Genomic DNA, 115,343 nt, shown 5'->3' with positions numbered 1-115,343 from the left:
GAAAAAAGAAACATAGTTCCAGATCCCGTTTATGGAGATGTTTTACTTTCTAAATTTATAAATAGATTGATGTATGATGGGAAAAAATCTTTAGCTCGAGAAATAGTGTATTCTTCTTTGCAAAAATTGGCTGAAGCTACAAAAGAAGATCCCATAGAGGCTTTTCATAAAGCTATAGATAATGTTAAACCTTTAGTAGAAGTCAGATCAAGAAGGGTCGGAGGTTCAACATATCAAGTACCTTTTGAGGTACCTGAAAATAGAGCTACTTCTTTAGCTATAAGATGGATAGTTACTTCGGCACAATCAAAAAAAGGAAGAGATATGATTAGTAAATTATCTCAAGAACTGATAGACGCGTATAACAATACGGGACCTGCCGTAAAAAAGAAAGAAGACGTTCACAGGATGGCTGAAGCGAATAGAGCTTTTGCACATTTCAGATGGTAGTATAGCAGTTTAGTAGGAGGGATTGTTTTGAAAGAAAGATTATACCCCATAGAAAAAATAAGAAATATAGGAATAGTTGCCCATATAGATGCAGGAAAAACAACTACTACCGAAAGAATTTTGTTTTATACGGGGACAAAACACAAATTAGGAAATGTTGATGAAGGTACAACTGAAACGGATTGGATGGATCAAGAAAAAGAAAGAGGGATTACCATAACCTCTGCGGCAACTTCTGCCTTTTGGAAGGATCATAGGATAAATATAATTGATACACCAGGCCACGTTGATTTTACAGTTGAGGTTGAAAGATCATTACGTGTTTTAGATGGTGCTATTGCCATTTTTGACGCTCAAGTTGGGGTTGAACCACAATCTGAAACAGTCTGGAGGCAAGCTGATAGATACCAAGTGCCAAGAATTGCCTTTATGAATAAAATGGATAAAATTGGGGCAAATTTTTTTAACGCTATCCAAACAATGAAGGCTAAATTGGGGGCTAATCCTGTAGCGTTGCAAGTTCCAATAGGTTCTGAGGCAGATTTTGAAGGTGTAGTTGATTTACTAACTATGGAAGCACTTTATTGGACAGATGAAAATGGTCAAATAATTGAGAAAAAGAGTATTCCGCCCGATTTAATAGATTTTTGTGAATCGAAGAGAGAGGATTTAATTTCCACAATTGCAGAAGTTGATGAAGACATAATGGAACTTTATATAGAAGAAGAAGAAATTCCATTGGATAAATTAAAAGAAGCGATAAGGAAATCAACCATTCAAAACAAAATAGTGCCCGTTCTTTGTGGGAGCTCCTTTAAAAACAAAGGTGTTCAACCATTATTGGATGCAGTTATTGATTATCTTCCTTCGCCCCTAGACATGCCCCCTGTTAAGGCATTCGATGGAATGACGGGGGAGTTTGTAAAAGACATTCTTCCATCTGAAAACGAAGATTTTTTTGCGTTAGCTTTCAAGATTATGGCTGACCCATTTATTGGTAAGTTAACTTTTGCAAGAGTCTATTCAGGAACTTTAAAGAAGGGCAGTTATGTAGTCAATACGACTAAAAATAAAACAGAAAGGGTAGCTAGACTTGTTTTTCTTCATGCTGACAAGAGGGAAGAAGTTGATTACATAAGGGCTGGAGACATTGTTGGATTAATTGGTTTAAAGGATACTTCTACCGGGGATACACTTTCAGATAAAGAAAATAACATGGTTTTAGAAAAACTGGAGTTTCCAGAACCCGTTATTTCGGTTTCCATAGAGCCTGAAACCAAAAATGATGAAGCCAAATTGGGGAAAGCTCTTAATGCTTTAACAGAGGAAGACCCAAGTTTAAGAAGTTTTGTTGATCATGAAACCGGAGAAACCATATTATCCGGAATGGGAGAATTGCACTTAGATATTATCATTGAGAGAATTAAAAGAGAATACAAGGTAAACGTTAAAGTAGGCCAACCGCGTGTGGCATACAAAGAAACGATCAAACTCCCAGCCGAAGCTGAAGGAAAATATATTAGGCAAACGGGAGGACGAGGACAGTATGGGCATGTTAAACTTAGAGTTGAACCGTTGCCTCTGAATAGTGAAAAAGAATTCGAATTTATAGATAAAATAGTAGGAGGAGTCATACCAAAAGAGTATATACCAGCCATAGAGAATGGTATAAAAGAAAGTATGCTAGATGGTGTCTTATTAGGGTATCCAATGGTTGCTGTTAAAGTGGAAGTTTTTGACGGTTCCTACCATGAAGTTGACTCTTCAGAAATGGCCTTTAAAATAGCCGCATCCATGGCTTTTAAAGATGCTGTAAAAAAAGCCAAACCCGTTTTGTTAGAGCCAGTCATGAAAGTTGATGTTACAACTCCTGAAGAATATATGGGGGATATAATTGCAGATTTAAGCTCAAGAAGAGGAAGAATAGAAAGTTTCGAAAACGTTGGAGGAACGAACACCAGAGTAGTACATGCCTATGTTCCATTATCAGAATTATTTGGATATGCCACTATAATGAGATCTCTTTCTCAAGGAAGAGCAACAAGTTCTATTCAATTTTCTCATTACGAGGAAGTTCCGGAGCAAGTAACACAAAAACTCTTAAGCAGAGAATAAGTTGGATAATATAATTTACAAGGAGGAGATAGAACAATGGCTAAAGAGAAGTTTGTTAGGGCAAAGACTCACATGAACGTAGGGACTATCGGTCATATTGATCACGGGAAAACAACTTTAACCGCTGCTATAACCAAGGCTTTATCTTACAAAGGTGGAGCAGATTTCACACCTTTTGAAATGATAGATAAAGCTCCCGAAGAAAAAGCAAGAGGAATCACCATCAACGTTTCACACGTTGAATATCAAACAGAAAAAAGGCATTATGCACATATAGATTGTCCAGGTCACGCGGACTATATAAAAAACATGATAACTGGGGCTGCGCAAATGGATGGAGCTATTTTGGTTGTCGCTGCAACTGATGGTGTTATGCCACAAACAAGGGAACATGTTTTGTTAGCAAGACAGGTTAACGTTCCAGCTATAACTGTTTTTATAAACAAAGTTGACATGGTAGATGACGAAGAATTAGTAGACTTAGTAGAAATGGAAGTTAGAGATCTCCTAAGTAGCTATGAATTTCCCGGAGATGAAGTTCCAGTTATTAGAGGCTCAGCCTTAAAGGCATTGGAAGAAAATAACCCAGATGGTCCTTGGACACAAAAGATATATGAACTTATGGATGCGGTTGATTCTTACTTTCCAGATCCAGTAAGAGAAATTGACAAGCCTTTCTTAATGCCCATAGAAGATATTTTCAGCATTACTGGAAGGGGAACGGTTGTTACTGGAAGAATCGAAAGAGGTGTTGTCCACACCGGAGATCAAATTGAAATAATTGGTTTGAGTTATGAAACAAAAAAGACTGTTGTAACTGGTGTTGAGATGTTTAGAAAGATACTGGATGAAGGTGAAGCTGGAGACAACGTAGGATGTCTCTTAAGAGGTATAGAAAAAGATGAAGTAAAAAGAGGTCAGGTTCTTGCTGCTCCTGGTTCAATCACCCCACATAAAAAATTCAAGGCTGAGGTTTACGTATTGAAAAAGGAAGAGGGAGGAAGACATACACCCTTTACCAAAGGTTACAGACCTCAATTTTATATTAGGACAGCCGACGTTACTGGAACTCTGGTAGAATTTTCCAGTGGAGCAGAGATGGTAATGCCAGGCGACAATATCAATATGACAGTAGAATTAATCTACCCTGTAGCTCTCGAAGCAGGAATGAGATTTGCTATAAGAGAAGGTGGAAGGACCGTAGGAGCAGGTGTTGTTACAGAAATAATCGAATAATAAATTTGGAAGTCTTATTGTACGGGGAGCTTCAGCTCCCCTTACTAATGAGTTCAAAGGAGGTTTTTAAAAAAATTATGGCCGGTAATAACTACATAAAAATAAGGCTAAAAGGATACGATCATAGGTTACTAGACGAATCGTCCAAAAAAATCATAGATGCCGTAAAAGATACAGAAGCTAAAGTTTCTGGCCCTATTCCATTACCAAATAAGAGAACTGTGTATTCGGTTATAAGATCCCCACACAAATATTCTTATTCAATGGAACAATTTGAAAAAATTGTTCATAAAAGAGTGATATATATCTACAATGCTTCACCCGAGACGGTTACTAAACTGTTGAAAGTCAACATTCCAGCGGGAGTATCCGTAGACATAAAGGCATGATGCCATTATAATTTTTAAAAAATTAATACAGATATCATTCGGGCTCTGGAGGTGAAAAAATGAAAGGTATTTTAGGAAAAAAAGTTGGAATGACTCGAATTTTTAAAGATGAAAAAGCCATCCCGGTGACAGTCATCAAAGCTGGACCATGTGTGGTAGTTCAAAAGAAAACCGTAGCAACAGATGGATACAACGCTATTCAGATAGGTTTTGAAGAGATACCGGAAAGAAAAGCAAACAAACCGTTGATGGGTCATTTCAAAAAGGCACAAGTGCAACCTTTAAGGTATTTAAGAGAATTTAGAGTAGATAATGTAGATGATTACGAAATTGGACAAAAAATCGATGTGTCCATTTTTTCTGAAGGAGAAAAGATTGATTTAATAGGGAAATCAAAAGGTCGAGGATACTCAGGTGTCATGAAAAGATGGAATTTTAGAGGTGGAGAAAATTCACACGGCTCAAAATTTCATAGAGGTCTGGGATCAACAGGAATGGCCACTTATCCTTCAAAGGTATTCAAAGGGAAAAAGATGCCCGGTCAATATGGAAATGAAAGGGTAACCATTCAAAACTCAGAAGTAGTTTACATTGATGTACAAAACAATATAATAGCGGTCAAAGGCGGAGTTCCAGGAGCGAGGGGCGGATTGGTAACAATAAGAGAAGCCGTTAAGGCAATGCGCCCAAAAACGAAGTAAGGAGGTCTATTAGGAAATGTCACAGATAGATGTATACAATATTCAAAATGAAAAAGTTGGAACGTTAGATCTAAAAGATGAAATCTTTAACATTGAACCAAATATGGATGTACTATATAGGTACGTTGATATGCAATTAACCAACAAAAGGGCAGGGACAGCTTCTACTAAGACTAGAAGTGAAGTTAGAGGAGGAGGCCGAAAACCGTGGCCTCAAAAGCATTTGGGTAGAGCAAGAGCCGGATCTATTAGATCCCCTCTTTTCCGACACGGTGGAGTAGCTTTTGGGCCAAAACCCAGGGAATTTCACAAAGACCTCAACAAAAAAATGAAAAGACTAGCTTTAAAGTCTGCCTTAAGTATCAGGTATAAAGAAAATAATTTAATTGTCTTAGATGATGTTAAATTTGAAAAGCCGAGAACGAAAGATGTAAAAAATATTTTGGGCAAATTTGGTATGGAAAGTAAAAAGGTCTTATTTTTATTACCTTATAACCAGGAACCATACGAAAACTTCAAATTGTCTGCAAGGAATTTGCCAAAGGTGAAAGTGATTATAGCGGATAACCCTGGTCAAAATAAAAAGAATGTCGACGGTTTAAATGTATTTGATTTAATAAACAATGAAAAAATTGTACTTACCAAAGAAATGGTGAATAAAATCGAGGAGGTGATCGGCTAATGGAGCTTCAAAAAGCTTACGATATTATTACCGGGCCGATCTTAACAGAAAAAACCTATTCTCTTATGCAAGAACGAAAATACACATTTGAAGTTGCAAAAAATGCTACTAAACCAGAAATAAAGGAAGCCATCGAAACAATATTCAAAGTTAAAGTAAAAAAAGTGTATGTAATGAATATGAAACCCAAACCAAAAAGAATGGGAAGAAGTGAAGGGTATACCAGAGGATGGAAAAAAGCAATAGTTAAATTAGGAGAAGGTTACGTTATAAGAGAATTGCAAGGCAGTTTGTAGGAGAGGTGAATAAATAATGGCGTTAAAACAATACAAACCCGTAACACCTTCACGAAGATATATGTCGACTTCTGATTTTTCTGAATTATCAAAAGTCAAACCTGAAAAAAGTTTACTGGAACCATTGAAAAAAACAGGTGGAAGGAACCATTATGGTCGAGTTACAATGAGGCATCGTGGTGGTGGGCATAAAAGAAAATACAGAGTAATCGACTTTAAAAGAAATAAAGTAAATATCCCTGCAAAAGTTGCCTCAATAGAATACGATCCTAACAGAAGCGCGAGGATAGCTCTATTAGTATACGCCGATGGAGAAAAAAGGTATATATTAGCTCCTAAGGGATTAAAAGTTGGAGAAACTGTAATGAGTGGTGCAAATGCTGAAATCAAAGTTGGTAATTGCCTACCTTTGGAGAATATTCCTTTAGGAACGCTTGTACACAACATAGAATTTGAACCAGGCAGAGGTGGAAAAATAGCAAAATCTGCAGGGACTTATGCTCAGTTAATGGCTAAAGAAGGTAAATATGCACTTTTAAAAATGCCTTCTACTGAGTTGAGAAGGGTTCGCTTAAGTTGCATGGCTACCATTGGTGTAGTAAGCAACGAAGACCATTCCAACGAAGTTTACGGTAAAGCCGGAAAAACCAGATGGTTGGGACGAAGGCCCAAGGTAAGAGGTATGGTGCAAAATCCAGTAGACCACCCAATGGGTGGTGGAGAAGGTAGAAGTAAAGGTCACATTCCTAAATCTCCATGGGGCACCCCTGCTAAAGGGTATAAAACAAGAAGAGGGAAAAAACAATCCGATAAATTTATCGTAAGAAGAAGAGTAAAGTAAGTATTTTTAGCCTTGTGGGCGGGCTGCAGGGCGAAGGGGCACTGAAAGAAGCTTTAGAATTTCTAAAGGCACTAAACAGAAAAAGCAAGGAGGTGCAGTAGGTGGGAAGATCTTTAAAGAAAGGTCCATATGTTCATCCAAGTCTTATCAAAAAGATCAGAGAGATGAACGAAAAAGGTGAAAAAAAGGTTATTAAAACTTGGTCAAGGGCCTCGATGATCCTACCAGAAATGGTTGGGCACACAATAGCGGTTCATAACGGAATGAAACACATACCGGTTTATATAACTGAACAAATGATCGGTCATAGATTGGGCGAATTTTCTCCAACTAGAAGGTTTGGAGGACATCCAGACAAAAAGGCAGTTAAAGGAAAGATAGTAAAGCAAGGTTGAGGAGGGTAGTTTATGGCTACTAATACTAATGTTTCCAGAGTTCAACAAGACGGTAGAAAAGTAAAAAGATCTGTATATCACAGATTAAGAAAAGAGAAAGAAGCCTCTGAACCAATTGTTGAAGCTAGAGCAGTTACAAAATACGTAAGAATATCACCTAAAAAAGTTAGATCCATGGCAAACTCAATAAGGAATAAAGACATAAGTGAAGCACTTCAAATACTCACTTTTAGTCCAAAAAAATCCGCACGTATACTATACAAAACTTTGATGTCGGCTATTGCCAATGCTGAGAATAATTTTGGATTAAACGCTGAAAATCTCTATGTTTCTGAAATAATGGTGAATGAAGGTCCTAGACTAAAAAGATTATGGCCAAGGTCTCATGGAAGAGCAGATATTCTTCAAAAAAGAATGAGCCATATTTATATAACCGTGAGAGACAAAAGTGCCGATAAATAAAGTGAGGTGAAATATGTGGGATCAAAAGTACACCCAACCGGTTTTAGGCTAGGGAACAACAAAAATTGGAAATCTGTATGGTTTAACGAAAAGAATTATTCTGATTATTTACATGAAGATGAAAAGATAAGAAATTATCTAAAATCAAATTACGGAGCTGCTGGGATTTCAGAGATATTAATTGAAAGACCTAGTGATTCGTTAATAAGAATAGATATCTATAGTGCAAGACTAGGAATTTTGATTGGACGAAAAGGCGCAGAAATAAAAAAAATTAGAGATGATTTGAAAAACATAGTAGGGGATAAAAATGTTAAGATCTACGCTCAAGAAGTAAAAAATCCTTACGTCGACGCTCAACTCATAGCTGAAGATGTATCGGGTCAACTCCAAAGAAGGGTTTCACACAAAGTTGCTATGAAAAAAGCTATAACCAACGCTATGAGACGAGGCGCTAAAGGCGTGAAAATTATGGTTTCTGGAAGGCTTGGTGGTGCAGAAATAGCAAGAACCGAATGGTATATGGAAGGAAGATTACCTCTTCAAACCTTGAGATCAAACATTGATTATGCGGTCGTTCATTCTCAAACTAAATACGGTACCATAGGGATAAAGGTTTGGGTCTATGATGGTGATACACCACTTAAATAATCTTTCCTACAGTCCTCCTACTCCTTTGGGCGGGCTACCAGGCTAAAGAGTGCTAAAGCAAGTTAAAGACTGTAGAAATGGTAAAAAAGGAGGAAATCCTAAATGTTAATGCCTAAAAGAGTAAAATATAGAAAACAACAACGTGGAACAGTCAGAGGAATGACAAAAGGTGGAAGTTTGGTACATTCTGGTGACTGGGGATTAAAAGCGATGGAAAGCTCATGGATAACTGCACAACAGATAGAAGCATGTAGGTTATCTATGGTTAGGACCTTAAAAAGAACGGGAAACATATGGATTAACATTTTTCCCGATAAACCCGTAACTTCCAAGGGTATTGGAACAAGGCAAGGAAAAGGTAAAGGTGATGTGGAAGGTTGGGTAGCGGTTGTAAAGAAGGGAAGAGTAATGTTTGAAATAGGTGGAGTTGATGAAGCAACTGCAAAAAGGGCATTAGAGTATGCCGCCTCCAAACTACCGATAAGGACTAAGATAGTTCAAAGATATGAAATAGGAGGGGAGCTCTGATGAGAATAACTGAGATGAGAGAATTAACAGACGAAGAGCTCAATGGAGAATTAAATAATTTGAAGGAAAAATTATTTCAATTGAGGTTTCAACTTGAACTTGGACAACTAAAAAATTCTTCAAGTATTAAACAAGTAAAGAAAGATATAGCTCGAATAAAGACCATCCTCAAAGAAAGGGAACTCGGAATAAGGAGGTAAATTTCATGTCTAAAAAGATAATAACTGGAAAAGTTATCAGCAATGCGATGGACAAAACGATAACGGTAGAAACAGACAGACTAACCAAACATCCCAAATACCACAAATTTGTTAGAAAAACTAGAAGATACCATGCACATGACGAAAACAACGAATGTGAGATTGGTGATATTGTTGAAATAGAAGAATCTAGAAAGCTTTCCAAAACAAAGGCTTTTGTTTTAAAAAGAATTGTAAGAAAAAATATTTTATCGGAAGAAGTTGAAACACCCGACTCAGTTGAAGAAGAAGTACAAGAAGCCTTTGGAGGTGAGGTTGATGGTACAACTAGAGAGTAAAATTAGGGTCGCTGATAACTCTGGAGCAAAAGTCCTAAGAGTTATTAAAGTACTCGGAGGATTTCATAAATCAAAAGGGACCATAGGAGATACTGTTGTATGCTCCGTTAGAGAAGCCATACCTCACACGAATTTAAAAAAGGGTCAAGTGGTTCAAGCTGTAATCGTCAGGACAAAAAAAGAGATAAAAAGAAAAGATGGAACTTATATCAGATTCGATGACAATGCTGCCGTACTGGTTGATAAAAACAAGTTACCTTTAGGTACAAGGGTTTTTGGTCCAGTAGCCAGAGAAGTACGGGACAAAGGATACGCCAAGATAGCGTCGTTAGCAAAAGAAGTTTGGTGAGGTGAAAATATGAATAAAATAAAAAGAGACGACACAGTAATGGTAATTGCTGGAAAAGATAAAGGAAAAAGAAGCAAAGTTTTAAGGGTTATTCCAAAGGAAAACAAAGTTATTGTAGATAACGTAAGCGTTGTCAAGAAACATCAAAGGCCCACTCAAAAGATGAGGGAAGGTGGAATTATCGAGCAACCCAGTCCTATTGATATTTCAAACGTTATGTTAGTTTGTCCAAATTGTGATCAAAAAACTAGAGTGGGATTTAAATTTCTTGAAGATGGAAGCAAAGTAAGATATTGCAAAAAATGTGGTGAAATAGTAGAAAAATCTTAATTCATTTAAACTCTTGAAACATTGTAAAAATTTTGTGGATATGTAAGGGAAGAAGCAAAAAGGAGGACAATCAATGGAAAAAGTTCAGTATGTACCTCTAAAAGCCAGATACAAAGAAGTAGTAATACCTTCTATGATGAAAGAATTTAATTACAAAAACGAACTACAAGTACCAAAACTTGTAAAGATAGTTGTTAATATGGGAGTTGGAGAAGGTTCCAGAAACAGAGCCGTTGTTGAAAAACATGCTCAAGAGCTAACAAAGATAGTAGGGCAAAAAGCTTTAATAACAAAGGCAAAAAAAAGTGTTGCTAATTTTAAGGTTAGGGAAGGAATGCCAATAGGTGTAAAAGTAACCTTGAGAGGATGGAAAATGTATAATTTCTTGTATAAATTAAATCATGTTGTATTACCAAAATTAAGAGATTTCAGAGGGCTACCATCTGATTCTTTCGATGGAAGAGGTAATTATACCTTTGGAATTCCAGAACAACTAATTTTTCCGGAAATTAGGCCTGATGATATAAATAGAATTCAGGGTATGGATATAACAATTGTTACCACAGCTAAAACTGATGAAGAAGCAAGGAAACTGTTAGAATATTTTGGTTTCCCATTACAAAAATCATGAATGGAGGTTGTAATTAATGGCGAAAAAGTCTCTTATAGAAAAATCCCAAAGAACGCCAAAGTATAAAACACGAGTTTACTCAAGATGTAAAGTTTGCGGTAGACCAAGAGCTGTTTACAGAGAATTCGGTTTATGCAGGATATGTTTCAGAGAAAAAGCTCTAGAAGGTAAACTTCCTGGAGTTAAGAAGGCTAGCTGGTAAGGAGGGAAAAAAGAATGTGGAGCGATCCGGTTGCTGATATGCTAACCAGAATAAGGAACGCCAACTCGGTGTTCAAAGAGAGTGTAGAAATACCTGCATCGAACTTAAAAAGAGACATTTTAGAAATAATGAAAAAAGAAGGATTTATCAATGATTATAAATTCATAGACGATGGTAAACAAGGAATACTCAAAGTCTATTTAAAGTACAAAGGAACTAGAAGAGAAAAAAAACCTATAATGGAAGGAATCATAAAGGTTTCAAAAAGTGGAAGAAGAGTATATGTTAACACACGTAACATACCAAAGGTCAAAGGTGGATTAGGTATAGCTATACTCTCAACGTCCTTAGGACTAATGACCGATAAAGAAGCAAGAGAGAAAAAAGTTGGTGGAGAAGTAATCTGTTATGTATGGTGAGGAGGTGCCTAGATGCCACAATCGAGAATAGCTGATAAACCAACAATTATTCCTGATGGTGTAGAATTATCTGTGGATGGACAAACAATAAAAATCAAAGGTAAAAAAGGTGAATTAAGTCTAAATTTACCCGAATATTTAGAAATTAATAGAGATAACAACGAATTAATGATTAAGTCAAAAGAAGGCGTGGTTAAAAGAAGTTCAGACGAAAAGCGATTAAAAGCGCTCAGAGGTACGTTCACATCTCATGTGAGAAACATGATTAAAGGTGTAACTGAAGGATACCAAAAAGAATTGGAGATTTCTGGTATTGGATACAGAGCGCAACTTCAAGGAAACAATTTAGTTTTGAATATTGGTTATTCAAACCCAGTAGAATTTCCCATACCTGAAGGAATAACAATAGAGGTTCCACAACCCACAAGAGTGGTGGTTAAAGGTATAGATAAATACAAAGTTGGAGAAGCCGCTGCAAGAATAAGAAGTTTGAGAAAAGTTAACGTATACAGTGGTAAAGGTATAAAATACATTGGAGAAAGTGTTTTAAGAAAAGAAGGAAAGAAAGTTTAAAATATTTTCTCAAAGGAGGACCCTTTTAAAATGATAAAACAATTAGACAAAAAAGCCCTTAGACGAAAAAGGCATTTAAGAGTAAGAAAAAAAGTAAAAGGAACACCAGAAAAACCAAGATTAACAGTCTTTAAAAGTCAAAAGCACATATACGCTCAAATTATAGACGATACTAAAGGTGTCACATTGGTATCCGTTTCAACAACCCAAAAACAACTTAAAGAAAAATTAGAAAAAACTTGGGATGAAAACGCTGCTCAAGAAGTAGGAAAACTCATAGCTGAAAAAGCAAAAGAAAAAGATATAACAGAAATAGTTTTTGATAGAAGTGGTTACAAATACCACGGAAAAGTAAAAGCTCTTGCTGAAGCAGCAAGAGAAATGGGCTTAAAGTTTTAGGAGGTGTTGGTAATTTATGCCGAACGATCAGAAAGTAAAAGCTACTGATGCTGCAAATGAATTAGAAGAAAGAGTAATCGAAATTCGAAGGGTCAGCAAAGTGACTAAAGGTGGAAAAACCATTTCGTTTCGTGCAGTTTCGGTAGTAGGCAATCGAAATGGAAAAGTAGGAATAGGAATTGGAAATGCCCGAGAAGTCCCACAAGCTATCAGAAAATCAATTGAGAATGCAAAGAACAATATGATAGAAGTTCCTGTTAAAAATGGAACCATTCCTCACGAAACAATCGGTGAACAAGATGCTTCCACTGTATTACTGTTCCCTGCAGGGCCGGGTACTGGAGTTATAGCCAGTTCAGCTGTAAGAGCTGTTGTTGAATTAGCAGGAATAGATAATATTCTAAGTAAAGCCATTAGTTCGACAAACGTATTAAATTTAGCTAAAGCCACTTACAACGGATTAAAAAAGTTGAGATCTCCTCAAGAAATTGCAAAGTTGAGAGATTTATCGGTAAAACAAGTATTTTTTGGTGCACACGAGGGGGTATGAGCAATGTCAAGTCTAAAGATAAAGTTAGTAAGAGGAAGAGCAGGGAAGAACAAAAGACAATTAGCAACTCTCGATGCTTTAGATTTAACTAGGAAAGATAAAGTGGTGATAAAACCTGACAATCCGCAAATTAGGGGAATGATAAGAACCGTACATCACTTAGTCGAGTGGGAAGAAATCGATTCTTAAAAAAACAAACCGTAAATAAGGAGGCTATATACATGCCACTTAAAATAGAAGATCTAAAACCTACACCAGGATCAAGAAAACCTAAAAAAAGGTTAGGAAGAGGAATCGGCTCAGGATTAGGAAAAACATCTGGAAAAGGGCACAAAGGTCAAAAGGCAAGAGGAAGAGGTAAAATAAGCAAAATCTTTGAAGGTGGACAAACAAACATTATTAGAAGAACTCCAAAATTTGGATTCTCTAATGCACCATTTAAAAAAGTATATTCTGTTGTAAACGTAGAAACATTAGAAAAGTATTTCTCAGAAAATGAAGAAGTCACTCCAGATATACTTTTAAAAAAGAAAGTAATAAAAAAATTGAACGATGGAGTAAAAATATTAGGAAAAGGAGAAATATCAAAACCTCTTGTTGTCAAAGCTAACCTTTTCTCTCAAACTGCTAGAGAGAAAATTGAAGCTGTTGGCGGGAAAATAGAGGTGATTGAATAACATGTTCAAAGCCTTTAGAAACGTTTTTAGAATTCCTGAATTAAGGGATAGAGTTATATTCACCTTTTTCGCGTTGATAGGGTTTAGGATAGGAATTTACATCCCCATTCCTGGAATAAATGTTGAGGCGTGGCAATCCGCTTTAAGTGGAGCATCCCAAGGAGTGGCTGGAGGATTCATCGGTTTTTTTGACGTCTTTGCTGGGGGGGCATTAAGCAATTTATCTATATTTGTTCTCTCAGTGACCCCATATATTACAGCTTCGATCATTTTTCAACTTCTCTCTTCCGTAATACCTAGTTTAAAGGAGATGTTGAGAGAAGGTGAAAGTGGGAGAAAAAAATTTGCTCACTACACCCGGATGTTAACGTTAGTATTAGCATTCGGACAAGGATTACTAATGTCCATAGCTGCCAACAATTACAGATCTCCCAACCTATCGCCAGTTCTCTTTGTAACTTTAGCAACCGTTTCTATAGCAGCAGGAACGATGTTTTTACTATGGATAGGTGAATTAATCACCGAAAAAGGAATAGGAAACGGAGTATCCGTTTTAATATTCGCTGGTATAGTATCGAGGTACCCTACATACGCAGCTGAAGCTCTCATAGGTTTAACCCCTTTAGAATGGATACTGTTAGCGGCGGTTGCCATATTTATAGTAATAGCAGTAGTAGCGGTTCAAACCTCTGAAAGAAGAATTAATATCCAATATGCAAAAAGAGTAGTCGGTACAAAAATTTATGGAGGTTCCTCGACATACTTACCTATTAAGGTAAATGGTGGAGGGGTAATTCCAATAATCTTTGCCTCCGCTATTATGACTCTACCCAGTATGATTGCTGGGGTAACAGCAACTACTGTAGACGATAGAATATTTGCCATAGGTGCTCCACTTTACCTTGTACTGTATGGTTTGTTAGTTTTCTTTTTTACATACTTTTACAGTTCTGTTGTTATGGATCCAAACGACGTGGCGGATAATATACGAAATTATGGTGGGTTCATACCAGGTTTAAGACCAGGGAAACCGACTGTTAATTACATCACTTCGGTAATGACAAGGGTAACCTTCATAGGAGCGCTCTTTTTAGTAGTAATCGCTTTAGTACCCTACTTTATCAGAGGTGCCTCAGGGATGCGGCAAATCTGGATAGGTGGTACCAGCACACTAATAGCGGTTGGAGTTGCTTTAGACATAGTTCAGCAAATTGAACAACACATGATAGTTAGACAGTATGAAGGCTTCATGAAAAAAGGAAGGCTACGTGGAAGGAGATGAATTTTCAATGAGACTTTTATTTTTCGGACCGCCGGGTGCAGGTAAAGGAACTCAAGCGAAATTGGTAGCCAAGGAGTTTGATATTGCACACATATCCACTGGAGATATTTTAAGAGATGCTGTTAGCAAAGGTACAGAATTAGGTAAAAAGGCTAAAGCAATTATGGATCGTGGAGAATTAGTTTCAGATGAGATAATGAATAATCTGGTAAAAGAAAAAATGCAAGAGTTAGATTCTTTTATTCTGGACGGTTATCCTAGAACTTTAGACCAAGCAAAATTTTTGGACCGTGCAACAAAAGACTTAAAAAAAGAAATAGATGCGGTGGTACTGATAGATGTTGCCGAAGAAGAAATAGTCAAAAGGATAAGTAATAGAAGGGTCTGCCCAAACTGTGGCAAAGTATATAATTTAATCACACTTAAACCAAAAGAAGACGAAAAATGTGATGTATGTGGCACAAAATTAATTCAAAGAGACGACGATAAAGAAGAAGTAGTCAGAGAAAGGTACAAAGTATATAAGAATACCACCGAGTCTGTAATAGAATATTATAGAAAAAATAACAAAATCATTACAATAGACGGCGCCCAAAATGTTGAAGACGTTACAAAAGAATTGTTTAATATACTAAGGAGTTTTAACAAATAATGATAATAATTAAGACTGATGAAGAAATAGATATGATGAGACGGGCTGGAAAAAAGCTTGCCCTACTTTTTGATGCTTTACTTCCAGAGATAGTGAAAGAAGGCGTTAATGGAGAAAGCATTGAAAAATATGTTTTGGAATACATGGAAAAGGAAGATGCTATACCCACCTTCAAAGGTTATAATGGTTACAAATATGCGATCAACTTTTCTTTGAATGAAGAGGTTGTTCACGGGTTTCCATTAAAAAGTAAAGTTTTAAAAAATGGTGATGTTGTATCTATAGATTGTGGTTTAACTTACAAAGGGTACATAGCAGATTCTGCCAGAACCTACATAATAGGGCAAGTGCCTGAAAAAGAAAAAGAACTGGTTGAAGCGACCAAAGAATCTTTGTACATGGGTATAAAAAAAGCTGTTGCCGGTAATTCAATAGGTGACATTGGTCACGAAATTCAAACTTATATTGAAAATAAAGGTTTTTCCGTAATAAGGGAATACGTAGGTCACGGGGTAGGGAGAAAATTGCATGAAGATCCTCAAATTCCAAATTATGGAAAGCAAGGCAGAGGTCCGAAAATCAGGAAAAAGATGACCCTCGCAATAGAACCAATGGTATCTATGGGAAGTTACGAAGTAGATATTTTAGAAGATGGTTGGACAGCTGTAACCAGAGATAGATCAAAAGCCGCCCATTTTGAGCATACAATTGCCGTGACAGAAAATGGCCCAGAAATACTAACGCAACTATAATTCAGGGGTTTATTTAGGGGTCATGGGGGACCCCTCCTCCATTTCTTTTTCCTTATGAGGGGACTCCAGTGCTGAAGGGGAAAAATCTTTTATCTTTATGAGTAAGTTGCAGGGTAACAGGGTGTAGACCTTTTTCCTCATGGGTGGGGAGCGGGGGTCGGGCGCTAAATCGTACTTTACAGATTCTAATGACAGTAAAAATCCCTGAAAAAGGAGGGATTGTATTGGCTAAAAAAGATGTCGTTGTTATGCAAGGATATATTCTTGAATCTTTACCTAATGCAAATTTTAAAGTTAAATTAGATAATGGGCATGAAATATTGGCCCACATTTCTGGGCGAATGAGAAAGAATTTCATCAAAATACTTCCAGGAGACCGGGTTACTGTGGAAGTTTCCGTTTATGATTTAAACAAAGGAAGAATTGTGAAAAGGGAAAAAGTAAACAAAGATTGAAAAAACAGATTAATATAGATGTTGAGAATTATGAAGGAGGAAATAAATCATGAAGGTCAGGGCTTCTGTAAAAAAGCGATGTGAGCACTGTAAAATAGTCAAAAGAGGCGGAAAAGTTTGGGTTGTATGTTCAAAAAATCCAAAGCACAAACAAAGACAAGGATAATAAAAATTTCTTTACAAGGAGGCTAAATGGATGGCTCGTATTTTAGGTGTTGAAGTACCAGATAATAAAGCTTTATTTGTAGGATTAACATATATATATGGAATAGGTAGAAAAACAGCCTTTGATATATTAAATACCTTAGAAATAGACCCGAATAAAAGAGCAAAAGAACTAACCGACGATGAAATTTCAAAGCTAACTCACCACATAAATGAAAATTATAAAGTTGAAGGAGAACTAAGACAAGAGATTAACAAAAATATAAGGCGATTGATAGACATCGGTAGCTACAGGGGGAAAAGGCATAAAGCGGGGTTACCCGTAAGAGGTCAGAAAACCCACTCCAACGCCAGAACTAGAAAGGGACCAAGATTAACCAAGATCAAAAAAAGATAACATTAACGAATGGTTGGGGAGCTATGCAAATGGATAAAAATTCTCTCATCCTTATGAGTAAGTTAAGGGGTTTAAGGGACCGCAGGTCCCTCTTCCACATGGGTGGGCAACGGGGCGAAGTGGCACTAACACATCAAATCAAATTTTTAAGGAGGTTTTTAAATAAATGGCAAAAGGTGGAGCAAAGCAAAGAACCAAAAAAAAGAAAGCTGCTCCTGAAAAAGCAGCGGTACACATTCATTCAACCTTCAACAACACAATAGTTACATTAACAGATACTGAGGGTAGGCCAATAATATGGTCTAGTGGAGGAAATGTTGGATTTAAAGGAGCTAAAAAAGGGACTCCATTCTCAGCTCAAATGGCCTCAGATAAAGTGGCAAAAGAAGCTCTAAATCTGGGAGTAAAAAGAGTGGATGTATATGTTAAAGGACCCGGTTCAGGCAGAGAATCCGCAATTAGGGCTTTACAAGCTGCAGGTTTAAATGTAGAAAGCATAAAAGACGTTACCCCTATACCTCACAACGGTTGTAGGCCAAAAAAGAAAAGATTCTAATTAAGGAGGGAAAGAATTAATGGCGAGATACATAGGACCATTAGAAAAATTATCTCGACGCGAAGGAATAAACCTTTATTTAAAAGGAAAAAGAAGCTACACAGAAAAATCGGCCCTTAGAAAAAGAAATTACGTTCCTGGGCAACACGGAAGGCAAAAACAAAAGTTGACCCAATACGGTATACAATTAAGATCTAAACAAGCTTTAAAAAGAATGTATGGTTTAATGGAAAGACAATTCAGGAACACATTTGAAGAAGCTGAAAGATCTAGAAGTGGAGAAACTGGAGAAGTTTTGATGCAACTCTTAGAAAGAAGGCTAGATTCTGTAGTTTATCAAATGGGTTTCGCACCAAACAGAAGAACGGCGAGACAAATAGTAACTCACGGACATATATTAGTTAATGGCAAGAAAGTGAATATTCCTTCTTACAGAGTCAAAGTAGGAGATGTAATAGAAGTCAAAGAAAAAAGTCGTAACATACAACAAGTACGAGAAGGATTAGAATTAGTCCAAGAAGGATATAGAAATATTCCCAATTGGGTAAACGTGGAAATTGAAAATTTTAGAGGAACTTTCGAAAGGTTACCAAAGATTGATGAAATAGATGTTCCTGTACCTTTGACAAACATCATAGAGCTTTACTCTAAATAAAAAGTGTTATTTATTTGAAACACAAAATATCACCTCGCTCAAAAGGGCAGGAAAGGAGGTGTGCTCTGATTCCCTAATAAGGATCAGAGATAGTATGGAGATATTAATAAAACCGGAAAAATTTAGGATAGTCCAAAAGGAAGAGCAAGACGAATATAACTACTCAAAATATGAACTATTTCCGCTGGAAAAAGGATATGCTATAACTTTAGGCAATGCTTTAAGAAGGGTGTTGTTATCTTCCATTCCATCTTTAGCGATAACCGGCCTACGTATTCCAGGGAAATTACACGAGTACGATACGATTGAGGGTATAAAAGAAGACATCATTGAAATAACTTTAAATTTAAAAAAGGTTCAATTAAAAGTAGACGACATTGAAAGTCTCAATGGGATAGATTACCCAATTCTATTAAGCTTAAGGAAGAAATACAAAGCTGGCCAAGTCATAAAAAGTGGAGACATAAAAACTCCGTCGGAAGTAGAAATAGCCAACCCAGATTTTGTCATAGCTCATGTCAACAAAGATATGGAAGTTGACTTTGAATTGTATGCTCAAGCAGGGAAAGGTTTCATTCCCGCCCAAGAATTGACATTTCAAAGTGACATTGAATACATATTCATAGATGGAGTGTTCAGTCCCGTTCTTAAAGTTAACTATTTAACAGAAAACATTCGTGTAGGAAGAAGAACCGACTACGATAAGCTAATTCTCGAAATTTGGACGAAAAAAAATACAACCCCCACCGAAGCATTGAAAGAGGCAACAAAAATTTTGATGGAACATTTTGACTTCATTTCCAAACTTTGGGAAAAAGAAGGAGAAGCTGGAACTATAGAACAAATGGAAGTTTCAGTTGAAAAAGAGGAAGAAGTGCAAGAAGAAGAGGAAGAAAATATTTTTGGATTGCCAAAGGATTTAATGGAAACTCAGATTGATTCTTTGGATTTAACAAAAAGGGCTAAAAACTGTTTAAAAAGAGAAAAAATAGACACCATTGGAGAACTATTAAAAAGAAAATCCGCCGACCTTCTCAAAATCAAAAACTTTGGGAAAAAATCTTTAGATGAGATAAAAAATGAGCTAAAAGAGAAATTTGATATAGATTATGAAAAATTACACCAAGAAGAAAGGGGGAACACTTTAGATGAGGCATAGAGTTAAAACTAAAAAATTAAATAGATATGCTTCCCATAGAAACGCCCTGTTGAAAAATTTAGCTAGAAGCGTCTTTGAATCTGAAAGTATAATTACTACTACTGCCAAAGCAAAAGCTGTAAGACCGCTTGTAGAAAGAATAATCACCAAAGCCAAGGAAGCTAATTCAACGGATCTCCCAGAAAGAAGAGTAGCTTTAAACAGGGATATAAACAAACACTTCAACGACAGAAAACTAGTATACAAAATAGTACATGAAATTGCACCCCGATACGAAAATAGAAACGGTGGTTACACAAGAATATTAAAAATCGGTTATAGAAAAGGTGACGCTTCAGAATTATCTATACTCCAATTACTCCCAAAAGAAGAATAACTTAAAAAATGACGCCCGTTCTGGGCGTCATTGTTAAATATATCAGTAGGACTATAAGCCGGATTCTGTCAAGTTGACCATTTATCTAAGCGGTCTACCCAGAAGGCGGACACTCAAGTCTCTCGGCGGGCAACCTATGGCCTTCTTGCTTGACCTTGCTCAAGATAGAGGCTACCAAGCTGTCAGATCGCTCTGACACTGGTGAGCTCTTACCTCACCGTTCCACCCTTGCCTTTCGGCGGTTTTCTTTTCTATGGCCCTATTCAGGGATCACTCCCTCTGGTTGTTAACCAGTATCTTGCCCTTAGAGTCCGGACTTTCCTCAAAATAGGCCAAGTATGCCTACTCGCGATCAACCGTCCTACTTCAATTATTCAAATACTTAAAATATTTTCCTTGATAGGAACCCCTCTCTCTCATCGTATTTTCAATTAAGTTTAAAATCTTTATTTTAGAAATCCCCCAATTGCCATGTAACGTTCCAGTTTTTGGAGGATCAGCAACGAGTCTATGAATCACGATCTTTGGATCTAAATATTCCAAGAAAGTAATTGCCCTATCAACAAAGTCATCCAACGTCAAAGGTGGAAACTCCCCACTTTTATACAAATCAGCAAGTTTTGTATTTTCAACGATATACAAAGAATGCAATTTTACACCGTCAACATTCATCGCCGAACTAACCTTAGCCATCTCTTTCACATCATCTAATGTATCACAAGGAAAATCTATTATATAATGTAGAATAACCTCTAATCCAGCTTTTTTTAACCTGTTAACTGAATCTATAACTTCTGCTAAAGAATGCCCTCTGTTCATATACTTTAACGTGTTGGCATTAGTGCTCTCAACACCCAGTTCAACGAAAACATCAACTCTATCTTTGAAAGTATTTAAAAGCTCTATCACATCATCTGGAACACAATCCGGCCTAGTAGATACATCCAAACCTACTATTCTATCGTCTATCAAAGCACTTTCATATTTTTCTTTCAATTCATCAACAGGGGCGTATGTATTGGTGTTTGCCTGAAAATAGGCAAGGAATTTATTAGCTTTTGTCTCGTATCTATTAATCATTTCCTTAACCTGTTCTTCGATACTTACCTTAGGCTTAAAAGAGGCAAAACCACTTCCCGTTAAATCGCAATAAATGCAACCACCCTTACCTTTTACGCCAGTTTTATTTGGGCAAGTGAATCCAGCGTTGATTGGTAACCTTTGCACTCTTTCGCCGTATCTATTCTTAAAATACTCACTCAACCTATTATACAAATCCAACAAAATCACCATCTATTCAACTGAAGTTTCAAGTCATTTATCACGCTTCTTTTTGGCCCGTAAACAGCAAAAAATAAGTTGTTCACTCCTCTATACCAAGCACTAAGATACATATCCATATGCTCACCATTGTACTCACCGTATATAAGAGGAATAGCAGAAAAACTAGCGGTTAAACCATCAGAATAATCACACACAAAACTATACCAAAAATTCAACAAAGCGAACGGATTCTTGAAATGAACGACGTGAACTTCGTACAAACCACCATCCTTTTTAAAGTTCAACTCCAAATGTTCGCCATTGTCTGAGACCGTGGAGTTTATTATCGTCCCATTTCTGGTTACTATCCTACTTATATCTTCATAGCCTTTAGGAGAAAACTCTATGTAATCATCGATAGGTTTAGATATCCCTATCGTTGTCATGGCTATCAGAATAATCGCTATTATTATACTTATCTTCGATCCTTTTGTAAAAGCTATGGAATTTCTCATATATTTGCTCCTTTTCTTCTTTTAAAGTTAAAAATTCTCCATCGTAGTACAAAAACTTCCCTGCTACCATCGTTGCAAAAACGTTCTTAGGATTTACAGAATAAACTATATGAGACTTTAACCTTGATAAGTCATTAGGGAAAAATTCAAAAGAATCCATATCTAAAACAACCAAATCCGCCTTGAACTCAGGCTCCAACCTTCCGATGTTTGTTTCTAAGGCAAAACCTCCGTTTTCCCAGATCATCCTCAAAATCTGCTCGACCGAAAATCTATCAGGCCCATACTTGTATTTCTGCAATATACCTCCAAACTTCATTTCGTTGAAAAAGTTCAAAGAGTTGTTGCTTGCGGAACCATCTGTACCAAAAGTCACATTTATACTCTTATCAAGCATATCCACTATGGGGGCTATCCCATTGCCCAGCTTCATATTACTAATCGGGTTATAAGCTACATTCACTTCTTTCCTTGAAAGAATTTCGATATCTTTTTCATCAGCATGCACACAGTGAGCAGCTATCGTAGGAAGATCGAACAAACCGGTATTTTCAACCTCTAAAAGATTGTACTGCTTCCTTTCATTTGCTGATTCCAAAAGATGAATCTGAATATGAGTATCATACTTTTTTGTAATTTTGGCTACTTCTTTTAATTTATCCATGGGAACGGTGTAAGGGGCATGAGGCCCAAAACCTATGTAAATTCGGTTATCTAATCCATTGTATTTTTCATACGTTTTGATGTTTTCTTTTATTCTCCTATTCCAGCCCTCATCAGTATCATAAGAAAGCCCTCTTGATATATATGCACGAATCCCTAAATCGTATGCAGCCTTGGCTATCTCATCCGTAAACATATACATGTCAACAAAAGTAGTTATTCCGTTAGAAATCATCTCTAAAATAGAAACTAAAGCACCATAGTAAGCCATTTCACTTTCTAAAAAGTCCTCTCTTGGTAGCATTTCTTTGAACAACCAATCGTTAAGTGATAGATCATCAGCAATACCTCTAAAATAAGACATAACTGAATGGGTATGGGTGTTAATAAATCCAGGGACGATCAATTTTCCAGTTAGATCGTACTCGTCTACATCTCCCAAATTCACCTCTGTTGAATCACCTGGGGCAAGTAAGTCTTCGATCTCATCTTCGTCTATTAATATATCAAATTTTTCTACATCATCATCAGCACTTATCAAAACATACGCATTCTTCAAAAGCTTTTTAGACATATTCACAACTCCTTTGGTTGTTTTCATTGATATTATACTATAAAATATCGCTTGTTAGAAGATTTTTAAAGGGAAAAAGGATACGAACAAGTAAAATAAGTAATTCTAACTTCATTAAAAATTACAATAAAAAAATAATAAAAATGTAAAACTTTCGTGTTGGATTGTAGGTGATATAATGATATTATTAAAGAAAAAAGCGTAGTTTTCTCTAAAATTATCTGACTTGGATTTTGGTAAGTTTGAAGAAAAGAAATATTAAGAGTTTGAGGTTAGTTTTAAAAGATAATATAGATAATGTCGAAATTGGGGAGAAGCATTATTATGAAAAAATTTTATTATGTAGAATTAATATTTATTTTGTTGTTTTTGCTGACTGGGTGTTTACCTAAAGCAAGTGAGCGTGTACTTTTTAAACCAATAAATCCCTCGCGTTTAGGGGTGAGTTCAATTATTTCTTACACTCTAAAAGAAGAAATTACTACGACTCAATCAGAAACATTTACCCAAAGGTTGAAGGATAATTTTATGAACAACAACATTTTGGTTAAATATCTTGAATTAAAAGATTTAGTAGGTGGATTAGACTCGGTCTCAGAAAACTCAAATTTGTGGATTAAAGTAAATTGGTATGATTACTATGATGCTCTGCAAAAAGGACTTATCTATTATGATAAGTTTATAAAACCAGATGTTTATAGAATTTATAGACATTTTGGGGATGGCAATTATACACAGATTGCTACAGTAACAAATAGTCCTTATTTGGATGAATCAGATGAATTGGAAGCCGGTAGAAGAACTTGGTACGCAGTAAGTTCTTATACAGAAAACGGAGAAAGTACACTCGTTGAATTAGGTTCTGTTGTTCCACTTGAGACCTTTAATGTTGAGTTAATATCTCCAACTGACAAAGCAACAGACGTTTCAAGGCAGCCAACTTTTATTTGGGAACCGACAAAAGAACTAATTTCGCCTGAATCTAAGGTGGAATACCACTATACGATGTGGATATACGATTTAGTACAAAGTAAAAATTACATATTTCCAGGTATTTTAGAAGAATCGACACTTTACTTGTATGATTTTATGACTTTGGGAGCTGAAGAAGTTTCTGTCACATTCCTTGGAAGCAAAGGAAGTTCTGAATATGATGACTTGAGTTGGTTCTTATACTTGCAAGATGGAATATATTATTATGAAGACGATAAGTTAGAACCCGCCAAAACATACGATTGGGGAGTAGAATACGCCTATGCTGTTGCGTATGACATGGATAGCGTATCAGTTTCAGTAGCTGTCGATAATGGGTATAATGTTAATCCTAAAGGTGATATTATGCCAGATAAGCAAAATGAATTCACTACTGTAGGAAACTGAAAAAAGGAAGGAAAACGTTATGAAAATGCGTAATTTTGTGTTCTTTTTTTACTAATAATCTCAATCTTTATCTTCAACAGCTGTGTCAATTTGAGCTATTTAGAGGATGAAAGCAATGCCTTTATGGATCATTCAGACATTTCACCTGTAAATTCATATATTCCTGATTTGATAAAGCTAGCTGAACGTGAATACGACGAAGATGTGCTCGTTGTTGGTTATGAAAATTTATCGGATTTAGAAAATTTTACAGATAAACTTGATCAAGGGATGGAAGTAAAAAGTTTGATCCCTGAAATCAGGGTTGCGCTTCTAAGCTTAGAAGGCCAAAATGTTGAAAATGTATTAAAGGATTTAGAAAGTAAGGAAAAAATAGAAGGTATAAGATATATTGAGCCAAACTATACGGATAGGGAAATACAGGTTATTAAAAATGACCCAAATGTTGTCATAGAAAAAACAGGAAGTAGCGCGTTGAATCAAGTAGAGGAAGGTTATCCAGATTACAGAGAATTTCAGTACGCCTTGGATAAGATCAATGCTGAAACCGCATGGGCAACAGCTACTGGTGCTGGTGTAGTTGTAGGGTTATTAGACACAGGGACAGATGGAACACATCCTGATTTAGTGGATCAATTGTTTTTAGGTTATGATCCTTACTGGAATAAAAAGATTGATCCGAATGAGGATTCTGACACAGACGGCCATGGCACCCACACAGCGGGTATAATAGCTGCAAAAGATGATGGTCAGGGCGTAGTAGGATTAGCTCCAGATGCAAAGATAATGCCTATAAGAATCTTTAACCCTAATTACGTTGGTGATTATGCAGTTGCTGCCGGAATAGTTTGGGCTGTAGAAAATGGAGCAGATGTTTTGTCGAACAGTTGGGGAGGAGGATATTCAAACATCCTAAAGGATGCCTTTGATTATGCTCTTACAAATGACGTAGTTGTTGTTGCCTCTTCTGGTAATTTCACCACAGACCAACATTGGTTCTATCCTTCAGGCTTTCCAGGTGTAATAGCTGTGGCTGCTAGCGATGACAAGGATAACATTGCTTATTTTTCATCCAGGGGTGATTATGTCTCTGTTTCAGCCCCCGGAGTGGATATTATTTCAACAATCCCTGTGGAATTGGGTGAATATGAAGGGATTGATGGTAATCCTTATATTCGCTGGTCTGGTACTTCAATGCCAGCTCCTTATGTTTCTGCCTTAGCTGCTTTAATTAAAGAAAAATATCCTGAAGCAAATGTGTACCAGATAAGAAAGATGATCGAAGATGGAGCATTGGATATTGATGAGGATGGTTACGATACCTCTGCCGGCTATGGAAGAATCAGCTCTGCAAGTCTGAATCTTAATCCAACTGATTACGAAGCAGGGAATTTGGTTGTTAAGGCGATATCTAAAAGAAGTAGTAACCCTTTGCCCGGTGTTTTTATAACTTTAGAAAGTAAAGAAACGAGCAAAAGATATTACGGGAAAACTTCTAACGATGGAACTGAATTATTTGCCGGAATTGAACCAGGAGATTATGAAATAATTATTGGAGGACCTGAGTATCTGTATTACTATGCACCAAATTATAGAATGGAAGAAGAGCTGAGTTATTCAGGTAATGTCGAAGTTGGTCATGAAACAATCTATACACAAGAATTTGAAACAACTCAATTCAAAGCAGTTTTAACAACTGATCTTCCTTTTAATGGAACACTGACAATATCTTTGCTGGATGGTGGCGGAAATACAATAGAGACATTTGAACTTCCTAGTAACGAAGAAATTAGTATTGACCTATTACAACATATCATTGAAAGCGGCCATTATTATTTATCTTATGAGTACGTTGGAACGATTCCTGAAGGAGAATTCGGTATAAGAGGAGAAATACAAATAAACAATGAATCTATTCCAGTTGAAATATCAATTAACCAAGAAGGTATGGGATTTATTGATGAATATGGAGGAGATAGAATACCTTGGACTATCTTCTAAGTTTATGTTGTTAAAAGAAACATCTGATTTTCAATTGAGGAGATTTTTAAAAATGACTAAAACTCAGATAATTTTAGTAATTTCCTTGACAGCTTTGGCGATTGGATCCGCTTTTTTCTTATTATCTCCATCATTACAAAATGAAACAGGGGTTAAACAAGAAGTTATTCAAGAACCTGCTCAAGGAGTAGGAATAGATAAAAAGCCTTTAGACGCTTACACCTTTGACAAAGGAGAAGATATGGAGAATTATAAGGTTGTAGATTGTTATTACAAGAGTCAAACACCTGATGTGATAATCAAAAAAGATGATGTTGTAGTTAGCAATGTAAGGGGCATTCCTTTCGTTGTTTGTATTAGTGCAGGTGAAAGAAAAACGGGAGGATACGAACTTTCTTTGAATAATATCAGTATAAACAAAGATAACTTTCAAATCTTTATAGATTTGTTTTTAAAGGTGCCAGCTAAAGGGGAGATGGTCACACAAGCGTTTACTTATCCTTCAATAGGGGTAGAAATTAACGAAGTTTTGGATGAAGGGGAGTGGGAAGTGATAGTAACCATTGAACAGAAGAATGGTGAACCATTGTTGTTGAGAAAGGGTTTTACATTTTCTAATTAATATTTTTAAGGAAATATCTAGGTTTTATATTTTAAAAAATTGGGAGACGAACTAGTTGGTCGTCTCCCATCAAATAATTTTTTATTGTCTTTATAAACTCTCAAAGACGTTATAGCGCCCCTTTGCCCCGCTCCCCACCCATAAGGAAAAAGGAGTTGGTTTTGCCCCGCTCCCCACCTCTAATATTTTAAAATAATTGAAATTTTGGTGAATAGATAGTATAATTATTTATGGTTGTTTTTTTGGAGGCTTTATTGTGAAAAAGTACGACCTACGTTCACTTAGTCATTTGAACATGATCATTTATTTTGCTGTAATAGTTTTGTCAAATATATTTGTTGGTCTTTTGATAGGATATTTAATATACAGTTTTACAGACCAGCAGATATGGATGGTTTTGCTGATGTTTTTAGGAATAATTTCCGGATTATATTCTGGAATAAGGGAGCTTTTGAAAGAGGTAGAGAAGTATGAAAGAGCTGAAAAAAAAGCTGAAAGAGATAGAGATGAAAACAATAGCGATAATTCTGGTTGAGACCTTAGTTCTTTCTTTGTTCTTTTCTTTCGAAGCTCTTTGGGTGTTGTGGGGAGGAATTGGAGCGGTTATAGGTTTTTATTCACTTGCCGAAGAGATTAAAAAAATGACGGTTGGTTCAAAGCCAAGGAAGATCTTACCCGGTTTTTTTATGAGGTATCTTTTGTATGGTGTGATATTGGGAATCGCTGCTATTAATTCAGCATATGCCCTTTTGTTGGCTTTTGTAGGTTTGATTAATCTGAAGATTGTTCCATTTTTATCATATAAATAAGTTTGGTAAGTAGTTGGAGGAGGTGTTCTTTTGACGAACGATAGATTGAAGAAATTTACCATCTTTCTTTTTGCGGCTTATATAGTTTTGGGATTAATTAACTTTTTTGTTTTTGACATGAGTTTAGAAGGTGTTGGGGATAGATGGATAGTTTATTTTGGTGATGGGGGGTTCTTTGGTCAATTGAACCCGATGACCCTGATAATGTCTTTTGCTGTTATGTTTCTGCTGATTTTAGTGGCAAGAAGCATACATTTTGAGAGGATTCCTGGAAGGTTACAGGCTGCTGTAGAAACCTTTTTTGATTATTTTTGGGAAATGGTGGAAGATTCCGTACCCAATCCGAAGTATAGAAAACAAACTTTTGTAATAGCTATGAGTTTTTTTCTGTATATAAGTGTTTCAAACGTTCTTGGTGGAATGCCTGGAGTAAACGTTGTGCCTGTTGAAAATGGGTTGAATGTTCAGTTGTTCACGGATACCTGGTACACACCTACCTCCGATTTAAATGTGAATCTAACGTATGCCTTGATGGTTTTAGTTGTCAGCCACTTTTTTGCGGCAAGGGCTAAAGGTGTACTTAAATGGCTTAAATCTTTTTTTGAACCAAATCCATTGTTGTTTCCCCTAAACATAATTAGTGAAATAGCTAAACCAATTTCTCACTCTTTGAGGTTGTTTGGTAACGTTATGGGTGGTGGGATATTGGTGTTGATTATTAGTTATATGTTGAAATATTTTGTTTTACCCGTGTTCTTATGGGGCTTTTTTGGTTGGTTTGTCGGACTCATTCAAGCCTTTGTTTTTTCTTTGTTGACTATTGCGTATATTGGGTCTTTGCTGGAATAAGAAAACTTATCAAATCAGAAAAAACTAGTTTAAGGAGGAAAAAAAGATGGATTTAGCTACTATGCTTCAAAATTTAGCTACCGAAGGTGGTTCCATTGGATGGGGTTTATATTATTTAGGAAAATTGTTAGGGGCAGGAGTTGCAATGGGGATAGGAGCTATAGGTCCTGGTGTTGGAGAAGGTAACATTGGAGCACACGCAATGGATGCTATGGCTAGACAGCCGGAGATGAGCGGGAATTTAACAACGAGAATGTTATTGGCAATGGCGGTTACAGAATCAACTGGTCTTTATTCTTTGGTTGTTGCCTTGATTTTGTTGTTTGTTCTTCCATGAGTGTTTATTTTGTTGAGCGTTATTAGTTTTTGCTCGAAGAGGTGAGTGTATGATATCTTTTAACTTAACTTCCATAGTTAATTTAGTAGGTTTTTTGGTTTTCATGTTTCTTATGTACAGGTTGTTGTACAAGCCATATTTTGATATTACAGATAAAAGAAAAAAAGAAGTAGAGAAAAATTTGAATGAGGCTGAAAAATTAAGATTAGAAGCCCAATTAAAGAAAGAAGAATTGGATAAACAACTATCTGAAGCAGATGAAAAAAGGCGTGAAATTTTATCTGAAGCCGATGAACAAGCTAAATCTATAATCAAGGCTGCTCAAGGAGAGGCTCAAGAGCAAAGGAAACTTATTTTAGACAAAGCAGAAAAAGAGGCTGAAGAGATTAAAGAAAGTGCAGCAAGAGAATTACAATCGAGAATCGTTTCTCTAGCTGTTGCTATTTCTTCTATGATATTAAAGGAGCAGATTGATAAGAAGAAGAATGAAGAGTTGATAAGAAGGGCTATAAACAGTTTGAAAGACAAAGGAGAATTGTGATGAAAGCTTCTTATTTTTTGGCTTCAAAGTATGCCCAAGCCCTTTTGAATACTTTGGAAGAGAAGGGTGAAATTTCAAGATTAGATGAATACGTAGAAGCGTTTCAAAGGTTAAAAAAAGCTCTCGAAAGTAGCGAATCTCTTAGAGACATGGTATATAGCCCGTTGATTCCGCCAAAACATATAGTTTCACGAATGAAAGATGTATCAGAATTTGATGATACTATTTTTGTTCAGTTTTTGGAAGTTCTGGCTGATAAAAGGCGTCAAAATTTGATTCCTTTTATGTCTCATATTTTGTATCAAGAGAGTTTAGAGAGAGAAAAAGTTGTAGAAGTGAAGCTTGTGCTTCCTAATGAAGTAAGTAATACGATTATAAATCAGGTTAAACAGGCTATTCAAAATAAAACAGGAAGAAAAATAAAGTTAATAACACAATTCAATGAAGATCTTATAGGTGGATTACAGTTATACATCGGAGATAAGTTCTTTGATTACTCCGTAAAAGGATTTTTAGAGAACATTCAATCTGCCTATGCCCCAGTTAGTGGAGGTGAAATATTTGAGAGTTAATCCAGATGAGTTGACAAAAGTAATAGAAGAGCGTATTAAAAGTTATGAAAGTGGAGAGATAAAAGAAATAGGATGGGTAATGCAGGTAAGCGATGGTATCGTTAGGGCTTACGGTTTGAAGGATGTTATGACCAACGAATTGGTTGAAATAGAGACATCTGAAGGTGAAAAGATCTACGGTATAGCTATGAATCTAGAAGAAGATAACGTTGGTATTATCACCTTGGGAGATTACAAAGGAATAAAGGAAGGAGACAAATTAGTAAGAACCAACAGAATAATAGAAGTACCCGTTGGCGAAAAGTTGCTAGGTAGAGTTGTTAATCCTTTAGGTATGCCATTGGATGGAAAGGGTGAAATAAACACCGATGATTTTTATCCTATTGAAAGAAAGGCAATGGGTGTTGTAACTAGAAAACCTGTTGATACACCTCTTCAAACTGGGTTGAAAGTGTTGGATGCCTTAATCCCTATAGGAAGAGGTCAAAGAGAGCTTATAATCGGAGATAGGCAAACTGGTAAAACAGCTATAGCTACTGATACAATTATAAACCAGAAAGGGAAAAATGTTTTTTGTATTTATGTTTCGATCGGGCAAAAGTCCTCGTCTTTGGCAAGAACTATCGATAATTTAGAAAAGTACGGTGCAATGGACTACACCGTAGTAGTGGCAGCAGATGCTTCAGATCCTGCCTCTTTACAGTATATAGCTCCTTACGCTGGTGCAGCAATTGGAGAATATTTTATGTTTAATGGTAAGGATGCGTTGGTAATTTATGATGATCTAACCAAACACGCCGCTGCTTACAGAGAAATATCACTATTGCTTAGAAGGCCGCCTGGAAGGGAAGCTTATCCCGGAGATATTTTTTATTTGCATTCAAGATTGTTGGAAAGAGCGTCTAGGTTGAACGAAAACTATGGAAATGGATCTTTGACAGCTTTACCAATAATCGAGACACAGGCGAACGATATTTCTGCATATATTCCTACCAACGTTATTTCAATAACGGATGGACAGATCTATCTAGAAACAGGTTTGTTTAACGCAGGGGTAAGACCTGCTGTTAACATAGGTTTATCTGTTTCAAGGGTCGGTGGAGCTGCGCAAACTAAGGCGATGAAAAAGGTAGCAGGATCTTTAAAATTAGATTTAGCTCAGTACAGAGAGTTGGAGTCTTTCACTCAATTCTCTGCGGATCTTGATGAATCAACTAAGAAACAGTTAATAAAAGGTGAGAAACTTACTGAATTGATGAAGCAACCACAATATTCACCGATGGAGATAGAAGAACAAGTTGCCGTTATTTACGCTGCCAATGAAGGTTATTTGGATCAGATCCCTACCGATAGAATAGGTGATTTTGAAAGACAATTTTTAGCTTATCTTAAAGAAAATTATAGGGATACCTTAAATAAGATAAGAGAGAGCAAAGATATAGCAGATGAGATAAAGAAAGAGCTGAATGAAGCAATCTCAAAATTTTTGAATGTGTTTAGATGATTGGGGTGATTTTAAATGAGTCGTGGTAATTTAAGAGCCATTAAAAGAAGGATCGCCTCTACAGAATCTACGATGCAAATAACAAGAGCTATGCAGATGGTTGCTGCAGCAAGGCTCAACAAAATACAAAGGCAATGGAAAGGTATAAAAGATTATTCTAACTACGCGGAAAGAATTCTAAAAAAAGTTCCCTTTGTTGAGGAAAGCTTTTACACTCAAAATAGTGAAGGTTCTTTAATCTTTGTGATCACCCCAGACATGGGATTAGCTGGCTCTTTTCCATCTGATCTAGTTAAAGAAGCTTTAAGGGTGAAATCTAAGCTGGAAGATTTTAAAGGATACTTTGCATTGGGTGCAAAAGGGTATTCAGGCTTAAAGAGTGAAACAGTCTTGGAAAAAGAGATAAATTTATTCGACATTCCAAAGGTTGATAATGCGGAGTATTTGCTTGACATTATTTTCCAAATTATGGAAAATAAAGGGATTAGCAAGGTGAAGGTTGTGTATGGAGAGTTAAAAAATGCCTTGATACAGTTACCGAAAACTTATGATCTACTTCCAATAACAAAAGATAAATTTGAAATAGATGCCAGATACGAATACGAACCCGAGGAAGAGAAAGTGTTTGAGGATGCTGCGTATCAGTATCTTCTCTCTAAAATGTATCTATTTTTATTTGAAACCAAGTTGAGTGAACTTCATGCTCGCCAGAACGCAATGAAAAACGCCACTGATAACGCACATGATTTAATAGAAGAGTTGAACCTTGAATACAACAAGCAAAGACAAGCCTCTATTACCCAAGAATTGATAGAGATTGTTAATGGGGCGAATATGCAATAGGAGGTAATTCGATGCAAGATCAAAAGGGTAAAATAATATCTGTCATTGGACCTGTCGTCGATGTGAAATTTCCCGAAGGCCAACTACCTAACGTTTACGATGCTTTAAAGGTAAAAAATGAGTACTCAGGTGAAGAATTAATACTTGAAGTTGAGCAATTAATCGGAGACGATACAGCTAGATGTGTTGCAATGGATTCTACGGATGGTATAAGAAGAGGTCAAGAGGTTATCAACACGCAAGAGCCAATAAAAGTTCCCGTTGGAGATACCACATTGGGAAGGATGGTCAACCTTTTGGGGAAACCTATCGATGAAAAAGGAGACATTGAAGGGGAAGAATACTGGCCAATCCACAGGGACCCTCCATCGTTAAATGAACAAGATACATCGATTGAGATTTTAGAGACGGGTATAAAATGTATAGATCTTTTGGCTCCATTCCCCAGAGGCGGGAAAATAGGATTCTTCGGTGGAGCTGGAGTAGGTAAGACGGTTCTTGTTATGGAACTTATAAGGAACATAGCTAAAGAGCACCATGGGATCTCTGTATTTGCAGGTGTAGGTGAAAGAACCAGGGAAGGTAACGACCTTTGGCTGGAAATGCAAGAGACAGGGGTTATTGATAGTACGGCTTTGGTTTTCGGTCAGATGAATGAACCACCTGGAGCGAGGTTCAGAGTTCCTCTAACCGCGTTGACAATTTCAGAATATTTTAGGGATAAACAAAAAAAAGACGTCTTACTTTTCATAGATAATATATTCAGGTTTGTACAAGCAGGATCAGAGGTGTCAGCTTTACTCGGAAGAATGCCGTCTGCTGTAGGATACCAGCCAACATTGGCATCGGATATGGGACAGTTGCAAGAGAGAATAACATCCACAAAAGATGGATCTATTACCTCTGTTCAGGCTATTTATGTTCCTGCGGACGATTTCACGGATCCCGCACCTGCCACTACTTTTGCCCATTTGGACGCAAATATAAACCTTTCAAGAAGGCAGTCAGAATTGGGACTTTATCCGGCAGTTGATCCATTAGATTCCACATCAAAGATGTTGGATCCCAATGTAGTTGGCCAAGATCATTACTTGGTTGCAAGAGAAGTCAAAGAAGTTTTGCAAAGGTATGAAGATTTACAAGATATAATAGCGATTTTGGGTATTGAAGAATTATCAGAAGAAGATAGGCAGGTAGTGAATAGAGCGAGAAGGATTCAAAGGTTCTTAACTCAGCCTTTCTTTGTTGCAGAAAGGTTTACAAATTATTCGGGTAAGTATGTTAATGTAGAAGATACTATCAAAGGTTTTAAAGAAATACTTGAAGGGAAGCATGATGATTTACCTGAAAGCGCCTTTTACATGGTGGGAACTATAGAAGAGGCTTTAGAAAAAGCTAAAAAAATGAATGAATGAAGTGTTTGTAAGGCAGGTGGTATAAATATTTAAATTCAAAGTTGTTACCCCAGAAGGGGTAAAGTACGAAGAAGACGTTCAGTATGTAGAATTTAAAACAAAAGAGGGGTCTATGGGAACCTTAACTCAAAGGTTGCCAATAGTGACTTCTTTGAGAATCGCCCCTGTATCAATAAAAAAAGCAGATAACTCAGTTGAGAGTTTCGCTATCCATGGTGGTATTTTGGAGATGACGGGGGAGGAAATGACCATCGTTACCACCGCTGCTGAAAGATCGGAAGATATAGATGTTGAAGCCGCAAGGAAAGCTATGGAAAGTGCCCAAGAACAGATTAAAGCAACGGAAGATCAATTTAAAAAAATAAAATTACAAACTAGAATTGAAAAGAATCTTCTGAGGGTCAATATTTCTAAGAGAAAGTAAATGGCTTTTTAATTATCTTTGAATTAGGTCTATTTTTGTTTTTATCCTTTGCAAATCGTTGTAATTTTTTTCTAAATAATTGTCTTTAATACTTTTTAAATATCGTAAGTTCAACCATATTTTTCCCCTTTCTTTTAAGAAAGTTTTATCTTTCTCTAGAATAGAAGGGGAAAATATTTTTTGATCGTTTACAACGTATGCGATCAAATTATTAGCTAAGTCCTGATTATTGTCGTTCATGGAGCTTTTACTGAATACTAGGTCAACTTCTTGAATCTTCAAAGTTGTTATAACAGCGGGATTTGTCATTTCTTCAGGAAGGATAAAAGAGATTTTATAAGAGTTTATTGAGAATAATCTATGAGTTAAACTTCTTTCCTGGTTTATGAAGATAACTTGATTGTTGAAAAGTTTGAGAATATCGTTTTTTAGAAATAGAATCAAATGAATTCCGTAAATATTGACAATTTCAGAAATCAAGTGTAATTTGCGGTAGTGGATGTTTTTGTTAGAGGAGAAAGAAAAGATATAAAAACCTTGGTTAATACCTTCAGCAAACTGTTTTATTATGCTTTTTGGAGTCAATTTTTTTATTATGTATATACCTAAACTGTTTTTGTTATAGTTTTTGGGTTCTTCAATCATTTTTAAAGACTCAAATAATTCTTTTTTAAGAAAATTATAATGTAACTTTAAGAACAGATCTTGTGATCTCATTTTTTACCTCAACACCTTGACATCATAGGTGTGAATTGTTTCTTTTAAATCCGATAAATACTTTCCAAAAGAGTATATATAATTTTTACTCTTTTTAAAATCAAGTGTGAAATAAATAGCGTTTTTGATCACGAATTCGTTTTTGTAATTGGGAACGATGTAGGATACCGTAGTTTCTTTTTTCGTTGTGTTGATGATTATAGATGGGATTTTTACCCTTCTCAAGTTTGACTGTATGTGTAAAAGGGCTTTTCTTTCTAAATTTTCAGAGAAGTTCAAAGATAGAACGATTAAATCCACTTGATACAAAAGGTTCAAGAAATAAAATTCAAAATTTAGAGCATCTTTGGTAAAGCCAAAAGATAATAAAACATCTTTTTCTGTGATGAACCTATTATCCTTGTTTAAGTATGTTTTATTCCTGTTTATATAACATTCTACATACTCTTTGTTATTGATAGCAATAACCTCAGATTGGTCGTTTAAAGACCAACCTGAGGTTGATAATATTAAATCAAAATCAAAAAATTCCATCGCATTTGCTGAGTTTCCTACAAAAATTCTCATTTTCCAAATTTTTCATAAAAAGTTTTATACGCTAAATAAGTTTCGTATATATCCGCTTTTGATGCCACTTCATACGGAGAATGCATCCCCAAAAGCGGAACGCCAGCATCCAAAACGTCTAAACCTTTTTCAGAAAAGAAAAGGGCTATGGTTCCCCCTCCACCTCTGTCTACCTTTCCCAGTTCTCCTATTTGCCAAGATATGCCTTCTTTGTTGAAAAGGTTTCTAACTTTTCCTACTAATTCAGCATTTGCATCGTTTGTTCTTCCTTTGCCCCCTGAACCTGTGTATTTCATAAGAGTTATACCGTAACCAAGTTTTGGCGCGTTGGATAGATCGTGAGCTTCTTTGTAGTTTGGGTCTACAGCAGCTGATACATCGGCTGAAAGCAGAGTGGAATTTGTAAGTATTTCTTCTATATTTTGAAGTATTTCTTCTTCTTTTACTAAAGCGGCAATTTTCTTCAACACGTAGATCCAGAAATGATTTTTTGCTCCTGTATTTCCATCGCTACCTATTTCTTCTTTGTCGACTAGTAAAACTGCCGGGTTTTTTACAGAGGTCTGAGCATCGATTAAAGCGGTCAATCCTGTGTAGGCACAGACCCTATCGTCGTGTCCGTAGGAAGCTAAAAGGCTTTTATCAAAGCCCACCTCTCTGGCAGGAAGGGCAGGAACGATTTCCAATTCTGCACTGACCAAGTCTTCTTCTACTATTCCATATTTATCGTTCAAGATTTTCAAGATATTTAACTTAACTGGATTTTTAACCTTATCGGTTTCATCGTAGGAAATAGCAGTAGTACCAAGGAGCAAATTCATCTTTTCAGCTTCAAAGGCTTCCGAAACCTTTTTACCAGCTAAATCTCTATCTAAATGGGGCAACAAATCAGATATTACAAATACGGGGTCATTTTCGTCTTGCCCTATGGAAACTTCTATTTTACTGCCGTCACTTTTTATTATTACGCCATGTAATTCAAGTGGTATGTTGAACCACTGATACTTCTTCACTCCACCATAATAATGAGTCTTGGCCATCGCAATATTTTCATCTTCAACTATAGGTTCTGGCTTGAAATCAAACCTCGGCGAATCTATATGAGCACCTACTATGTTGATGCCATCCTTCAAAGGATTGTTGTACTTGAAAGCAAATACTGCTTTGTCTCTGTTTACAAAGTAAACTTTATCACCTTTCTCTATCTTTCCTGAGTCCACGTAATAAGAAAGAGGTTTGAAACCGTTTTTTTCAAGGAGCTCCACTGAGTATGAAGCTGCTTTTCTTTCGGTTTTAGAAAAGTTTATAAAATCTTTGTACTGCGAAGTATACCTATCGATATCTTCTCTGTTCCTTTTGCTCCATACACTTTTCTTTTGAAAAGTTAAGCTTTTTTCTAACTCTGTTAGGTCCATTAAATCACCTCCATTAAAATTTTACCATACTTTTTTGAAAATAAGCACAGTTAAATAATTTTTCATGCAGTTCTGGTTTATGTATACTCAAATAATCCGTTTATACTTGATTAGGAAGAAATATTTCCAAATAGAGATGATTACGATGTTTAAACTTTTTATTTCTCGAAATTTATTATTTGTTTAAAAAGTATAAAAATATTATAATAGAAAAGCTAAAGAAAGATAAAGTTTCAGGGCAAAAGAGTGAAGACTTCTTAACCTTAAGGGTGGGGAGGGTTTGCTGCATTGTGCAAACGATGTTTTTTTGCAGCTTTGTGCAAAATGCTTTTATAATGCTTTAGAAACAATTTCCAAATTCTCATTTGCGAAGCAAATGCGTTCGGGGATCTTAAGGAATTTACCCCTTAACGCCGTGCGCTATTACATGTTTTAAAGTTCCTAAAGTCATTTAAAAAATTCTGTGAGGAGGGGTTTTTATGGAAAAGAAGATTTATCCAGAGTTGACTATGGATTTTGTAAGGGTTACAGAAGCATCAGCCTTGATGAGTAGCTTATTTTTGGGTTGTGGTAATTTGGAAATGATTAATCATAGTTCCATCGATGCTATGAGAGGTATGTTTGATTACATAGACTTTAAAGGAAATATAGTGATGAGTAAATACGCTAAAGAAAATTCAAATATGTTGTACGTTGGTGAAAAAGTGGGTAGTTGGCAAGACAGCACTTCTGAAATGGATTTGGCCGTTGATGCTATAGATGGAGTGAAATTGGCTGCTTTCGGTTTGCCCAATGCCATAAGTGCGGTTGCTGCCACGGTGTCTGGAGGCATTAAAGTACTACCAACTTTTTATTCATTTAAACTTGCTGTAGGTCGTGAACTAAAAGGTAAATTGGATTTGAGAAAACCTTTGAAAGAGAATATAAAAATCGCATGTGAGGTTTTGGGAATTGCACCTACGGAACTAACTTTTGTTATTTTGAATAGGCAAAGGCATGAAGAAATTATAGAAGAGATTAAAGAAGCTGGTTCGAGAATAAAATTATTAAGTGATGGGGATATCACAGCTGCCATAGCCACCGCCGTTCCCGATAGTGGGGTGGATATCTATGTTGGTATTGGAGGGACTCTTGAAGGGATACTCTCGGCTGCTGCTTTAAAAACGTTAGATGGAGAAATTCAAATGAAATTATGGACAAGGGATAGAATTGAAGAACAATCGATCAAGGAAGAAGGTTGGGACCTTGAAAAAATTTTTTATACCGATGAAATAGTTGGAGGGGAAGATGTAATATTTTCTGCAACGGGTATAACCGATGGGGATCTTTTAAAAGGGGTGAAATTTGTAAAAGGTTTTGCTTATACTCATACACTTACGATGAGAAGTAAGAGTGCTACTATAAGAAAAATCGAGTCTATGCATAATTTGAAAAATAAAACTATAAGGCTAAAATCTTTGGGAGAGGATAAAAGATTAATCGATTTGAGAAACGAGTATATTAATTAATTACGTTTCAACCCCTTTTTCTTTTGCCTTTGTCATAAGTAAGATTACCCCTTCAAAGGCTATTTGTAAATAATAAGTTGCAAATCTCCACAACAGTATTGTTGTAGAAACGAATCTTCCAGGCATAAAACTGGCAAGAACGATACCATACAATGCTTCTACTCCACCTGTGGAACCAGGGGTAGGTATATAATAGATAACAAAATTCATTATTATAAAAAGAATGAATATTTCAAGAATGTTGTAACTTCTTGATGTAATTGATGTCAATGCAATATATAAACCAAGGGAATGAAAAAAAACAATGAAACCTCCGAATATAAAGTCAAGCGTAACTATATGTGCCTTTTCTATCCAAAGTGTTTTAATACTTAATTTTAGCTCTTCTAACCAATTTTCTAACTTTTGTAATCTTTGTTCGAATTTCGATTTATTTTTTAATGGGAATATCTTTAGTAAGAAATGAAATAATTTATATAGCAGTTTTGGGTTTAAGAATATTAAAATTAACAAAGCAGAGAACCCTAAAGTGGCTATTATACCAATGATAAGTATATATTTCCCAGTTCCTATTCTTCCTAAAATACTCATTACTCTTCTTATGAAAATTAGTATGATAGCCGACGAGAATAATAAATTTTCTACAAGCCTTGACAATACTATATTTGTAGCCAAAGTTGATTCTATTCCTAATTTTGTAAGATGGTATATTTGATAAGGTTGACCACCACTAGCCATTGGTGTGATATTTGACATAAAATAGTATGAAATGGTATTATAAATGGCATCCTTAAACTTTATTTTTTTGTGGAAACTTAAAGTTACTATGTACAATCTTATTAAATCTATCAAATAAGCGATAGAAAAAACTATAAATATCTTCACAATAAAAAATAGATTGACTGTTTTAAGGGTTGCGAAGGTTTCTTGAAAATCTGCAAAAAAAGATATCAAAATGTTGATGACTAAACCAATAATTAGAACAACGATTAGATTAATGATTATTTTTTTTCTACTAAGTGTGCTTTCATTTTCTTTGCCTTTATCTTCGGACATTTTTTCCTCCTGAATGGATTTTTTGCTTTATACCCTCTTCATAGATATTTTTTAATTTTATAAAGGCTTTTTCATCGCTATAATTTTCAAATAATTGGTAAGATTTTTTCTCGTATTCGTCATATAACTCTTTGTTAATATTAAGCTTTTTGATTATCTCCACAAAATCTTCTACTGAATTACCGGATAAATAGTTAGGAGAAAATATTTGTTTGTAAACGGGTAAATCTCTCAGCACTAAGGGTAAACCACTTCCAGCTGCTTCAATTACAACTAAGCCAAAGGTTTCATGAAAGGAAGGTAAGAAGAAAATATCGGATAAAGAATAATAATCAATCATTTTTTCTCTGTATATACTCCCAGTAAAATTAACATTATTAGGAGCCTTTTTTATCAACCTGTTCATTTCTTCGTAACCCTCGGTGAACTGTTTAAAAGGCATTCCACCAGCCCAAATGAACTTCATGTTCTTTAATCTTTTAGCGGTTTCCACGAAATCTGTTATACCTTTTCTAGGTTGTATCTGTCCGGCACCTAAAATTATAAAATCATCGTCATTATACCCGTATTTTTTTCTTAAATAAGATTTTTGTATGTGTTTTTCCTCAGGTTTTGTGAGAAACAATTCTTTTATAACAAAATTTCTGAAGACCAAAATTTTATTAGGATTTATCCTGAGATCCTTAATCAATTCATTTTTGGTTTCATCGCTGACGGCTAAAATGCAATCAGAAGAGTTATAGAAATATTTTAAATATCTATTGAAAAAAGGTAACCATAGTTTATTAAATTTTATACTTCCTTTCAATGAATTAGGAACTATGTGAGCAGAAATCACACAAAAAGATTTTTTCTTATTTTTTAACAATGATAAGAAGCTTTTTATGTTGAGAGTATGGATATGTAACACATCGTAATCACCTAAAATTTTGTTCTCATATATAGTGTAATCACTATATTTTTTTAAGATGTATTTGTGATCTAAAGTAGCAGAATAAACCCCTTGACCAGGGTATTTCTCAGCTATTGATAAAATATTGATTTTCATTTTTTCCCTTCTCAAAATTGGAATTTAAAAGTATTTTGTAAACCTTTTCAAGTTTTTGTTATAAAGTTTTGAATAGATCATAGCAGAGTTATCGACGATGAAATCTCTGTAGACATATCCATCAAGGTATACCTTTTGCCTATAAAGATATTTATCTATCAACGTATTAGATAACCCTTTTTGGGACATCAAACTCAAAGGAAATCCTATACTTTCTATTTCGTATTGCGCATAGTCTTGTAAGGTTGTTTCAACCTTTTTAGTTGATTTTTGTTCTCTCTCTCCAAACAATGTACTTTTTATATCTTCTAATTGCTGAACTTTTCCTTTCACCCGTTGAGTGGTCTCTCTTAGTAGATTTTTTCGGTTGTTGTTAAAATAATCTAATGCTCCCGATTTGATTATTAATTCCACAATATTTCTATTGATATTTTTGTTGATTATGAAATTAAAAAAATCTTCTAAACTTGAGAATTTTGCTTCTTCAAATATCTGAGAGACATTTTTACCTACTCCTTTGATTATATACAAAGGTAGTATTAGATCCTCATTACTAGCCAAACCAAATGGATATCTAATGTCTGGTAACTTTGTTTTTACACCTAAAAATGATGCTTCATTTATTATATCAACATCAACGCCTTTTATTTTAACATATTCTAAGAAGAAATGTGAAGGATCTTTGAATTTTTTTTCTGATAACCAGTATGTGATGTGAGCGTATGCTACAGCATGAGATTTATTAAAGGCATACTGAGCAAAGTTTTCTATCTGAGAAAACAATAAAGTTGCTTCTTTTTCGTCTATCTTTTTTGAGGCGTTGGTAACAAATTTGGTTTTGAAGGTGGTGATTTTGTCTTTTTCTTTTTTAGATACCGCCTTTCTCAGTAAATCTGATTCTTGTGGAGAAAATCCTCCTAGGATTTGGGCAATTTTCATTATTTGTTCTTGGTAAACTAAGACTCCCTTTGTCTCGGGGAGAAGCTTTTTCAAATATTCTGGGGAGTCATCATTAACGTATTGATCTATCATCCCAGATTCAAGAGGTCCGGGCCTATTGATGGCTAATAGTAAGATGAGTTCTTCAAAATTTTTAGGTTTTATTCTTTGTGCTAATTTTTGCCCTAATTTTGAGTCCAATTGGAAAATACCTTTTGTCAAACCTTTGGATAGGTAATGGAAAGTTTTTGAATCGTTAAGTTCCGGGTACTTTTCTTCTATCTCCAATTTTTTTAAGAAGGTCAACGTGTCCAAAGCTAAAATGTCGAACTTTTCCACTCCTAAATATTTTAAATCGGACATTTCCCATTCTATTATAGGTATCTCCTTTTTTTCAAGAGGAGAAAAAGTTCTAAGGTCATTTTGGGAAATTATTAAACCCGCTGCATGAACAGATTCTGCCACTTCTATTCCTTCAAGATAGTAAGCCACATAAAAAAAGGTTTTATCTTTTTTTGGTAAAGATTTAAATTTATCAATGTTCTCTTTACTTCTTATTGGAGTGTTTATCTTAGCTTCTAAAGTGTATCCAAGTAATTCTTCTGCCTTTTTTACAGCGGATTTGACTTTCATAGTTGAGTAGGTCCTGATTTGAGAGATCTTGTTTTCTCCCAATTCTTTTTGCAAGGCCTTTATTAGATCAACTCTTCTTTCTGCGTCGATATCAAGATCTATATCGGGTAGTTCATGTCTGTATTCATTTAGAAATCTTTCGAAGAGGAGATCGTATTCAATAGGATTAATCTTAGTGATTCCTAATTTATAAACTAAAAAAGAACCTACTGCAGAGCCTCTTCCCGGTCCAACAGAAATGCCATTTTTTTTAGCGGTGTCAACTATTTTTTTTACAGTTAAAATATAATTTTCTACTTTTAGCTTTTTTATGATGTCCAACTCGTAGGATAGTCGTCTTTTTTCTTGGAAGGTTAGGTCTTTTTCTGAAATAATATCTGTTAAATTATAATCAGTGACTTTGTATTCATCAAATCTATAGTTTCTCATATTGTAATAAGTTTCTATATTTGAGAAAATAGATAGTTCATTTTGATATTTTAAACCGTCTTTGATGCAAAGAGATTCTTCATCTTTAAATATATCTTTTAAAACGCTAGTTGGATACTTCACATAGGGAAGATCTAAGTCGATTTTTTTTAATTTTAAGCCGTTTCCTAATCCGTTGTAGTGCATTATAGATGATCTAATATCATTGTTTGTTTGCAATAAGTACTTGCCATCTACCGTTTCATAAAGAAGTATTGGTTTAATTTTGTACTTTTGGGCATAAACGATAAAACTCACCCACGATCGTGGGTGTGGTTCTGATAGAACTATGCAATTGTACCCATATCTTTTTGCTATGGGAAAAAGGTCCCTTAGCTGAAGATAGGAATTACCAATACTTTTTGAAGTTACCACAGGTCCTAAGATCTTCACTAGCAGGCCCTCCGTCAAGAATTTTGTCCTTTTAGGTTTGTTAAAGTGATCAAAAGAGTTTTAAAATCAACGGGTAAAGGGGCCGAAAATTCCATCCATTCTTTAGTTTTTGGATGATAAAACCCTAATTTCAAAGCGTGAAGCATCTGTCTGCTTACTGGTATTTGAAGATTTTTTTCGATTTTATTTTTTCCATACAAAGAATCTCCAATTAATGGGTTACCGATGTATTTGAAATGTACCCTTATTTGATGGGTTCTTCCCGTTTTCAGCCTTATCCAAACCAACGTGGCAAGATCTCCAAATTCTTTTAAAACTTTGTATTCGGTTATCGCTTCTCTTCCGTTGTACACAACAGCCCTTTTGTGCCTTAAAATAGGGTGCCTCCCCAAAGGCAAATTTATTTCTCTTTCTTTTTCTTTCAGCGTTCCTTCTATTAGGGCCACATAGTATTTCATGGTCTTTCTTTCCTTGAATTCTTTTGAAAGCAAGTGATGTGAGTAAGCATTTTTTGCTACGACCATCACCCCAGAGGTTTCTTTGTCCAATCTATGAACAATTCCTAATCTATTTGGATCCATCATCGTTTTGTCAAGATTCTTTACATGGTACATTAGGGCGTTAACCAAAGTACCGGTTTTAATACTCGGTGTTGGATGTACTATCAAACCAGCAGGTTTGTTGATAACGATTAATTCGTCATCTTCATACAGTATATTTAGTGGTATATTTTCTGGTAAGATTTCCTCTTCTTTGGTTTCTTCTAACAATTCATCAAAATCTATTTGAATTTCGTCGCCTTGTTTAACCTTGTAATGAGGTTTCTTTTGAGTTCCATTGACGGTAATTTGTCCTTTGGTTATTGCGTTTTGAACGAGATTTCTAGAAATTTCAATGGGGATTTTTTCGACAATGTATACGTCGAGTCTTTTTTGATCATCATCCTTTTCAACCTTGTATATTCTTTTCTCCATATTTGCTCCTTTTGAAAAAATGGTATAATAAAATCACACCACCAAACGTCACGAATATATCAGCTACGTTGAATATAGAAAAGTTTGGCCAATATATCATATCTACAACGTATCCTAACCTGATTCTATCAAAGATATTACCTAAAGCTCCTCCTATAATAAAAGATATACCCAAGTCAAAAGAAGTAGTAAAAAACTTATATTTTTCTTTGTATTTTTCTTTTAATATAAAAAGAAAAATGACTATTAACGTAGAAAAGGTTCCATGAAACAAGGCCATATCTTTAAAAAATCCAAAGGCGATACCTGTATTTTCAATGTAAGTCAATTGAAAAAATCCGATTTTAATGTTGTTTTCTAGAAGAAAAGTTTGTGAAAGTTTTTTAGTTAATTGGTCAAAAAAGATAATAATAGGTATAACCCAATTCATTTGGTCAGCCCTTTCTTTTTACTTTATTATAGCTGCTATTGATTATAACACTTTAGGGGGGGAAATTTGCCACATTCCTGTTAAAAATCTTATTAATCGTATTACTAGGCGAAGGTGCTGAAACTCTTTCATCTTTATGGGCGCTAACACAAGTTTTTAGAGTTTCTCAAATCACTATAATTTTAAACAAATGAGGAGGAAAAATATGGAAGAAAGAAATCACAATTTCGATACTTTAATGGTTCATGCAGGTTATGAAAAAGATCCAACTACAGGGGCTAACGTAGTACCAATTTACCAGACTTCATCTTATACCTTTGAAGATTCAGCTCATGCTCTCAGGCTTTTCAACATGGAAGAAACTGGGAACATATATACGCGTATAATGAACCCAACGACCGATGTGTTGGAAAAAAGAGTTGCTGCTTTGGAAGGTGGTGTCGGTGCTTTAGCTACGTCCTCAGGTCAAGCTGCAGAAGCGATAGCGGTATTAAACATTATGAATGAAGGGGATGAAATACTTACATCAAGCTCTTTGTATGGTGGAACATTCACACTATTTAAGAATTCTTTGAGCAAATTTGGAATAAAGCCTGTTTTCTTTGATTTCGACGATGTGAATAGCCTAAAAGATAAGATAAATAATCGAACAAAGGCGGTTTATGTGGAAACCATCGGTAATCCCGAACTTTCTGTGCCTGATTTTGAATACATTTCTAACATAGCTCATGAGAATGGCATCCCATTGATCGTAGATAATACATTCGCTACACCGTACTTGTGCAAACCTTTTGAATTTGGTGCCGATGTCGTTGTTCACTCCTTAACCAAATATTTAAACGGGCACGGTAATTCAATTGGTGGAATTATTGTTGATAGTGGAAATTTCGACTGGAACAACGGCAAATTCAGTATGTTAACTGAAGAAGACCCAGCTTTTCATGGGATAAGCTTTTATAAAAGATTTGGCAATGCTGCGTATATCTCGAAAGCTCGTTCCCAATGGTTAAGAGATTTGGGAGCTTCAATAAGTCCTTTCAATTCTTTTTTGATATTGCAAGGTATTGAAACATTGAGTTTGAGAATGGAAAGACATTGTTCTAACGCCATGAAAATTGCAGAATTTCTATCCGAGGATTCGAGGGTAAGTTGGGTGAATTATCCAGGGTTAAAAAATCATAAAACTCATAAAAATGCTGTTAAATATTTAAGAAATGGTTTTGGAGGGATGCTTTCCTTTGGAGTAAAAGGTGGAGTAGAAGCGGGGAAAAGGTTTATTGAAGGGTTAAGAATAATTTCTCATGTTGCTAATGTTGGTGATGTTCGATCACTCGCCGTTCATCCGGCTAGTACCACGCATGGGCAGTTGAGTGAAGAAGAACAGTTAGCTTCTGGGGTAAGTCCTGATATGATTAGACTATCCGTTGGGATAGAAGACATAGATGATTTGATCGAGGATATTGATTCAGCATTAACTAAAGCAGCTAAAAATTAATAATCATTTTTTAAGTTCATCCGGGACAGAACTGAACGAAAGGAGAGTTAAAAGTGCCAATAAAAATTCCTGAAAACTTACCAGCTGCAGAGGTATTGAAAAAAGAAAACATATTTATAATGACTGAAGAGAGGGCGATACATCAAGATATAAGACCTTTAGAGATTGTTATTTTGAATCTAATGCCGAACAAAGTAGTCACCGAAATTCAATTATTACGCTTGTTGGGAAACACCCCTTTGCAAATAAATGTGGTGCTTTTAAGGATGATATCACATAATCATAAAAATGTATCGCAAGAGTACTTAGACACCTTTTATAAATCTTTTGATCAGATAAATCACAGAAAGTTTGACGGATTAATCATTACAGGAGCCCCTGTTGAAATTCTTGATTTTGAACAAGTGGATTATTGGGAAGAGCTGAAAGAAGTGATGGAATGGTCAAAGAAAAATGTGTTTTCTACTCTTCATATTTGTTGGGGTGCTCAAGCGGGGTTATACTATCATTATGGTATAAACAAATATCATGTTTCAAAGAAGATATTCGGTGTATTTGAGCATTCGGTAAGTTGTGAAGACTCACCATTGGTTAGAGGGTTTGATGATACTTTTTGGGTTCCTCATTCGAGACATACCCAAATCAAAAGGGAAGATATTGAACCTATAAAAGAACTAATAATCCTAGCTGAATCTAAAAAAGCTGGTGTTTATTTAGTTGAAAGAAAAGGTGGTAGGCAAGTGTTTGTTACAGGACATCCGGAATACGATCCAGAGGTTTTAAAAAAAGAATACTATCGTGATTTAGAAAAAGGTATGGACATTGATATCCCTGTGAACTACTTCCCACATGATGATCCAGAAAAACGTCCCCTAGTAAGATGGCGAAGTCATGCTTATATTTTATTCAACAATTGGTTAAATTACTATGTTTATCAACAAACCCCATACAACCTTGATAATATTGACGAAGCAATTTTTTAATAATCAGTTCCAAAAAAACTGTAGAGCTAACCTATTAGTTGCTCTACAGTTTATTAACTTTATACAATATTTTAGAATTTAATTTTTGGTTGAAACCAATTCTTTTGTTTCTCTTGCTATCATAAGCTCTTCGTTTGTAGGAACAGCCAACACTTCAACCTTAGAATCAGGAGTACTTATGACCCTTTCTAAGCCTTTAAAATTGTTTTTCTCTTTATCTATCTTTACACCAAGATAAGTTAAATACTTTTCACATATTTCTTCCCTTGTTACTGGAGAATTCTCTCCTACACCAGCGGTAAACACGATAACATCTACACCGTTCATCGCTGCCGCATAAGCTCCAATATACTTGGCTATCCTATACTCATAAATATCAAGTGCAAGCCGACAAACTTTGTCTCCTTCTAATGCTTTATCTTCAATATCCCTCATATCACTTGAGAAACCTTTCGTTATTCCATAGACTCCACTTTTCTTGTTCAATATTTCTACTACTTCTTTTACTGTTAATCCCTCTTCTTGAGCCAGAAATGAAACAATAGCAGGATCTATATCCCCACTTCTTGTTCCCATAACCAAACCCTCTAAAGGAGTGAATCCCATTGAAGTGTCAAAAGATTCACCATTTTTTACAGCAGCAATGGAAGCTCCATTTCCAATGTGTGAGGTTATGATTTTAAGTGTTTTTATATCTTTTCCCAATATCTCAGCTGCCCTTCTTGAAACATATTTATGGCTTGTGCCGTGGAACCCATAACGCCGTATCTTGTATTTTTCGTAGTACTCATACGGGATTGCATACAAGAAAGAAGTTTTTGGCATAGTTTGGTGGAAAGAAGTATCAAATACCGCAATTTGTGGAACATTGGGTAAAAGCTCTATCGCCGCCTTTATTCCCATGACATTTGCTGGATTGTGCAAAGGTGCCAAAAATGACATCATTTCAATTGCATCCAAAGACTCCTTATCAATAATAACAGAAGAAGAAAATCGTTCGCCCCCGTGCACCACTCTGTGTCCAACCGCATCTATTTCGTTTAGAGACGAAATGACCTTGTAATCTTCGGAAGTTAAGAGATCTAAAACTTCTTTTAATCCTTCTTCATGATTCTTTATAATCTTCTCTATAACATATTTTTCCTCGTTTTTTCTGTGGATGATTCTTGATCCTTCTATACCTATTCTTTCAACTAATCCTTTGGCTAAAACTTTTTCTGTATCCATTTCAAGAAGTTGATATTTAATTGAAGAACTACCTGAGTTGATCACTAAAACCTTCATGTTTTTCCTCCTAACCTAGACGATTTTTTAACCGTTAAATTATACATCAATATAGGAAAAATTTCAAATAAAATGTATTCAAAGATAATAAATTTCTATAATTTATTTTGATAGCAGATAATTATGAGCTAACATGTAAAAAACATTTTCTTTCTGGACAGTGTGTAACACCTGTGCTATAAGCCCTAGTTGAAGATTATAATCACAACATATTGACAAATTTTGATTTTACTCATATAATAATAACACATCAAATATTTTTGATATGTTATTATATGTGAGGTTTTCCTAGAATGCAAATATTAAAAGAGATTTGGGAATTTGCTCAATATCAGCTTCTTGGCATGAAATGGCTTAATACCTTGATTGAAAATATCCTTTCAGGTCTAGGAGTGGATACATCTACCCCTATAGGTGGTAGCATCGAGTTTTTCCTATATGATGTCATTAAGATAATCATACTGCTGTGTTTACTGATCTTCTTTATCAGTTACATTCAGAGCTTTTTTCCACCAGAACGGAGTAAGAAAATATTAGGTCGATTCCAAGGTGTTGGCGCTAACTCTGCCGCCGCTTTACTAGGCACGGTAACGCCTTTTTGTTCTTGTTCATCCATTCCTTTGTTTATCGGATTTACATCTGCAGGGCTTCCTGTGGGGGTAACTTTCTCGTTTCTTATCTCTTCCCCAATGGTCGACCTAGGTTCACTACTTCTGCTTATGAGCATTTTTGGAACCAAAGTTGCAATCGTTTATTTAATACTCGGATTGATTATCGCAGTAATAGGTGGTACGGTTATAGAAAAGTTACGAATGGAAAAGTACGTTGAAAGCTTTATTATGACTGCTGGAAATGTAGATATAGAAGCACCCGACCTGACGAGAAAGAATAGACTGGTTTACTCTAAGGACCAAATGCTGTCCACCTTTAAAAAGGTATTTCCATATATCCTGATTGGTGTAGGCATTGGCGCCATTATTCACAACTGGATTCCCGGGGAATGGATTAACGCGGTGCTCGGTAGTAAAAATCCGTTTGGAGTCGTTTTAGCAACAATTGTCGGTATACCAATGTATGCTGACATTTTTGGTGTCATCCCAATTGCAGAAGCCCTATTATCTAAAGGTGCTGATCTTGGTAGCGTTCTTTCGTTTATGATGGCGGTCACAACGCTGTCTATACCATCTATGATTATGTTGCGCAGAGCTGTCAAACCGGAGCTCTTGGCATTATTTTTCGCAATCTGCACCATGGGTATTATTATTGTAGGTTATTTTTTTAACGCTATTCAAGGATTGATTGTATAGTAGGAAAAAATATAAATAAAAAACTTGGTGCCCAGCTATTGATTAAGCTATCTGTATAGACTGTGGCATTTACATCACAAGGTGTTGTACCCACACAAGGCTTAATTGTGTCTATAATCCAATTATAAGTTGGAAAAGATTCCAAATAGTTATTATCAATTAAACAACAAAAAATGAATAAAAAGGGGTGTAATAAAAATGTCACTATTTGAAAAGAAAAAGAAAGAAACAACATCCTGCAATGGAGAAAACCATTATAAAGGAGGGATGCCAAAGCCAGAACATGCTAAAACTGGGAGTGCTAGCGTTAAAATACTTGGGAGCGGATGTCCGAAATGCAATCAACTTGAAGCGGCAACAAAAGAGGCTCTCCAGCAGCTTGGTATGGGTATGGCGATTGATCATGTAACAGATTTTTCAGAAATAGCGGCTTATGGTGTTATGGCAACCCCTGCTCTCGTTGTGGACGGGAAAGTGGTTTCTTATGGTAAAGTTTTAAAAACTAAAGAGGTAGTGGAGATTCTTCAAAAAGTTAGGTCATGAAAGAGATGAATGAAATTAGCAAGTCGTGTCACAGATTTCGTTAGCATGGTTGTTGCACAAAGGACCCGTCGTAGCACATGTTATTTCCAGTTTTTGAATATTGAAAAAATTTTTAAGCTTTTGAGAGACTAGTCCAAGATTCAGTTCGGTTTCCCACCCAAAGATAGAAAAGGTCTGATATGAGCAGACTTATCTATGAGCATCTATGCTGGGCGCACATAAAAAACATCCGCTTTACGCGGATGTTTTGATGATACGATTTATTATTATAATGCAGTGTATCCTCCATCAATAACCAATTCAGAACCTGTCATGAATGAGGATTCATCAGAAGCTAAGAACAAAGCTCCATTGGCAACTTCTTCAGGTTCAGCAGGCCTACCTAGTACGGTAGTTCCAAGAAGTCCTTTAGCCGCTTGTTCGTCTTTTAGTATTTCATCAGTCATCGGTGTTCTTATTACACCAGGATGTATTGAATTCACCCTAATGTTGTATTTAGCAAGTTCAGCTGCAACGGTCTTTGTTAACAATCTTGATGCGCCTTTTGAAGCATGATACGCTACAGCAGCTCCACTACCTATGAGCCCATAAATAGATGAAATGTTGATTATAGAACCTTTTGTTGCTTTCTTCATAGCTGGTAAAACATACTTTATACCCAAAAATTGACTCTTTGCGTTTATGTTCATTACACGATCCCATTCTTCTTCTGTTGTTCCCTCTACTCCGTTCATACTCAAAATACCTGCGTTGTTTACTAAGACATCAACCTTACCCCATTTTTCAGTTACCTGATCTACAACTTTTTTCCAGTCATCAGCTTTTGCAACGTCAAGTTTCACCCCAATTGCTTCGTATCCATCTTTGTTGATTTTATCTGCTACATTTTTAGCTTCGTTGTCTAAAATATCAGCAACAACAACCTTTGCCCCTTCTTTTGCAAAGAGTTCGGCTTCAGCTCTTCCCATTCCTCTTGCGGCTCCTGTAATAATAGCAACTTTCCCTTCCAATCTTCCTGCCATACTATAGATCCCTCCTTTTTGAATCAAACATTTTTAATGATAACAGGTGAAAAAACAGACTAAATTTGCCGTATTTAAATTATACCATATTTTTTTTTAAAGAAAAAACATTTATGTTAAAATATATTAAAAAGAAATCTTTTTATGGAGGTGTATTATGTCAAAAAATATAACCTACGGAATGGTTGGTGGATCCATAGATTCTATGATAGGCGAAGCACACAGAAATGCAATATTATCAGATGGAAGAGCCATAATAGTTAGTGGGTGTTTTTCAAGGGATTATGAAAAAACATTAAAAACAGGCAAAAAATGGGGCATAAAGAAAGATAGATTGTATGAAAATTACTTGGAAATGGCCGAAGAGGAGAGTAAAAAGAAAAATAAAATTGATTTTGTAGTTATTGCGACTCCGAATGCTTCCCATTATGAAATAGCTAAAACCTTCTTAGAAAAAGGTATAAACGTTGTCTGTGATAAACCCCTCACAACAACAATAAAAGAAGCAGAAGAGTTAAAACAGTTAGCAGATGATAACGATCTTTTGTTGTGTGTGACATATTCATATGTGGGGTATCCGGTGATTCCGTTAGCTAGGAACAAAATAGAAAAAGGTGAGTTGGGTGAAATAAGGTTTGTTAACGTACAATATATTCAGGGATGGCTCGCTAAAAAGATCGAAGATGAAAACAAACAAGCCCAATGGAGATTGGATCCAAACCAAAGTGGTTTGGCCAATACTACCGTCGACATAGGCAGTCATGTGGAAAACATGGTTTCTTATCTTATTGGAAAAGAAATCGATAGTTTATGTGCTCGACTCGATACTTTTGTTGAATCTAGAAAATTAGAAGACAACTCCACTGTGATGATAAATTTTAAAGATAAAAGTAAAGGATTACTTTTCATGTCTCAAATTGCCATTGGAGAGAACAACAATTTCAACATTTCTGTGTATGGTTCAGAAGCTACACTGAAATGGAGTTTTAAGCAGGCAAACAAATTAACAATTTTGCATGAAGACCACGAAGAAGAGATAATTCAAAATGTTGATGAAATTCCTGGAACAAACATAGGTTTCAAAAATACTTATTCCACATTTATTACCGATTTAGTAAGTAAAAAGAACGGTGAAATTATAACCAACGACAATGCCCATTTCCAAAGTGTAAACGCGGGATTAAGAGGGATGAGGTTTATTGAAAAATGTGTAGAAAGTTCAAAAAATGGAGGCATTTGGGTAGAATTTTAAAATCAAACTCAATACCCATCCGGGCGGTCTGCTGAGTAAAGCCCTGCTCCTTTATCCTTATGGGTGGGGAGCGGGGGAAGGGCGCTAAAGAAGGGTTAGAGATGCTAAAGAAAATAAAAACTCAAATAAGAGGAGGGGTAAAATATGTCCAAAAGATTGACTTACGGAATGGTAGGTGGAAGTAAAGACTCTCAAATAGGTATAGTTCACAGAAAAGCTATAAATCTTCATGGGAAGGCAGAATTAGTCTGTGGAAGTTTTTCAAGAAACTTCAAAAACACTTTGACAACAGGAAAAGAGTTAAAAATAGAAGAAAAAAGATTGTACAGAAATTATGAAGAAATGGCTGAGGAAGAGTCTAAAAGGCCCGATAAAATAGATTTTGTATCCATAGTTACACCCAACAGTTCACATTATGAAGTGGCAAAAAAATTTTTAGAATCTGGAATAAATGTGATGTGTGAAAAACCATTAACCGTAACTCTAAAAGAAGCTGAAGAACTAAAACAGTTAGCAAGAAAAAACAACCTACTTTTTGCTGTTGCTTACTCCTATACAGGTTATTCTATGTTAAGATATGCACGGGAGTTGATTAAAAGAGGGGAAATAGGCGAGGTTAGATTTATCAATGGTCGATACATAAGTGAGTGGATGGCAAAGGTTCCCTTTGCCGGAAAAAATTCTCGCCATGAATGGAGATCAGATCCAAAAGTTTCAGGTTTATCCAACTGCGTTGCAGATATCGGAGTACATGTTGATAACGTGGTTTCTTTCCTAACAGGGTTAAAGATAAAGACCTTAATTGCCAGAATGGACAAGTTTGTAGAGCCAGGTAGGTTAGATGATAATGCAACTATACTTATAAATTACGATAATGGGGCAGAAGGAATATACTGGACGTCTCAAATTGTTGTGGGACATGAAAATACTTTGGATATCGGTATATATGGGACAAAGGGATCTATAGAATGGTCACAAGAACATGCAAATTACTTGAAGATCTCAAAAGTGAATCATCCTTTTATAACCTTATCAAGAGGTAGCGAAAAGGTTGATGATTTTATTAAAAATGATTATGTGACTCCCGGTGGACATCAGGAAGGTTATGTTGAAGCCTTTGCAAGGGTATACGATAAGTTTATAAACGCTATTACAAAAAAGAAAAAAGGAGAACTTTTAGAACAAAGAGACTTAGATTTCCCCACTGTAGAAGACGGAGTAAAAGGTATGCGATTTATAGAAAAATGTATAGAAAGTACAGAAAGAGGTGTTAGTTGGGTAGAATTTTAAAAATAAATTATATGAACTTTTCTTGTAAATAGTTTTTACGAAAGAAACCTTGAGTTTTGCCAAATCCAATAATAATGCCATTTTAATAGTTTTCAAAGATTTTGTTCCCCTAAAAAGGAATAATTAATCTGATTATTGTAGTAGGCGAGGCAGTAGCCATTATAATCATAAGAGAACAGCTAAAATAATAGGGAGTTTTTTTGCACTAGGGAGTTACTTCTTTGGTAATTCATATTAATTTGAGTGTAAAAAAATAAGTTACAATTTTTATATCCTCCCCGCGTGGGATGGATGATAAGGATGCTATTTTATGATACATGAAAGCCCTTTAGCAAAAGTCAAAACAGCTGTTTGAAATTGATAAGGTCAATGGTTCATAAAAAAGGGAAAAATATTATAACTAGGTTTAGCTTAATTTGGTACCAAAGTAGCAAATCCGAGGAGGTAATAGATATGAATAGTAATAATAACCACCGAGGCCATGACGATTCCAGACACGACTCCAACGGCCATGATCACGGTGGAATGATTGCTGATTTTCAGAAGCGCTTCTGGGTTTCTCTCGTTCTGACGATCCCGATCCTTGCCCTGTCGCGTGCCACTTACAGAAAAATGGTCCAAAATCTCCTCTGGGCTACAGGATACAATGCCATCGCCCTAACACTTGCAGCTGGAGTCGGATACGTTTGGGGCATTCTGCTCTCACCCGCAATCGGCGCTGCTTTCATGTCACTCAGTACCATCATCGTTGCGATCAACGCAAAGCTACTCGAGCGTGCCCGGAAGCTGGTACCGGGGGCGACGAAGGACGTTGTAAAATAGGTTATTGTCAGTGGTCTTATGGATAGAGCATATATACTTTGAACAAATCAGAAGAAACAATCGTTCACTTGAATATTTCTACGATGCAAAGTACATAGTTACAAAATTTAATTCTAATAAAACAGTACAAGAACAATTTAACGGAAGAAAAGAATAGGTGGGAGATTTCTTGTACTAATTTAAATAAATTTTTTATATTTTATTAAATTACCAAAAAGATAAAAATGGTATAATTAATCAGAAACCTAATTAGTGAAATTTTTAACTTTTATTCTTCTGTGTTTGGATAGAGTTTTCTCTTTCCTTATGCGTAGGCCACTGGATTTAAGGTACCGAAGGTCCTTTCCTAATGGAGGAGCGAGGCAAAGGGTAAAGCTTCTTCATCCTTATGGGGGGGGAGTGGGGCAAAGGGGAGCTATATGTATTATGTATGATAAAATCTATTATACGAGGAGGAAAATGAATGGAAGAACTTCTTCAGAGCAAATTAAAAGATGTTGAAACTTATCTTAATTCACTCGATTTGACGGACAAAACCGAAGTAGAAAAAAGAAGTTTTCTGATTGAAGTTTTGCATAAAGTTCAAGAAAATCTAGGATATATCCCAGATGAAGTGCAAAAATTAGTGGCAAAAAAACTGAAGATCCCTTCTTCTCAAGTTTATGGTGTTGTAACCTTTTATAATTTTTTCTCCACAAAACCTAAAGGTAAGTATCCTATAAGCGTATGTTTGGGAACAGCTTGTTACGTGGGAAGAGCAAATGAAATCTTAGATGAATTCAAAAAGATTTTAAATGTTGAAGAAGAAGAGGTAACCGATGATGGATTATTTTCCATTCATCCGGTTAGGTGTTTAGGTGCTTGTGGTTTGGCACCGGTGGTAAAAATAGGGGAAAAAGTATATGGGAGACTTAAAAGAAACGATGTAAGAAAAATAATTAGAGAGTATAGAGCCAAAGAGAAAAATAGTTAATAGGAGGTTTTTCCATGCCTAAATTAAATAGTTTAGAGCAATTAGAATCGTTGATAAATGAACTCAAAGAAAAAGAAAATAAGAATAAAATTGTATTAAAAGTTGCTTTGGGGACTTGTGGTATCTCAGCAGGAGCTGATGAAACTTATGAAGAGCTTCTAAAAGAGATACAAGAAGAAAAATTAGAAAATATTGAAGTTATTAAGACAGGATGTTTAGGATACTGTTATGCTGAGCCAACAGTAGAAGTTAACGAACCTGGCAAAAAACCAGTTTTGTATGGTAACGTTACGAAATCGAATGTAAAAAATCTAGTAAAAACCCATTTAGTGGAAGGAAAAATCGCAGAAGAATTAATGATAGAGGAAACCCACAAAAAAGCAATTTGAGGGAGGTAAAACGATGCCTGAACAAGTAAGAATCGTTTTAAGAAACGCTGGAAATATTGATCCTGAAAACATTGAAGATTATTTAAAAAATAACGGTTATTTAGCCCTAGCAAAAGCGCTTAACTCAAAAAGAGAAGAGGTAGTTCAAACAGTATTAGACTCAAATTTGAGAGGTAGAGGTGGAGGTGGGTTTCCAACCGGTTTGAAATGGAAATTCGCTATGCAAGCTAAAGGAGACCAAAAATACGTAATATGTAATGCTGATGAAGGCGATCCAGGTGCATTCATGGATAGATCAGTATTAGAGGGTGATCCCCACTCTGTGTTAGAAGGTATGGCTATAGCTGGGTACGCAATTGGTGCTCAAAAAGGGATTATTTACATAAGAGCAGAGTATCCTTTGGCTGTTGCTAGGTTAAAAGTTGCTATTTCACAAGCTAAAAAGTATGGATTGCTGGGAGAAAATATTTTAGGGAGTAATTTTTCATTTGATATAGAGATCAGACTGGGAGCTGGGGCTTTTGTTTGTGGTGAAGAGACCGCTTTGATTCATTCGATAGAAGGTCTTCGTGGTGAGCCAACCAACAAACCACCTTTTCCTGCAAATAGTGGTTTGTGGAAAAAACCGACCGTGATAAACAACGTTGAAACACTTGCAAATATAGCTCCTATAATACTCAATGGAGCTGATTGGTTCAAACAATACGGAACAGAAAATTCTCCAGGTACGAAAGTGTTTGCACTTGCAGGAGACGTTAAAAAAGTGGGTCTCGTTGAAGTTCCAATGGGGACAACTTTGAGAGAGATAATCTTTGATATAGGTGGAGGGATCAAAGGGGATAAAAAGTTCAAAGCGGTTCAAACGGGAGGCCCTTCTGGAGGATGTATTCCCGAAGAATATTTGGATACCCCCATAGACTACGATAGCCTTCAAGCACTAGGTTCGATGATGGGTTCTGGTGGAATGATTGTTATGGATGAAGATACTTGTATGGTTGATGTTGCAAAATTCTATCTTCAATTTACAGTTGATGAATCATGCGGTAAATGCACTACATGCCGTGTAGGAAACGTAAGACTTTTAGAGATATTGGAAAAAATAACATCTGGGAACGCTAAACTGGAAGATCTCGATCATATGTTAACTTTGGCTAATGTCGTAAAAAATGGTTCTTTATGTGGTTTAGGACAAACTGCTCCAAATCCGATACTATCTACTTATAGGTATTTTGAGGATGAATATAAAGAACATATATTGGACAGAAACTGTCGAGCTGGTGTATGTAAGAATTTAATAAGGTACGAAATAATTCCAGAAAATTGTACAGGTTGTACCGCCTGTGCAAGGGTATGTCCTACTGAAGCGATACAAGGTGAATTGAGAAAACCTCATATAATTGAACAAGAAAAGTGTATAAAATGCGGGTCTTGTTACTCAACATGCAGGTTTAATGCAATAAGAATAGTATAAATAAAATATAAAACCCCTTCATCTGAATTAGTGTGGAGTGGGTTGAAGGAGCGTTAAATCAAGTTTTTAAAGACGATTAAAATTTTTGGTTAGGAGGGAAAAATAATAAATGCCTAAAGTATATATAAATGATCATGAATTTGAAGCTTCCGAAAAAGATACCGTTTTAACGGCTGTTCAAAAATTTGGGGGTTATATACCAACACTTTGTTATATGAACTTAAAGGATATTAATATCGAAAATAAGCCTTCTTCTTGTAGAGTATGTATGGTTGAAATAGAAGGTAGAAGAACTTTAGCCCCAGCTTGTACAACGCCCGTATTTGAAGGAATGAAAATAAAAACACATTCGAGGATGGCAGTAGAAGCTCGAAGAACCGCTGTTCAGTTGTTGTTATCCGATCATCCACAAGATTGTCTAAAATGTCCAAAAAATGGTGATTGCGAACTACAAAAAATTGCTGCTGAACTGCACGTTGTGAACAATCCTTACTTTGGGAAGACATCTAATTATGTTCAAGATATGTCTGCAGCAATAATTAGGGATCCTAACAAATGTATTATGTGCAGAAGATGTGAAACTATGTGTAACGATTTTCAAACGGTTGGTGTTCTCTCAGCAATAGACAGAGGTTTTGACGCCGTTGTCAAACCTTCTTTTGACTTGCCATTAGAAGAAACAACTTGTACATTCTGTGGACAATGCGTGGCTGTCTGTCCTACAGGGGCTCTAGTTGAAAGATCTTACATAGACGAAGTATGGAAAGAATTGGAAAATGAGGAGAAGCACGTTGTAGTTCAAACCGCTCCTGCGGTAAGAGTGGCATTAGCAGAAGAATTCGGCTACGAGCCTGGAACTATCTCTACCGGCAAGATGGTTGGTGCTTTAAAACTAATGGGTTTTGATAAAGTATTTGATACCAATTTTGGAGCAGATTTAACCATAATGGAGGAAGCTACAGAGTTCAAAGAAAGGTTAGAAAATGGTGGTTTTTTACCCATGTTGACTTCTTGTTGTCCAGGGTGGGTTAAATTTATCGAACATCAATTCCCTGACTTGCTCGAGATGCCTTCTTCTGCGAAGTCTCCTCAACAGATGTTTGGGGCGATTGCAAAGAGTTACTATGCACAAAAAAATAATATTGATCCAAAAAATATAACCGTTGTATCTATAATGCCTTGTTTAGCCAAAAAGTACGAAGCAGCTAGAGAAGAAATAAACGCATCACCCGAATACAGGGATGTTGATTATGTATTGACCACCAGAGAACTGGCAAAAATGATCAAAGAAGCAGGAATTAATTTCAAGGCTGTCCCAGAAAGGGAGTACGACAGTCCTTTAGGAGAATCCACAGGCGCTGCGGCTATCTTTGGTAGAACGGGAGGAGTTGCAGAGGCAGCTTTAAGAACCGCTTATGAATGGATAACCGGGAATGAACTAAAAGAAGTAGAATTTGAGCAGCTTCATGGGTATGAGTCTTTAAGAGTTGCAGAAGTTGAAATTGATGGGAAAAAATTAAGAGTTGGAGTTACTTATGGCTTAGGTAACGCACGAAAGCTTTTGGAAGACGTTCAATCGGGAAAGATAGAATTACATTTAATAGAAATTATGGCTTGTCCAGGAGGTTGTGTTGGAGGCGGTGGCCAACCATATCATCATGGTGATTTCAACGTGATTAAAAAGAGAATAGATGCTTTGAATGTTGTTGACAAATCAAAGATAATTCGAAAGTCCCATGAAAATCCATCAATTGTTAGACTATACAACGAATATTTAGGAAGGCCGGGAAGCGAAAAATCACATCAATTGTTGCATACTCATTATATGGAAAGAGAATGGCTTTAATAAACTAAAGGCGGAGAAAATCCGCCTTTAACTTAAATTAAAGCCACACTTTAAAGGTTTTTATTTCGTATGGTGTTATATTGAATAGAATTTTATTATCTTTAAATGCCATTTCTTTTTCCTCTTCTTCAATTAAATTACATTCAACCGCTTTTTTTATACTTTTGAAAAATTCTATTTCAACTTCCTTTTTTCTGCTGCCTTTATCTTCGAACAGTCTAACAAGTACAGAGTAGTCATCTTCTGCTTTTTTTATGGTTTCAATTACCACATCAGGATCATTAACCTTGATAAAGAAGAAATTATCAGGGAAACTTCCTTCTTCGTTTTTTTCTATCTTTTTAACTATAATAGGATAATTCAATTTGTAGGCTTCTTGTATTACTTGTGAATCTCTCCATGTTCCAGTGTGTGGTAAAAGAGAGTAAACGAATATATGTTCCGTTCTATCAGCGGTTTCATCGGGTTCGATTGGGGATCTTAGAAGAGTAAGTCTCATAACGTTTTCTTTAATATCGTACCCATGTTTACAATCGTTTAGTAGGGAAACTCCATAGTTGGCTTCTGAAAGATCTGCCCACTTCTGTGCAGGGACTTCAAATTTTGCTATATCCCAACTTGTATTGTTGGTTGTACTTCTTTCTATGTTTCCAAATTGTATGTTGTAGGTAGCTTTTGTGCTCCTTATATTAACAGGAAAAGCTGTTTTTAGTAAAACTTGTCTCTCTTTCCAATCAACTTGCGTATCAAAATCGATCCTTCTTGTGTGGTTGTATACGATGATCTTTTGTTCAATAATGGAGTCATAAAACCTCCAAGAAAATTTTAAAACACCTTTTAAAGGGCTTTCTTCTTCTACTTTCACTTCGATTAAATCCGTAACTTCTTTCATCTTTTCGTTGAAATATGGAGAAATGTCCCATGCGTCAAAAAAGTAAGGTTTATCTTCGAATGTTTGAAGTACATTTCCTAATTTGCCTTCTTCCAATACTTCCCTTTTATTTTCTTTATCGTATAACCTTCTAATCTGTCCCTTTTTGTTGAATTCAATTATATAGTATCTGTTTTCAATGTAATCTTCTTTCACAATCATTTTTTCATCAATTTGTCTTTGCTCCAAATTGGATACCTTAATACTTTTATAACCAAAAGAGGGTATTTCCCTAACCAACGTTTTTTTACCGTTTTCTAACTCTACAATTTCGTCCCTTTCAAAGGAAGTGGTGTTGAATAATACCAAACTGTCTTCTTGGCTTTTTATTTCCTGTGAAATCATAGAAATAGCTCTTTCAATCTCTTTGTTAGCTATCCCATTTATCTTTTCAAAATCTTTTCTTGCATCTTGATAAACCTCTCTTATTGAGGTACCTGGTAAGATATCGTGGAATTGGTTTAATAATAACAGTTCCCAACCTTCGGTCAAGGAATTTTTAGGATATTCAAAATCTTTTAATAACTTCAAAACCATAGAATTTAAAAATTCTGCGTTATGGTACAATACTTCTAATTTTCTGTTTTCCCTTTTCACAAAGGCTTGTGAAGTATACGTACCTCGATGTAGTTCAAAGTACAACTCATCATCCCAAACTGGGACATTTTTATCTCTTATTCTTTCTTCCAATCTCTCAAAGTAGTCTTCTACTCTTCCCATCTCCACTTGGGGTAATCCTGGGATTTCTTTTATTGCTCGATAATTTTCTAACATTTCATATGTTGGGCCTCCTCCCCCATCTCCCCAACCGAAGACAAGAAGTAATTCATCATTTATATCTTTTTGTTTGTAGTTATCCCATATCCCTTTTATCGTGAAAGGCTCCACCATACCGTTGTATGTATAAAAGTAATTGTTTTTATCTGGAGTCGTAATAAAGTGAGATAAAAGTTTAGTACCGTCGATACCTTTCCACCAAAATGTATCGTAAGGGAATTTGTTGATTTCATTCCAGCTAATTTTGGTTGTAGCGAAATATTTCATTCCACTTTTCTTTATTATCTGAGGAAGGGCATAAGTGTAACCAAATGCATCGGGCAACCATACAACGTTAGAATCAATTCCGAACTCTTCTTTTAAGAACCTTTTCCCAAATAGTATCTGTCTTATCAAAAACTCACCTGGAGATATGTTAGAATCCGACTCTATCCACATACCACCGGTTGCTTCCCATCTGCCTTCTTTTATTCTTTCCTTTACTTTTTCATACAACTCAGGGTAATCATTTTTTAACAACTTGTACAATGCCGGAGAAGAGTGCATAAATATATATTCTGGATACTCTTGCATTAGGTTGAGGACCGTCGAAAAGGTTCTTTGTGCTTTTTCTCTTGTGTGTAAAACTGTCCAAAGCCATGCCATATCTATATGAGAATGGCCTGTCAAAACAACTTTTGGAGAATCCATTTTAAAATTTCTCAGTTTTTTCAATTCTTCTTGCAAAAAATTATAGCTGTCTTTTATTGATTCATAGTATTCTTTGGATCGAGGCTTTGTAAAATTAATTCTTTTGTAAGACTCATTTAGAATGTTGAACAATTTTACTTTTACAATATCATTTTCACCGAGTTGATCAATAGTCTCAAGAATATTCTTTGCCAGGAAATAGTACTTTTGTGAATATTTTTCTATTTTGTAAAGTTCCAAACCGGAAAACGTATAATTTAATTCTCCTCGCAAACCAGTCCATGACCTTAAGTATACGTTCAAAACATTTCCTTGAAAAACCTTTGGCGATATTATAGCCTCTTTATGGTATTTATCTATACCTTGAACGAATTGACCATTTACAAAGAGTAAAGACTCAGGATAATCAGGGATAACGTCCAGATCACCGTCTTTTTCCAAAAAAACCTTTAAAAAAAGCGGTTCTTCAATATTCTCAGGTAACTTGATATTTTTTCTAAACCAAAATACCTTATCGTACCCTCCCCACCTTTCCTCTTTTACTATCTTTTTCCAGTCTATTGAATCGTTGAATTCAGGCTTAAATCTTCTTTCTTTGTCTTCAAAGTATTCCATTTGTGGAATTTGGATAACGCTTAGATTTTGTAAGTTTTTAACTTCTCTTAATCCATTTTCTAACTTTTTCTTGGTTATGTTTTCTAACATGTTTTATTTTGACCTCCTAGATAGCGATCCAATTGATGATAAAACAGCTAGTATAATTCAATAATTTTTGTGAAAAATTTTAATACTTCTTTAATTTCTTCTTTCCAAAATTTCCAATTATGATTACCTTCTTTAATATGAAGTTCCGAAGGAAGTTTTTTCATTTGTAACTGATGATGTAGGTCACATGCTCCCGAGTAAAGTCCTAAGAAATCATCATATCCGCAAGAAAGATATGTAGGTATATTCACTCCGCTTTGCTTAAGAGAGTCAATGTAATTAAAAATGTTTTCTTTTTCCCAATTTTCTGAAGTAAAAGGCCAATTATCATTTCGAAAAGTGTCAATTCTTTCCTTAGGTGGAATTTGTCGCGTAATCACACCACTTAAGCTCCCAACAGCATAAAATTTCGTGGGGTATTTATAAGCAATTTTTAATGCACCATAACCCCCCATTGATAAACCACAAATGAACCTATTTTCCCTTTCGGAGCTAACTTCATATCTATCTTCTATATAATTTGCTAAATCATTAACTATGGCGCTTTCATACTTGTTATATTCGGAAGAATCTATATACCAGCTATTTCCTGCATCTGGCATCACTACGACGAATGGAGGAATCTCCTGTTTATAAATCATATAATTTAGAGTTTGATCGATTCGACCTTTTTGAATCCAATTCAGTTCATTACCATTATAACCATGCAGCAAATACACAAGTGGAAATTTTCTAAAATCAGATTCATAATTAGAAGGAAGATAAATAGAATATTTCATGTACCTTCTCAATGATTCACTATAGAATACAAGCGATTCATGAACAAATCCTTTTTCCATTTTTATCACCTTTATATAATAAATTTAATAAATTTTAAAATTTAACTTTTCATAACTACATTTCAAGATTTTACATTTTAAATTAAATAGTATTTTTTAAGTATAATATTTGAAGAAGATTAAGTTTGAGTATAACTCTTATTCTATTATTTTAAGTAGGTAGAAAAAACAAGTTTTGCTGCACCATATAGGGAACTTAACTCAATAAAATTTGCAACTTCCACTCTAACTTCGAAAGGTAGGGCTCTTAATTCCTGAATTAAAGCTACTTCGAACAGGGGAAAGGATTTTGATATTTGACCTCCCAAGACTATACAATCAGGCTTGAATTTTGTTGCAATAGGCTTCAAAACCTTCCCCAGAGTTTTTCCCAATTCCTCAAAAACCTGCTTAGCCGTTTTATCTCCATTTGAAGCAAGAGCTGCTATTTCTTCAACGGTGCAAATCGAACTATCCTTTTTCAATTGCTTAAATCGAGAAGTGATTCCCCTTGCTGAAATAAAGTCTTCTACGATCCCATTTTTGAATTTCATTCCCCCTATCCAACCTTTTGGCGGAGTAATCTTACTGTCTACTATAATTTTTCCATTCATCATAAACGCAGATCCTAACCCTGTACCTAACGTAATCCCTATCACTCTGTTAAAATTCTTTGCTGCTCCTATCCATTTTTCCCCCCTCAAAAATAAAGAAGCATCAGAATCGAATATGATATTTTCAACTCCTATTTTTTTGCCGATTTCTTCTTTTAATTTTACTCCATATAGGGAATGATATTTATTTAGTTTTGGAGGAATATATAGTATTCCCTTTTCATAATCCGCTGGTCCAGGTATTCCAATCCCAAGGCCGACTATATCTAAAGATAAATCTAATGCTTTTCTTATTTCCAAGTTCAATAAATTTACTATATTATTTATTATTGTCTCTTTTGAACATTTGGACTTCGAAGGTTTTTTATTAAAACTTCCTTCTAAAATCTCTCCTTTATCGTTAACAATTGCTGATTTTAAGTAAGTCCCTCCCATATCAAAAGTTACAGCGTACACTTTATCATCCTCCAACTAAGATTAATTATTTTGTTAAAGTTACTTTTATAACTGTGCAGCTTTCATCACTTTCTAAAACATAATTTCCCAGTGTAGCAGGGATAATTATGGTTCTTAAATTCTGGAGAGTTGTCATACCCAAAACCTTATTTTTTGGTTTGATGAATAGTTTCTCCCCCTTTATTAATGTTAATACTTGGAAATTTCCGTTGGTATTATCCTCCCATCTTTCTTTAAAATCAACCCTACGAACTTCAAAAATCATATCATTTCTCTTGCCTAATAAGTATTCAGCTGAATCATCGCACTTGTCAATCATTATAGGTTGAGGCTTTAAGTTACTTGGCTCTTTGTTTATTTGTAATTTTGAATATAACATTCTAAATGCATGTTCAAGATGAATTTCCCTAAGATTCCCGTTTAGATCAGGTCTTAGATAGTCGTAGACATGAAATGTATAACCATAACTTGTCCCTATTTCTAGACAAACTTGATCTTTTCCCAACGCGTGTATCGTTCCAGAAGGGATTAAAAAGAGATCCCCAGCTTTGCTTGAAAAAGCATTAACATATTTTTCATATTCTAAAACAACTTTCATATCTTTGGATTTTAGAGCTTCCTCATAAAACTTTTTTAAGTCTGTATCTTTCTTTAGTCCTAAAAAAACTTTTGAAGAATTTTTGGTTTCAACAATATAATAGGCTTCTTGTTGTCCAACATTTTCTGAAAAAAACTTTTTTACGTAAGAATCATCTGGATGAACTTGAATTGCCATATTTCCTCCATTGTAACTATCATCGTAATGAACTCTGATTGGGAAAAAATATTTATATTTTTTAAAAGCTTTTTCACCCATAATGGTCTTTGGGTTCGATGCCAAAAAAGAATCAAAGGGAATTTCAAATGTATCTCCTTCAAAATTGACTAATAAACTCATATCAGAAGTAACGGCTTCAAAAGTCCAAGCTAAATTATTAAAATTAATAGGCAGACCTCTCTTCCCCCTCATCCAATCTCCACCCCATGGGCTTTGTATGTATAAAGGCTTGAGTTTGAAAGGTCGTTGAGCTAATTCTAACATTAGATGTTTAAAGCATAACTTTGGTAAAATTTTCAGGTTATTATTATTTTCTATATAAAAATCCATTTTCTTTAACAGTGTTCTTCTATGTTCATTAAAAATAGGAATAAGTATATATCTTGTTAACTTAAATGTTTGAATTGACATTCCAACATCAGCTACTCCATTTTCAGTAGAAACATTTTCGGGGATGAACCAAAGTTTTTCTTCTTTGAGATAATTTAAAAGGTTTTCATGGGTTACATCGGAATAAAATATTAGATCATACTCATTATTCATATAATTGTTAACTGAACCACAACCATAAACTATGATAACCTCTTTATTTGTTTTATTAATAGTCTTTTTAATAATTTCTATTTTTTCTTCATTTAGTAAATCTTCTAATTTCCCTTTAAACATTTTGCCAAAATGAGGATCAAAACTTATAAATGGTTGTATAATATCCCATATATTGTTAGGATCCTTATAAAAGTAACGGCTATCTATCAACTTAACTTGAATGTCTTGATTTTCTAAAAGCTCTTTGATTTTAAAAATCATCTCCCAATTTGCCCCAATATATCCATCAAAAGCCAATATTGGATATTTCATTTTTGTCATAAATCTTTGGATTATTAGTTCGACTATTTCCTCTGTTTTTTTCAGTGTTGGGTCTAAAACTAAATTTGTTTTGGGAATCGTATTAATATCATGTCTTGAATAATTCAATTTCCTCACCTCTTATTTGAATTCTATCTGAGCTAATTCTGGCCAGTATCTCTGATGGCTTACAAATGTGAAGTAGATTATTTTACCATCATTTTCACTAAATTCGGGATGTTCCTTTCCAGCATAGCAAATGTCCAAAGGGCACGATTTCTTAGGCTTATAAATTGTAATAGGATCGCTCCATGGGCCTTCTGGGTTGTCTGAGACTCTCAGATGAATTTCTTCCACGGCTCCTTCAGAAACAAAACCTTTTGAATCCGTTTTTCCTGCATATGAATAAATTGTAATGTATTTTTCTAAATAAGAATTGAAAGATACTGAAAGTTCGTTAGCGTTCCCATCAAAAAGTATTTTCAAATTTTCAGGGGCTTTACTCCAGCCATCATTTGAATAGTACTCATACTTGCTTATGTCTTCAATACCATCGATTTGTACACGGGATAGATAAACACCATGAATCAATTCATGATTTTTCTTTTCCACTTTACTTCCATAAATATAGACATATCCGTTGATGGGATTATTTAATACTGCAGTGCCAAAGGCAGGTATTGAATCATTTTTCCCGTCGCTTTCACAATTCCACCAAATATAAGGATATTCACAATAATTAGATAAATCTTTAGGTGGACAAGGATAAACAGATGGTTTTATTCTTTTAAAAGTTACGTAAGGGTAATTAGATTTTGCTAATCCTACTCCGTATAAATTAATATCTAATTGTTGCTCTTTTTTAGAAATGTCAAAAAAGCCGCAGTCTACAAAAATGTAAAATATATAGAGTTTTTTATTGATCATAATACCATCCATTGGCCAAATTGGTCTGTATCTTTTTCCTCTGTTGGGAGCTAAAGCCGTTGATATTATTTTGTCTGCTTTACCCTTTTTTTCTATATATATAGGATTTGTAGTTAAAAGTTCCTCTCCATTTCTTGTATTAGTAAAACAACCAGTATTGGCAATCATTTCTATGTTGTTGCTTGCCCAGTTGCTTGCCAACCATACATCTATCAATTCTTTTTTCGGATCGTATTCCTTCAGCTCAGGGCCTAGTAAAGTATCTCCAAAAGTCCAAAAAGATCTTCCATCTTCTAAAGGTATTGAATAAGCACCGTCATGACCTAAAACTTTTGATTTATTACTTTTAAAAATTTTCCCCAAATATGTTACGTTCTTTATTCTTACTTGGTTAGTTGGATTATTCACTTAAAACAACTCCTTTTTGTCTTATTGTTTTAAAAATTATTTTAAAATAATTGGTGGTTTATAAAAATTTTCAACTCCAAAGTCGTCTATTTTATCCCCTGTATAAAAGAAAAAAGAGTATTTTAGAATATTAGTACTTCCTGGTTCAACTTCTCCAAGGGGGGTAATCCCTAAATCTTTCGTGGCTGCTTCATCATAATGTCTTAATAGAAGGCAATCGATGTAACCACTTTTTTCATTATAACCAAATAAGAAAGTTTGCCTGGTTCCAAGGGTCACAGTATAATCCTTCGTTTCTACGGCAACTAAATCTTGAATAGAAACTTGTTCTGGTCTTAACGCTGGAAATTGGTAAAGATCTTTCACCATAGAAGCTGGACCATTATACACAAAAGTACCTGCCTGAGTTAAAGGGATTTTTAAGTAAAAATTTATCGAGTGCTTATCGTAACGAACATAAGGAATCTTATTTATATCAAAATAATAATTAAAGAGAAAATTTTTTTCATTTTTAGGTAAAATAATTTCAAGTTTTGTTATAGGTGAATCTGTGAATTCTGCTATCATAACGTTCTTTTGGGGGTATTCTATGGTCTTAACGGAATCGATTACTAATTCTTCTCTTTCATGGTTTTGAGTAGAATTTGTGAAACTATATTCAATTATTCCCCCATTATTAACTACACAAGTGTTTAATTCTTTATCGAATACGTTAAAACTTCCATCTGAGTTCAATTTTATTGTGTAAAAATTGTTTTCTATAATTGAGCCTTCTGTTTTCTTCGTTTCATAAGTAGTAGGAATTCGGCTTATAATATTGATTTCTGAAATACCTTTGGGTAATTTTACGTATACTTCGTAACCCTGAGCAACTTGTTCCCATGGATTGATAGAGTCTAATGAATAAGGATAAGCAACATATTCTTCACCTTTTAGCCCGATTACAACTCTACTATTTGGGTCCCATTCACCTAGTTCAAATCTTAACAATGTTTCTTTTTCAGAATTTCCAGGATTAAATACATAGATTTTGTTAGATTCTGGTTCTTTTGGTGTTAGTTCATTAATTATATTTAGAACGGTATTATAGGCTGTGAAAGCATAATCAACCACCGTTTTATTAAAAATGTAATTTTGTTCTAAAGTATAATTTCCTGGCCAACCCGCTCCTGGAGCGGCAGTATGTTCAGAATATAATAAAATATTTTTTATTGCAATATCATACAAAGGATTATTTTGGTTTATAAGGTCTAAAGAAACTATTTCCTGTAGAATTTCTTGGCTCCATCTAATGAGGGATGATGAAAAGGGGCCACCGCTTTTTACACTTTCCCAAAAACCTGACCAATCACCTTTATAAGTTGGAATAACACTTTGGTATCTTTCTTCCATGTATTCAAAAAAAGAGGTAGGTGTTGAAAATACAATTTCAAGCTCAGAAAATTTAGAAGCTCCATGAAGATTTAGATAACTAACCAAACCTGGTTCTATTCCTCCATTATCTTTTGCTAGTAAAATAGCCACTGCATCGTAGGGATAACCTTCCTTTTCTAATCTTTTTGCATAACTTTCTATTGAGGAAATACTTTTGAAGTTGACTCCCTCCATATAACTTGCCTTAGTTACCCAAGTAAGGATTTTCTTACCGTTTGGGCCTTGCCAATAAAAAATATTTACGGGTGTAGGAAGTTGGAGAACTTGAGCATATTTATCGTTTATTCCAGTCATAAAGTAAGAGATGTTATTTTCGAAAAGAATATCTGGTAAATCTTGTGTATATCCTGGAACATCGTTCATAATTGCAGTGGCTACTGTGAAATGATTTTTTTCTGCGAATTTTTTGGAATTCTTAAATGTCTCTGATAGTGAGAGATAGTTCATAAAACCTGTATGCATGGAAGCGTAAGCACCTCCTATTTCCATACGACCTTCTTTAATATATTGAACTAATTTTTGTACTTTCGAGGATTGTGGAGAAGTTTCTAACCATTGTTGTAATTGCCAAAAAGTTTCGATGGTAAAGGAAAAATCCGGAAAAATATCCATTATTTCTATTAGGTTATCCACCATCTCTACATATTCCTTAGAGACTTCTTCTTGAGTACCAGTGAAGCCGATATCCAAATGACTAAAAGGGATTATAAATACTTTATCAATTCTCCCAAAAGTATAGGTTATAGAAAGAATAATGATTGTTATAATTAGAATCTTTTTTTTCATTATTTACCACTCCCGCTTAAAGCGAAACCGCTTGTTATCCTTTTTTGAAATACAAAATATAAAATTATTAAAGGAAGAGCCGAAAGAGTTGAAGCTGCCATCAATAAGTTCCAAGTGGTCGTATATTGCTGTTGGAAACTCCTTAGTCCTACCGCAAGAGTCCATTTTGCTGGATCTTGTAAATAAAGTAAAGGCCCAAAGAAGTCATTCCACGTAAAAAGTAAAGTAAAGATTGAAACAGTCAACAACACTGGCGTTGATAGAGGGAGCACAATTTGAGAATAAATCCTAAATTCTGATGCTCCATCAATTCTAGCTGCCTCTAATAATTCATCAGGTATTGAAATGAAGAATTGTCTCAATAAGAAAATATTGAAAGCACCTCCTCCGCAAAATGCCGGGACTATCAAGGGAAGATATGTATTTACCCAGCCCAATTCTGAAAATAAAAGATAAGTAGGTATGATTAAAATTTGTGCAGGTATAAACATCGTTGCTATAGTTATATAAAATAATTGATCTCTACCCTTCCAATGTAGTTTTGAAAAACTGTATGCAACAAGTGAAGCGCTAAATAAGGTTCCTGCAACGTTTAAAATAGATAATAGTAAAGTATTTGAAAAGTATCTAAAGAAGGGGAAGGCCTTCACAGCTTCCAGATAGTTTTTCCATTGAATCGGTTTTGGAAACCACTGAATAGGAACAGACATCACCTGCGATTCGGGTTTCAATGATGTTGAAATCATCCAAAAAAGAGGAATCAAGAATATTACACTAAAAAATATTAGTATAGCATAAAGCAGAATTTTTCTTATCAGTCTCATTCTTTTCTGACTTTTCATATTAACAACCCCTTAAAGTTGAGTTTGCCTTTGATATATCTTGAACAATAATATAGTCAATGGGACTAAAATCAAAAACATTATAACTGAAATTGCAGATGCGTATCCCATTCTGACATCTTTAAAAGCAAGTTGATATATCAATAAATTTACAAATGTTGTTGATTTTAATGGCCCTCCTCCTGTCATCACATAGGCTTCGGTAAAAACTTGGGATGCACCGATAAGGCCAGTAACAAAATTGAAAAAAATAATGGGTCTTAACATTGGTACCGTAATTTTCCAAAACAATTGTATCTTGTTTGCCCCATCCAACTCCGCAGCTTCATACAGCTCTGTAGGGATACCTTGAAGACCGGCTAGAAAAATCACAATGATACCACCTATTCCCCATAGACTCATTAATACAAGAGCGGGCTTAGACCAAATCGGGGAATTTAACCAAAGTGGCCCATCTATTCCAAAAATGCTTAAAACTTGGTTTATTAAACCACTTCTAGGATTAAATAACATCATCCAAAGGAACATTACTGGGACTGCAGGTAAAACTACAGGAAGGAAAAATATTGTTCTGAAGATACCCATAAATTTAGCAGCATTATTCAATAAAACTGCAAAGATTAAACCAAGCAAAACTTTTAAAAAAACCGATCCAAACATATAATAGAAAGTATTTCCCAAGGCTTTCCAAAATGTGGGATCTAAAGTAAAAAGTATTTTATAATTTGTAAAACCTATCCAATTAGGAGGATTGACCATATCATAAGTGGTGAAACTTAAGAAAAATGAAGCGATTATCGGTCCTATTATGAAAACGCTAAGTCCAATAATCCATGGGGTGGCGAATAAATAACCTATAGAACTTTTTTTCTTCCAAAAAGATCTTTTTGTTTTTTTAAGCATTTTTTTCAGTACCTCCAGAACGTTATAATAAAAACAATTTTTATTAATACTCGAATCAGGTGCCAACAGCACCTAATTCGAGTATTTTGAATAAAAGTCTAAAGATCTTTTCTCAATAGGTTCTAATGTGTGAATTTATATCTTTCTATTTCAGCTTCTACCCGTTTTTGAAGATCGTCAAGTGCTTTTTGAGGGGAGGATTTACCGTATAACACCATATCAATGGCAGTTTGTAAATCCTCATACCAAAGTGGATATTCTAATATAAAGGGTCTAAATTTACTGATTTCTAAAGTTTCAACAGATATTTTCCATAGTTCCTTTTCCATTAAATCTGGAGATGTTGCCGCTCTTTGGTTCCCTACAAGGGACGAAACGTTCTTTGCAAAAAGATATTGAGGATATTCACTGAGTAAATAAAGAGCAAATTCAGCTGCGGCATCTTTATTGGGACTTCTAGAAGATACTTCAATAGAAAATCCATTGGACCAACTTGTAGGTTTAACGGGATAAGGTAATTGAAAGATTCCATAGTTGAGATCAGGGGCATAAGTTTCTATTTGACTGAAAAAGGTGTTATTCTGGATGACCATTCCAAGTTTACCATTTATGAATGCATCATTTAAACCAAGAGGATATGTTGCATTGAATTCCTGAATTTTTTCAAAACCTAAACTATCAATCATTTCTTTCCATTCCTCAAGTGATTTTACAACAATAGTACTATTCAGCTTAAGATTTCCCTCTTCGTCTAAAAAAGATCCATCGTTTCCCCATACATACATCCAGAAATAGGATTGTGCATATAGTGGATTAAAACCGAGAACCTCATAATCACCTTGGGGGGTAGTTTTTGTGATCTTATCTGCCATTTCCCACACTTCTTCCCATGATTGGGGAGGGCGGTCGGGGTCAAGCCCAGCTTCGGCGAACAAATCTTTGTTATAATACATAAATCTAACATCTGTTTCAAACGGTAGAGCGTACAAGCCATCTTCCCATTTACACATATTTAAAGGTGTTTCAAAGAAAGTATCTTCAAGATCTATTCCCGCTTTTTCAATATAAGGGCTTAAATCCAACAACACTCCGGTAGAAGCTCTCATTGGAACATTTCCAAGGTCATTTAAAAAAACTTCAGGTTCTTGCTTCGCTGCTATGCTTATACGAAGTTTATCCCAATAATCCCAAAAGGATATGCCCAACGATTCTACTTTTATTACTCCTTCATGGCTTTCATTGAATTCTGCAACTATTTGATTAATCGTTTCCTGGGATACACCTGCATCGTATACATGCCAGAATCTTATAACAACTGGTTCCCCAAAGAATGAAATGCTCAACGCCAACAAAAAGAAAATTACCAAACAGTTCCTACCTAATTTCATAAATATCTCCTCCTTTTAGAAAATGAAGTAAAAAATCAATTATGTATCAAATATTAAGGTCAGAATACTGTTCTTCTCAATACTAAAGGTGATCTCATCGACTTTATTTTCAACAGGTTTTAACTCACCATTCCCCATATTCGCAACATATGCTTTTTTTATTTTGATATTTGGTATACGCAAAGTGCCAATTGAATTTTTCCCACTAATTTCTTGAAGTCGAATTTGAAACCTGTTTTCTCTAACTTTTCTTGCAGCTAAAATCCAAACGTTTTCTGGTTCAACAGATAAGAATGAAACATTCTTTTTAATCATTTCATATGGGAAGGTTACCCCTGATAAGGGATTTTGTATTTGTGTGCCAAACCTATAAGCTTTTATTGGGTCAAAAGATCCTTGATGACTAGTTATACTATAATGAAATTCGATTTCTCCTCCTTGTTTGTTTGGGAAATTAGTATCCCAGATATTATTCAAAGCGTATGAATACACTGTAGTGGGTTCATCAGATTTGAGAGTGGGCTCAAATGGATTATATGGGATATAAATATTTTTTAGTTGTATCAAAGGAGCTTCCTTTGTTCCCAAAATTATAGTGTATTTTGAATTACTTACAGAGAGCCAATTCTGTATGGCTTTCATATAATGACATGAGCCTGGAACAAACTCATCATCTAAAGATATATCTTCCCCAGTTATTTCGTATCTTATTTTTCCATTTTCTACGTTGAAAGGAAAAGCAAAATATACTGCTTCTTTAGTTTCTGTTTCAATTTTTTTTATCCTATTAGCAAAATCTATTCTTTTTATTTCGTTGTATAAAACTATTTCTTGTTCTATCCATTCACAACCTGGAACATGTAGAGTCACAATAGATTTTTGATATATCTGATTGTCTTTTAAAATTTTTATTTTCGATAAGATTTCTGGATGTCTATCGCCAAATTCGAAGTTTAATATGTCTTTTCGTAGAGTTATAGTTTTGTTTGATGAATATCTATGGCCAAGAAGAGTTTCTGCTTTTCCTTCTATTCTGCTAGATAAATGATTAAAACGAGGTGCTGTTGTAAATTGGTCGTAAATATACTCATTGAAATGAAAGAAAGCATTTTGATTAACAAGTTCTACTCCTAATTCTTTATCTATAATACTTTTTATTGTCCCACTTTCCTGATCAAAAGATATTTTGTAAAAGGAGTTCTCTAAAATATACTTTTCTTCTTTGCTAGAGACTTCTTTTAGAGATTCATTTTCTTCTTTTTTTAATATAGAATAAGATTTTGTTCCAATAGCAGGGACATCTTTTGCAACGAAAGTTACTTCCGCTCCAAGGGGTCTCGGTATTTCCCCTATTTGTAACCTTAAGTTAAATTTTATCTCCTCACCATTCTCATCAACTATTTTAAAGGGTTTCCTAACGTCACATTTTCCTAAAGGTATGAATGCTTTAACTATATCGGTTCGTACAAAAGAAGCCGGATTGTAAACCAATATCGTGTTGTTTTCACTAACAACTTTACTATTTAACAAGATTGGTAATAAATGTAAGGCTTTACGATATTCGAATAGGCTTTTATTATATGCATTTTGTGCGAAGCTTTTCTTTATAGACCATTGTATTTCACCAGAAGTGTTGTGAGTTAATGAATTTTCCCAAGGATTCCACGCCCCCCAGGTGTGCTCATCGAATAAGACCATATTTTCACGAGCGCTATCTAATATTTCTTTTGGATAGGTTTGATCTTGGTAATTCATTTCTATAATCGAAAGAAGAGTTTCAGCCGCTCTCAAAACATTATGAGTTGTTCTATTTAACCCCATTGTGCAGGCATTTGAGGCAATCCCATCTGACCACCAGTCTGTCCAATCACCTTTAAAAACCGGAATATCTTGGGTATCTTGACCTTCTATATATTCAAAAAATTGTTTGTTGGTTGAGATGATTAATTTAGGATATTCCCATTTTTCGTTCCATTTTTTGGCGATTTCAGAAGGTGTGATGCTTGGACCAGCGTTGTCCCAACCTCTTCCTTGTACACGAAGGTGAACAGCATTGAATCTATAATTTTCACTTTTTAATTGTCCTAGCAATTCAGGCAACTTTTCATAAACTTCTTCATAGCTTTTGTCTATTCCAATATTATTTCCTTCCATATAAACACCATGAGGAGTATCTGTGTACCACACCAAAACCTTCTTCCCATTTTCCAATTCCCAATAAAACGGACGCTGTAATTTTTTCCCTGGAAGTAGATAAGGAATAGATCGTCCAGCATAATTATGAGCAACAGAAAGGTATTTGATTCCCATGTCTGTCAGACATTTTAAAAAACCTTTGGTATGCCCTGGCACATCGCTTTGCATAGCGACATCAATTTTGATACCAAATTCATCCCTAAGTCTTTGAGTTAGTTCAAATGTTCCAGCGAGTTCATCAATATCATACGCTTCTGTATGCATATTTATATAAGCCCCGCAAACTTCGATCCTTCCTTCCTTTATTCTTTGGATCATCCTTTCAATTTGTAAGTTTGGTCTACTTTTCAGCCAATATTTAAGAGGCCATGTAACTTCTATTACCCATTTAAAATCATCTTCTGAATTACTATTTTGAAGATCGCATAGTTCCAAAGCTTGATCCAAATATTTTAAATGATGATCTATTACCTCTGGTTGGGGATCAGTGTAACCTATGTCTAAGTGACTATGATGAATTATGAAGATTTTCCAATGTCTTTCGGGATTTACTATTACATTACTTTTCAACTCTTCTGTTTCATACCTAAGAAGAACATCATATTCAGTGGGTTCGTTTACTTCAGGCACATACATTTCTAACCGAGTTTTCCCAGATTCAATCTTTGGAAATTTCTTAGAAATTTTATTCTTCTCGTTGGTTAATATGATTTCCATTTCAAATATTTCTTTTTCTAACTCTAAATCAACAAATAGGACTTTTTTTAGTTTATTTGATTCTTTCACATAAAATATAGAATCCTTTATTGTGAATTCTTTTATCTTTTTCTCCATTTTTCCCCTCCATCTCATCATATTAAAGATTATATTTTTTCTTGTATCAGCTCTTTTAAAAATTCTATTAACCCATACTTTGCAGCCCCTAAAGATATTACAGGTTCATCAACATCAGAATAAACGATGCTTGTTTCTTGCTTGTGAAATAAGTACCTTTTGACAGTTTCATTTATTTTTTCTAAAAAACTCTTACCCAAATATTTTCCCTTTCCTCCTATAAAGATAGAAGAAATTCCAAAATAATGAATAAGTGAAAGAATAATAATTGAAAATTGTTTAGTTACTTTATTAATTACTTCATCCATTTCTTTCTGATATTCTGATAAATGACTCACATATTCGATGTCTTTAACCGGTTTTAAAATTTTATCTTCTATTTTTTTGACTATTAAATCAATTCCATACTCATCTTCAAAATATTTCATCTTATTGTTTTTTACGATAATAGTTTGTCCGATTTCACCAGCATATCCATTGACTCCGCGATAAAGATGATTATCAATTATTATTCCCGCCCCTATTCCTTTATCGTAAAGGATATATATGAAAGAATCTAAATTTTTTCCTTTTCCATAATACTTTTCTCCAATTGCACCCATATCAGCATCATTCCCTAAGCAAGCAAATACATTATATTTTTCTTTTATCTTTTTTATTAAAGGGAAATTAGCGAATTCTGGTAATTTTGGTGGTTCTTTGATTATTCCTTTTTCTGTATCTAAAGGACCTGGAACCCCAAAAGATATTACTTCGACTTTTCTATTTGTAAGTTCAGCTTTCCTCATCAATTCATCTATCGCTTTGTAAACTATGTTTATTTGTGGATTTCCTTCTATATATGGATAATCAACATTGTAAAGGACTTCTCCACTTGAGTCAATTAAACAACCATTCACTCTGTCTCTTAATATTCCAACCCCAATAACGTGTACAAAATCCTTAACTATTTTTAAATTTATAGACGGCCTTCCTACTCCATTGGGAGAAACTTTTACCTCTTCAATGAAGCCTATATTTAAAAAATTCTTCACTATATCTCCAATAGTAGTTTTTGTTAATCCGGTTTCTTCAGCAATATCCACTCTAGACATTTCCTTATTGATTAGTAGATCCAAAACTTTTATAGAATTGTTAATGCGTACCATTTCATTAGGTGATTTCAAAAAGGTCTCAACTCCTAAAATTTGAGTTAATAAGTATAGAAACTTTATTAATTATATTTTATATCTACTTTCATCAAAAGTCAAGTTCGATAAACCCAAATTATACTAAATTAGAGGCGATTAAAAATGAATAATAGCGATTAGGCGCACAAATGTTATTTTTTCAAGTAATTTTATTTGAAAAATTATCAATTGATATGTGGTAGAATTTAGAAAAAATTATGGAATTTAATAATTTTATACGAAGGTGAATTTGTCTGTAAAAAAGTCAATACTATATTTCTTTTTATTGTTTTTATATCTGCTACACTGTTTCCTTGGAGTGGGCATGAGGCGATGACTTATTATATAATTCAAGATTTACCGAGGTATTGTTTTGATAGTGCTGCGAAAGAAATTATTTTGGGGGCAGAACCTATCTTTTTTGATAGTTACGAAGACTACGTTCAAGAGATAATGGACTATACTCTTAGTAAATTTTCTTTGATTCATTCAGAAATCAAAGCCCAGTTTGGGGAAAGTTTAAACGATTATGTAACTAGTGAACAAATTAGAAAGATGGATGAAGAAGGAAAATTCTCAAAACTTAAAGGAGAAACGCTGAGTATATTGTCTTATTCTTCTTCCATAATAAAAGGATTCTTAATCGATTTTCTTGAATCAGTTGGTCAAATACAGTTAGTTGGAAACTGAAAGTTTTAAACAGATTTGAAAGAATAAAATAATAATTTTTATACAAAAATCAAAAAATATGTGGAAATTTTAGAAAAACTTTCTTAATATCTATGGCTAACTGAATACTGGTTCTTTCCACTGATTGTTGAACCCTATCCACTATTCTCAAGTAAAAGAACTTTCTGTCTCAGCGTCTCAAATTTGTTTCTTCCATACATTATCCTTTTAATAACTTTTAGTTTAATCAGAGAACCTTCTGCTAGTCCATCATTGTATTCATATATAATAGCATTTCTAACCGCTTGAATATCCCTTTTTAAACCGTTCACAAATTTATCTATCTTTCTGATTTTTAGATTACTTGCTTTTTCTATCCATTCTTCAAGTTTTTCAACGTTTTTTGATTCTAACAGATGTTTGAATTCATTTACGAGGTTTATTATACTTTCAATAACAGGGTATATTTGAATGATCTTTTCGTACAACTCTTTTGAAAGAGCTTCTAATTGTTCAACTGGTTTGTACAGTAGTTTGATTAAATCTTTTCTTTTTATCCTTATTTCTTTTGAATCTTCAACTTTTAAGTTTCTTTTTGCTAAATATATTCCAATGTTTGAATAACTACCTGTATAACCTTCACCCCTTATTATTTCAAATATCTCTTTTCCAACCTTTTCGTCCTTTTGAATTTTGGTTCCACAAAGTCAAGAGGTTCAGCAAACGTCTTTTTCTTACGCTCTTTGTTTTTACAGAACATCTTTCTTCTTATTACAACTATCGTTGTTTTTTTACCTTGTATCGGTAAATCTTGAAAGCTTCTTTCATACCTTGAATGTACTTTTTTGGATGGCTTCCCACAATACGGACAGATTACTTCTTTTTTAGCTGATTTCACCCAAATTGTTATTCTATCTCCCGATACCTCATGTTTAACGTATTCTAAGTTCTCATCCAACAACTTAACTATTTCTTCCATTCCCCTCATCCTCTTTTAAGTGATTTTCATCAATTATATTACCTGAGGCTAATCTGGTCAACTGTTAGTAGAAAGAACCAACTTTTCGTTTAGTAAGTGCATCAACCGTGTTTATTTAAATTTAAACAACTGTAATAAAAAATAATCAAGTTTGACATAATTAAAAATATGTGTTATAATCAAATAGTAATGTTTTTTTTACATTTCAGAATTTAGACCCTTTAGAAATAAAAATATTTTTCAAAAAGCATGCTCTGGAGAAAAAAGAGGTGAAAGGCGAGTTTTAGAGTTTCTAAATACGATACAAAATTTGAAAAAGGAGGTATTTATTCATGAGGAAAAGGTTAACTATTTTGGTGGTATTTGTAGTACTTGCTTTTACAATTTTTGGTCAGAACGGTAAGGTAACTGTCATGGCAGTATGGGGCGGGCAAGAATTAGATGCATTCATGAAAGTTGCAGAGGTTTTTGAGGCAGCTACAGGTATTGTTGTGCAGTACGAAAGTACAAGGGATCTTCCAACTCTGATAACCACTCGTCTAGAAGCTGGAAATCCACCTGATATAGTGGCGTTGACAGGATTGGGCCTAATGAAGGATTTGGCTCAAGAAGGTGCTTTAGTTGATTTAACAAAAGTTTTAGATATGTCTACATTAGAAAAAGATTACAGTGAGACGTGGATTGACCTCGCTAGTTACGATGGTGGTCTGTATGGATTGTATATCTCTGCTGATGTTAAGAGTTTAGTTTGGTACAATGCCAAAGCTTTTGCAGCAAAGGGATACACTATTCCTAAAACTTGGGATGAGATGGAATCTTTAATGGATAAAATGGTGGAAAACGATGATGTGCCATGGTCAATAGGCCTTGAATCTGCAGCTGCCAGTGGTTGGCCTGGGACGGACTGGATAGAGGATATTATGTTGAGAACAGCTGGACCAGAAGTGTATGATCAATGGGTTAATCACGACATTCCATGGACTGATGCTAGAGTTAAAAGAGCATTTGAAATTTTTGGAAATATAGTTCGTGATCCAAAATTAACATGGGGTGGCCCTACTGCTGCATTAGCCACCAATTTTGGAGATGCCGCTAATCCTTTATTCACCGATCCACCTCAAGCTTATCTCCACCGTCAGGCTAGTTTTATAGTAAGTTTTATCAAAAAGAACTATCCTGACTTGGTGGCAGGTGAAGATTTCAACTTCTTTATCTTCCCTCAAATCGATGAAGAATATGGTACACCAATGCTTGGAGCTGCTGATATGATCAGCATGATGAACGATACCCCAGAAGCTAGAGCTTTCATGAGGTTCTTGGCAACACCTGGGGCTCAATCGATCTGGGTTTCTGAGTTAGGTAAACTGGGTATCAATAGTAGAATTAATCCCAATGTTTATCCAGATGATTTAACTCGAGATATGGCAAATGCATTACAAGAAGCTTCAACATTCAGGTTTGATGCTTCAGATATGATGCCATCAGCTGTTGGATCTGGTGCCTTTTGGACAGGTATTCTGGATTATGTTAACGGCGAAGACTTAGATAATGTTTTGGAGTACATTGAATCAGTAGCTGATGAGACATATACTACAGGGAAAGCCACCGATTAAATGGTAGGTGATGAAGGTAATGAAGAGTAAAAAATATAGATTATGGCCGGTCCTTTTTCTAGGGCCAGCCCTTTTTTTACTAGGTGTTTATTTGTTGTATCCTTCTATACACACAATAATAATAAGTTTTATGGATAAAAGATCTGTGAATTTTGTTGGTTTACAAAATTATATTTATGTTTTCACATCAAAAACCATGTTAACCGCATTTAAAAATAATTTTTTATGGGTTATCTTTTTTACGCTATGTACCGTTGGTTTAGGTTTGATAATGGCGGTATTAGCCGATAGAATTAAATATGAAAAATTTGCTAAAACAATCATTTTTATGCCTATGGCTATTTCTTTTGTTGGAGCAGGTGTTATATGGAAGTTTGTGTACGATTACAAGCCTTTAGGTGTAAATCAAATAGGATTACTGAATCAAATAATTGTTTCTCTTGGAGGAGAACCGAAAGCTTGGCTCATTCAAGGTCCCTGGTTAAATAATTTCGTATTGATATTTGTGGGAATATGGATTTGGACTGGGTTTTGTATGGTAATTCTTTCAGCAGCCTATAAAGGTATACCACAAGAGTTATTGGATGCAGGAAGAGTCGATGGTGCTAATGAATTCCAAGTATTTTTTCATATAATTTTACCCTATATGAAATCTACAATAGCTGTTGTTACCACCACAATGGTCGTGAATGTATTAAAGATCTTCGATATTGTGTATGTTATGACGAATGGTAATTATGGAACTGAGGTTATAGCGAATCGCATGTATAAAGAGATGTTTCAATACAGAAATTACGGAAGAGCAAGTGCAATTGCAGTAGTATTATTTTTGTTGATAATACCCGTGATAATAATGAATTTGAGAAGAATGAAAGGAGAAAAGAGTTGATGGAAACGAGGAGAAGGATAAAGCCAGGAATGGTAATTTTAAACATTTTCATTATTTTTATGATGCTAATATGGATTTTGCCCACTCTCGGATTATTAATTACTTCTTTTCGACCAGCAGAAGATGTGGCAAAAACGGGGTGGTGGACAGTTTTCAATAGTCCTTTAAAATTCACACAATTTACGTTGGATAATTACCGCGAAGTTTTGACAAAAAGAGGCCTAGGAACAGCCTTTAAAAATAGTTTTATTATAACAATATTTGGTACTCTACTACCTATTATTATTGGGGCTTTTGCTGCCTTTGGATTAGCTAAAATAGAATTTAAAGGCAGAGGATTTATTTATGCCCTTATCGTAGGATTGTTAGTGGTTCCTCTACAATTAACTTTTATTCCTATTTTAAGGTTGTATAATAATTTAAACTTGTCTGGTACATTTGTGGGTTTGTGGTTTGCACATACAGCATATGGTTTGCCTTTTGCCATTTTTATGTTACATAATTTTTTTATCTCTCTACCTAATGATCTTTTTGAATCTGCCCGTATAGATGGGGCATCTACTTGGACTTCTTTCTATAGGTTAGCTTTACCTCTATCTGTTCCTGCGATAGCATCGTTGGTTATATTTCAATTTTTGTGGGTTTGGAACGATCTTTTAGTTGCTTTGATCTATTTGGGAGGTACAAAGGATGTAGCTCCTCTTACGGTAGTTTTAGCAAATATGGTTGGTTCTTATGGACAAAATTGGCATCTATTAACTGCTGCAGCTTTTATATCAATGATTATTCCAATTGTCATTTTCATTTCGTTACAAAAATATTTTGTAAGAGGGATACTTGCTGGGGCTATAAAAGGTTAATTTCAAAACTGGGAAAAAATAACTTAATTAAAGATTTGTTCTTGAAAAGTAGTTAAGTATTAGGATGTTAGGATGAAAGAGGAGATTTACTATTGTGGGCCAAGATAAAATATTATTCATAGTCAATCCTGCGGCGGGTGGTGGTAAAGCCCTAAAAGTATGGACAAAGAACATCTATCCTATTTTGGAAAAGGAAAAGATAACCTTCGATTATCTATTCACCAAAAAACCTTACGATGGTTTTAACTTGGCAATGGAAGGGATCAAAAAAGGGTATAAAAAATTAATTTCTGTTGGTGGAGATGGAACTGTCAACGAAATAGTTAATGCAATGATGTGGCAGGATATTATCGATCCAGTTGAAATATCAGTTGGTTCTATTGGTTCTGGTTCGGGCAACGATTGGGGGAAAAGCGTAGGTATACCTACTAATTATGAAGAGGCGGTAAGCAATTTACAGAAAGACAATTTTATATTGCAAGATGTTGGTAAGGTTGGTTATATTCAAAAAGGCGTTGAAAAAACAAGATATTTTGTGAATGTTGCAGGAATGGGGTTTGATGCAGAAGTCACCTATAAGGCAAATAAAAGTAAAAAAAGATTGTTTGGCAAGCTTTCCTACTCTTTAATTCTGTTGAGCACCTTACTTTCGTTCAAGGATCCCTATATTGAAATCAAAATTGATGGAGAAAAGGTTTATGAAAATCAAGCTTTAACCTTGAATGTTGGAATTTGTAGATACAGTGGAGGAGGGATGATGTTTACACCTAAAGCAAAATACGACGATGGACTTTTCGACATAACTGTAGTTGATAAGATATCTGTTGCTACAATTTTATCAAATTTAAGGAAAATATACGATGGTTCTTTTATAAATCATGAAGCTGTGGAAACCTTTAGAGGAAAATCGGTAGAAATTACATCCAAAGAAAAGCTGTATTTAGAGGTAGATGGTGAATCTTTAGGCCACTCTCCTTTGTATTTTGAAATTTTCCCGCAAAGACTAAAAGTTTTAAGTGGATTATCAATAGAGCATTGATTGGACTGCTGAAAAAAATATGAAAGTAAAAAATTTAATCAATTAATAATATTAGCAGGAGCCACATAAGCTCCTGCTTTTTGAAAAATTATTCCTGGCTTACCAATTTTGGGGGATAACCTATTTCATCCAGTAAGTTTTCTATTTTTTCGGGTTCTTGGAGTGTTTCAACTTCAACTTTTTTGTTTTCTAAATCAATACTGAAATCTTGTACAATACCCGAAGACTTTAACTGCTTTTCTATGTTCATTTTGCAATGTTCGCAAGACATATCTGGTACATCAAAGATATATTTCATTGTTCCACCTCCTATAGTTTTTTTGTAATTCGACTAGAATTGTAAATAACGTTTATGGAACTAAATAACATAGCAATCTCTGCTATAGCTGGGTGAAGGATTCCAACCATTGCCAAAGGTATTGCAATAATGTTGTAGAAGAATGCCCAGAATAAGTTTTGCTTGATTTTTTTAAAGGTTATTTCAGATATCTTTATTGCATCTATTACTTTTGAAATTTCTCCTTGGCTTATTATTACATCCGCAGATTCTATTGCTAAATCCGTTCCGTTACCTATTGCAATACCCATCTCAGATGATTTTAAAGCTGCGGCATCGTTTATTCCATCGCCTATCATAGCTACTTTTTTCCCTTCTATCTGATATTTTCTGACTATTTCTACTTTATTTTGAGGAGATATATTTGCAAAGACTTTATCAATTCCAACCTTTTTAGCAACGGCTCTGGCGGTGTTTTCGTTGTCGCCTGTTACCATTATGGGTTCCATTCCCATTTCTTTTAATTTTTTTATAGCTTCTACTGCATCACTTTTAATCTCATCAGCGATTCTTATGTACCCAACAATTTTTTCATTTTTACTTACCTCTATTACCGTCTCTGCGTTTTCCATAAATTCTTGGTAGGGTTTTGCATCACGTGGTTTACCTATATAGTATTCATTGTTTTTGTATGTTCCAACGATTCCTTTGCCTGTTATTTCCTCTATTTCTTCGATTTCAATGTTCTGATTCTTAATATGCTCATGTGCGTATTCGACTATGGCTTTAGCCAATGGGTGAGTAGAATTTTTCTCTATTTCTGAAATAATAAAAAATGTTTCATCATCTAAATTGTGTTCGATAACTGAAGGTTGGCCTTTAGTTAAGGTTCCAGTTTTGTCCATGAGAATTGTATCTATATCTTTAGCCGTTTGGATGGCTTCTCCATTTTTTATGATCAATCCTTTTTTGGCAGATACAGAACTTGCAGCCACAAGGGCCATAGGTGTTGCTAAGCCAAGTGCACATGGGCACGCTATAACAAGAGTGGCAACAAAAGAAAAAATTGCTGTAGATAGAGGGCCGGCATCTGTAAGAACCCAAGGAATGACATTTGAAGCGTTAATCAAAAAAGGTTGAAATGTTTCATATTGGAAAAACCAAAGCATAAAGCTTAAGACAGCTAAAGAAAAAACCGTTGGTATGAAATACAAGGTTATTCTGTCAGCCAGAGCTTGAATAGGTACTTTAGAGGATGAAGCTTCTTCTACAAGTTTGATCATTTGATTTAGGAATGTGTCTTCTCCCACTTTTTCTACTTTTATTTTTAAGAGTCCAGATTCGAGTATTGTTCCACTCACTACGGAATCCTGCTCGCCTTTTGATACAGGTAATGGCTCCCCACTTATCATAGATTCATTTATCGAAGCTTGTCCTTCTAAGATAGTACCATCTAAAGGAATTTTTTCACCTTGTCTCACCAGTATTAAATCACCTACTTTGACTGTCTCTATGGGTAATTCAACTACACCTTCATTAGTAATTACATTGGCTTTGTCAACTTTCATGGAAAGAAGGAGCTTTATTTCTCTTGAAGTGCTATGTTTCATCCTTGCTTCGATGTATCTCCCTATCAAATTCAAGGTAATCAACATCGATGCAATAGTACCAAAAGAAAGAATATTTAAGCCTACAATTGCTAAAATCGTTGTTGCCCAAGCGGAAATAGCCCCAAGAGAAATTAATGTATCCATATTTGTATGAAGATGAGATAAAGCGATCCAGGAGCTTTTTAAAGTTTTTTTGCCCGGTATTAAGATAGTGGCGCCTGCACCGATTAACTCAATCAATAGCAGAAAAGGAATATTCAATCCACTCATATTTAAGATCATAAGAACCATAAGAGGAATCGTGAAAGCTAATGAAATATACATATCTTTGCGTGATTCTTTGAATCTTTTTTCTATCAAATCCTCTGTAGGCATTTCTTCAGAAACCTTGTATCCAACGTCTGATACAGCCTTTTTGATTTTGTTCATCGGAATAGCTTCTTGTGATATTAATACAGCTTTTTCTGTCGCTAAATTGACGGAGACATATTTTACCCCTTCTAATTTTTTAAGCGCCCTTTCTACATTTTTTACGCATGTAGCGCATGTCATCCCCTGAACGCTGAATGATACTTTATTATTTTCGTCGAATTTTTCTTGAGAATTTGTTGGTTCTAACGATTTTTCTTTGACTTCACTCATTTACTACACCACCTTTTCTAAGTTTTTTTGAGATAATCGAAAACCTCTTCAAGTTCTTCCAATTTTACATTGATTTCTTCGGCATCGTTAGAAGATGTGGCATCTTTCACGCACGTTTCTATGTGTTTTTTCAATATTTCAGAGTGAGCATTTTTTAAAAGGGAAATTGTGGCTAACAGTTGCTTAGATATATCAATACAGTATCTTTCTTCTTCAATCATTTTTATAGCTGCATCAATCTGTCCACGCGCTGTTTTAAGTTTTCTAAGAGCCTTTTCATGTTTCATAAAATCACCTCCTTTTTATCCATCCCACCAGGGGAGGGTAAAAAAATTATAAACTATTTTTATTACAATCAAATTAATTATTCATTTTTAAAGGGTGCAAAATCTTTAAAACTTATTAAATTAAAATAGTTCACTTACTCATGAGTTACTAACTTGTGAGTAAGTAACTCTAAAGTTAGTGATATTATCACACAAAATCGATTTTTTGGTGAAAAGCCTAAGTTTTGTTTTACAAAATATACTATTTAAATTTCCACTCTTTTTACTTTAAGACTTCGTAACCTATTTAAAGCGGCCCCTACCTCGTACGGTCTTGGTTTTACGTAATCACCATCAGGGTAGTTAAAAGGAGAAATAATTTTAAGTCCTTTTTTTTCTAAAATACTGAAGATTTTATTCAATATGTCACTCAGCGAGCTCTGACCGTCTATAATTCCTTCCTGTAGAGCAAAGACAAGGATATGACCAATTGTTTTGGTTTGTTCTCTATTTAAAAGCTGCTCAAGGTTACTCAATTCAATATTGTTTCTACCAAAATGAATAACGTCTTTGCTTGCGGCTTCAACTTTTAATTTATTTCCCCGCTTAGGGTTAATACTACCAGGATCGGGAAACCTGCGACAAATTCGACCGAATTTAACTGAGCTTTCCTTTTTTCGCTGGGAAGGAAGCTCTCTGGCAATCTTGTGTGCCAGATCTGTTACATTCTTAGGTCTGTATTCATCCATCATGATCACATGATTTGCAACATCAAAGTAATCTCCAGCTCCTCCAACTACGGTCACAGTAGAAACTTTATAATCATTATATAAGCTTTTGACTTTATCAATAAAAGGGGTAATAGGTTCTTTATCTTTAGCAACCAACCTTTGCATTCGGGAATCTCTAATCATAAAGTTAGTGGCGCAAGTATCTTCATCAATTAATAATAGTTTAGTACCAATCTCTAGGGCTTCAATAATATTGGCAGCCTGGGAAGTACTTCCACTAGCATTCTCAGTACAAAAATCTGTAGTTGTTTCACCCTGAGGTAAGTTGTTAATAAAGGGACTAATATCAACCTTTTCAATTCTTCTTCCATCTTCGGCTCTTATCTTAACAGCATCTTTTCTAGTAACTACATATTCTCGTCCATCGCCAAGGATGTGGTTATAAACTCCTTTTTCTATAGCGTTGAGTAAAGTTGATTTTCCATGGTATCCACCCCCCACAATAAGGGTTATTCCTTCTTTAACACCCATCCCTTTAATTTTTCCTAGATGGGGAAGATCAAAGATTACTTCATATTCCGGTGGTGACATAAAATGTACAACTTTATTGCCAGTTAAAGGACGATCATCAATCCCACTTTGTCTAGGTAAAATTGAACCATTTGCGATAAAAGCCACCAATCTTTGTTCCTCTAGTTTTCCTCGTAAAGTCTCTTGATCCTCAACGACTTGTACATGTTTTTCCAATGATGAAGAGTTGATATTGTCATAATAAAGAGTAGAATTAATAATTTTAGGTAGTTCTTCAAAAAACATTTTGAAAGCTTCGTTGCCCAGTACTCTACGACCAGCTGCGGGTAAACCTAAACTAAGCCGGGCTTCTATCATATCTTTATTAAACTCAACAGAGGTTCTTTCCAATACTTCCTGACCTGTCTTAGCAATGGCAATCAGTCCGCTTTTTCCAGATCCCCTTTGACCTTTGCTATATTTTTTTATGGCTTGCTCAATTAATCTGGTTAAAAAATCAGCTACTGCAGTTTGTCTTATCTTGTTTTCCCAGAACCAGTCTGGAAAATTTGTTACTTGTTGGTCTATTCTAATTAGAATGCTGGAAGGACTGGCAAAAGGATCTCCTTGTACGTAGGGTATCCCTAACTTGTAATAGCCAAAATCATACCAGTTTGATTGTATCTGTTTATAAGCCTTATATCCTCTTCCATTAATACTTTTGAGTGTCTTCTTTAATTCTTCCTTATTTTGCATCTTCAAACCCCCAAAAAAGGCGCCTTATGCAGACGCCTTGTATATTTTTTAATATTTTATCTAAAATTAACTAAATCATTTGTTCATATAATATTCCATGAGTATTTCTGCAACCTCGGCTCTTGTGAACTCTTTTGGTGGTTTTTCTCCTTTTGAAAGCATTTCCCTTACCTTGGTCCCACTGAGGAACACATGATCTTCTTTTCCGTGTGGACATGTCTTTGCCGTTGCCATGTTTTCACATTTTTTGCAATAAAACGCATGCTCAAATTTTAGTGGTACTATCCCTATCTCTTCGGGTTTAAACTGGTCAAATATCTCTTGAGCTTCGTAAGTTCCGTAGTAATCTCCAACACCTGCATGGTCTCTTCCTACAATAAAATGTGTACATCCATAATTCTTTCTACATATCGCATGAAAGATTGCTTCTTTTGGTCCAGCGTATCTCATGTTAACAGGGAATACCCCTAAAAACACCCTTTCTTTTGGGTAATACTTGTCCAATATAACTTCGTAGGATTTCATTCTCACATCAGAAGGAATGTCTTCATCTTTTGTTTTTCCCACCAACGGGTTTAAGAACAAACCATCGACGATTTCAAGTGCTGTTTTCTGCAAATACTCGTGTGCCCTGTGTATGGGATTTCTTGTTTGAAAGGCTACTATCGTCTTCCATCCCTTTTCAGAAAATAACTTTCTTGTATCTTTTGGATCGAACCTGGACTCTTGAAAGTTTTCGTGATCTATCCTGTTGAGTAAGGTAATCTCTCCACCTAAAGCTATCTCTCCTTGCTCGTATAAAAACTTCACCCCAGGATGGGCTTTGTCTTGTGTTTTGTAAATTTTCAGTGCCTCTTCTTCTTTCCTTCTTTCGAACTTTTCTTGAAGATGTAGTATGGCGTACTCTTTTGAATCTTCTTGGTTCTTTATCAATACGTCTTCTCCCACTTTTAATTCGTCTGCAATCTCTTTTTTTACCGATAGAATTATTGGAATAGACCATACCGTTCCGTTAGATAATCTCATATTGTTTAAAACAGAATCGTAATCTTCTTTTGTCATAAACCCTTCTAAAGGGCTGAATAGACCAGTTGCAATGTTTTCTAACTCAGATAGATCAAAATAAGTTACATTTATACTTTTCAACTCTTTCGACTTATTTAACCATTCTTTCTTTTCTTCTTCAGTAGCTATTTTGTTGACCAATTTTCCACCGTGTGGCTCAATCATTTTTTAGACCTCCATAATTAGACGTTAAGGGGTAAATCCCTTAAGAACCCCAAATTCAAAATCAAAGTTTATTTAAAAAAGCATTTTGCACAAATCAGCAATAAGCTTTTTGCACAAAGCTGCAAAAAAACAAAGTTTGCATCCTGCAGCAAACGCTCCCCCCTCAAAGAAAGGGACCTGCGGTCCCTAGCTAGGCAGATAGGAGGGCTCCGCCCTGTGACCCTTTTAAAATCAAAGTCTTATTCATAAAACTGTTTCAGCGACCTTTCCCCGCTCCTCACCAGATTTGTTCAAATGATAACATTGTTTTTCAAATATTCAATAACCTTTTCAACCGATTCATCTATGCTTTCTACATCAGTGTTCAAAATTAATTCGGGATTCTCAGGTTCTTCGTAGGGAGCTGAAATACCTGTGAAATTTTTTATTTCTCCTTTTATCGCCTTTTCGTACATACCCTTTGGGTCTCTGCTTTTTAATTCGTCAAGTGGACATTTTACGTATATCTCTACGAATTCCCCCTCTTTTACTAACTCTCTTACCCTCTGCCTATCTTTTTTGTATGGGGAAATGAAAGCTGTCATTGTAATTATCCCAAGATCTGCAAACAATTTTGCAACCTCACCTATCCTTCTAATATTTTCCTCTCTATCCTGAGGAGAGAATCCTAAATCACCATTTAAACCATGCCTGATGTTGTCTCCATCCAAAACATACGATAATTTCTCCATTTTTAATAGTCTTTCTTCCAATTCATGAGCTATAGTTGATTTTCCAGATCCAGATAACCCTGTAAACCAAAGGATTACTCCTTTTTGTCCTAAAAATCTTTCTCTATCTTCTTTTTTTACCTTCCCAGCATGCCATACTACATTCTCGCTCTTTTTTTTCTCCACTTTTATACCTCCTAAAGCTTAATCCATTAATGTCTTAAGAAACTCTGCGCCCGCCCTGTAACCCTTTTAAAATCATAATTTTATTGTTGAAAATCTTTTTATTTCTAAAGTGTCTACTTAATCCATAATCCTTAATAAAAGCACTCTATCAAGAAGATTATACTCTAATCAGAGGGTACAGTCAAGTTAACTCATGAGATCATTATTAATAGTCATCGAAATGGAGTATTGTTATGAACTGTTATGGGGGTTAGGTTAAAAAGGGAAGTTAAACTGACTGTGGATAAAAAAATAAGGGCGAGTGGATTCGCCCTTTTAGTAGTTATTGTACACTTTCAGTTAGAGATTGTTTAGCAATATTTACGTATTCATTGAATCCATCTGGATCGTTTACGGCAAGTTCAGAAAGCATTTTTCTGTTTATGTCGACGTTAGCCAATTTTAAACCATGAATTAACTCATTATACTTCAATCCTTTTGCTCTGGCAGCAGCATTGATCCGTGTTATCCAAAGGTTTCTGTAATCTCTTTTTTTGTTTTTTCTACCCGCATAAGCGTATTTTCCGGATTTATAATATTGTTGTTTTGCTAACGAATAACGTCTACTCACTGCGCCTCTGTAACCTTTGGCCGCTTTCAAATATTTTTTTCTTTTTTTACGAGAAGCAACAGATCTTTTAATTCTCATATTCTATACACTCCTTTAACTTAAGTTTAATTCAAATCATCATTTTAGTCCAAGTGATTTCTTAACTTTATCCGATATTTCCTTAGGTACTTCAACCTCTTTTTTAAGTCTTCTCATATGGCTGCTTTTCTTGAAGCCTGTATTATGCCCAACATTGTTTCTATGTCGAAGAATTTTTTCACTACTAGTGACTTTGAACCTTTTTTTTGCCGATCCTTTTGTTTTTAATTTAGGCATCTTGATTCCTCCTAATTTTTAGAATATAGATTACTTATTTTTTGTCTTCAGTGATTGGGATTGGTTCTAAAATAATATCCATATCTTTACCCAATAATTTTGCCTCTCTGGAAACTTTTGCAATATCGGATGTCTTAGATACCACTTTGTCAAGTATTTCCTTACCTTTTTCTTTAAAAAGTATATCTCTACCTAAGAACATAATTACTACTCTTACTTTATAACCATCTTCTAAAAATTCCCTTATCTTTTTCAATTTGGTATTGAAGTCATGCTCATCGATTCTAAGTCTGAATTTCATTTCTTTAAAGACTTGCTTTTTTTGTTTTTTCTTCGCTAATTTTTCCTTCTTTTCTTTTTCATAGATATATTTACCATAATCCATCATTCTGGCAACTGGAGGTTTAGCTTGAGGAGCCACCAAAACTAAATCCACTCCTGCTTGTTCGGCTAATTTTAACGCTTCTTTTGTTGACATCTCTCCTAATTTGTTTCCATCTTGATCTATTACCAGAACTTTTCTAGCTCTGATTTCTGCATTTTTAGCGACTTTATCGCTTATATACAATCACCTTCCTTGTTTGATTGATAAAAACGGGTGACATCTGTGTCACCCGTTATTTCTTAAATACAAAAAAATCTCTTTTTTCAACCAAGAGCCTTTTTTCAAAATTTGTACCCCTGACGGTTTTTGATCATTCCCCGGGGTGGGAAGTTAACTGCGGGTGACTTCCTCTTTATTTATTATATTATATAATATTAAATTAATTCTGGTGGGCCATGCGGGGGTCGAACCCACGACCTACTGATTAAGAGTCAGTCGCTCTACCAGCTGAGCTAATGGCCCTATTCCATTTTCTAATTATACCTTAACTCTATTTGTTTGTCAAGAAGCGATTTGATCTGATTCTTTACTTGACGAAGAAGACTTTGACTTGGATTTTCTTGAATCAGTAATGTAAAATCCTTCACCTTTGAAAGAAATTCCAACGTTACTAATCATCTTTTCCGTTTCCGAACCACATAGTTCACATTTAACTTCAGGTGTTTCATTCATAGAATGCAATACAGTGAACTCATAACCACAATTTTTACATTTATGCTTATACAGAGGCAATTTTATCTTTCCCCCTTTTTGTATTTATTGATAAAAAATGACAACTAATCATCATGTAGCGTATCAAATTTATGTGAAATTTCATATGTTATGTATGTTAATAGTTTTTTATTTGTCTATTTGCCCAGTTTCCATATACCATAGATACAGATCTAATTTTCCTAATGGTTCTCCAATGATTCTTGAAAAAGCGATGAGTTCTTTTTCAAGCTTTGTGTACTTTTTCTCTGTCCAAGAAGGTTTAGGGACTTCTTTCACAAGGTTATAATCCTTCATAACTCTCAATATATGCTTATCTAATATAGCGACGTCTTCTTTTCCAACATTTCTTAAAAAATGGCTAGCTTCTTTCCAACCTATACCTTTTACATTTTCAACCAAAAATCTTCGACTTTCTAAAATATCTTTTTGAAGTAAGTTTTTCAAACCTCCGATTATCCATCTGTTTTCAACTATATAACGTGATCGGGTGTTTGGAAACCTATGCCCAACTTCTTTTAGTTTTGATATTAATTGCTCTTCGTTGTAATAAGCGAAACCTTCTTTTGTGATTAATTTCTGTGCTTTTATGCCCCCCTTTGCCCTCCAATTTGCCGTTAACACACAAAAAGATAACTCACTGAATAAATCCAATTCATCACCATTTTGGCCAATCTGTTTAAACTCTTCAAATCTTCTTTCAACTTCATCCTTGATGATCGGCCTGAGTTCTTTTATTTTACTAGCCAAAAGATCTATAGGTTTTGATATTTTAGATTGGGTCATCTACCTCCTCCAAGAATGTTTTAATTAGTTGCTTTTTTTCTGTTAGATCTTACAATTAAGTAGAAACCTATGATCATATATACGATAAGAGAAATAAAAATACCAAAAAACTCGGGTTGACTTAGCTGTTCCCATCCATTCAACAAAGAATTATTGCCTATGGTTATGGATGTGTGTTTTTCCAATAAATAGATGGTGTAAAAAGAGAGAATAAAAGCGCCAAATATTACAGAGATGATTGAAATAATCGACTGATAATTCTTTGAAAAGATTATGGCAACAATAACACCTAAGATAGCAAAAATTATCCAGGGAATGTAAGAAATGGAAAAAGGTAAATTATTCAACCATTCTCCATTTGAAGAGATGATAAAAGTTCCTATTGAATAACCAACCAATCCCCCTAAGAGAAAACCACCAACTACAAAGGCTATATTAACCAGATGATAGAATACAAAGCCGAAGATCAAACTAAATATCAAATAAATAAAAAAACTGTAATCACCAAACGTAAGGACAAAGTTACTGATTAACGGGATTTTAAGCAAATAAGGTATCAATATGGAATAAGACGCATAAACACCCAAAAGAAAAATAGTAACTTGGGAAGAAATTTTTGAAAAAAGCAAAAGTATTAAGGATAAAGGCAACAAAATATAGACTGAATTAACTAGTAATAAATAGAGATTTGTAAAAGCCTCAGTATTGATAAAATCGGGAGGAATCATATGAATTTCACCCCTTCGTAATTAAATTAATATTTTTAAAAGCTTAAATCAACTAATTGTACCACATAATTTTGATTGATAGGATGAATTTTATGGTATAATTCTTAAAAAGATTTCAGCTTCTTTTGGTGGGGTGAATGTTTACTAAAGGTTTCTATAGAAAGAGAAAAATCAAAAGTTAAAGGAGGAATTAAATTGGGGAGTTTAAGAATCGAAGTTGATGAAGAATTTATAAATGGGTTAATAGACAAAGTTATAGAAGAAAATACTCAAGTGCAAGGCCTAAAAAATTTGAATGTACAACTGAGGGAAGATGGAATAAATTTTCAAATGGAGGTTAATTTTTTAGGGGAAGATTCAACGGTAGAAACTTTAATTAAAATTTTAGAAAAGCCTGAAGATTTAGAAAACGGTAAGTTACGTTTGTCCTTGAGTGGTGATGAAGGGGTTAGAAAGATTTTAGAAGGCATATTCTATATACTTTCAGAATTCAGTGAAGCGGTTTCTTCAAAAGATTACGAAATTCTAATAGATTTTAATAAAATAAAAATAAATCCTTTTATAGATACTATGTTAAAATCTTTAAAAATTTCTCGATTTGTTCTTCAAGATGGAAAATTTGAATTAGTTCTCGACTTCAAAAAATAGGTGGTGAATAATGAAAGAAATATCGTTGGAAATAGACGAAGAGGCAGCCAAAGAATTCCTGATAAAAGTTTTAGAAAACAGTAAATTTTACTTCCTGAAAAACATATTTGATCACGTGTCGAATATAGAGTTCAACGATAACGAAATTAGATTCAAGGTGTTGATGTTCAATTACTATTTAAAATTAAAGGCGTACCCTAAGCTCCTAACAGGAAGATACGAATTTTTTCAAAATATTCCTACAAAAATGATCAAAAAAGAAGAACTTCCGGAATTTGTTGAATTAAACGAAAAGACCATAATTATCAACATCCCCGAGAACCCTGTGAGTAAAAATATAAGCATAGAGAAATTTGAGATAAAAAATGGGAAAGTAAAGCTCATTTTAGGGTTGAATTAAGAAAGGAGTAACAAATTATGGAAATAAATAACGAATTAATAAAGAAATTGAAAAAACTTTCCAACATAGAATTGAATCAAAGTGAAGAAGAAAAAATAAAAAAAGATCTAAACGATTTATTAGATTATCTAAAAATATTGGATGAAATAGACGTTGACGGGGTTGAAGAAATGATCTCCCCAGTCGAATTCTCGACTTCCGTTTTAAGAAAAGATGAAGTAGAAAGCTTTGAAAACAAAAAAGAAATAATAAACAACTTTCCAGAAACTAAAGACGGTTTCCTCACTGTACCTGGTATACATGTTAACGAGGAAGAATAATTTGAATACAAAAGGAAAAGTCTACGAAGACAAAGCTGTTTCTTACTTTTTGAATAGAGAATATAAAATAATTGCAAGGAATTTTTCTTACAGGTACGGTGAAATAGACATAATAGCTTTAAAAGACAAAATATTACATTTTGTAGAAGTAAAAGGTGGGGAAAAGACCTTCGGTGACCCTGCTATTAGGGTAAATTCTAAAAAATTAAAAAAAATAATGAAAACAGGGAATTATTTCTTAGCTACTCATAAAAACATAGAATTTGATGAAATTCAAATTGATGTAATTTCTATCACTAACGATGGACTCATAAATTATTACCCAGCTCAAAGGCTATAAAAAAGTGCCCCTGGAAGGAGTCGAACCTTCATTTGTGGATTAGGAATCCACCGTTCTATCCGTTGAACTACAGGGGCTTGCTAAAGACAAAAACTATTATAGCAGAAAATTTGACAGCTGTCAATCAATGGCGAGTATTAAGCTGAGCTACTAGTTGAAAGGAAAAATAATATGTTTTAAAGTTTGTAGAAACAACAAACAATTATATGGGGGTAATAAGCATGAAAAAAGTTTTTGTTCTTTTGATAGCGCTTATTATGTTTGTGAACATGTTTGGGTTAAAGGTTATTATGGTGACGGATGCAGGAGGACTTGGAGATAAATCTTTCAACGATGGTACATGGGCTGGTGTTCAAATGGCTGTTGAACGGCTCCCTAATATTGAAGCAGAAATACTCATATCTAAAGAACAAACTGATTACGTTCCAAATCTAACCAACGCGGCTCAAAGAGGAGATGTAGTAATAGGTGTTGGATTCATGATGGCAGATGTTTTGTTCAATATTGCAATGCAGTATCCTGACACTTTTTTCATAGGGATAGACATAGAACCATCTCTTAATCAAGTAATTCCTTCTAATTTAGCTCTTTATACTTTTAAAGAAGAAGAAGGTGGATTTTTACTCGGGTATTTGGCGGCTTCTATGACAATAACTAATACAGTGGGCTTTATCGGGGGGTTAGAAATCCCACCTGTTAAAAGGTATGAAATGGGGTATCGTTCGGGAGTTAAAGCTTTTAATGAAATCAAAGGGAAAAACGTAACGGTTATTACTGGTTACGTAGGAAGCTTTACAGATTCCTCAAAAACCAAACAAATAGCTCTTTCACATTACAATCATGGAGCTGATATTATTTTCACAGGGGTAACAACTGCAGCTGTTATAGATGCTGCCAAAGAAGTAGGCTCATCATTTTATGGCCTGCCTAATAACGCCTCTTTAAACCAAATTATAGACAAGTACTTTGAAAAAGGGCGAGGGTATTTCGTAATTGGATACGATATGGACCAAGATTATATGGCACCGGGGTATGTTTTAACAAGTTCAAGAAAAAAGGTTGATGTTGCTGCATTCGAAGGGATCAGATCTGCATTATACGACAGAAATTTTAATTACGGCCATCATGTTCTAGGAATAGAAGATGGAGGTATGGGAATCTCTCCAATGAAATATACGAAGGGAATGGTTCCAAATGAAGTTATTGCTGAATTAGTTTTTTTGGAAAAACTGGTGAAAGATGGAGAAATTAATATACCAAAAAATGAAACAGAATTAGGCTCTTTTGATGTTAGCTTTATAAATATTCCATTTTAAAGAATTCATACAGATGGGTGGGCTGCTGGGGGAAGGGGAGCTTAAGCAGATATATGTAACTTAGAATGTTGGAGGTATTTTAAAAGTTTTTGAATTCTATAAACAATTTTTAAAGAAGGGTTCAGAGTTTCTAAATATAGTATAAAGGACTCAAAAAAGGAGGATAATATGGATAACGAAAGTTTCACAACACTATTTGACAACGGTAAACACAAATTTATTTTTTTAGGATCGGAAAGAAAAAGTCAAGAAAGTATTCCAACAAATCAGTATCTAATTGTTCATAACGATGAAGGTGTATTACTTGATCCGGGAGGAGTTCATGTATTTCCAAGGGTTCTTGCAAGCGTTGTTGAGTTTATTGACTTGGGTAAGATAAAACATGTGTTCTATTCCCACCAAGATCCCGATGTATCATCGGGAATAACTTTGTGGGACAGCGTTTTGGAAACGAAATTTTATATATCTAAATTATGGAAAAGGTTTTTACCCCATTTTGGAGTTTTTGAAAAATCTAGGATGGTTTTGATAGAAGATTCCGGAGGAAAGATAAAATTTAAAGATGGTGCTGAATTGCAGATAATTCCTGCACATTTCTTACATTCAACAGGTAATTTCAACCTTTACGATCCAACCTCCAAAATACTCTTTTCGGGGGATATAGGAGTATCTGTTTTCCCTGAAGGTAAAGATAAGGTTTTTGTAGAAAATTTCTCAAAACATATAAAATACATTGAAGGGTTTCATAAAAGGTATATGGCATCCAGCAAAGTTTGCAAAAAATGGGTTGATATCGTTAAAAAATTGGATGTTGAACAGATGACGCCGCAGCATGGGGCTATATATAAAAAGCCTGAATATAAAGAATTCCTGAACTGGTTTGAATCTTTAGAATGTGGAACAGATCTAATAGATGAAATCTACAAGGTTGGGGCAAAATGAGTGAAAAGGAAAATTATACCGATACCATAAAAGGATTAGCAAAAAGTGTATACCATGAAAATCTTCTTGTTTCTTTCATTGAAAAACTCGAGGAAGTATTGGGAGAGAGGTTTAAGGAAGTTAACGATTCAACTAATATAGTTGGAGAAACCCTTGTAGAACTAATAGAAAGTATAGAGAACACTTCAAATGTAATTGAAAGAACAGTTGAAACTGGAGAAAAAGAGAAAAAAAGAATTTCTGTCAATAATGAAGAAATCATCTCCAAATTGAAAAAATTTGGTAAGGATTTTGATGAAGTAGGAAAAGATGTTGAAAAATCTTTGGAAAGTGTATCGAATTTGATGGATAATTTTCAAGAGATAGAAGAACTAACTAACGTGATAAAAAATGTTGCCAAACAAACTAACATACTTTCGATAAACGCCTCAATAGAAGCTGCCCGAGCAAAAGAAGCCGGGAGAGGATTCGCCGTAGTAGCAGAGGAAATTAAAAAACTATCGTCTGAAACTAACAATACATCAAGTAAAATATCTGAAAGGATCTTAAGCCTCTCAAATCAGGTATTAGAAGTCAAAGAAATAATCAACAACTTAGAAGCAATATTTGTAACTATAACCGATTCGATTGAATCTGCTCTTGTTACGTTAAGTGGAAATTTAGCCTTCATGGATGAATTAACACAAAATTTGGTTGCAGAAAAAGAAGAACTTAAAGAAAACACCAACAACTTACTCGCATCGAAAGAAAATATAGAAGAACTTGTCAACAATATTCATACCTTGGGAAAAGTCTTAAAAACAGTATTGCAAATGCAAGATAAATTGAAAGAAATTGAGATTTAAAAAGTAAGATAATTTCATGAAAGAGGTAAAGGTACTATGTTGATCACAGTGATTGGTGGGGGAGCTGCTGGATTAATGGCTGCAACAGTTGCAGCATGGAACGGTGCAAAAGTAAGAATAATTGAAAGAAAAGGCAAACTGGCTAAAAAACTTTTAGCAAGCGGCAACGGAAGAGGAAATTTCTCAAATTTGGATACGAATGAAACCCATTATTATAGCAACAATTTGCCTTTTGTTAAAAAAGTACTTGATATTTTTGGTGTTGTGCAAACACTTAGTGTTTTTGAAGAATTAGGAATAATGGTAAAAGAAAAAGGTACCAAACTATTTCCCTACACAGAAAAATCAAAAGATATTGTTACTAATTTCATCTATGAATTAGAAAAGCACAAGGTTGAAGTCGTACTTAACTTCCAAGTCGATCAAATAATTAAAGATAACGAAAAATTTCTCATAAAAGGGCAACACAGAGTATTTCAATCAGATAAAGTGATCGTGGCAACAGGCGGAAACTCCTCTCCTCAATACGGATCCAACGGTAGTATATTTCCCACTCTCCAAGATTTGGGACATTCTATTGTTGAATTACGACCAGGGTTAGTTCCTTTGAAAGTGAGACCGCATATCGATAAAGATGTGGCAGGTTCAAAGTTGGAAGGGAATGTATTTCTAATAGATCAAAACGGTGAAATTGTTTCCAAAGTCTATACTGGTGAAATACTTTTCAAAAAAGATGACGTTCTTTCGGGTATACCAACATTAGAACTAAGTAATTATGTCCATCAGTATTTAGAACAAAACACTCCTCTTTTTCTAAAAATTGTACCAATTCCTCAACATTCGCACAGAAGTTTAGTAGATTTTTTAACCAAAAAAGTTAGATTAAAACCTGAAAGACCTATAAAACTCCTATTGGTAAGCATTATCGATGAACGATTGATTCCATATTTTTTAGCCAAGATAGGGTTTGAAGATTTGCAAGCACCTGTTAGCAGTTTGACCGGCAAAGCTATAGAAATGCTGGCCGGTAAATTGAAAGACTGGAACTTCGAAGTTGTAGGGACTACAAGTTGGAAAGATTCTCAGGTTTCTTTAGGTGGAATTAATACAACTGAAATAGGCCCTTATACTTTAGAGTCTACAATTGTACATGATTTATTTTTTGCAGGTGAGGTTATGGATGTAGCAGGAGAAAGTGGCGGATACAATTTGCAATGGTCCTGGTCTACTGGATACTTAGCAGGAAATTCCGCTTCTTCTGAATAAAAAGATGTATGGAGGATGGGAATCCAATGGAGATTGGTTTAATACACTACAGGGTAGGAGAAACAGACGGTGTTTCATTAGAAATGGTTAAATGGAAACAAGTCCTTAGAAACATGAATATAAAAACGTATTTAGTTGCTGGAGATATGGGGACGTCACCTGGATTCAAAATCCCATACATCGCATATACGGACAAAAGAAGTAACATACTGAAACAAAAATCTTTTGTAAATTTAAATGGCTGGGACGAGACTAAGTTTAAAAAAGAGATGAATAGATACATAGAAGATATTTATAATCAACTATATGAAATGATGGATTTGGACGTAATGATTGTGAATAACATCTTTTCATTAGCACACAATCCTGCAGCAACTTTGGCTGTTTACAGGTTTTGTAAAGATAACGGGATTAAAATGATAGGTCACCACCACGATTTTTATTGGGAAAGAGATTTTTACAAAAATCCAACCAACGATTACATCAAAGATATCTTGGAAGAATATTTTCCTCCCAAAGATATATCCCATGTTGTCATAAATTCATTAGCACAAGAAGAGTTAAAAAATAAAAAAGGGTTGGATAGTATCGTTATACCTAACGTATTCGATTTTAATCAAAAGCGGTGGGAAATAGACGATTACAACATAAAAATATACGACAAGCTGAACATATCTCAGAACGATCTGATATTTTTACAAGCAACTAGAATTATCAGAAGAAAGGCTATAGAACTGGCGATCGACACAGTATCAGAAGTAAAAAAGGATTTAAAAAAGTATATTGGAAAAACAACCTTTAACGGTAAAAAAATAACCCAACACACGAACGTATTTTTGGTGTTACCTGGTTTATCAGAAGAATCTGATTATGTAGAAGTGTTGAAAGAATACGCCTCACAAAAAGATGTAGAACTAAAATTAGCTTTTTCTATTTCCGATGACATCAGGCACGAAGAGGACGAAATATTCTCTCTATGGGATTTTTATGCAATTGCCGATTTTATAACCTATCCAAGCATTTTAGAAGGTTTTGGTAATCAATTTCTGGAAGCGATATTCTCGAAAACGCCTGTGTTGATGTTTGAATATCCCGTTTACAAAAAAGATATGGCGCCCTTAGGTTTTGAAGTTGTCAGTCTAGGAAGCAAAGCTGAATATGAAAGAGGCATGTATAGAGTCAACCAAAACGAAATTATTAAAGCAAAAGAAGAAATTTTTCTAATTCTCTTTGATGCCCAAAGGGCTTCAAAGATCGTCCAAAAGAATTTTGAACTTGGAAAGAAATACTTTTCCTATGAAACTTTGGGGAAAAAGCTAAAAAACTTGTTGCTAGAAAAAGCTCATTTGGGCGTCTAATTATCCTTATAGTTGGGCTGCGGGGTAAAGGGGTGCTAACAAAGAATAAACACAGCTTATATAACAAGTTATAAAAAATCTAGTTTTAAATGGGTCACAGGGCAGAGCCTTCCCCTCCACCAGAGTTTAAGGGACCTCAGGACCCTTCATAAAAAGACTGGTTTTCGTGGTAAAAGAGCTCTATAAAATTTCTAAAGGCAATATAAAAAATTAAAGGCAGGGGATAAATATGACACTAAAATGGAAAATGGCACTTTTAATCATCTTGGTATCCGTTGTTCCTATGGCGTTTTTTATTACATATTCATCATTGAATTATGGCAATATTTTAAAAGAAGACAGGTCTCAATTAATCGAAGTTAACAATTCCCAAACAGCCAATTTTATTGATCAGTACATGAATGATCTCAAAAAAGTTACTTCTTCAATCGCTATTGATCCGGATGTCATCAATTTACTTGAACAGTCAAAAGAAGAAAGAGATAGAATGTATCAAAAACTGCAAAATTTAATTGATGGATATCCTGAATTTATAGCTGTTTATGTGAGTTCAAAAAATGGGGATACCTTTATGAGGCCCTTAGAATCAGAAAACAAAATACCAGACAATTTTGATCCGAGAATAAGGCCTTGGTACAAAGTTGCACTTCAAAAGCCACAAGAAGTTATTGTTTCAGATCCTTACGTAGATGTAGTAACGGGTGACACCTTAGTAACCCTTTCAAAGGTTGTAAAAAACTCTAAAAATGAAATAGTCGGAGTGGTGGGGATAGACCTTTCCATGTCTAAGGTTTATGACATTATTGGTAATAAATTAGGAACCGGAGAAACAATTTATGTAATAAACCAAAAAGGTCAGATAATCTTTCATCCTCAAAGCGATAAAATTGGTCAAGACGTTTCAAATGAAGAATACTTTAAAAATTTAAGTCAAAAAAGTGGTTCCATGTATGTTCAAAACGGATCAACTTTTTTAGCTTATGATAAAATTAGTGACCCAAATTGGACGGTTATTACTCAAGTTGATACAGAAAATTTATTCAGTGAAGTAAGAGCTACAACCACGTTCTCTCTCATACTCTTCACAATAATAGCCGTAGTTGCGGTAATAGTAGGTATTTTATTTGTTATTTACAACATTATAAAACCGATAAACAAATTTAAGATATATCTTTCAGAGGTAGGAAAAGGTAATTTATCAACTTCCATTGAAATAAACTCAAAAGACGAAATTAGAGAAATGGCAGATTCATTAAATCAAGCAATAAACGCGTGGAAAAATTCTATAGTCTCTATAAGGGAAGGTTTCTTAAAGATTGACAGTTCTGCTATGGAATTACTCGATATTTCCAAAAACAGTTCTCAGTCGGCAGAAACCCTTTCAGAAAAGGCTGCTGAAATCAGTGAAAACGCTGAAGATACTTCCGCCTCCGTTGAAGAGGTTACCTCAGGAATTCAGGAAATATCGGCAGCCGCTCAAAATGTTTCTAAATCAGCTCAAGAACTCAACACCGCTGCTTCAGAAACAGAAAATGCTGCAAACGAAGGGCTTCAGTCTATAAAATCGGTAGATAAAACAATAAAAGAAGCAGTGGATAAATCCAAAAAAACGCAGAATGTGGTAAAAGCACTAATAGAAAGATCTGAAAACATCGGCAAAATCGTTAACACGATAAATTCTATAACAGAGCAAACAAATCTTCTAGCCTTGAATGCCGCTATAGAGGCAGCAAGAGCAGGAGAAGCAGGAAAAGGATTCGCAGTTGTAGCAGATGAAATAAGAGGTTTAGCAGAAGACTCCAAAAATGCAACTTCACAAATCGAAAAAATGCTTGAAGGTATAAAAAACAGTACCAACGTTGTAAGTGATAGCACAAACGAAACCGTTGGAATAATACAAAATCTCAATAATCAAATGAATGGCATAAACGATAAATTCCAGCAAATTTTAAACATGGTAAAAAATTTAAACAGCGGAATAGACAATTTAACTGCAACCTCGCAAGAACAAAGCGCAAGCACAGAAGAAATGAGCTCAGCCATGGACAGAGTGGCACAAGCGATAACTTCTATAAGCGAAAATTTGAATGAAGTAACCAATTCAATTAACAACCAAAAAGAAGACGCAAAGAAAATTGAAAAGAACTCTCAAGAACTCTCTACTTTATCAGAAGAGCTCTCGGAACAGTTGAAAATATTCAGATTGTAGGAGAATTAATCTTGCTTAAACTGTACTTAGGTTACTATTTAGAAGCACTCACCGACAACCAACTTGAAGTTTTAGACAAACTCAAATTTGAAACTTACGAAAGAGAAAACATTCTTAGATTCAGAAAAGAAGTGAAAAACAAAAAGGAAATAGTAGAAGTATTAAAAATCTTAAAAACCTTTGAAATAGTACCTGGTTACGCACTTCAAAAAGACGATGATTTCTATGATTTTGACGATGAAACAACTAAAAAAAATGAAATAATTATTGATGAACTGGGAGAAGGATTCTTGTTTTTCCTTCTTTCAATTTTAGAAAAAGAAAAAGAAGCTATACAAAAAGACAGAGAAACCCTAAAAGGAATCATAGAATCCTTATCATATGATTACATGGTCCAGATAAATATATGGAACAGATACGGCTATGCAAGGTTGTATATAAAGCAAGAAAATGAAGATATCGGTTTTTTAGATTTAATACACAATTGGTACAAAAGCGAACCTGAATACGAAAAATTCTTCAAAGACCTAATGAAAGACAAAAGAATACTAAATTTATCACAGTATTTCTTAAAAAAAGAAGGATACATAAAATAACAAAATTAGTTGGTTACAATGTATGGCGTAGATATTGACAGATAAATTAAGGGGTTGGTATAAAAACAGGGGAAAGATCTATAATAACGAAAAGGAAGAAGATTATGTGGATAGGTAAAATTGAAGTACCTGAAGAGCTTATTAATGCTCAAGCTGAGAGAAAACTGGTTATATTTGCTGGTGCTGGAGTATCCATGAGTCCTCCGTCTAATCTACCTAATTTCGAAAAATTGGTCAGAAAGGTTGAATCTAAAACAGGTAATTTGTTGAGATGGGAATCTGAGAAAGAAGCACCTGATCTTTTTTTAGGGCGTCTCTAAGGAAAAGGTCCCAGGGTTCATAAATTAGTCTGGGAGAGAATAAAGAATCAAGAATCAGAACCCACAGAATTTCATTACGCTCTTTTATCGTTATTTCGCAACCCTGAAGAAGTTCGGATTGTGACCACTAATTTTGATATGCATTTTACTAAAGCTGCAGTCAAAAATTTTCAGGGTAAAGTCCCCATATATCGAGCTCCTGCCCTTCCGTTGGGTCATCAATTCAGTGGCATTATTTATCTTCACGGCTGTGTAGACCAGAAACCAGAAGAATTAATCCTCACTGATAAGGACTTCGGTCGTGTCTACCTTACAGAAGGCTGGGCCACACGTTTTTTGGTAGAGGTATTTGGTAACTATAAAGTTCTCTTTGTTGGTTACAGTCACAATGATCTCCCTATGGAATACCTGGGGCGTGGTCTTCCACCCGAGACTACGCGTTTTGCCCTTGTTCCTGAGGAAGAGACAGAAAAGTAGAAGTACAAGGGAATAAAACCAATTCCGTATAAGCATAGCCCCGACGACCAAAATCATAAAGCCCTTGTTGAGTCTGTAAAATCTTGGGCAGACCAAACCAGAATGGGACTTGTAGAACATGAGAAACTCATTAAGGACATAGTGAAGTCGTCACCGTAGTCCCTTGATAAAGAAGAAGCCAGCTATATTGAAGAAGTTATCAAAGACTCGATAAAGGTGAACATATTTACAAAATATGCTGAGAGTGTGGAATGGTTGCAATGGGCTGAGGGGAAGGGCGTCTTCAAGCCTCTCTTTAGTTTAAACAACCCTTCAGGTGAAATCAGTAGTGTTTTTGCTAAGTGGTTCGCAGAAAAATATGTATGCCGTTACCCAGAAGATGCTTTAGCCGTGGTACAAAGGCAAGGTCAGATATTCAGTCCTTTGCTCTGGAAGAATATAGCTGTAAACCTAGGCTTTTCCGAATCAATTCCCGAACCTACGATTCTTGCTAAATGGGTAGAGATCTTGTTAACAGCTCCCATCTACCCTTCAACACAAGGAAAATCTTTAAATTTTTATTACAAAAGTGTTGTCGTACTGAATATGCCACTATAGCGATTCGTATTTTCAAGTACCTTTCTACTCCATACTTGGTTTTAGAACCATCCTTTGCTCTCTCTCTCAGAGAAGACCAAGAGGGTAAGCAGGTTGATTTTAAAGTAACTATACCAGGTGATGATTACCTTTTCAATGAGGCATGGAATAAATTTTTTAAACCTAATCTCAAACAATTCGTTCATGAGCTAGCCCCAATAATTACAGATCAACTAAAAAGTGCCCATCGTTTATTGTGTAGCGTTGGTTGTGCTAACGATAAGTGGGATCCGGTCAGCTTTAAGCGATCTGCCATTGAACCTCATGAACAGGACCAACATTCTGACAGCTTAGACCTACTAATTGATTTTGCCAGGGATATCATAGAATTTCTCCTCGAGGATGATCCTAAACGAGCTCAAACTATTATTCAAGAATGGACTTTATCCGACACACCGATACTTGATAGGTTGGCAATTTACGGTGTAACAATTGACAGCAATTGCAGCCCCAATGAAAAGCTTCAAAAACTTTTAGCAAACAATTGGCTTTTTGTTCATGACCTTAAACATGAGGTTTTTCAATTGCTTAAAGTTGCTTATCCTAAAGCTGACGAAACTATTCGTCAAAGCCTTTTAAAGAATGTTGAAACTCATTTAGCGAATTGTGAAAGAAATGAGAAAGATCCTGCTACTTTAAAAAGTCGAAACTATGAAGTTTACAATCTATTATATTGGTTAAAGCAAAATGCTCCAAATTGTTCATTAGCGCACCAGAAGTTTAAGGAATTTCAAGACAAGCATACTGATTTCCAACCCAGAGAATATCCTGATTTAGATTGGTATATCTCGATGAAGTGGGGGCATCAAAGCCCTGTAACCCATGAAGAACTTCTTTCCAAACCTGTTTCGCAGATAATTGAATTTTTGATAACCTATCAAGAAAAGGAAATTTTAGGGCCTGATAGAGAATGGCTTTTGTCTGCGGTTCAGAAAGCTGTAGCTTACTCTTTTCAGTGGGGCTTTGATCTAATTAAAGAACTTGAGGCAAGGGAAGAATGGGACACTGACCTATGGGATGCTATTATTTCTGGATGGCGGTTAACCAATTTAACTGAAGCTCAGTGGAAACAAGTGTTGCAATTCTTAGAACATTTCAAAGAAATATGGAGGCATAGATATAGTATAGCCCAACTGTTGAAAGAGAAGGTCAAAGCAAGCGAAGGAAGTTTGCCAACCTTGCTATTGCCTTTTGCAGAAACTATTGTAGATCGTCTATGGCAAGAAGTAGAGGAAGACGATGAAAAAGAAATACTGAATAATATCAATGACTGGTTAACAACGGCCATTAACCACGTTGGAGGGATAATTACAGAATTCTGGCTTTTAGCCCTGTATAGGTACCAATCCCAAAATGAAAATGAACGGCAGGCCATACTTGATGAGTACAAATGTCGTTTTGAGAGAATTATATCAGCAAAATCTAATACAGCTGCAATGGGTCGGGTTATACTTGCCAGCCAACTGCATTTTTTATTTTCTCTTGACCATAAATGGACTCGTGAAAAGATATTACCTTTACTTAATTGGGATATTGATGCCCAGCGTGCCGAACAGGCTTGGGAAGGATATCTTCGGTGGGGGAAATGGAATGAGGCATTATTGCCAGACCTGCTACCTCTATTTGAGCAGGCTTACAATAATCTTCCGAAAGATTCAGAATCATACGATCTTCTTTGTGTTCATTTGGCCAGTATTGCTGTGCGAAGTTCAATAGATCCTATTCAGAGTGGCTGGTTAGACAAATTTATAGAAAATGTAGATGAGAAGACAAGGAAAAAGTGGGCTGCAGAAGTTACCAATCAACTTACCTCTCTTCCCCAAGAAGCAATTAAAGAAATATGGGACAAATGGATTAGAAATTACTGGTCCAGACGAATTGACGGTATTCCTGTTCCTTTGAGCTTGGAAGAAGCAGGGGCTATGGTAGAATGGGTTTTGGCATTGCATCCGGTCTTTTCTGAAGTGGTAGCTTTAATTGTCGCTGGGCCTATCCCAGTTTTAAAATTACCAGAAATGTTTTATTATAGGTTAGATAAAGAAAATTTTGGAGAAAAATATCCGCTAGATACAACTCGATTGCTGAATCACCTTCTCAAAGGAGAAAGTCGTTCCTTTTATCGCTGTCACGAACTAATAAAGCTTTTCGATAACATTTCCAAAAACTTACCATCAGACGATATAAAACCTCTTAAAGAACATCTTATTCGTTTGGGCTGTTTCCCATAAAGTTAAAAAGAGGGGTTAAACTACGTAAATTAAGCTGTTTCTCAAGATTACTAAAAAATTTGAAGAATTAATACGCTCCCTCAAGTGATTAAGGTTTCAGAAAGATTTACAAAGAAATATACTACCATCATAGCTAATCTGGTCAGCTATATATAAAGCATTGAGAAAAAATACTTGGAAAATCAGTTCTTTTTTATAGATGCAAAACAGAAATAATGCGTACTTTATTGATTTCTACAAACATATGGTATAATTAATTTTGAACAAAACAAAATCTATCCCACAAAGCGAGGCCAAAGATGAACGAATTAAACAACCCACACGATGCTTTCTTCAAAAAACATTTTGGTAACAAAAAAATAGCTCAAAATTTCTTAGAAAACTATTTACCTTCTGAGATTACCAAAGTACTAGACCTAAATTATTTAACCAAAGAAGACAAAAGCTATGTGGATGAAGATTTAAAAGAAAGCCACTCAGACATGTTGTACAAAACAAAGATAAATGGGAAAGATGGATACATATACATTCTGATGGAACACAAAAGCTACAACGATGCCAGTGTACCTCTACAACTTTTAAAATACATACTCAGAATATGGGAAGAAAAATACAACAGTAAAAAGAACAAATTACCTATAATAATACCACTAGTAATATACAATGGGGAAAACAAATGGAATATAGAAACCAAACTAATAAATCTCATAGAAGGAATAGAAGATCTACCGGAAATAATGAAACAATACATACCTACTTACCAATATGAGATATATGATTTCTCACCGGAAGAAAAATTAGGAATAGTAGGGTTAGCAAATTTAAAGGCGATATTACAAACGGCAAGAGTGGCAAGAGTAAAAACAGGAGAAAAGTTTGACGAAGAATTAAGAAGGGCATTTGAATTACTTGTTGGGATAAAAGACAAAAAGACGTTTGATGAATTGTTTGAATCGTGTATGTTATATTTAATGTACACAAGGGACGATATAAACATAGAAAGGGTAAAAGAAGTAGCGAAAAAAGTAATGGATGAAAGGGGTGAATTGATAATGACGATAGCTGAAAAGTTGAAGAATGAAGGAATGGAAAAAGGTATTGAAAAAGGAAAACTTGAAGAAAGAAAAGAATTAATAATTGAGATTCTAAACCAAAGGTTTGGAAAAGATATTGATAAAAAATTAGAAGAAAAGATCAGAAAAGCAAATGAAGAAACCATAAACCAAATAAAGAAAAACATTCTAAGCATAACCATAGAAGAACTAAAAGAATTATTGAAATAATTCTTGAAAAGACGCCCTAAATGGGCGTTTTTCAATTAAAATTTGCCAATAATTTCCACCAACTCTTCTCTTTCTTCCCCTTCAAAAACATAAAAAGAAATGGCAGAAGGCTTTCTTTTCAACGTGTATTTTTTCACGAATGGATCAATCTCTTTTGGTACTTTCGGTGTGAATTCTTTGGGTATATTCTTTAAATCATAGTACCTTAAATGCTTCAATGTTTAAACGAGCTGCTTCTTCGTATCTTTCTTCGTTAAAAGATAATACAAACCACCTTTCTTCAGCCCCTTTATCTCTTCATCTATTATCTCAAGGGCTTCATCGTATTTAACATCCCATTTTAATTTCAAAACGTTTATGTAATTGACAATGCTTTTATTTTTATCTAATCTATCACTTTCTAAGTAATGAACAACATAATTCAAATCGGTCTTATGAACTGTCCTTTATTCATAATTTCATCCAATAGTTTAATGTTCATTTCTCTACCCCTTTTCCTTTACCCAATAGCAACAAAAATATAAAATAAAATTTACTTCAAAAACCTTTTCTTTAGAATGTTAATAACACTTGAAGCTTCTATATTTTATTCTAAATTTTATTATATCATAACTCTCTAATAGTAACTAAAAGAAAGACAAATGCATTATATCCGATAAAAACCATCGTAAATAATTTTAACATAAGTTTTTTTTGAGTAATCTCTATAATACTTTATTAATAAATATTTTAACCCACTTAAAAAAACACTTGAAAATCATATGGAAAAGCGTATGATTAAAATAAAGGGTTGAATTATTTGAGATATTAGTTTTAAATTAAAAGAATAATCTAAGGGGGTGAAAGAGGATGAAGAAATTTGTTGTTGCTTTGTTGATCACTGTACTGGTGTTAGGGGGTATATTTGTTTATGGAGGGGATGATGATGGAATAGATAAGACAAGTGGTTTAGAACCCACAGAGATTGTAAATGTTGTGGAAGAAGTATGGTAAATGGTTGATAGATGTATTTACGTTGTACAAAAAACAACGTGTGAAAAAGCTTAAAAGATTTAAGAAATTAACTAGATAAGTTTTCGAAGGAAAAGATTGTGAGGTTAGGAATTATTTGCCGGCAAAAAGTAACTCTGCAGGAAAAATGGTGAAAAATAAAGGCTTTCTCACGAAAATAGTGGGTAAGTAAGCTAGAGTTAAAAGGAGTTTATCTAAAGCAATAAAATACATTGCAAAATAAAAGGTTTTTTTGTAATCGAATAATTTTTGAATTTATCAAATATTATCTGCTTTTAGGAAATGTTTCCTTGCTGCAGTCTTGATTTGCATCGTATGCACTCTAATATTTACCATGATTTTCGAACTTTTCACTTTTTTTGAATTCCGCATATATGTTGATTGTATCTCCTTGTTGTTCTATCTTTGGTAGGTAGCATAGCTCTGTTATATTCAGTATCTGTTCAAAGAATTTGGGTAGCTCTTTTCTCATCTGGTATCACTACTTATTTGTTTTGTGTTTTCTTACATGATACCAGATTATTTAATCATTTGTTCATATTTCATTTTTTCTTCCCACACTTTTTGGAAGAGAACCCCAAAAATACAAAAACTAAAGTCTAGTATTTATTTTAGTTATGAAATTTCAAACCTATTTTAAATAATCAAACAATTTGCAATTTTGATTATTTATGCTTGTGCGCCCAGCATGGGCAATAGCTAAGCGGTGAAAGTCCGCTGTGGGCCAGGTAGCGGGAACCACTAGTCGAAGGCAAGGGTGTCCATCGTGAGGTGGAATCTGAAGGAAGCCCAAGGCAAAGTCCCGGTTCGATGAACAAGAACCAGATATAAGGCTAAGTGAAGTGGACGAGTTTGCGACTCAAAACGAAGTCCAACAGCTATCCAGAACTCCACGGAGTAGATCTGGCGGATAGATGGGATGAAAGTTATTGCACTTACCTGGGGAGATCTCAAGAATACGCTGTAAGGCAACCCATACAGTAATGTATGGCTGAATCTTGAGAAGTCAGCAGAAGTCATAGTACTCATTGAAAGGTGAGGAAGGACTGAACAACAGGAGGTTTCGAATCTTGAAAGATGCGAAGGGATACGGGAAAAGCATACAACTTCGACTAGAAGGTTTTCTACACGAAGATAAGGGAGAGCCTGAAAATAATGTAGAAGCGCCTAGTATAACTTCTACGTCTGAAAGAGGAAGAAACGATGTTAAAGAATACAGTGAAGGGATGCTTGAAAAGATATTATCCAAGGATAATATGAATAAAGCATATAAGAAGGTAAAGGCCAATAAAGGAGCCCCTGGGATAGACGGGATGAAAGTAGAAGAACTCTTTGGATATCTCAAACAACATGGAGAAGAATTAAGGCAAGAGCTCCTTGAAGGAAGGTACACTCCGGACCCGGTAAGGAGAAAAGAGATACCGAAACCGGATGGAGGGAAAAGACTACTAGGCATACCAACAGCAATAGACAGAGTAATCCAACAATCCATAGCGCAGGAGTTGACACCTATTTACGAAAGAAAATTTGTAGATAACAGCTATGGGTTTAGGCCATTACGAGATGCAAAGCAAGCCATACGGAAAAGCGAAGAATACCTAAACGAAGGACACACATGGGTAGTGGATATAGATTTAGAACGCTACTTTGACACAGTCAACCACGACAAACTGATGAGGATAATATCAAAAGACGTAAAAGATGGCAGAGTGATATCCCTGATAAGGAAATACCTCAAAAGTGGGGTAATGGTAAATGGGGTAGTAATAGAAACAGAAGAAGGGACCCCACAAGGGGGACCGCTATCCCCATTACTAAGCAACATAATGCTCCACGAACTTGACGTAGAACTAACCAAAAGGGGACACAAGTTTTGCAGGTATGCAGACGACTGCAACATATACGTGAAAAGCGAGAAATCTGCATACAGGGTGATGGGAAGTATAACAAGGTTCATAGAGGAAAAATTAAAGTTAAAGGTGAACAAGAAGAAAAGCAAAGTAGTCAGGCCTTGGGACCTCAAATACTTAGGGTTCTCCTTCTACGTGAAAGAAGAGAAATACGAAATCAAGGTGCATGAAAAATCCATCAAAGAATTCAAAAAGAAGATAAAAAGAGAAACGAAAAGAAGCAGTGGACGGAGTATGACATACAGGCTGTCGAGGATAAAACAAATAATAACAGGATGGATAAACTACTATGGAATAGCGAACATGAAGTCGGCAGCCGAAAGTCTTGATGGATGGCTTAGAAGGAGAATTAGGATGTGTATCTGGAAAGGATGGAAGAAAATCAAAACAAGACATGAAAACTTAGTCAAATTAGGACTAAACACGTACAAAGCATGGGAATATGCAAATACAAGAAAAGGCTACTGGAGAATCTCCAATAGCCCAATACTTTCAAGAACACTAACTAATAAACGCCTTAAGGAAATGGGGTTAACTTCGATCCTGGAAACGTATAACCTAAAACATCAATTCTGTTGAACCGCCGTATACCGAACGGTACGTACGGTGGTGTGGGAGGACGGTAGATAAATTAATTATCTACCTCCTACCCGATTTGTTAAGGTTGATTGCTCGTTGTTAAAAAAGGAGGGTTTAAAATGGAATTAAAAAAGAAAATAAGTAATGAAATTGGTGATAAGAAAAGCGTTAAAAGAACTTGGTTAGACCTGACAGATAAAGAACTAGAAGCACTAAAAATAAATACCGCATGTATGTATGGTAGAAAAGAAAAAGTAACATTTAACTAGAACTATCATCAAAAAATAAGAAGTGAGGTAAATTTAATAAGTACCTACTATAATAATAAATTTTAAAAGTAAATTTATTATTCGGAAATTAAAAAAAACAACGAGCAATCAATTGACTTACTAAACGAAAAGTGTACCAAAAATAAGTGTCCGCTAAACGAAAAGTGGTTAGCCATAGCATTAAAAAAAGGAGGAGAATTTTATGAAAACTAAATATATTCAAAGTATACAATTTAAAGACAAATTAGTTTTAATTCATCTATTAACTTATGAATTAAAAATTTTAAGAAATACAGATATGGAGAGTTGGATACGTAATGAGCTAAGTAATATAAAAGAAGAAGTATACAATGATTTAAAGAGATCTTATTTTATAGTTGAAAATGAAGATGTAGATAAAGAACTACTGCGTAAAGCTCAAAAAATTTTTAGCCTTCCATATAAGCCTTTACCATATAGTGTATGTATTTATCTTACAGATTTATGTGACTTGCAATGTACTTATTGTTATTCAGGATACACTAGAGAAATGAAAAAGGGTAAAATAACTCAGGGTGACGTACGAGATATATTTGAAGCGATTAAAAAATTAAGCAAAATTACGAATATCTCTCCTAGAGATATAAATATAGCATTAATAGGTGGTGAACCACTTTTGCCACAAAATGTTGATATAATGCAACAAATATTGCACGAGAGTGATAAATTAGATGTTAAGCATTTAGAAATAATATCAAATCTACTTAATGTAGCTGATTTTATAGATACCTTCAAAACTTACGGAGGGCGAATTACTTTTAAAGCAACATTTAATGGTAACAACGATGTACATGATAGTATGAGAAAAAAGGTGGATGGTAGTGGTACCTATTTTGAAACATTTAAAAATATACGTATAATTTTAGATGAATTACCAACAGCTACAATTGATATATCTATTTTAATAGATAAACAATCTGATAACAATGTGATAAAAAGTCTTTTCAAAGACTTCGACAACGTTGGATTCTTAGAAAACCAAAGGATAAATTTTAAATTTGGTAAAATTCAGTTTCTAGGCGAATATAAAGGACTGGGAAACTATGTAGACAATGTAATTCCAGATGAAGACTATACTGTATTTTTACTTGATATATACAAAAATAACCAACATATAAATAGAGATATGATTGGTGGTGGGCCGCTTTATAAATTATTTGATTTATATGATAATTGGACTGGCAATAAGCTAGTGTATCCAAGTTTCAAAGGATGCGATGCAGTATATCCAGGAAGATACTGTTTTTATGTAGATGGATTTATATATCCTTGCACAGATATAGTTGGTATAGAAAAATATAGAATTGGAACCTATAAGGACGGATTTTTATTAAATAATGAATTTTTTCGTTGGCATAACTTTGATGTAAAAGCATTGACAAAATGCAACTCTTGTAGATATGTTGCATTTTGTAATGGAGGTTGCTTAATTTCTAGTGATTACTATAATGGAAATTTTAACGATGTGCATTGTGAGAATATAGAAAAAGGGATTGAAAAGTTAGTGAGATACTTAGACCAAGAGGGGATGCTTGAATGATATTTCAAAATCAATACCAAGATAAATTTAAACTTAAGAAGAATATATACATTTTAGATTATTTAAAAGGTACATTACAAAAATATCCTCTAGATGAGAGAGTTGAACTTATCAATGATGAAGAATCTAAATATTTAGATAATTCATATAAGAAATACTCTTATAGGTTAAATCCTTCTGTACTATCAATAGCTTTAATCCCTACATATAATTGTAATATGAAATGCATTTATTGCTATGAAGGAAATTTAACAATAATGAAAGAAAGGATGCTATCTTCAGATATTGATAATATTATTAAATATATAAAAAAAATATACGATGAAGGATCTTTTAGTGAAATAAATTTTTCACTATTAGGAGGTGAGCCCATAACAAAAGATAATATTAAATGGTTTAATGATTTTTTTATAGAGTTTAAAAAATTAAACTTAAAATTTAACATATCATGTATATCAAATGGTTTGGAAATTAGAGATAATATAGAATATATATTAGATATGAAATTAAGTCATATACAGTTAACATTAGATGGATTAGAAAAAACCCATAATTATAGAAAGAAAAGTAAGATAAAAGGATTAAATCCTTATAATGGGGTCATTAATACTGTAGATATTTTACTTGAAAGTAAAATTTATACTTCATTAAGGATGAATGTTGATATGTACAATGTCTCGGAAATAATAAAAATTAACAGTTTAATAAATGAAAAAGGATGGAATAAAAGTAAATTTTTTGATGCATATTTATATCCAGTTACTCAAAGTAGTGATTCTAATTCAAAGAAATATATAAGTGAAACACTTCTTTTTGAAAAGGTATTGAATGAACTTAGTAAATTAAATACTTCTGATAACAATCTAAGCTTAGATTTCCATGGTGTAGATTTTGTTGATTCGCTACTTAGAAAAGAAATTTTTGTCCCTAAAAATAAATTTTGTGCCTCTTGTTCTTCACAATATGTTTTTGATTGTAAAGGCAATATATATACTTGTTGGTGGGGAGCTAGTAAATCTGAATTCATAATAGGGAATTTCAGAAAAGATAATTTTGATTCTGAGAAAGTTAAAGCTTGGCATTATCATGATGTTAATAATATAGAGAATTGTATTTCTTGTAAGTATAAATATATTTGTGGCACAGGATGTGTGTTTAAAAGTTATTCAAGAGAAAAAACTTTAAATGTGGGGAATTGTTCGGATTTTTATAATATAATTAAGTTATATCTTTCGTACTTGGAAAGTGAAGGAATGCTATGAAAAAAAAGAAAAAAAATTATATAAATGATCTAATAAACTTAAAATATGGTAAAATGAAAGAGATAATTATAGAGTTGGGATCCTTGAAGTTAAGAGTAGAAGGAAGAAGTATGGAACCTACAATACAGAATGGTGAGTTGATAAATGTTGTACCTCCAATGGAAATTAATATAGGAGATATATTACTCTACCAAAGGCGATATGATTTGTTACTGCATAGAGTAATTGAGAAAGAACCAATGTTATGTATGAAAGGCGACAATGAAAATTTTCAGGAATATATAGATACTGAAAGTGTTATAGGAAAATATAATAATGATGTCGAGAATAATAATATAAATAAAATATTCAATATATCAGATGGAAATTATATAATCGAATTTCAAGTTCAAAATGGAATATTAGAAAAAATCGAGGTGTATAGTAATTAGTATTATTGATATTAAAAATTTAAATAAAGAATTTCATATAAATGAAAGAAAAACCTTTAAAGATTACCTAAGATT

The 115,343-nt window shown here is 34.6% G+C and carries 125 protein-coding genes, 2 tRNA genes, 1 other RNA gene and 2 pseudogenes (1 of these 130 only partly in view); 86 read left to right on the top strand and 44 right to left on the bottom strand.

Going from position 1 to position 115,343, the window contains the following annotated elements:
• The 34 genes from rpsG to rplQ all read left to right on the top strand — a co-directional run.
• A protein-coding gene (rpsG, locus tag AD60_RS04205; RefSeq protein ID WP_103876413.1) for a 30S ribosomal protein S7 crosses the window boundary here: on the top strand, positions 1-450 show its 3' portion. Its footprint begins 18 nt before the window's first position; only the last 450 of its 468 coding nucleotides appear in the window; the start codon falls outside the window, past its left edge; it ends in the stop codon at positions 448-450.
• Between the two features lie 27 nt (positions 451-477).
• The gene (fusA, locus tag AD60_RS04200) at positions 478-2,565 is read left to right on the top strand and encodes an elongation factor G (RefSeq protein ID WP_103876412.1); all 2,088 of its coding nucleotides are present in this window, start codon (positions 478-480) and stop codon (positions 2,563-2,565) included.
• A gap of 36 nt (positions 2,566-2,601) precedes the next feature.
• Positions 2,602-3,801, top strand: a complete 1,200-nt coding sequence (gene tuf, locus AD60_RS04195) for an elongation factor Tu (RefSeq protein ID WP_103876411.1) — start codon at positions 2,602-2,604, stop codon at positions 3,799-3,801.
• Positions 3,802-3,878: 77 nt separating this feature from the next.
• A complete protein-coding gene (gene rpsJ / locus AD60_RS04190; RefSeq protein ID WP_103876410.1) occupies positions 3,879-4,190 on the top strand; it encodes a 30S ribosomal protein S10 in 312 nt (103 codons plus the stop codon).
• A 59-nt stretch (positions 4,191-4,249) separates the two neighbouring features.
• On the top strand, positions 4,250-4,891 hold the full coding sequence (gene rplC, locus AD60_RS04185) for a 50S ribosomal protein L3 (protein WP_103876409.1): 642 nt from the start codon (positions 4,250-4,252) through the stop codon (positions 4,889-4,891).
• Between the two features lie 16 nt (positions 4,892-4,907).
• The gene (gene rplD / locus AD60_RS04180) at positions 4,908-5,573 is read left to right on the top strand and encodes a 50S ribosomal protein L4 (RefSeq protein WP_103876408.1); all 666 of its coding nucleotides are present in this window, start codon (positions 4,908-4,910) and stop codon (positions 5,571-5,573) included.
• Positions 5,573-5,869: a 50S ribosomal protein L23 gene (gene rplW, locus AD60_RS04175; protein ID WP_103876407.1), complete on the top strand. Its 297-nt coding sequence runs from the start codon at positions 5,573-5,575 to the stop codon at positions 5,867-5,869. Before rplD ends, rplW begins: the two co-directional genes overlap by 1 nt.
• A 16-nt stretch (positions 5,870-5,885) precedes the next feature.
• A complete protein-coding gene (gene rplB / locus AD60_RS04170; protein WP_103876406.1) occupies positions 5,886-6,710 on the top strand; it encodes a 50S ribosomal protein L2 in 825 nt (274 codons plus the stop codon).
• Between the two features lie 101 nt (positions 6,711-6,811).
• A complete protein-coding gene (rpsS, locus tag AD60_RS04165) occupies positions 6,812-7,105 on the top strand; it encodes a 30S ribosomal protein S19 (RefSeq protein ID WP_103876405.1) in 294 nt (97 codons plus the stop codon).
• 12 nt (positions 7,106-7,117) lie between these two features.
• On the top strand, positions 7,118-7,567 hold the full coding sequence (rplV, locus tag AD60_RS04160; protein WP_103876404.1) for a 50S ribosomal protein L22: 450 nt from the start codon (positions 7,118-7,120) through the stop codon (positions 7,565-7,567).
• Between the two features lie 15 nt (positions 7,568-7,582).
• The gene (gene rpsC / locus AD60_RS04155; RefSeq protein WP_103876403.1) at positions 7,583-8,218 is read left to right on the top strand and encodes a 30S ribosomal protein S3; all 636 of its coding nucleotides are present in this window, start codon (positions 7,583-7,585) and stop codon (positions 8,216-8,218) included.
• 102 nt (positions 8,219-8,320) lie between these two features.
• Complete coding sequence (gene rplP / locus AD60_RS04150; RefSeq protein WP_103066436.1) at positions 8,321-8,746, top strand: 50S ribosomal protein L16; 426 nt, start codon at positions 8,321-8,323, stop codon at positions 8,744-8,746.
• Positions 8,746-8,946, top strand: coding sequence for a 50S ribosomal protein L29 (rpmC, locus tag AD60_RS04145; RefSeq protein ID WP_103876402.1), 201 nt, complete (start codon positions 8,746-8,748; stop codon positions 8,944-8,946). Before rplP ends, rpmC begins: the two co-directional genes overlap by 1 nt.
• 5 nt (positions 8,947-8,951) lie before the next feature.
• Positions 8,952-9,284, top strand: a complete 333-nt coding sequence (gene rpsQ, locus AD60_RS04140) for a 30S ribosomal protein S17 (protein WP_103876401.1) — start codon at positions 8,952-8,954, stop codon at positions 9,282-9,284.
• Complete coding sequence (rplN, locus tag AD60_RS04135) at positions 9,265-9,633, top strand: 50S ribosomal protein L14 (protein ID WP_103876400.1); 369 nt, start codon at positions 9,265-9,267, stop codon at positions 9,631-9,633. Before rpsQ ends, rplN begins: the two co-directional genes overlap by 20 nt.
• A gap of 9 nt (positions 9,634-9,642) precedes the next feature.
• Positions 9,643-9,963, top strand: coding sequence for a 50S ribosomal protein L24 (gene rplX, locus AD60_RS04130; protein WP_103876399.1), 321 nt, complete (start codon positions 9,643-9,645; stop codon positions 9,961-9,963).
• A gap of 73 nt (positions 9,964-10,036) precedes the next feature.
• Positions 10,037-10,594 (top strand): 50S ribosomal protein L5, encoded by a 558-nt coding sequence (gene rplE / locus AD60_RS04125; RefSeq protein ID WP_103876398.1) that lies wholly within the window; start codon positions 10,037-10,039, stop codon positions 10,592-10,594.
• Between the two features lie 16 nt (positions 10,595-10,610).
• Positions 10,611-10,796: a type Z 30S ribosomal protein S14 gene (locus AD60_RS04120; RefSeq protein ID WP_103876397.1), complete on the top strand. Its 186-nt coding sequence runs from the start codon at positions 10,611-10,613 to the stop codon at positions 10,794-10,796.
• Between the two features lie 14 nt (positions 10,797-10,810).
• Entirely contained in the window at positions 10,811-11,215 is a 405-nt protein-coding gene (gene rpsH, locus AD60_RS04115; RefSeq protein WP_103876396.1) for a 30S ribosomal protein S8, read from the top strand.
• Between the two features lie 12 nt (positions 11,216-11,227).
• A complete protein-coding gene (rplF, locus tag AD60_RS04110) occupies positions 11,228-11,788 on the top strand; it encodes a 50S ribosomal protein L6 (protein WP_103876395.1) in 561 nt (186 codons plus the stop codon).
• A gap of 30 nt (positions 11,789-11,818) precedes the next feature.
• Positions 11,819-12,187 carry a 50S ribosomal protein L18 gene (rplR, locus tag AD60_RS04105; RefSeq protein ID WP_103876394.1) on the top strand — a complete coding sequence of 123 codons (369 nt, stop codon included), beginning with the start codon at positions 11,819-11,821 and terminating at the stop codon, positions 12,185-12,187.
• Positions 12,188-12,203: 16 nt separating this feature from the next.
• Positions 12,204-12,737, top strand: coding sequence for a 30S ribosomal protein S5 (gene rpsE / locus AD60_RS04100; protein WP_103876393.1), 534 nt, complete (start codon positions 12,204-12,206; stop codon positions 12,735-12,737).
• A 3-nt stretch (positions 12,738-12,740) separates the two neighbouring features.
• Complete coding sequence (rpmD, locus tag AD60_RS04095; protein ID WP_103066425.1) at positions 12,741-12,926, top strand: 50S ribosomal protein L30; 186 nt, start codon at positions 12,741-12,743, stop codon at positions 12,924-12,926.
• 32 nt (positions 12,927-12,958) lie between these two features.
• Entirely contained in the window at positions 12,959-13,414 is a 456-nt protein-coding gene (gene rplO / locus AD60_RS04090) for a 50S ribosomal protein L15 (protein WP_103876392.1), read from the top strand.
• A gap of 1 nt (position 13,415) precedes the next feature.
• Positions 13,416-14,696, top strand: coding sequence for a preprotein translocase subunit SecY (gene secY, locus AD60_RS04085; protein ID WP_103876391.1), 1,281 nt, complete (start codon positions 13,416-13,418; stop codon positions 14,694-14,696).
• A 7-nt stretch (positions 14,697-14,703) separates the two neighbouring features.
• Positions 14,704-15,348 (top strand): adenylate kinase, encoded by a 645-nt coding sequence (locus AD60_RS04080; RefSeq protein ID WP_103876455.1) that lies wholly within the window; start codon positions 14,704-14,706, stop codon positions 15,346-15,348.
• Positions 15,348-16,100 carry a type I methionyl aminopeptidase gene (gene map / locus AD60_RS04075; RefSeq protein ID WP_103876390.1) on the top strand — a complete coding sequence of 251 codons (753 nt, stop codon included), beginning with the start codon at positions 15,348-15,350 and terminating at the stop codon, positions 16,098-16,100. The genes AD60_RS04080 and map overlap by 1 nt, the downstream gene beginning before the upstream one ends.
• 224 nt (positions 16,101-16,324) lie before the next feature.
• Complete coding sequence (infA, locus tag AD60_RS04070; protein ID WP_103066556.1) at positions 16,325-16,555, top strand: translation initiation factor IF-1; 231 nt, start codon at positions 16,325-16,327, stop codon at positions 16,553-16,555.
• 49 nt (positions 16,556-16,604) lie between these two features.
• A complete protein-coding gene (rpmJ, locus tag AD60_RS04065) occupies positions 16,605-16,721 on the top strand; it encodes a 50S ribosomal protein L36 (protein ID WP_012208593.1) in 117 nt (38 codons plus the stop codon).
• Between the two features lie 30 nt (positions 16,722-16,751).
• Positions 16,752-17,117, top strand: a complete 366-nt coding sequence (rpsM, locus tag AD60_RS04060) for a 30S ribosomal protein S13 (protein WP_103876389.1) — start codon at positions 16,752-16,754, stop codon at positions 17,115-17,117.
• A gap of 166 nt (positions 17,118-17,283) precedes the next feature.
• On the top strand, positions 17,284-17,673 hold the full coding sequence (rpsK, locus tag AD60_RS04055; protein WP_103066418.1) for a 30S ribosomal protein S11: 390 nt from the start codon (positions 17,284-17,286) through the stop codon (positions 17,671-17,673).
• Between the two features lie 19 nt (positions 17,674-17,692).
• Positions 17,693-18,328, top strand: coding sequence for a 30S ribosomal protein S4 (rpsD, locus tag AD60_RS04050; RefSeq protein ID WP_103876388.1), 636 nt, complete (start codon positions 17,693-17,695; stop codon positions 18,326-18,328).
• A 94-nt stretch (positions 18,329-18,422) separates the two neighbouring features.
• Positions 18,423-19,487, top strand: coding sequence for a DNA-directed RNA polymerase subunit alpha (locus tag AD60_RS04045; protein WP_103876454.1), 1,065 nt, complete (start codon positions 18,423-18,425; stop codon positions 19,485-19,487).
• On the top strand, positions 19,477-19,863 hold the full coding sequence (rplQ, locus tag AD60_RS04040; RefSeq protein ID WP_103876387.1) for a 50S ribosomal protein L17: 387 nt from the start codon (positions 19,477-19,479) through the stop codon (positions 19,861-19,863). The genes AD60_RS04045 and rplQ overlap by 11 nt, the downstream gene beginning before the upstream one ends.
• Before the next feature lie 38 nt (positions 19,864-19,901).
• Here the strand turns inward: rplQ and rnpB are convergent.
• The 4 genes from rnpB to AD60_RS04020 all read right to left on the bottom strand — a co-directional run bounded on the left by rnpB (position 19,902) and on the right by AD60_RS04020 (position 22,878).
• Positions 19,902-20,231: RNase P RNA component class A (gene rnpB / locus AD60_RS04035), an RNA gene on the bottom strand.
• Positions 20,230-21,156, bottom strand: a complete 927-nt coding sequence (locus AD60_RS04030) for a TIGR01212 family radical SAM protein (RefSeq protein WP_166667763.1) — start codon at positions 21,154-21,156, stop codon at positions 20,230-20,232. Before AD60_RS04030 ends, rnpB begins: the two co-directional genes overlap by 2 nt.
• Entirely contained in the window at positions 21,150-21,641 is a 492-nt protein-coding gene (locus tag AD60_RS04025) for a hypothetical protein (protein WP_103876386.1), read from the bottom strand. Before AD60_RS04025 ends, AD60_RS04030 begins: the two co-directional genes overlap by 7 nt.
• Complete coding sequence (locus tag AD60_RS04020) at positions 21,550-22,878, bottom strand: amidohydrolase (RefSeq protein WP_103876385.1); 1,329 nt, start codon at positions 22,876-22,878, stop codon at positions 21,550-21,552. Before AD60_RS04020 ends, AD60_RS04025 begins: the two co-directional genes overlap by 92 nt.
• Positions 22,879-23,202: 324 nt before the next feature.
• Between AD60_RS04020 and AD60_RS04015 the strand changes: the two genes are divergently transcribed.
• The 13 genes from AD60_RS04015 (at position 23,203) to atpC (ending at position 34,175) form a co-directional block, all read left to right on the top strand.
• Positions 23,203-24,258 carry a hypothetical protein gene (locus tag AD60_RS04015; protein ID WP_103876384.1) on the top strand — a complete coding sequence of 352 codons (1,056 nt, stop codon included), beginning with the start codon at positions 23,203-23,205 and terminating at the stop codon, positions 24,256-24,258.
• Between the two features lie 90 nt (positions 24,259-24,348).
• On the top strand, positions 24,349-26,259 hold the full coding sequence (locus AD60_RS04010) for a S8 family serine peptidase (RefSeq protein ID WP_146048831.1): 1,911 nt from the start codon (positions 24,349-24,351) through the stop codon (positions 26,257-26,259).
• A gap of 52 nt (positions 26,260-26,311) precedes the next feature.
• Complete coding sequence (locus AD60_RS04005; RefSeq protein ID WP_158248373.1) at positions 26,312-26,881, top strand: protease complex subunit PrcB family protein; 570 nt, start codon at positions 26,312-26,314, stop codon at positions 26,879-26,881.
• Positions 26,882-27,137: 256 nt separating this feature from the next.
• Positions 27,138-27,416 (top strand): AtpZ/AtpI family protein, encoded by a 279-nt coding sequence (locus AD60_RS04000; protein WP_103876120.1) that lies wholly within the window; start codon positions 27,138-27,140, stop codon positions 27,414-27,416.
• Positions 27,352-27,690, top strand: coding sequence for a hypothetical protein (locus tag AD60_RS03995; protein ID WP_134080022.1), 339 nt, complete (start codon positions 27,352-27,354; stop codon positions 27,688-27,690). Before AD60_RS04000 ends, AD60_RS03995 begins: the two co-directional genes overlap by 65 nt.
• 30 nt (positions 27,691-27,720) lie before the next feature.
• On the top strand, positions 27,721-28,539 hold the full coding sequence (atpB, locus tag AD60_RS03990) for a F0F1 ATP synthase subunit A (RefSeq protein ID WP_103876118.1): 819 nt from the start codon (positions 27,721-27,723) through the stop codon (positions 28,537-28,539).
• 46 nt (positions 28,540-28,585) lie between these two features.
• Positions 28,586-28,876: a F0F1 ATP synthase subunit C gene (locus AD60_RS03985; RefSeq protein ID WP_199177840.1), complete on the top strand. Its 291-nt coding sequence runs from the start codon at positions 28,586-28,588 to the stop codon at positions 28,874-28,876.
• A gap of 49 nt (positions 28,877-28,925) precedes the next feature.
• On the top strand, positions 28,926-29,417 hold the full coding sequence (atpF, locus tag AD60_RS03980) for a F0F1 ATP synthase subunit B (protein WP_103876117.1): 492 nt from the start codon (positions 28,926-28,928) through the stop codon (positions 29,415-29,417).
• Positions 29,417-29,989, top strand: coding sequence for an ATP synthase F1 subunit delta (atpH, locus tag AD60_RS03975; protein WP_103876116.1), 573 nt, complete (start codon positions 29,417-29,419; stop codon positions 29,987-29,989). The genes atpF and atpH overlap by 1 nt, the downstream gene beginning before the upstream one ends.
• Positions 29,979-31,493, top strand: coding sequence for a F0F1 ATP synthase subunit alpha (gene atpA / locus AD60_RS03970; RefSeq protein WP_103876115.1), 1,515 nt, complete (start codon positions 29,979-29,981; stop codon positions 31,491-31,493). The genes atpH and atpA overlap by 11 nt, the downstream gene beginning before the upstream one ends.
• A 15-nt stretch (positions 31,494-31,508) precedes the next feature.
• A complete protein-coding gene (gene atpG, locus AD60_RS03965; RefSeq protein ID WP_103876114.1) occupies positions 31,509-32,336 on the top strand; it encodes an ATP synthase F1 subunit gamma in 828 nt (275 codons plus the stop codon).
• An 11-nt stretch (positions 32,337-32,347) separates the two neighbouring features.
• Positions 32,348-33,751 (top strand): F0F1 ATP synthase subunit beta, encoded by a 1,404-nt coding sequence (gene atpD / locus AD60_RS03960; RefSeq protein ID WP_103876113.1) that lies wholly within the window; start codon positions 32,348-32,350, stop codon positions 33,749-33,751.
• A 25-nt stretch (positions 33,752-33,776) separates the two neighbouring features.
• A complete protein-coding gene (atpC, locus tag AD60_RS03955) occupies positions 33,777-34,175 on the top strand; it encodes an ATP synthase F1 subunit epsilon (RefSeq protein ID WP_103065121.1) in 399 nt (132 codons plus the stop codon).
• Positions 34,176-34,187: 12 nt separating this feature from the next.
• Here atpC and AD60_RS03950 read toward each other — a convergent pair whose 3' ends face one another.
• From AD60_RS03950 to AD60_RS03940, 3 genes are read right to left on the bottom strand one after another with little or no spacing between them, the layout of a single operon-like run.
• Complete coding sequence (locus AD60_RS03950; protein WP_103876112.1) at positions 34,188-34,892, bottom strand: hypothetical protein; 705 nt, start codon at positions 34,890-34,892, stop codon at positions 34,188-34,190.
• A gap of 3 nt (positions 34,893-34,895) precedes the next feature.
• A complete protein-coding gene (locus AD60_RS03945) occupies positions 34,896-35,459 on the bottom strand; it encodes a hypothetical protein (protein ID WP_103876111.1) in 564 nt (187 codons plus the stop codon).
• A complete protein-coding gene (locus AD60_RS03940; protein WP_103876110.1) occupies positions 35,456-36,874 on the bottom strand; it encodes an aminopeptidase in 1,419 nt (472 codons plus the stop codon). The genes AD60_RS03945 and AD60_RS03940 overlap by 4 nt, the downstream gene beginning before the upstream one ends.
• Positions 36,875-37,353: 479 nt before the next feature.
• Here AD60_RS03940 and glpX point away from each other — a divergent pair, with 479 nt between their 5' ends.
• A complete protein-coding gene (gene glpX, locus AD60_RS03935) occupies positions 37,354-38,382 on the top strand; it encodes a class II fructose-bisphosphatase (protein WP_103876109.1) in 1,029 nt (342 codons plus the stop codon).
• Here the strand turns inward: glpX and AD60_RS03930 are convergent, their stop codons facing one another.
• Genes AD60_RS03930 through lspA form a run of 5 tightly spaced genes read right to left on the bottom strand, consistent with a single transcriptional unit; the run spans position 38,383 to position 44,323 of the window.
• Positions 38,383-39,438: a lysylphosphatidylglycerol synthase transmembrane domain-containing protein gene (locus AD60_RS03930; RefSeq protein WP_103876108.1), complete on the bottom strand. Its 1,056-nt coding sequence runs from the start codon at positions 39,436-39,438 to the stop codon at positions 38,383-38,385.
• The gene (locus AD60_RS03925; RefSeq protein WP_103876107.1) at positions 39,425-40,486 is read right to left on the bottom strand and encodes a glycosyltransferase family 4 protein; all 1,062 of its coding nucleotides are present in this window, start codon (positions 40,484-40,486) and stop codon (positions 39,425-39,427) included. The genes AD60_RS03930 and AD60_RS03925 overlap by 14 nt, the downstream gene beginning before the upstream one ends.
• A 24-nt stretch (positions 40,487-40,510) precedes the next feature.
• The gene (gene dnaE, locus AD60_RS03920) at positions 40,511-42,919 is read right to left on the bottom strand and encodes a DNA polymerase III subunit alpha (RefSeq protein ID WP_103927393.1); all 2,409 of its coding nucleotides are present in this window, start codon (positions 42,917-42,919) and stop codon (positions 40,511-40,513) included.
• Positions 42,920-42,933: 14 nt separating this feature from the next.
• Positions 42,934-43,893, bottom strand: coding sequence for an RluA family pseudouridine synthase (locus AD60_RS03915; protein WP_103927392.1), 960 nt, complete (start codon positions 43,891-43,893; stop codon positions 42,934-42,936).
• Positions 43,868-44,323, bottom strand: a complete 456-nt coding sequence (gene lspA, locus AD60_RS03910) for a signal peptidase II (RefSeq protein ID WP_103927391.1) — start codon at positions 44,321-44,323, stop codon at positions 43,868-43,870. The genes AD60_RS03915 and lspA overlap by 26 nt, the downstream gene beginning before the upstream one ends.
• 205 nt (positions 44,324-44,528) lie before the next feature.
• Between lspA and AD60_RS03905 the strand changes: the two genes are divergently transcribed.
• Positions 44,529-45,818 carry an O-acetylhomoserine aminocarboxypropyltransferase/cysteine synthase family protein gene (locus AD60_RS03905; RefSeq protein ID WP_103927390.1) on the top strand — a complete coding sequence of 430 codons (1,290 nt, stop codon included), beginning with the start codon at positions 44,529-44,531 and terminating at the stop codon, positions 45,816-45,818.
• Positions 45,819-45,871: 53 nt separating this feature from the next.
• Complete coding sequence (gene metA / locus AD60_RS03900; protein ID WP_103927389.1) at positions 45,872-46,801, top strand: homoserine O-succinyltransferase; 930 nt, start codon at positions 45,872-45,874, stop codon at positions 46,799-46,801.
• A 78-nt stretch (positions 46,802-46,879) separates the two neighbouring features.
• Here the strand turns inward: metA and ackA are convergent, their stop codons facing one another.
• Entirely contained in the window at positions 46,880-48,085 is a 1,206-nt protein-coding gene (gene ackA / locus AD60_RS03895) for an acetate kinase (RefSeq protein ID WP_103927388.1), read from the bottom strand.
• 293 nt (positions 48,086-48,378) lie between these two features.
• Between ackA and AD60_RS03890 the strand changes: the two genes are divergently transcribed.
• Positions 48,379-49,392: a permease gene (locus AD60_RS03890; protein WP_103927387.1), complete on the top strand. Its 1,014-nt coding sequence runs from the start codon at positions 48,379-48,381 to the stop codon at positions 49,390-49,392.
• 198 nt (positions 49,393-49,590) lie between these two features.
• On the top strand, positions 49,591-49,935 hold the full coding sequence (locus AD60_RS03885) for a thioredoxin family protein (RefSeq protein WP_103927386.1): 345 nt from the start codon (positions 49,591-49,593) through the stop codon (positions 49,933-49,935).
• Between the two features lie 266 nt (positions 49,936-50,201).
• Here AD60_RS03885 and AD60_RS03880 read toward each other — a convergent pair whose 3' ends face one another.
• Entirely contained in the window at positions 50,202-50,957 is a 756-nt protein-coding gene (locus tag AD60_RS03880) for an SDR family NAD(P)-dependent oxidoreductase (protein ID WP_103927385.1), read from the bottom strand.
• 157 nt (positions 50,958-51,114) lie between these two features.
• On the opposite strand from AD60_RS03880, the gene AD60_RS03875 reads away from it, so the two are divergent.
• The 7 genes and pseudogenes from AD60_RS03875 (at position 51,115) to AD60_RS03845 (ending at position 59,000) form a co-directional block, all read left to right on the top strand.
• Positions 51,115-52,209, top strand: a complete 1,095-nt coding sequence (locus AD60_RS03875) for a Gfo/Idh/MocA family protein (protein ID WP_103927384.1) — start codon at positions 51,115-51,117, stop codon at positions 52,207-52,209.
• Between the two features lie 144 nt (positions 52,210-52,353).
• The gene (locus AD60_RS03870; protein WP_103927383.1) at positions 52,354-53,499 is read left to right on the top strand and encodes a Gfo/Idh/MocA family protein; all 1,146 of its coding nucleotides are present in this window, start codon (positions 52,354-52,356) and stop codon (positions 53,497-53,499) included.
• A gap of 582 nt (positions 53,500-54,081) precedes the next feature.
• A pseudogene (locus AD60_RS03865) lies at positions 54,082-54,321 on the top strand (hypothetical protein); the annotation flags it as partial.
• A gap of 4 nt (positions 54,322-54,325) precedes the next feature.
• Positions 54,326-54,478, top strand: a complete 153-nt coding sequence (locus tag AD60_RS10160; RefSeq protein WP_158248372.1) for a hypothetical protein — start codon at positions 54,326-54,328, stop codon at positions 54,476-54,478.
• A gap of 306 nt (positions 54,479-54,784) precedes the next feature.
• Complete coding sequence (locus AD60_RS03860) at positions 54,785-55,294, top strand: NAD(P)H-dependent oxidoreductase subunit E (RefSeq protein ID WP_103927382.1); 510 nt, start codon at positions 54,785-54,787, stop codon at positions 55,292-55,294.
• A gap of 14 nt (positions 55,295-55,308) precedes the next feature.
• Positions 55,309-57,154: pseudogene (locus AD60_RS03850) on the top strand (NADH-ubiquinone oxidoreductase-F iron-sulfur binding region domain-containing protein).
• A 109-nt stretch (positions 57,155-57,263) separates the two neighbouring features.
• On the top strand, positions 57,264-59,000 hold the full coding sequence (locus tag AD60_RS03845; RefSeq protein ID WP_103927379.1) for an NADH-dependent [FeFe] hydrogenase, group A6: 1,737 nt from the start codon (positions 57,264-57,266) through the stop codon (positions 58,998-59,000).
• A gap of 37 nt (positions 59,001-59,037) precedes the next feature.
• On the opposite strand, the gene AD60_RS03840 is transcribed toward AD60_RS03845, so the two are convergent.
• From AD60_RS03840 to AD60_RS03790, 11 genes are all read right to left on the bottom strand, one after another.
• Positions 59,038-62,103: an alpha-mannosidase gene (locus tag AD60_RS03840; protein ID WP_103927378.1), complete on the bottom strand. Its 3,066-nt coding sequence runs from the start codon at positions 62,101-62,103 to the stop codon at positions 59,038-59,040.
• 47 nt (positions 62,104-62,150) lie between these two features.
• On the bottom strand, positions 62,151-62,942 hold the full coding sequence (locus AD60_RS03835) for an alpha/beta hydrolase family protein (RefSeq protein ID WP_103927377.1): 792 nt from the start codon (positions 62,940-62,942) through the stop codon (positions 62,151-62,153).
• 146 nt (positions 62,943-63,088) lie between these two features.
• Positions 63,089-63,991 (bottom strand): ROK family protein, encoded by a 903-nt coding sequence (locus tag AD60_RS03830; RefSeq protein ID WP_103927376.1) that lies wholly within the window; start codon positions 63,989-63,991, stop codon positions 63,089-63,091.
• A 25-nt stretch (positions 63,992-64,016) separates the two neighbouring features.
• Positions 64,017-65,783, bottom strand: coding sequence for a class I mannose-6-phosphate isomerase (locus AD60_RS03825; protein ID WP_103927375.1), 1,767 nt, complete (start codon positions 65,781-65,783; stop codon positions 64,017-64,019).
• 12 nt (positions 65,784-65,795) lie between these two features.
• The gene (locus AD60_RS03820) at positions 65,796-66,989 is read right to left on the bottom strand and encodes a DUF4185 domain-containing protein (protein WP_103927374.1); all 1,194 of its coding nucleotides are present in this window, start codon (positions 66,987-66,989) and stop codon (positions 65,796-65,798) included.
• Between the two features lie 36 nt (positions 66,990-67,025).
• Entirely contained in the window at positions 67,026-69,209 is a 2,184-nt protein-coding gene (locus AD60_RS03815) for a hypothetical protein (protein ID WP_103927373.1), read from the bottom strand.
• On the bottom strand, positions 69,209-70,051 hold the full coding sequence (locus AD60_RS03810; RefSeq protein WP_103927372.1) for a carbohydrate ABC transporter permease: 843 nt from the start codon (positions 70,049-70,051) through the stop codon (positions 69,209-69,211). The genes AD60_RS03815 and AD60_RS03810 overlap by 1 nt, the downstream gene beginning before the upstream one ends.
• A 12-nt stretch (positions 70,052-70,063) precedes the next feature.
• The gene (locus AD60_RS03805; protein ID WP_103927371.1) at positions 70,064-70,954 is read right to left on the bottom strand and encodes a carbohydrate ABC transporter permease; all 891 of its coding nucleotides are present in this window, start codon (positions 70,952-70,954) and stop codon (positions 70,064-70,066) included.
• Between the two features lie 122 nt (positions 70,955-71,076).
• Entirely contained in the window at positions 71,077-72,342 is a 1,266-nt protein-coding gene (locus AD60_RS03800; protein ID WP_103927370.1) for an ABC transporter substrate-binding protein, read from the bottom strand.
• A 39-nt stretch (positions 72,343-72,381) separates the two neighbouring features.
• A complete protein-coding gene (locus tag AD60_RS03795; RefSeq protein WP_158248371.1) occupies positions 72,382-75,372 on the bottom strand; it encodes a glycoside hydrolase family 38 C-terminal domain-containing protein in 2,991 nt (996 codons plus the stop codon).
• 29 nt (positions 75,373-75,401) lie between these two features.
• A complete protein-coding gene (locus tag AD60_RS03790) occupies positions 75,402-76,538 on the bottom strand; it encodes an ROK family transcriptional regulator (protein WP_103927368.1) in 1,137 nt (378 codons plus the stop codon).
• A gap of 336 nt (positions 76,539-76,874) precedes the next feature.
• On the opposite strand from AD60_RS03790, the gene AD60_RS03785 reads away from it, so the two are divergent.
• Positions 76,875-77,231 (top strand): hypothetical protein, encoded by a 357-nt coding sequence (locus AD60_RS03785; protein WP_103927367.1) that lies wholly within the window; start codon positions 76,875-76,877, stop codon positions 77,229-77,231.
• A gap of 134 nt (positions 77,232-77,365) precedes the next feature.
• Here AD60_RS03785 and AD60_RS03780 read toward each other — a convergent pair whose 3' ends face one another.
• A complete protein-coding gene (locus tag AD60_RS03780) occupies positions 77,366-77,740 on the bottom strand; it encodes a transposase (RefSeq protein ID WP_233186813.1) in 375 nt (124 codons plus the stop codon).
• Positions 77,741-77,859: 119 nt separating this feature from the next.
• A complete protein-coding gene (locus tag AD60_RS03775) occupies positions 77,860-78,189 on the bottom strand; it encodes a transposase family protein (protein WP_158248370.1) in 330 nt (109 codons plus the stop codon).
• A gap of 332 nt (positions 78,190-78,521) precedes the next feature.
• Here AD60_RS03775 and AD60_RS03770 point away from each other — a divergent pair, with 332 nt between their 5' ends.
• The 4 genes from AD60_RS03770 to AD60_RS03755 all read left to right on the top strand — a co-directional run bounded on the left by AD60_RS03770 (position 78,522) and on the right by AD60_RS03755 (position 82,590).
• The gene (locus AD60_RS03770; RefSeq protein WP_103927364.1) at positions 78,522-79,802 is read left to right on the top strand and encodes an ABC transporter substrate-binding protein; all 1,281 of its coding nucleotides are present in this window, start codon (positions 78,522-78,524) and stop codon (positions 79,800-79,802) included.
• A 19-nt stretch (positions 79,803-79,821) separates the two neighbouring features.
• Positions 79,822-80,691: a carbohydrate ABC transporter permease gene (locus AD60_RS03765; protein ID WP_103927363.1), complete on the top strand. Its 870-nt coding sequence runs from the start codon at positions 79,822-79,824 to the stop codon at positions 80,689-80,691.
• A complete protein-coding gene (locus AD60_RS03760) occupies positions 80,691-81,551 on the top strand; it encodes a carbohydrate ABC transporter permease (protein ID WP_103927362.1) in 861 nt (286 codons plus the stop codon). The genes AD60_RS03765 and AD60_RS03760 overlap by 1 nt, the downstream gene beginning before the upstream one ends.
• Positions 81,552-81,645: 94 nt before the next feature.
• On the top strand, positions 81,646-82,590 hold the full coding sequence (locus AD60_RS03755; RefSeq protein ID WP_158248369.1) for a diacylglycerol kinase family protein: 945 nt from the start codon (positions 81,646-81,648) through the stop codon (positions 82,588-82,590).
• Positions 82,591-82,678: 88 nt separating this feature from the next.
• Here the strand turns inward: AD60_RS03755 and AD60_RS03750 are convergent, their stop codons facing one another.
• From AD60_RS03750 to AD60_RS03690, 13 genes are all read right to left on the bottom strand, one after another.
• Complete coding sequence (locus tag AD60_RS03750) at positions 82,679-82,888, bottom strand: heavy-metal-associated domain-containing protein (protein WP_103876090.1); 210 nt, start codon at positions 82,886-82,888, stop codon at positions 82,679-82,681.
• Positions 82,889-82,899: 11 nt separating this feature from the next.
• Entirely contained in the window at positions 82,900-85,119 is a 2,220-nt protein-coding gene (locus tag AD60_RS03745; RefSeq protein ID WP_103876089.1) for a cation-translocating P-type ATPase, read from the bottom strand.
• Between the two features lie 17 nt (positions 85,120-85,136).
• On the bottom strand, positions 85,137-85,406 hold the full coding sequence (locus AD60_RS03740; protein WP_103876088.1) for a metal-sensing transcriptional repressor: 270 nt from the start codon (positions 85,404-85,406) through the stop codon (positions 85,137-85,139).
• Between the two features lie 245 nt (positions 85,407-85,651).
• Complete coding sequence (locus tag AD60_RS03735; protein WP_103927360.1) at positions 85,652-87,382, bottom strand: ABC-ATPase domain-containing protein; 1,731 nt, start codon at positions 87,380-87,382, stop codon at positions 85,652-85,654.
• Positions 87,383-87,457: 75 nt separating this feature from the next.
• On the bottom strand, positions 87,458-88,612 hold the full coding sequence (sat, locus tag AD60_RS03730; RefSeq protein WP_103927359.1) for a sulfate adenylyltransferase: 1,155 nt from the start codon (positions 88,610-88,612) through the stop codon (positions 87,458-87,460).
• A 290-nt stretch (positions 88,613-88,902) separates the two neighbouring features.
• Positions 88,903-89,508: an adenylyl-sulfate kinase gene (gene cysC, locus AD60_RS03725; protein WP_103927358.1), complete on the bottom strand. Its 606-nt coding sequence runs from the start codon at positions 89,506-89,508 to the stop codon at positions 88,903-88,905.
• Positions 89,509-89,830: 322 nt separating this feature from the next.
• On the bottom strand, positions 89,831-90,196 hold the full coding sequence (rplT, locus tag AD60_RS03720) for a 50S ribosomal protein L20 (protein WP_103927357.1): 366 nt from the start codon (positions 90,194-90,196) through the stop codon (positions 89,831-89,833).
• Positions 90,197-90,235: 39 nt separating this feature from the next.
• On the bottom strand, positions 90,236-90,433 hold the full coding sequence (locus AD60_RS03715) for a 50S ribosomal protein L35 (protein WP_103927356.1): 198 nt from the start codon (positions 90,431-90,433) through the stop codon (positions 90,236-90,238).
• A 34-nt stretch (positions 90,434-90,467) separates the two neighbouring features.
• Positions 90,468-91,001 carry a translation initiation factor IF-3 gene (infC, locus tag AD60_RS03710; protein ID WP_103927355.1) on the bottom strand — a complete coding sequence of 178 codons (534 nt, stop codon included), beginning with the start codon at positions 90,999-91,001 and terminating at the stop codon, positions 90,468-90,470.
• 203 nt (positions 91,002-91,204) lie between these two features.
• Positions 91,205-91,280: transfer RNA gene (locus AD60_RS03705), tRNA-Lys, on the bottom strand.
• A gap of 39 nt (positions 91,281-91,319) precedes the next feature.
• Positions 91,320-91,550: an FmdB family zinc ribbon protein gene (locus AD60_RS03700; protein WP_103927354.1), complete on the bottom strand. Its 231-nt coding sequence runs from the start codon at positions 91,548-91,550 to the stop codon at positions 91,320-91,322.
• Between the two features lie 108 nt (positions 91,551-91,658).
• A complete protein-coding gene (locus tag AD60_RS03695; RefSeq protein WP_370445631.1) occupies positions 91,659-92,288 on the bottom strand; it encodes an N-glycosylase/DNA lyase in 630 nt (209 codons plus the stop codon).
• Between the two features lie 47 nt (positions 92,289-92,335).
• Positions 92,336-93,043: a hypothetical protein gene (locus AD60_RS03690; RefSeq protein WP_103927352.1), complete on the bottom strand. Its 708-nt coding sequence runs from the start codon at positions 93,041-93,043 to the stop codon at positions 92,336-92,338.
• Positions 93,044-93,238: 195 nt separating this feature from the next.
• Between AD60_RS03690 and AD60_RS03685 the strand changes: the two genes are divergently transcribed.
• Genes AD60_RS03685 through AD60_RS03670 form a run of 4 tightly spaced genes read left to right on the top strand, consistent with a single transcriptional unit; the run spans position 93,239 to position 94,751 of the window.
• Entirely contained in the window at positions 93,239-93,691 is a 453-nt protein-coding gene (locus tag AD60_RS03685; protein ID WP_103927351.1) for a hypothetical protein, read from the top strand.
• A 10-nt stretch (positions 93,692-93,701) separates the two neighbouring features.
• Positions 93,702-94,091 carry a hypothetical protein gene (locus AD60_RS03680; RefSeq protein ID WP_103927350.1) on the top strand — a complete coding sequence of 130 codons (390 nt, stop codon included), beginning with the start codon at positions 93,702-93,704 and terminating at the stop codon, positions 94,089-94,091.
• A gap of 17 nt (positions 94,092-94,108) precedes the next feature.
• Positions 94,109-94,411, top strand: a complete 303-nt coding sequence (gatC, locus tag AD60_RS03675; protein ID WP_103927349.1) for an Asp-tRNA(Asn)/Glu-tRNA(Gln) amidotransferase subunit GatC — start codon at positions 94,109-94,111, stop codon at positions 94,409-94,411.
• 1 nt (position 94,412) lies between these two features.
• Positions 94,413-94,751, top strand: a complete 339-nt coding sequence (locus AD60_RS03670; protein WP_158248368.1) for a YraN family protein — start codon at positions 94,413-94,415, stop codon at positions 94,749-94,751.
• Between the two features lie 5 nt (positions 94,752-94,756).
• On the opposite strand, the gene AD60_RS03665 is transcribed toward AD60_RS03670, so the two are convergent.
• A tRNA-Arg gene (locus AD60_RS03665) sits at positions 94,757-94,828 on the bottom strand.
• A 144-nt stretch (positions 94,829-94,972) separates the two neighbouring features.
• On the opposite strand from AD60_RS03665, the gene AD60_RS03660 reads away from it, so the two are divergent.
• The 12 genes from AD60_RS03660 (at position 94,973) to AD60_RS03620 (ending at position 108,227) form a co-directional block, all read left to right on the top strand.
• The gene (locus tag AD60_RS03660; RefSeq protein ID WP_103927347.1) at positions 94,973-96,067 is read left to right on the top strand and encodes a BMP family protein; all 1,095 of its coding nucleotides are present in this window, start codon (positions 94,973-94,975) and stop codon (positions 96,065-96,067) included.
• Positions 96,068-96,235: 168 nt separating this feature from the next.
• Positions 96,236-97,009 (top strand): MBL fold metallo-hydrolase, encoded by a 774-nt coding sequence (locus AD60_RS03655; protein ID WP_103927346.1) that lies wholly within the window; start codon positions 96,236-96,238, stop codon positions 97,007-97,009.
• The gene (locus AD60_RS03650) at positions 97,006-97,854 is read left to right on the top strand and encodes a methyl-accepting chemotaxis protein (RefSeq protein WP_103927345.1); all 849 of its coding nucleotides are present in this window, start codon (positions 97,006-97,008) and stop codon (positions 97,852-97,854) included. The genes AD60_RS03655 and AD60_RS03650 overlap by 4 nt, the downstream gene beginning before the upstream one ends.
• A 36-nt stretch (positions 97,855-97,890) precedes the next feature.
• Positions 97,891-99,120: an aminoacetone oxidase family FAD-binding enzyme gene (locus AD60_RS03645; protein WP_103927344.1), complete on the top strand. Its 1,230-nt coding sequence runs from the start codon at positions 97,891-97,893 to the stop codon at positions 99,118-99,120.
• Between the two features lie 26 nt (positions 99,121-99,146).
• Positions 99,147-100,478, top strand: coding sequence for a glycosyltransferase family 4 protein (locus tag AD60_RS03640; protein WP_158248367.1), 1,332 nt, complete (start codon positions 99,147-99,149; stop codon positions 100,476-100,478).
• A 229-nt stretch (positions 100,479-100,707) separates the two neighbouring features.
• On the top strand, positions 100,708-102,687 hold the full coding sequence (locus tag AD60_RS03635) for a methyl-accepting chemotaxis protein (RefSeq protein ID WP_103927342.1): 1,980 nt from the start codon (positions 100,708-100,710) through the stop codon (positions 102,685-102,687).
• An 11-nt stretch (positions 102,688-102,698) separates the two neighbouring features.
• Positions 102,699-103,283, top strand: a complete 585-nt coding sequence (locus tag AD60_RS03630) for a hypothetical protein (protein WP_103927341.1) — start codon at positions 102,699-102,701, stop codon at positions 103,281-103,283.
• 104 nt (positions 103,284-103,387) lie between these two features.
• A complete protein-coding gene (locus AD60_RS10375) occupies positions 103,388-103,603 on the top strand; it encodes a hypothetical protein (protein ID WP_166667827.1) in 216 nt (71 codons plus the stop codon).
• A gap of 120 nt (positions 103,604-103,723) precedes the next feature.
• Positions 103,724-104,080 (top strand): SIR2 family protein, encoded by a 357-nt coding sequence (locus AD60_RS10370; RefSeq protein ID WP_166667826.1) that lies wholly within the window; start codon positions 103,724-103,726, stop codon positions 104,078-104,080.
• 255 nt (positions 104,081-104,335) lie between these two features.
• Positions 104,336-104,677, top strand: a complete 342-nt coding sequence (locus tag AD60_RS10365) for a hypothetical protein (RefSeq protein ID WP_166667825.1) — start codon at positions 104,336-104,338, stop codon at positions 104,675-104,677.
• Positions 104,678-104,712: 35 nt separating this feature from the next.
• Positions 104,713-106,944, top strand: a complete 2,232-nt coding sequence (locus tag AD60_RS10360) for a DUF4020 domain-containing protein (protein ID WP_199177838.1) — start codon at positions 104,713-104,715, stop codon at positions 106,942-106,944.
• A gap of 299 nt (positions 106,945-107,243) precedes the next feature.
• Positions 107,244-108,227 (top strand): Rpn family recombination-promoting nuclease/putative transposase, encoded by a 984-nt coding sequence (locus AD60_RS03620; protein WP_103876068.1) that lies wholly within the window; start codon positions 107,244-107,246, stop codon positions 108,225-108,227.
• A gap of 35 nt (positions 108,228-108,262) precedes the next feature.
• Here the strand turns inward: AD60_RS03620 and AD60_RS03615 are convergent, their stop codons facing one another.
• Both AD60_RS03615 and AD60_RS03610 read right to left on the bottom strand, forming a co-directional pair.
• Positions 108,263-108,445, bottom strand: a complete 183-nt coding sequence (locus AD60_RS03615) for a hypothetical protein (RefSeq protein WP_103876067.1) — start codon at positions 108,443-108,445, stop codon at positions 108,263-108,265.
• 3 nt (positions 108,446-108,448) lie between these two features.
• A complete protein-coding gene (locus AD60_RS03610; protein ID WP_233186809.1) occupies positions 108,449-108,652 on the bottom strand; it encodes a hypothetical protein in 204 nt (67 codons plus the stop codon).
• Positions 108,653-109,076: 424 nt separating this feature from the next.
• Here AD60_RS03610 and AD60_RS10155 point away from each other — a divergent pair, with 424 nt between their 5' ends.
• Positions 109,077-109,220 carry a hypothetical protein gene (locus tag AD60_RS10155; RefSeq protein WP_158248366.1) on the top strand — a complete coding sequence of 48 codons (144 nt, stop codon included), beginning with the start codon at positions 109,077-109,079 and terminating at the stop codon, positions 109,218-109,220.
• A gap of 340 nt (positions 109,221-109,560) precedes the next feature.
• On the opposite strand, the gene AD60_RS10150 is transcribed toward AD60_RS10155, so the two are convergent.
• Complete coding sequence (locus AD60_RS10150) at positions 109,561-109,710, bottom strand: hypothetical protein (RefSeq protein WP_158248365.1); 150 nt, start codon at positions 109,708-109,710, stop codon at positions 109,561-109,563.
• A gap of 598 nt (positions 109,711-110,308) precedes the next feature.
• Here AD60_RS10150 and ltrA point away from each other — a divergent pair.
• From ltrA to AD60_RS03590, 5 genes are all read left to right on the top strand, one after another.
• On the top strand, positions 110,309-111,727 hold the full coding sequence (gene ltrA, locus AD60_RS03605; RefSeq protein ID WP_103876066.1) for a group II intron reverse transcriptase/maturase: 1,419 nt from the start codon (positions 110,309-110,311) through the stop codon (positions 111,725-111,727).
• 119 nt (positions 111,728-111,846) lie between these two features.
• Complete coding sequence (locus AD60_RS10145; protein ID WP_158248364.1) at positions 111,847-111,996, top strand: hypothetical protein; 150 nt, start codon at positions 111,847-111,849, stop codon at positions 111,994-111,996.
• A 202-nt stretch (positions 111,997-112,198) separates the two neighbouring features.
• Entirely contained in the window at positions 112,199-113,575 is a 1,377-nt protein-coding gene (locus tag AD60_RS03600) for a radical SAM/SPASM domain-containing protein (protein ID WP_103876065.1), read from the top strand.
• Positions 113,572-114,837, top strand: coding sequence for a radical SAM/SPASM domain-containing protein (locus AD60_RS03595; protein ID WP_103876064.1), 1,266 nt, complete (start codon positions 113,572-113,574; stop codon positions 114,835-114,837). The genes AD60_RS03600 and AD60_RS03595 overlap by 4 nt, the downstream gene beginning before the upstream one ends.
• A complete protein-coding gene (locus AD60_RS03590; protein ID WP_103876063.1) occupies positions 114,834-115,268 on the top strand; it encodes a S24 family peptidase in 435 nt (144 codons plus the stop codon). The genes AD60_RS03595 and AD60_RS03590 overlap by 4 nt, the downstream gene beginning before the upstream one ends.
• The last annotated feature ends 75 nt before the right edge of the window (positions 115,269-115,343 follow it).

Origin of the sequence: Petrotoga sp. SL27 (genome assembly GCF_002924605.1) — a bacterium.
Classification (GTDB): domain Bacteria; phylum Thermotogota; class Thermotogae; order Petrotogales; family Petrotogaceae; genus Petrotoga; species Petrotoga sibirica.
Note: the sequence above shows the minus strand (reverse complement) of the source record. Positions and strands in the feature narration are given on the sequence as shown.

What these genes read in the sequence shown, in the direction of transcription:
- tuf (WP_103876411.1), top strand. Translation starts at nt 2,602, where the DNA reads ATGGCTAAAGAGAAGTTTGTTAGGGCAAAGACTCACATGAACGTAGGG.
- rpsJ (WP_103876410.1), top strand. Translation starts at nt 3,879, where the DNA reads ATGGCCGGTAATAACTACATAAAAATAAGGCTAAAAGGATACGATCAT.
- rplC (WP_103876409.1), top strand. Translation starts at nt 4,250, where the DNA reads ATGAAAGGTATTTTAGGAAAAAAAGTTGGAATGACTCGAATTTTTAAA.
- rplD (WP_103876408.1), top strand. Translation starts at nt 4,908, where the DNA reads ATGTCACAGATAGATGTATACAATATTCAAAATGAAAAAGTTGGAACG.
- rplW (WP_103876407.1), top strand. Translation starts at nt 5,573, where the DNA reads ATGGAGCTTCAAAAAGCTTACGATATTATTACCGGGCCGATCTTAACA.
- rplB (WP_103876406.1), top strand. Translation starts at nt 5,886, where the DNA reads ATGGCGTTAAAACAATACAAACCCGTAACACCTTCACGAAGATATATG.
- rplV (WP_103876404.1), top strand. Translation starts at nt 7,118, where the DNA reads ATGGCTACTAATACTAATGTTTCCAGAGTTCAACAAGACGGTAGAAAA.
- rplP (WP_103066436.1), top strand. Translation starts at nt 8,321, where the DNA reads ATGTTAATGCCTAAAAGAGTAAAATATAGAAAACAACAACGTGGAACA.
- rpmC (WP_103876402.1), top strand. Translation starts at nt 8,746, where the DNA reads ATGAGAATAACTGAGATGAGAGAATTAACAGACGAAGAGCTCAATGGA.
- rpsQ (WP_103876401.1), top strand. Translation starts at nt 8,952, where the DNA reads ATGTCTAAAAAGATAATAACTGGAAAAGTTATCAGCAATGCGATGGAC.
- rplN (WP_103876400.1), top strand. Translation starts at nt 9,265, where the DNA reads ATGGTACAACTAGAGAGTAAAATTAGGGTCGCTGATAACTCTGGAGCA.
- rplX (WP_103876399.1), top strand. Translation starts at nt 9,643, where the DNA reads ATGAATAAAATAAAAAGAGACGACACAGTAATGGTAATTGCTGGAAAA.
- rplE (WP_103876398.1), top strand. Translation starts at nt 10,037, where the DNA reads ATGGAAAAAGTTCAGTATGTACCTCTAAAAGCCAGATACAAAGAAGTA.
- AD60_RS04120 (WP_103876397.1), top strand. Translation starts at nt 10,611, where the DNA reads ATGGCGAAAAAGTCTCTTATAGAAAAATCCCAAAGAACGCCAAAGTAT.
- rpsH (WP_103876396.1), top strand. Translation starts at nt 10,811, where the DNA reads ATGTGGAGCGATCCGGTTGCTGATATGCTAACCAGAATAAGGAACGCC.
- rplF (WP_103876395.1), top strand. Translation starts at nt 11,228, where the DNA reads ATGCCACAATCGAGAATAGCTGATAAACCAACAATTATTCCTGATGGT.
- rplR (WP_103876394.1), top strand. Translation starts at nt 11,819, where the DNA reads ATGATAAAACAATTAGACAAAAAAGCCCTTAGACGAAAAAGGCATTTA.
- rpsE (WP_103876393.1), top strand. Translation starts at nt 12,204, where the DNA reads ATGCCGAACGATCAGAAAGTAAAAGCTACTGATGCTGCAAATGAATTA.
- rpmD (WP_103066425.1), top strand. Translation starts at nt 12,741, where the DNA reads ATGTCAAGTCTAAAGATAAAGTTAGTAAGAGGAAGAGCAGGGAAGAAC.
- rplO (WP_103876392.1), top strand. Translation starts at nt 12,959, where the DNA reads ATGCCACTTAAAATAGAAGATCTAAAACCTACACCAGGATCAAGAAAA.
- secY (WP_103876391.1), top strand. Translation starts at nt 13,416, where the DNA reads ATGTTCAAAGCCTTTAGAAACGTTTTTAGAATTCCTGAATTAAGGGAT.
- AD60_RS04080 (WP_103876455.1), top strand. Translation starts at nt 14,704, where the DNA reads ATGAGACTTTTATTTTTCGGACCGCCGGGTGCAGGTAAAGGAACTCAA.
- map (WP_103876390.1), top strand. Translation starts at nt 15,348, where the DNA reads ATGATAATAATTAAGACTGATGAAGAAATAGATATGATGAGACGGGCT.
- rpmJ (WP_012208593.1), top strand. Translation starts at nt 16,605, where the DNA reads ATGAAGGTCAGGGCTTCTGTAAAAAAGCGATGTGAGCACTGTAAAATA.
- rpsM (WP_103876389.1), top strand. Translation starts at nt 16,752, where the DNA reads ATGGCTCGTATTTTAGGTGTTGAAGTACCAGATAATAAAGCTTTATTT.
- rpsK (WP_103066418.1), top strand. Translation starts at nt 17,284, where the DNA reads ATGGCAAAAGGTGGAGCAAAGCAAAGAACCAAAAAAAAGAAAGCTGCT.
- rpsD (WP_103876388.1), top strand. Translation starts at nt 17,693, where the DNA reads ATGGCGAGATACATAGGACCATTAGAAAAATTATCTCGACGCGAAGGA.
- AD60_RS04045 (WP_103876454.1), top strand. Translation starts at nt 18,423, where the DNA reads ATGGAGATATTAATAAAACCGGAAAAATTTAGGATAGTCCAAAAGGAA.
- rplQ (WP_103876387.1), top strand. Translation starts at nt 19,477, where the DNA reads ATGAGGCATAGAGTTAAAACTAAAAAATTAAATAGATATGCTTCCCAT.
- AD60_RS04030 (WP_166667763.1), bottom strand. Translation starts at nt 21,156, where the DNA reads ATGGTGATTTTGTTGGATTTGTATAATAGGTTGAGTGAGTATTTTAAG.
- AD60_RS04025 (WP_103876386.1), bottom strand. Translation starts at nt 21,641, where the DNA reads ATGAGAAATTCCATAGCTTTTACAAAAGGATCGAAGATAAGTATAATA.
- AD60_RS04020 (WP_103876385.1), bottom strand. Translation starts at nt 22,878, where the DNA reads ATGTCTAAAAAGCTTTTGAAGAATGCGTATGTTTTGATAAGTGCTGAT.
- AD60_RS04015 (WP_103876384.1), top strand. Translation starts at nt 23,203, where the DNA reads ATGAAAAAATTTTATTATGTAGAATTAATATTTATTTTGTTGTTTTTG.
- AD60_RS04005 (WP_158248373.1), top strand. Translation starts at nt 26,312, where the DNA reads ATGACTAAAACTCAGATAATTTTAGTAATTTCCTTGACAGCTTTGGCG.
- AD60_RS03995 (WP_134080022.1), top strand. Translation starts at nt 27,352, where the DNA reads ATGAAAGAGCTGAAAAAAAAGCTGAAAGAGATAGAGATGAAAACAATA.
- AD60_RS03985 (WP_199177840.1), top strand. Translation starts at nt 28,586, where the DNA reads ATGGATTTAGCTACTATGCTTCAAAATTTAGCTACCGAAGGTGGTTCC.
- atpF (WP_103876117.1), top strand. Translation starts at nt 28,926, where the DNA reads ATGATATCTTTTAACTTAACTTCCATAGTTAATTTAGTAGGTTTTTTG.
- atpH (WP_103876116.1), top strand. Translation starts at nt 29,417, where the DNA reads ATGAAAGCTTCTTATTTTTTGGCTTCAAAGTATGCCCAAGCCCTTTTG.
- atpG (WP_103876114.1), top strand. Translation starts at nt 31,509, where the DNA reads ATGAGTCGTGGTAATTTAAGAGCCATTAAAAGAAGGATCGCCTCTACA.
- atpD (WP_103876113.1), top strand. Translation starts at nt 32,348, where the DNA reads ATGCAAGATCAAAAGGGTAAAATAATATCTGTCATTGGACCTGTCGTC.
- AD60_RS03950 (WP_103876112.1), bottom strand. Translation starts at nt 34,892, where the DNA reads ATGAGATCACAAGATCTGTTCTTAAAGTTACATTATAATTTTCTTAAA.
- AD60_RS03945 (WP_103876111.1), bottom strand. Translation starts at nt 35,459, where the DNA reads ATGAGAATTTTTGTAGGAAACTCAGCAAATGCGATGGAATTTTTTGAT.
- AD60_RS03940 (WP_103876110.1), bottom strand. Translation starts at nt 36,874, where the DNA reads ATGGACCTAACAGAGTTAGAAAAAAGCTTAACTTTTCAAAAGAAAAGT.
- glpX (WP_103876109.1), top strand. Translation starts at nt 37,354, where the DNA reads ATGGAAAAGAAGATTTATCCAGAGTTGACTATGGATTTTGTAAGGGTT.
- AD60_RS03930 (WP_103876108.1), bottom strand. Translation starts at nt 39,438, where the DNA reads ATGTCCGAAGATAAAGGCAAAGAAAATGAAAGCACACTTAGTAGAAAA.
- AD60_RS03925 (WP_103876107.1), bottom strand. Translation starts at nt 40,486, where the DNA reads ATGAAAATCAATATTTTATCAATAGCTGAGAAATACCCTGGTCAAGGG.
- AD60_RS03915 (WP_103927392.1), bottom strand. Translation starts at nt 43,893, where the DNA reads ATGGAGAAAAGAATATACAAGGTTGAAAAGGATGATGATCAAAAAAGA.
- lspA (WP_103927391.1), bottom strand. Translation starts at nt 44,323, where the DNA reads ATGAATTGGGTTATACCTATTATTATCTTTTTTGACCAATTAACTAAA.
- AD60_RS03905 (WP_103927390.1), top strand. Translation starts at nt 44,529, where the DNA reads ATGGAAGAAAGAAATCACAATTTCGATACTTTAATGGTTCATGCAGGT.
- ackA (WP_103927388.1), bottom strand. Translation starts at nt 48,085, where the DNA reads ATGAAGGTTTTAGTGATCAACTCAGGTAGTTCTTCAATTAAATATCAA.
- AD60_RS03890 (WP_103927387.1), top strand. Translation starts at nt 48,379, where the DNA reads ATGCAAATATTAAAAGAGATTTGGGAATTTGCTCAATATCAGCTTCTT.
- AD60_RS03885 (WP_103927386.1), top strand. Translation starts at nt 49,591, where the DNA reads ATGTCACTATTTGAAAAGAAAAAGAAAGAAACAACATCCTGCAATGGA.
- AD60_RS03880 (WP_103927385.1), bottom strand. Translation starts at nt 50,957, where the DNA reads ATGGCAGGAAGATTGGAAGGGAAAGTTGCTATTATTACAGGAGCCGCA.
- AD60_RS03875 (WP_103927384.1), top strand. Translation starts at nt 51,115, where the DNA reads ATGTCAAAAAATATAACCTACGGAATGGTTGGTGGATCCATAGATTCT.
- AD60_RS03870 (WP_103927383.1), top strand. Translation starts at nt 52,354, where the DNA reads ATGTCCAAAAGATTGACTTACGGAATGGTAGGTGGAAGTAAAGACTCT.
- AD60_RS03860 (WP_103927382.1), top strand. Translation starts at nt 54,785, where the DNA reads ATGGAAGAACTTCTTCAGAGCAAATTAAAAGATGTTGAAACTTATCTT.
- AD60_RS03845 (WP_103927379.1), top strand. Translation starts at nt 57,264, where the DNA reads ATGCCTAAAGTATATATAAATGATCATGAATTTGAAGCTTCCGAAAAA.
- AD60_RS03840 (WP_103927378.1), bottom strand. Translation starts at nt 62,103, where the DNA reads ATGTTAGAAAACATAACCAAGAAAAAGTTAGAAAATGGATTAAGAGAA.
- AD60_RS03835 (WP_103927377.1), bottom strand. Translation starts at nt 62,942, where the DNA reads ATGGAAAAAGGATTTGTTCATGAATCGCTTGTATTCTATAGTGAATCA.
- AD60_RS03815 (WP_103927373.1), bottom strand. Translation starts at nt 69,209, where the DNA reads ATGAAAAAAAAGATTCTAATTATAACAATCATTATTCTTTCTATAACC.
- AD60_RS03810 (WP_103927372.1), bottom strand. Translation starts at nt 70,051, where the DNA reads ATGAAAAGTCAGAAAAGAATGAGACTGATAAGAAAAATTCTGCTTTAT.
- AD60_RS03805 (WP_103927371.1), bottom strand. Translation starts at nt 70,954, where the DNA reads ATGCTTAAAAAAACAAAAAGATCTTTTTGGAAGAAAAAAAGTTCTATA.
- AD60_RS03800 (WP_103927370.1), bottom strand. Translation starts at nt 72,342, where the DNA reads ATGAAATTAGGTAGGAACTGTTTGGTAATTTTCTTTTTGTTGGCGTTG.
- AD60_RS03795 (WP_158248371.1), bottom strand. Translation starts at nt 75,372, where the DNA reads ATGGAGAAAAAGATAAAAGAATTCACAATAAAGGATTCTATATTTTAT.
- AD60_RS03785 (WP_103927367.1), top strand. Translation starts at nt 76,875, where the DNA reads ATGACTTATTATATAATTCAAGATTTACCGAGGTATTGTTTTGATAGT.
- AD60_RS03775 (WP_158248370.1), bottom strand. Translation starts at nt 78,189, where the DNA reads ATGGAAGAAATAGTTAAGTTGTTGGATGAGAACTTAGAATACGTTAAA.
- AD60_RS03770 (WP_103927364.1), top strand. Translation starts at nt 78,522, where the DNA reads ATGAGGAAAAGGTTAACTATTTTGGTGGTATTTGTAGTACTTGCTTTT.
- AD60_RS03765 (WP_103927363.1), top strand. Translation starts at nt 79,822, where the DNA reads ATGAAGAGTAAAAAATATAGATTATGGCCGGTCCTTTTTCTAGGGCCA.
- AD60_RS03760 (WP_103927362.1), top strand. Translation starts at nt 80,691, where the DNA reads ATGGAAACGAGGAGAAGGATAAAGCCAGGAATGGTAATTTTAAACATT.
- AD60_RS03750 (WP_103876090.1), bottom strand. Translation starts at nt 82,888, where the DNA reads ATGAAATATATCTTTGATGTACCAGATATGTCTTGCGAACATTGCAAA.
- AD60_RS03745 (WP_103876089.1), bottom strand. Translation starts at nt 85,119, where the DNA reads ATGAGTGAAGTCAAAGAAAAATCGTTAGAACCAACAAATTCTCAAGAA.
- AD60_RS03740 (WP_103876088.1), bottom strand. Translation starts at nt 85,406, where the DNA reads ATGAAACATGAAAAGGCTCTTAGAAAACTTAAAACAGCGCGTGGACAG.
- AD60_RS03735 (WP_103927360.1), bottom strand. Translation starts at nt 87,382, where the DNA reads ATGCAAAATAAGGAAGAATTAAAGAAGACACTCAAAAGTATTAATGGA.
- sat (WP_103927359.1), bottom strand. Translation starts at nt 88,612, where the DNA reads ATGATTGAGCCACACGGTGGAAAATTGGTCAACAAAATAGCTACTGAA.
- rplT (WP_103927357.1), bottom strand. Translation starts at nt 90,196, where the DNA reads ATGAGAATTAAAAGATCTGTTGCTTCTCGTAAAAAAAGAAAAAAATAT.
- AD60_RS03715 (WP_103927356.1), bottom strand. Translation starts at nt 90,433, where the DNA reads ATGCCTAAATTAAAAACAAAAGGATCGGCAAAAAAAAGGTTCAAAGTC.
- AD60_RS03690 (WP_103927352.1), bottom strand. Translation starts at nt 93,043, where the DNA reads ATGATTCCTCCCGATTTTATCAATACTGAGGCTTTTACAAATCTCTAT.
- AD60_RS03680 (WP_103927350.1), top strand. Translation starts at nt 93,702, where the DNA reads ATGAAAGAAATATCGTTGGAAATAGACGAAGAGGCAGCCAAAGAATTC.
- gatC (WP_103927349.1), top strand. Translation starts at nt 94,109, where the DNA reads ATGGAAATAAATAACGAATTAATAAAGAAATTGAAAAAACTTTCCAAC.
- AD60_RS03660 (WP_103927347.1), top strand. Translation starts at nt 94,973, where the DNA reads ATGAAAAAAGTTTTTGTTCTTTTGATAGCGCTTATTATGTTTGTGAAC.
- AD60_RS03655 (WP_103927346.1), top strand. Translation starts at nt 96,236, where the DNA reads ATGGATAACGAAAGTTTCACAACACTATTTGACAACGGTAAACACAAA.
- AD60_RS03650 (WP_103927345.1), top strand. Translation starts at nt 97,006, where the DNA reads ATGAGTGAAAAGGAAAATTATACCGATACCATAAAAGGATTAGCAAAA.
- AD60_RS03645 (WP_103927344.1), top strand. Translation starts at nt 97,891, where the DNA reads ATGTTGATCACAGTGATTGGTGGGGGAGCTGCTGGATTAATGGCTGCA.
- AD60_RS03640 (WP_158248367.1), top strand. Translation starts at nt 99,147, where the DNA reads ATGGAGATTGGTTTAATACACTACAGGGTAGGAGAAACAGACGGTGTT.
- AD60_RS03635 (WP_103927342.1), top strand. Translation starts at nt 100,708, where the DNA reads ATGACACTAAAATGGAAAATGGCACTTTTAATCATCTTGGTATCCGTT.
- AD60_RS10375 (WP_166667827.1), top strand. Translation starts at nt 103,388, where the DNA reads ATGTGGATAGGTAAAATTGAAGTACCTGAAGAGCTTATTAATGCTCAA.
- AD60_RS03620 (WP_103876068.1), top strand. Translation starts at nt 107,244, where the DNA reads ATGAACGAATTAAACAACCCACACGATGCTTTCTTCAAAAAACATTTT.
- AD60_RS10155 (WP_158248366.1), top strand. Translation starts at nt 109,077, where the DNA reads ATGAAGAAATTTGTTGTTGCTTTGTTGATCACTGTACTGGTGTTAGGG.
- AD60_RS10150 (WP_158248365.1), bottom strand. Translation starts at nt 109,710, where the DNA reads ATGAGAAAAGAGCTACCCAAATTCTTTGAACAGATACTGAATATAACA.
- AD60_RS10145 (WP_158248364.1), top strand. Translation starts at nt 111,847, where the DNA reads ATGGAATTAAAAAAGAAAATAAGTAATGAAATTGGTGATAAGAAAAGC.
- AD60_RS03600 (WP_103876065.1), top strand. Translation starts at nt 112,199, where the DNA reads ATGAAAACTAAATATATTCAAAGTATACAATTTAAAGACAAATTAGTT.
- AD60_RS03595 (WP_103876064.1), top strand. Translation starts at nt 113,572, where the DNA reads ATGATATTTCAAAATCAATACCAAGATAAATTTAAACTTAAGAAGAAT.
- AD60_RS03590 (WP_103876063.1), top strand. Translation starts at nt 114,834, where the DNA reads ATGAAAAAAAAGAAAAAAAATTATATAAATGATCTAATAAACTTAAAA.